We start from the raw sequence: 115,343 nt of genomic DNA on the forward strand, positions 1-115,343 counted from the left end.
AACCAGGACCCGACCCAGGGTTACTACCCGTACCGCACCGACTACGCGCGCTTTTCCAACCAGTACGGCGACATCCGCAACGTGCCGTCGATCCTCATCGAGCAGCACGCCTTGCACCCGTATCAAACCCAGGTGCTGGGCAACTACGTGATGCTCAAGAGCATGTTCCAGGTGATTGGCGACCAGGCCACGTCGCTTGGCGAAGCCATCCGCCAGGACCGCGAACGCCTCGAAGCCCAGGAGCAGGTGACCCTCACCTGGAAACCGGGCAAGGCCCAGAGCACCGCCTTTACTGTCGGTGACTATCGCTATGAGCAGTCGCCGATCACCGGTGCCAGGACCCTCGTCTGGAGCAACACGCCGAAGAAGCTCAGCGTGCCGGTGACGGGCAACACCGAGCCCGACCTGGTGGTCAAACGGCCTAAACAGTATGTGGTGCCGGGCCAGTGGCGCGAGGTGATTGCCCGGCTCAAGGCCCATGGCATCCACATGACCACCCTCGACAAGCCGACGCCGATTGCCGTCACCCTGTATCGCATGGACCAGGTAAAAGTGGCGGGGGGCTTCGAGCCCGATCGCACCCAGGTCAACCAGATCCCGGGCTACGAAGGGCGCTTGCTGGTCAGTGGCGTGGCCAAGCCGCTGGAGCGCTTGCAGACCTTCCCGGCCGGCTCGGTGGTGATCGATACCGACCAGCCGCTGGGCGTGCTGGCGGTCAACCTGCTGTACCCCGAAAGCCCCGACTCGTTCTGGGCCTGGGGCTTTTTCAATGCGACCCTTGTGGCGGCGGAAGAACCTGAGGAATACGTGATGGAGCCGATGGCGCGCAAGATGCTCGCCGAAAGCCCCGAGCTCAAGGCCGAGTTCGACAGCAAGCTCAAGGGTGACAAGGCCTTCGCCGCCAGCCCCAGCGCACGCTTGCACTGGTTCTACCAACGTACGCCGTTCTATGACGTCAATGCCTTTGTCTATCCGGTGGGGGCGGTGTACTGAACCGGTATCGATCGGTCTGAAAACGGTATTGGTCATACGCAAAAACCGTGATCTATAAAGGCTCTGGTCTTCCCGCCCGAGCCTTTATGCATGAACACCCGTCGTCGTTCACTGATTGCCGCCAGCATGGCCCACGCCGTGCACGACGGCCTCACCGATGTCATCTACGTCTTGCTGCCGCTGTGGCAGGCGCAGTTTGCCCTGAGCTTCGCCCAGGTCGGCCTGCTGCGTGGCGCCTACGCCGGGATGATGGCTGGCCTGCAATTGCTGGCCAGCCGCGCGGCAAAACGCTGGGGCCGTGAGCGTCTGCTGGTCGGCGGTACCGCCCTGGCCGGGCTGGCCTACCTGGTGGCCGGGCAGGCCGGGGGCCTGGGTATGCTGCTGTTCGCCTTGTTGCTGGGCGGCCTCGGTGCCAGTACCCAGCACCCGCTGGCATCGTCGTTGGTCAGCGATAGTCATGAGGCCGGCGGCGAGGTCAAGGAGGCGCTGGCGCACTACAACTTTGCCGGTGATATCGGCAAGATGCTGGTGCCCGCCGGAGTCGGCCTGTTGCTGGTGGTGACCAGCTGGCAAACCAGCGTCACCGTGCTGGGCATCCTTGGCCTTGCGGCCGCTGCGCTGCTCTGGTGGCTGATCGCGCCGCAGCCGTCGGCGGCGCCGGGCGTGCGCAAAGCAGTGATTGCTGTTGGCAGCGACTCCGCCAGCGGCCTGGCCGCCTTGCTGCTCACCGGCACCCTCGACAGTGCGGTACGCATGGGCTTTCTCACCTTTCTGCCGTTTCTGCTGCAAGCCAAGGGCGCAGGCTCCGCCGGTATCGGCCTGGCGCTGATGCTGCTGTTCGTCGGCGGCGCCTTCGGCAAGCTGCTGTGCGGCTACCTGGGCGCACGTATCGGCATGATGAAAACCGTGTGGTGCACCGAGTCGCTCACTGCGCTGCTGATCGTGTCGATGCTGTACCTGCCGCTGACGCCGATGCTGGTGCTGTTGCCGCTGTTGGGCCTGGTGCTCAATGGCACCTCTTCGGTGCTCTACGGCGTGGTGCCGGAGCTGGCGGGGGCGGGCAGGCGCGACCAGGCCTTTGCCCTGTTCTACACCGGCACCATCGGCGGCGGCGCCCTGGCACCGGTGGTGTTTGGCGCTGTTGGCGATAGCGCCGGCATCACCACGGCGGTGATCAGCCTGGCGGCACTCCTGCTGCTGACCCTGCCGCTGTCCTGGTGGGTGGAGCGGCAACTGCATTGCGGCTTGCCTGGCAAATTTGGATCTAACTATAATGAATGAGATTCATTACCAGATAACTTTGCCCAGGCCGCCTCCATGTCCAGCGCTGACCCTTCGCTGCAACTCGCTGTTCACACGCTGTATGAGGCGCATCACCCGTGGCTGTGCGGCTGGCTGCGCAAGCGCCTGGGCTGCCGCGAGCATGCCGCGGACCTCGCCCAGGACACCTTCATCCGCGTCATGACCCAGCGCAAGGCCCCGGAGTTGCGTGAGCCACGGGCCTACCTGAGCACCGTCGCGCGCAGCCTGATGATCGACCTGTTCCGCCGCCGCGCACTGGAGCAGGCCTACCTCGAAACCCTCGCCGCACGCCCGGAGCTGCTCGACATCTCGCCGGAAACCCGCGCCCTGGTGATCGAGACGCTGATGGAAATCGACGCCATGCTTGACGGTCTGGGGCGCAAGACCCGCGAGATCTTTCTCATGGCCCAGCTCGACGGCCTGAGCTACGTGGAAATCGCCCGGCGCCAGAACCTCGCGGTCAACACGGTGAAGAAACACGCCGTGCGCGCCCTGACCCATTGCCTGCTGCTGGCCGAGGACTGAGCGGTGAGCGCCCAGCGCCTGGATCGCGCCACCCTCGAAGCGGCCGCCCACTGGTTCGTCGAACTGCGCTGCGAAGCGCCAGACCCGGCTACCCGCCTTGCCCACCAGCAGTGGCTGGCCGGTGATCCGCGCCACCGCCAGGCCTGGGAGCGCTTGCAGCGGGTACAAGGCACCTTTGCTCAGGTCAGTGCTGGCGTTGCCCGGCCGCTGCTGGCCAGCGCCCAGGCCAAGCGCCGCGAAGTGCTCAAGGTGCTGTCGCTGCTGCTGGCCGCGGGCGGGGCAGGGACCCTGGCCTGGCAGACCACGCCGTTGCCGGCCTTGATCGCCGACCAGCGCACCGGCACCGGCGAGCGGCGCAGCATAGGCCTGCAGGATGGCAGCCAGTTGCACCTGAACACCGCTACCGCGGTGGATATTCACTACAGCGGGCAGCTGCGCGAACTGCGCCTGCTCAGCGGCGAGATCCTCATCGAAACGGCAAAAGATGCCCTGGCCCGGCCCTTCATCGTGCATACCGGCGAAGGCAGCATTCGCGCGCTGGGCACGCGTTTTATCGTACGCCGCGACGCCGGGCGCACCCGGGTGAGCGTGCAGGAGCATGCCGTGCAAGTGCGTTGCAGCGCTGATCTGCTCACCCCCGTGCGGGTCGAGGCCGGCCAGCAACTGAGCTTTGAGCGCGCCAGCATCAGCCCGTTGCAACCCGCCAACCCCGAGGCCGACGCCTGGCTGCGCGACCTGCTGGTGGTGCACGACTGGCGCCTGGACGACTTTATCAACGAATTGCAGCGCTACCGCCCCGGGCACCTGGGGTGCCACCCGGCGGTGGCCGGCCTGAGAATTTCCGGGGCCTTCCAGTTGGCCAACAGCGACCCTATTCTCGCCAACCTGAGCAGCACCTTGCCGGTGCGTATTCGCCAGTTCAGCCGCTACTGGGTCAGGGTCGAAGCGGCCTGAAACGCAGCAGAAAATTATTTTCACAAGGGGGGTGTTGATTCAGATTCTCATTCGACTTGTAGGTAGAGGCGCCTCAGACGCCACCACCACTGCCAACGGGCGAAAGGAAACTGCATGTCCCTTTGTAATCCACACTCCACGCGCAACCTGCGCACACTCACCCCTTTGCGCCGTGCCATTCAGGCCGCGCTGTTCGGCTCGGCCCTGGCAGGCGCCGGCGCCAGCCTGATGGCCGCTGCGCCGGCCTGGGCCGAGACCCGCGTCGAAAGCCAGTTCGACATTCCCGCCGGCTCCCTGGAGTCGGCGCTGACCCGCTTTGCCGCCAGCGCCGGGGTCACCGTGTCGTTCCAGCCGGCCGATACCCGTGGCCTGCAATCGCCAGGCTTGCATGGCCGCTACAGCGTCGAGGCCGGCTTGCGCCAGCTGCTGGCCGGCAGCAACCTGCAACTGCTGCGCCAGGACAGCGGTAGCTACTCGCTGCTGCCAGGGGCGGGCGATGACGCCAGCGTGCAGCTGGACGCCACCGCCATCAACGGCAAGGCGGTCGAGTCGGCCTACGGGCCGGTCGATGGTTATGTCGCCACCCGCAGCGCCACCGGCACCAAGACCGACACGCCGATCCTGGAAATCCCCCAGGCGGTCAACGTGGTCACCGCCGCCCAGGTCGAAACCCAGGGCGCGCGCAATCTCACCCAGGCCCTGCGCTACACCCCGGGCCTGAGCGTCAACGGCTTTACCGACCGCAACAACATTGCCGACGAGATCACCAGCCGCGGCTTCGCCCCGACCCCGCTGTACCTGGACGGTGCCTACCTGCCGTACGCCGGAAGCCTGGGCGGTGCGCCGCAGATCGACCCCTACACCCTCGAACGCATCGAAGTGCTCAAGGGCCCGTCGTCGGTGCTGTATGGCCAGAACCAGCCGGGCGGTATCGTCAACATGGTCTCCAAACGCCCGACCCGCGAACAGCGCAACCAGGTCAAGTTCGGCCTGGGCAGCTACAGCCGGGTCAATGGCGCGATTGATCTGAGCGGCCCGATGGATGAAGCCGGGACCCTCAGCTACCGCCTGGTGGGCGTGGCGAAAAAGGGCAACGACCAGCTCGACCACACCAACAGCCAGCGCATGCTGCTGGCGCCGAGCCTGACCTGGGCGCCTAACGAAGACACCGCGCTGACCCTGTATGCCCAGCTGCAGCGCGATGACGGCCTGGCCGATTACCAGGCCTTGCCGAAAATCGGCTCGCTCGACCGCGGCCCCGATGGCCAGCGCATCGACCGCGATGCGTTTCTCGGCGACTCCCATTACAACGACTACCGGCGCGACCAGTTTGTGCTCGGCTACGACTTCAGCCATGCCTTCAGCGACGACTTGAAGTACCGCCAGACCGCGCGCTACATCGACATCCGCGACCGCTACAAGGGTTTCTACCTGCGCGGCTTCGTCAGCGATGCCGACACCGGCGTGCTCGACCAGACCCACGCCACCCGCACCAAGCTCGACTGGCGCCAGCACAACACCGCCTACACCATCGATAACAACCTGGAGTACAAGTTCGCCACCGGCCGCCTGCAGCACACCACCCTGGTGGGCCTCGACTACCGCCGCTTCAACCGCAAGTACACCGGCTACAATGCCTATGGCGTGGCCCCGGTCGACCTGTACAACCCGAGCAACTACCCCACCGACGACGTGGTGCCGGAGCTGACCACCCAATGGGACAACACCATCGGCCAGACCGGCCTGTATGTGCAGGACCAGATCAGGCTCGACCAGTGGATCCTCACCGTCGGCGGGCGCCAGGACTGGGCCAAGGTCGAAAACAAGGACCTGCTGGCGCGGACCATCACCGAGCAGAACGACCAGAAGTTCACCGGCCGGGTAGGGCTGACCTACGTCACCGAGTTCGGCCTGGCGCCTTACATCAGCTACTCGCAGTCGTTCCTGCCGACCATCGGCACCAGCGCCCCGCAGCGCGGCGCCAAGGCCTTTGAGCCGACCGAGGGCGAGCAGTATGAAATCGGCGTCAAGTACCAGCCGCTGGACAAGACCCTGATCACCGCCTCGCTGTTCGAGCTGACCCAGAAGAACGTCAAGACCGGCGACAAGCTCTACCCTGAGTACGAAAGCCAGGACGGCGAAGTGCGCTCGCGCGGTGTCGAGCTCGAGCTCAAGACCCGCCTCGACAACCTCGACGTGCTGGCGGCGGCCACCTACATCGACTCGTTCTACACCAAGAGCAACTATGGCGATAAGGGCAACCGTTCCGAGGCGCAAGCGCCGGTGTCGGCTACCCTGTGGGCCGACTACCACTTCACCCAGGCTGCGCTCAACGGCCTGACCGTCGGTGCCGGCGCGCGCTACACCGGGCGCAAGCCGGGGGATTCGGCCAACGCCTTCGACGTGCCGGCGTTCGTCGTTTACGACACCACTATCCGCTACGACCTGGGCAAACTCGACCCAAGCCTGCGCGGGCTGCAGACCAGCCTGAACGTGCAGAACCTGTTTGACCGCGAGTATGTCTCGGACTGCAACTATTCCTTTGGCTGCTACTACGGGCAGGAGCGGGTGGCGTCGCTTGAAATGACTTACGACTGGTGATATGAGCCGGCCTCACTGGCGATGGGCCGCATAGCGGCCCTGGGCTGGACGCTCTTGCACCCCTGTGTCACTGTCGGCGCCACCGTTCGGCAGCAAACAGGGTTGGCCAATGCTCAGCAGTACCCAGTTCAAGGCGTTCAATCGTTGTGTCCTGCAACTGGCGAGCTTGGCCCGCGAGGGTGGCGGCTCGCATTTCATCGCCGAGGGCCTGCAGGCGTTTCGCGCAATAGTGCCGTTTGCCTCGGCCTGGTGGGGCGAGATGTCTGGGGCTGGCGCAACCGCTGCGCCGCAAAGCTGGATGCACGGGCGCATCGACCTGCCGCCGGCCTTTGCCCGCGAATGGAGCGAGGTTGCCGGCATCGACTGTTTCGCCCACACCACCCTGGCGCGGCCAGGGCAGGTGGTGCGCGACAGCGAGTTCACCGACCCCAACGAGGCGGTCAATGTCTTCGCCCGCCGCTACGACCTCTATCACCTGATGTGCATTACCTTCGAGCTGCCGCAAAGCGGCCTGAACTTCTACGTCTGCCTGTACCGCGGCGAGCACGACGCTGCCTTTTGCGAAAGCGAAGACGGCTTGTTCGCCGCCTTCTGCGAGCAGCTGCTGCAACTGTGGCGCTTCCAGGTGCAGGACATGATCCGTCTCGATACCGGCAACGCGGCTGCCGATTTCGCCATTGCCCGTCTCGATGGCAGCTTGCTGTATGTGGGCGCGCGGGTGTGCGCGGCAATCGAGCAGGCGCTGCCGGGCTGGAGCGGCTCGTTGCTGCCGCCCCAGGTGTGCGCGCAACTGGCCAGGGCGCCGTGCGTGATGCGCCTCGGGCGCAGCAGCCTGACCCTCAGCGCCAATGGCGAGCATGTGATTGTGTCGCTGGAAGCACCCGCGCCAGGGGTGCTGCTGGCGCCCCGCGAGCGCACCGCAGCCATGCTGTTTGCCGCCGGGCACTCCTACAAGGAAATCGCCCGGATGCTGTCCTTGAGTCCGGCGACGGTGCGCACCTACCTGCGCAATTGCTACGTGCAACTGGGGGTCAAGAGCAAGGTGGAGCTGGGTGCGGCGTTGCGCCTGTCGATGCCGGTGGCGGAAAAAACCGCCTGACCCTCCTCATTTGCAGAGGTCCATTGCCGCGCTGCGCGCTATAGGGTGTCACCAGCCCTATAACAACAAGAGAGCGCTGCAATGCAACGATTGATCCCCACGCTGTTGGCCACTGCCCTGGCCTGTGCTTCGCTGCCGGCCCTGGCCGCCGCCGACCTGGTGCTGTTCAACGGCAAGGTCTACACCGGTGAACCCGGCCAGGGCCTGATGCAGGCGGTTGCGGTCAAGGATGGCAAGGTCCTGCAAGTGGGTAGCGATGCGCAGATCCAGGCCCTGGCCGACGCCCATACGCAACGCATCGACCTGGCCGGCAAGGTGCTGATGCCCGGCATGATCGACAGCCACAGCCACCCGGTGGTGGCGGCCTACGACAGCCTCGGCGCCAACCTGCAGGATGAGGTCAAGCCGCTGCCCGCGCTTGAGCAGTGGATCCTTGCCGAGGTCGAACAAGGCCGTGGCAAGGCTGGCGATGTGATCAGTGTCGCCGGGGCGAGTTCGGCCTACTGGGACAACAGTCGCGAACTTGGCCAGTTGTTCAACCAGGGCCGCTGGGTCACTCAGCCGCTGGTGCTTAGTGGCATCGACGGCCATACCGGTTGGGCCAACCAGGCCATGCTCAAGCGTATGCAGATCGACGCGGCGTGGGTCAAAAGCCTGTCCGAGCAAGACCGCAGTTATGTCGGCCACGAGGCCGACTTCAGCCCCAACGGCTACTTCGCCGAAGCGCGCTGGGACCAGGTCCGCAGCCAGATCCCCGCAGCCAGCCAGGAAGTGATGCTCAAGGCCGCACGCGAGGCGGTCAGGGTCAACAACCAGTATGGCGTCACCGCCTGGATGGATGCCGCAGCCAATGCCGGCAGCGGCGATTCGCTATTCGATTTCAAGGCCACGGCGCAAACCGTTGGCGTGCTGCCGCTGTACCGGGCGCTGGCCGAGCGCGGTGAGCTCAATGCCCATGTCGCGGCGCTGATGATCACCAACCCCAAGAGCCGGCCGGCCGACCTTGAGGTGCTGGCCCAGGTCGTGAAGCAGTTCGAGGGGGTGCGCAACCTGAGTTTCCCGGGCATCAAGGTGTTTGTCGATGGCGTGCTCGAATATCCGGGGCAGTCGGCGGCGGTCATCACCCCATACAGCAACAGCCACAAGAACGGCCAGTTGTTGATCGAGCCGCAGCATTTCGGCGAGCTGGTGGCCGCGGCCGAGCAGCGCGACTGGATTGTGCACATGCATGCGGTCGGTGACCGGGCGGTGCGCGAATCGCTCAATGGCGTGGCCTATGCACGCACGCTGCAAGGCAAGCCGCTGGCGCACAGCATCAGCCATCTGCAGATGGTCGACCCCAAGGACTTTGCGCGCTTCAAGCAACTGGGGGTGATCGCCTCCATGCAGATGCTCTGGGCGACCGCTGAAAACTACACCGTCGAGCTGGTCAAACCCTACGTCAGTGCCCAGGGCTACGCCTATCAATACCCGGCGCACTCGTTGCAACAGGCCGGTGCGCTGATCGCCGGCGCCAGCGACTGGCCGGTGTCCAGCCCCAACCCGTGGAATGCCATTGCCCAGGCCATGACCCGCAAGGGCCCGCTGGGTGTGCTCAATGCCAAGGAACGTGTCGACCGCCAGGTCATGTTCCAGGCCTACACCCTCAACGCCGCCAAGGCCCTGCGCCTGGAACGGCAGATCGGCTCGCTGGCGCCCGGCAAGCAGGCCGACCTGATCGTGCTCGATCGCGATGTGTTCAAGGTCAGCGCCCAGGAGTTGTTCGACACCAGGGTGCTCAAGACCTACTTCGCCGGCAAGCAGGTGTACGCCAGCGAGTCCTGACAGCGCCGTTACCCGCACACGCATAACAACAAGGGTCTGGTATGAACACACGCTTGCTCATTGCTTTCGCCTGCCTGGCGCCGCTGACGGCCCAGGCATTGACACTCAACGATTCCTTCAGCCTCGACATGAGCCTGGCCGCGACCAGCGACTACCGCTCCCGGGGCATCTCGCAAAGCCTCGGCGACCCGGCGCTGCAGGCCGGCGCCACGCTGATGCACAGCAGCGGCCTGTACCTGGGCGCCTGGACCTCGACAGTGGATTACGGCTTCGACTACAAGACCCGCCAGGAAATCGAGTACTACGCCGGCTGGTACTGGCAGGCCAGCGATGCCATCAGCCTGGATATTGGCTACCTCAAATACAGCTACCCCAAGGAAGGCCAGTTCAACATGAGCGAGGTCTACGCCATCCTTGACCTCTATGGGCTCAAGCTGGGCGCCTATTACTCAAGCGATGCGCCAAACGCCTTTGGCAAGGACCAGGACACCCTGTACAGCTATGTTGCCTACAGCTTCGCCTTGCCGGCCGAGGTCGGCCTGGAACTGCGGGCAGGGCGCAACGATGTCAAGGACCCGGCGTTCTGGTCGGCCAGTGGCGATGACCGCAATGCGTACTATGAGTGGGAGGCAAAGCTGAGTCGCGAGTTTGTCGGCGTGACCTGGGGCTTGAGTTACATCGACACCGACCTGTCCAAAAGCGAGTGCAGCAATTGGTATGGCTATGACGACCTGTGCTCGGCGACTGTGGTAGTGAGTGCCAGCAAGGCGTTCTGAGCCGGCATCAATCCAATGCTGAAGGCAGCGCCGAACCTGTGGGAGCGGCGGTGCGACGACTCGACTTGCCCCGCGATCGAGTGCGCAGCGCTGGTAATTTTCTGGCTGCACAAAGCCCATCGCTGGCAAGATGGGCGCAGTCCGGTAGAACGAGCGTTGTATGCCCCACGCCAACGATCACACGCCATGGCAGGTTTTCCTGATCTTCCTGCGCCTGGGCCTGACGTCGTTCGGTGGCCCCGTCGCCCACCTTGGCTTTTTTCGCCAGGAGTTCGTCAGCCGTCGGCGCTGGCTGAGCGAGCGCAGCTATGCCGACCTGGTGACGCTTTGCCAGTTTCTGCCGGGCCCTGCCAGCAGCCAGGTCGGCATCGCCCTGGGCCTGTCGCGCGCAGGTTACGCCGGGGCGCTGGCGGCCTGGCTGGGATTCACCCTGCCTTCGGCGCTGGCCCTGACCCTGCTGGCCCTGGGGCTGGGCGGTTATGCCGAGGCGGTGCCGGCCGGCATCCTCCATGGTCTTAAGGTGGTGGCGGTCGCGATTGTCGCCCAGGCGGTGTGGGGCATGGCCCGCACGTTGTGCCCGGATGCGCCGCGGATTGTGCTGATGCTGGCGTCTGCCGGGCTGGTGCTGTTGCTGCCCGGTGCCGGGGCGCAGGTGGCGGTGATGGTTGCAGCGGCTGGCGCGGGGTTGATGCTGCTGAAACCGGGCAGCAGCGTTGTCCACGAGCCTTTGCCGATCGGGGTCAGCCAGCGCGCTGGCGGCTGGTGGTGGCTGCTGTTCTTCGCCCTGTTGCTCGGTTTGCCGCTGCTGGCCGGGCTCTGGCCCGATCCGACCTTGAGCATGATTGATGCCTTCTACCGCACCGGCGCGCTGGTGTTCGGTGGCGGACACGTGATGCTGCCACTGCTGCAGGCTGAAGTGGTGCCCACCGGCTGGGTCGGCAACGAGACGTTTGTGGCAGGTTACGGCGCTGCCCAGGCTGTGCCCGGCCCCTTGTTCACCTTTGCCGCCTTTCTTGGCGCCTCGATGCACGGGCCGCAGTCCGGCTGGCTGGGGGCGGTGCTGTGCCTGCTGGCGATCTTCGCCCCGGCGTTCTTGCTGGTGTTCGCGGCGTTGCCGTTCTGGGAGCGCCTGCGCCGCAACCCGCGCCTGCAGGCGGCGATGCTGGGCGTCAATGCGGCGGTGGTGGGGCTGTTGCTGGCGGCGTTGTATCAGCCGCTGTGGACCAGCGCCATTGGCCAGCCGCTGGATGTTGTCCTGGTGTTGCTGGCGCTGGTCGCACTGATGGCCTTCAAGCTGCCGCCCTGGCTGGTGGTGATCGCCTGTGGCCTGGGCGGGCAGTGCTTGAGCCTGCTCAGATAAAAATCGTGCCGCGCAGGTACAGCGCCGCCTGGCCGCTGATGATCACCCGGCCGTTGTCGAGCACTTGGCAATGCAACTGGCCTTTGCGCAGGCCGCCTTGCTCGGCGCTGAGGCTGTGCTTGCCCAGGCGCGCGGCCCAGTAGGGCGCCAGCGAGGTATGGGCAGAGCCGGTGACCGGGTCTTCATTGACGCCTACCCGCGGGCCGAACCAGCGCGAGACGAAGTCAACCTCGCGGCCCGGGGCGGTGACGGCGATGCCGCGCACGTCAAAGGCGGCCAGGGCGGCGAAGTCGGGGGCAAGCGCTGCGACCAGCGCCGGGTCGTCGACCACCACCAGGTAGTCATCGGTGCGGTACAGCGCCTCGATCCGCTCAAGCCCCAACGCCTGCAACAAGCCCTCGGGCACGGCCAGCGCCTGTGGCTGGCGGGCCGGGAAGTCCATGGCCAGGCGAGCGCCGTCACGCCGAACGCGCAACTCGCCGCTGCGGGTGGCAAAGCGCAGGGTGTCGCGTTGTTCGCCCAATTGCTCGAACAGCACCCAGGCCGCCGCGAGGGTGGCGTGGCCGCACAGGTCGACTTCTACCGTCGGGGTAAACCAGCGCAGCTCGAACAGCTCGCCATTGGTGACCACGAACGCGGTTTCCGAGAGGTTGTTTTCGGCGGCAATCTGCTGCAGCGTCGCGTCTGCCAGCCAGGCTTCAAGCGGGCACACCGCCGCCGGATTGCCGCCAAACGCCGTGGCTGAGAACGCGTCTACCTGGAATATTTCAACTTGCATGGGTCATTGCTGTCCGTTGTCTGTTGCCCGGAGCTGCTCCAGGTAGTTGTAGATGGTGTAGCGGGTCACCCCGAGCGATGCCGCGGCCTTTTCGATGCCGCCCTTGACCAGAAACAGGCCGCGTTCCTGCATCAGCCGCACCGCCTCGCGCTTTTGCGCCGTCTTCATGCCGAGCACACCGCCGGGGCAGGCGTCGTGAATGATCTCGGCCATCAGCTGTTGCAGGTCCCTGGTCTCGTCCGCCACCGCCGCGGCCGCACTGGCCAGGCCCAGCAGCCCGCCGAGCAACTGGTGCGCAGCTTCGACGGCGCTCAGATCGGCATTCACGCACAGGCTGGCAAACGGCTGCCCGCTGCTGTCGCGATAGACCACGGTAGCGCTGCGCAAGGTGCGGCCGTCGGGGGCGAGGGTGGCGTAGTTGTCGACCACGATTGGCTCGCAGCTGCTGCGATCGTCCATGGCCCGGCGCACCGCGGCAAAGCCCAGATCATGACGCGGGCTGCCGAGCAGCGAATCACCGACCCGGCGCCCGGTAACATGGCCGTTGGCGATGGCGAGGATCGAGCGCTCAGAGTTAAGCAGGTCGTGCAGGACAATCTCGGTATGGTTACCGACGACCTGGCTGAGCATTTTCAGGGTGCTGTGCAGTACGCCGAGGATAAGTTGCTGTTCGTGGTTTTTTGCTGGGCAAACCTTCATCGCAGCCTTCGTGGGCGTTGGACGGTGAAGGTAGGCTATCAACGTAAATTTTAAATATCAACACTGTGTTGAATTTTCTGTTTGTAGTCGCAGCAACCGCTCGACCTGCGCCAGCTCCCAGGTGCTGAGCAAGCTCACCGGATCTGTGCCCCATTGCCAGCTGTCCAGCGTGCCTACACGGCCATCGCTGCTGCGGCAGGCGAGGCAATGGTGCAAGTGGCTGCCGTCGAAATCCAGGTGCAGGCGCCAGCCATCGATGTCGATCTCAACCCCGACACGGCGCAACGGGCGAAGGCCGAGGGCGGCGTCACGCAGTTGCTGGCAAACCTCGCGGGCACTCAGGGCTGGCATCTGTTTCATTCTCAAAAGCGGGGGCTGAGCTTAAAGCCTGCCGGCGCCAGTGTCAGCCGTTGCCCGGGCTTGATCTGCGCGAGCCAAGTGCGTAGCGTCCGCGCCCTGGTCCTTTGAGAAATTGCTATGACCCTGATGGAACGACTCTTCACCTGCGCGTTGGGATTGAGCGCAATCGCCCCGGCCGTGGCGGCCGACAGCCTGGCCATTGAACACTGGACCCAGCCCAGTGGCGCGCGGGTCTACCTGTTGGCGCAAAGCCAGGCCAGCGACCTGCAGATCCAGGTCGACTTCGATGCCGGCAGCCGCCGCGACCCACAGGATCAACCGGGCCTGGCGGTGCTTGGCGCGGTCCTCGCGGTGGAAGGTGTGCACGCCCAGGGCGACGCCCCGGAACTGAGCGGCAACGCGCTGCGCATGGACTGGATGCGCCTGGACAGCCAACTCAATACCCAGGTCGATGCCGACCGTTTCAGCTACATCCTGACCATTACCGATAACAACCCCCAGCGCCAGGCCGAGGCCAGCGCCTTGCTCGGCCGGCAGATTGCCGAGCCGGCCTTTGCCGGCAGTATCTGGTTTCGCGCCAAGCCCTATTACATTCGCCAGGTCAACGGTGAAACCACCAAGCGTTTTCCCGGGGTAGGGCATCGCTTTGCCCAGGCGCTGTACGGCGACCACCCTTATGCCCGCGAGCTGACCCGCCCGGGGCTGCAGCGCAACAAGCAGATCGACCTGTACGAATACGCGCTGCCGTTCGGCTATGCCCTGACCCCGGCCATGCTCGAACGTACCCGCATGGAAGATCTGCGCAGCCATTACACGGCAATGATGCTGCCGTGCCGGGCCACGGTCAGCCTGGTCGGCAAGCTTGACCGGGCCCAGGCCGATGCCGTGGCCAGCGCGGTACTGGGGCGCTTGCCGAGCGGTCAGTGCACGGCATTGCCGGCGCTGCCCAAGGTGCAGGCCCTGAGCCAGGCCAGCCACCAGCAGATCGAGCCACAGCAAGGCACGATCTGGATACAGATCGGCCAGCCGGCGGTGCCGCGCAGCGACCCGGACTTTTTCCCGTTGCTGCTGGGCAGCGACATTCTCGGTGGCGAGCACTGGCCGACGCGGCTCAATCGGGCCATCGGCCAGGCGCTTGGCGGTGATGTCAGTTGGCAATCGGCCAGCTATTTCGCCATGGGCCAGCAAGCCGGGGCGTTTGTGATCTCTGTGGAAGTGAGCGCCGGGTACCAGCAGCAGGCCGAGCAGGCGGTTCATCAAGCGTTGGCACGCTTTGTCAGCGAAGGCCCGAGCCCGGAGGAGCTGGACGAGGCCAAGGCGCGTTTGCTTGCCCATTTTGACGGTACCAGCCGCCAGCGCCTGCTTGAGCACGTGGCGCAGGTCGCCTTGAACCAGCTGCCGGACGACACCCTGGTGACCTGGCGCGAGCAGCTTGAGGCGGTGACGCCTGCGCAAGTAAAAGCGGCATTCCAGCGCGTCGTACAGCCGGGTAAACAGGCGACGGTGGTGGCGGGGCAGGACTACTGAGTTTACCCCGCGATCAGCCGCGCAAAAAATCCGGGGTATTGAAATTGCTCAGGCGCGGGTCTCCCTCGGCGCACTCCAGCGCCCGTAGCGGGTGCTGGCGCAAGGTTCGCTGCACCCCCCGGTCACCGGCGTCCCAGGCGTGCTGCAAGTCGCTGCGCAAGGCGCAGGGGATCAGGCTGAACATCGGCTGCCAGTAACCACCCTGGCGAATCATCGCCGGTTGCTGCTGGTCATTGGCCTGGTTCATCAGCTCAAGGATCAGTGCCTGGTCAATCAGTGGCGCATCGCAGGCCAGCACCAGTATCCAGTCGTGGCGCGCCACTGCAAGCCCGGCCAGTACTCCGGCCAGCGGTCCGGGGAAGTCCGCCTCGGCGTCGCCGACCAGTTGATCGGCATAGGCCCGGTAGCGGTCCTGGTTGCGGTTGCAGGAGATGATCAGGTCGTCGGTCAGCGGCCGCACCACGGCGTGGATGTGGGCGATCAGCGGCTGGCCCTGCCAGTCGAGCAGGCCTTTGTCCTGGCCGCCCATGCGCTGGCCACGGCCACCGGCAAGAATGAGGATGGAGCAGGGAGGCGGGGCGGCGGGCATGGTCAGGGTTCCTGGCAGTATCAGCCGCTCACCTTCCCATGCACGCCGCGGTCTGTCCAGATCAGCTGTCGCTGGCCTCTGGCGCAGCGGTTTGAGCCTTGGCCCGGCGCTTGCCGGTCAGGCGCATCACCACAACAAAGAACACCGGCACGAACACCACCGCCAGGGTGGCGCTGAGCATGCCGCCGATCACCCCGGTGCCGATCGCCTGCTGGCTGGCTGAGCTTGCGCCGCTGGCAATTGCCAGGGGCACCACGCCGAGGATGAATGCCAGCGAGGTCATGACGATCGGCCGCAGGCGCAGGCGCGCCGCCTGCACGGTGGCATCGACCAGGTCGTGGCCTTCATCGACCAGGCTCTTGGCGAACTCGATGATGAGGATGGCGTTCTTCGCCGACAGGCCGATCAGGGTGATCAGGCCGACCTTGAAGAACACATCGTTGGGCATGCCGCGCAAGCTCACCGCAAGCACCGCGCCGAGCACCCCCAGCGGTACCACCAGCAGCACCGAGGTCGGGATCGACCAGCTCTCGTACAAGGCCGCCAGGCACAGGAACACCACCAGCAGCGACAAGGCCATGAGAATCGGCGCCTGGGAGCCGGACAAGCGCTCCTGCAGCGACAGCCCGGTCCATTCCAGGCCCATGCCCAAGGGCAGTTGGTCGACCAGGCGCTGGATCTCGTTCATCGCCTCGCCGGAGCTGTAGCCCGGTGCCGGCTCGCCCGACACGGCAATCGCCGGGTAGCCGTTGTAGCGGGTCAGCTGCACGGGGCCGGTGATCCACTTGGCCTGGACGAACGCCGACAGGGGCACCATCTTGCCGCTGCTGTTGCGCACGTGAATTTTCAGCAGGTCATCGACCTGGCTGCGCTGGTCGCCTTCGGCCTGCACCACCACGCGCTGCATGCGCCCCTGGTTGGGGAAGTCGTTGACGTAGTTGGAACCCACCGCAGTGTTGAGCACGTTGCCGATATCGGCAAACGATACGCCCAGGGCGTTGGCCTGCTTGCGGTCGACTTCCAACTGCACCTGCGGGCTTTCGGCCAGGGCGCTTTCGCGCACGTTGACCAGCACCGGGCTCTTCTCGGCGGCGGCGAGCAACTGGTCACGCGCCGCCATCAGGCCGGCATGGCCGAGGCCACCGCGGTCCTGCAGGCGGAACTCGAAACCGCTGGAAGTGCCCAGGCCGTCCACCGGCGGTGGCAGCACCGAATAGGCGATGGCGTCCTTGAGCTGGCTGAAGGCGGCGTTGGCGCGGTCGGCGATCGATTGCGCGCTGTCGTCGCTGCCGCGTTCGGACCAGTCCTTTAGGGTAGTGAATGCCAGCGCCGCGTTCTGGCCGTTGCCAGAGAAGCTGAAACCGAGAATCAGCGTGCTGTTGCCCACGCCAGGTTCGGTGGCGTTGTGCGCCTCGATTTGCGCCGCCACCTGTTCGGTGCGGGCGCGGCTGGCCCCCGGCGGCAGCTGGATGTCGGTAATGGTATAGCCCTGGTCTTCGGTGGGCAGGAACGAGGAGGGTAACTGGCTGAAGCCGTACACCAGCCCGGCCACCAGCACCGCGTAGACCAGCAGGTAGCGACCGCTGCGCTTGAGGGCCTGGATCACCCAGCGCTGGTAGCCGTTGGTCATGCTCTCGAAGCGGCGGTTGAACCAGCCGAAGAAGCCGGTTTTTTCGTGGTGCGAACCCTTGGCAATCGGCTTGAGCAAGGTCGCGCACAGGGCCGGGGTCAGGCTCAGGGCGAGGAACGCCGAGAACAGGATCGACACTGCCATCGACACCGAGAACTGCTGATAGATGACCCCCACCGAGCCTTTCATGAAGGCCATCGGCAGGAATACCGCCACCAGTACCAGGGTGATGCCGACGATGGCGCCGCTGATCTGGCTCATGGCCTTTTTGGTCGCCTCGCGCGGCGCCAGGCCTTCCTCGCTCATGATCCGCTCGACGTTCTCGACCACGACGATGGCGTCGTCCACCAGGATACCGATGGCCAAAACCATGCCGAACAGGGTCAGGACGTTGACCGAGAAGCCCAGCGACAGCATCACCGCAAAGGTGCCCATCAGCGCCACCGGCACCACCAGGGTCGGGATCAGCGTATAGCGGATGTTCTGCAGGAACAGGAACATCACCGCGAACACCAGGGCCATGGCTTCGAGCAGGGTGGTGATCACTTGCTGGATCGAGACCTTGACGAACGGCGAGGTGTCGTAGGGGATGTCGAACTTGGCCCCCGGCGGCAGGTAGCGCGACAGCTCGCTGAGCTTGGCTTGCACCAGGGTCGCGGTTTCCATGGCGTTGGCGCCGGGCGACAGCTGCACGCTGAAGGCACTGGTCGGCTTGCCGTTGAGGCGGGTGCCGTACTGGTACTCCTGGCTGCCGATCTCGACCCGGGCGACATCGCCAATGGTCACGGTCGAGCCATCGGGGTTGGCGCGCAGGACGATGTCCTGGAACTCCTGGACTGTGCTGAGCTGGCCCTTGATCACCACGTTGGCGGTGATTTCCTGGGTGCCGGTGCCCGGCAGGTCGCCGATGCTGCCCGGCGCCACCTGGGCGTTTTGCGCGGCAATGGCCTCGTTGACGTCATCGGGGGTGAGGTTGAAGCCGATCAGCCTGGCCGGGTCGATCCAGATGCGCATGGCCCGCTCCGAACCATACAGCTGGGCCTTGCCGACACCCTTGAGGCGGCGGATCTCGTTCATCACGTTGCGGGCGAGAAAATCGCTCAGGGTAACTTCGTCAAGGCTGCCGTCCATGGCCGTGAGGGTCACCATCAGCAGGAAGCCGGTGGAGACTTTCTCGACTTGCAGGCCTTGCTGGGTGACCGGGCGCGGCAAGCGCGACTCGACCACTTTAAGGCGGTTCTGCACATCGACCTGGGCCAGGTCCGGGTTGGTGCCCGGTTCGAAGGTGGCGGTGATGGTGGCGCTGCCCAGGCTGCTTTGCGAGCTGAAATAGAGCAGGTTGTCGGCACCGTTGAGCTCTTCCTCGATCAGGCTGACCACGCTGTCGTCGATGGTCTGCGCCGAGGCACCCGGGTACACGGCGTAGATTTCCACCTGCGGCGGCGCCACGTCGGGGTACTGGGCCACCGGCAACTGCGGGATGGCCAGGGCGCCGGCAAGCAGGATGAACAAGGCGACCACCCAGGCGAACACCGGGCGGTCAATGAAAAACTGCGGCATGAATCAGGCCCTCACTGGCCGTTGGACTGAACGATGGGGAGGGCGTCCTTGCCCGCGTTGTCGACCTCTACCTGGTCGCCGGGGCTGATGTGTTGCAGGCCTTCGACCACCACCCGGTCACCGGGGGCCAGGCCTTCGCTGACGATCCAGCGGTCGTTCTGCACACTGCCCAGCACCACCGGGCGTTCGCTGACGCGCTGTTCGCCATCGACCAGCATGACCTTCGGCTTGCCGGCGCTGTCGCGCAGGATGGCCCGCTGCGGCACGCTGATGCCTTGCTGCTTGACCGCCTGCTCCAGGCGCACGCGGATGAAGCTGCCCGGCAGCAGGTCGAGGTCGGGGTTGGGGAACTCGCTGCGCAGGGTGATCTGGCCGGTGCTCGGGTCGACGCTGATGTCCGAGAACAGCAGTTTGCCCGGCAGCGGGTAGGGCGTGCCGTCGTCCTGGATCAGCGTCGCGCTGGCCTGGTCCTGGCCCACCTGCTGCAGTTCGCCGGCACGCAGGGCGCGGCGCAGGGCATTGAGTTCGCGGGTCGACTGGGTGACGTCGGCATGGATCGGGTCGAGCTGCTGGATGGTCGCCAGCGGTGTGGATTCGTTCTGCCCGACCAATGCCCCTTCGGTCACCAGGGCGCGGCCGATGCGTCCGGAAATCGGCGCGGTGACGGTGGCGTAACCGAGGTTGAGCCTGGCTCGCTCAAGCGCCGCCTTGGCCGCGGCGACGTCGGCATCGGCCTGCAGGAAGGCGGCGCGGGCATCGTCGTGCTGCTGGCGGCTGATGGCATTGATGGCGATCAGTTCGCGGTAACGCTGATCCTGCAGGCGCGCCTGGTAGCGCGTGGCCTCGGCGCGGGCCAGGGCGGCGCGGGCACTGTCGAAGTCGGCCTGGAACGGCGCCGGGTCGATGCGAAACAGCACATCGCCCTGTTTGACGTCGCTGCCTTCGCGGTACACGCGCTTGAGCACCACGCCGGCCACCCGCGCGCGCACTTCGGCAGTGCGCGGGGCGAGGATGCGGCCATTGAGCTCGGTGGTGATCGCCAGCGGCTGCACCTGCACGGTCTCGACCCGCACTGCGCTGGGCGGGGCCTTTTCTTCGGCAGGCGATTTGTCGTCGCAGGCGCTCAGGGCGAAAGTGATCAACAACAGCGGCGCCAGGGCGCGCAGACGGGCGGGACTTGAACTGGACATGCGGATCTTCCGAAAATGACCCGGCAATGCTAAGGCAGGCGACCGACGGGCAACAGTTAAGCTGTGTAGGCCATGTGTAAAAAAGTGTGAAGCTTTATCCTGCGAGCGCGTGAGCTCTTATATCCTGCCTGACTTTCCCAGCCTGTCAAACTGCCCATGCCCAATATTCTCCTGGTCGAAGACGACTGCGCCCTGTCCGAACTGATCGCCAGCTACCTGCAGCGCAACGACTTCAGCGTCAGCGTGATTGCCCGTGGCGATCACGTGCTGGCCGAGGCGCGGCGCAACAAACCGGACCTGGTGATCCTCGACCTGATGCTGCCGGGCCTCGACGGCCTGCAGGTGTGCCGGCTGTTGCGCGCCGAGTCCCAGGCCCTGCCGATCCTCATGCTGACCGCCCGCGACGATAGCCACGACCAGGTGCTGGGCCTGGAAATGGGCGCCGACGACTACGTGACCAAACCGTGCGAGCCACGGGTGCTGCTGGCGCGGATTCGCACCTTGCTGCGCCGCAGCAGCATCAACGAGCCACGCCTTGAGAGCGACCTGATCGTGGTCGGCGGCCTGCGCATCGATCTGGCCGAGCGCAATGTGTTCTGGCGCGAGCAGCCGGTGGAGCTGTCCAGCGGCGAATTCAACCTGCTGGTGGTGCTGGCGCGCAATGCCGGGGTGGTGCTCAGCCGCGACCGCATCCTCCAGCAACTGCGCGGCATCGAGTTCAACGGCACCGACCGCTCGGTGGACGTGGCGATTTCCAAGCTGCGGCGCAAGTTCGACGACAGCGCAGGCGAGGCGCGCAAGATCAAGACCGTGTGGGGCAAGGGGTATCTGTTCAGCCGGGTCGAGTGGGAGTTCTAGCGGCTCATGCTGAAAATCCTCATCCGCCTGTACCTGATCACCATCGTTGCCTATGCCGGGGCGATCTTTTTGATTCCCGATGCCATCGTCGGCGCCTTTCACCAGCGTTTCATTGCCTACAACCTTGACCAGGCCCGTGGCGTGCAACGCTTGATCGTCAAGCAGTTCGAGCAGGTGCCGAGCACTGAATGGCCGGCCAAGGCCAAGGAACTGGCGGCGGATTTCGCCCCGCTGGAAATCCAACTGCGCCGCCAGGACCAGATTGGCCTCAGCTATGCGGAGCGCGACCGCCTCAAGGCCGGCCTGAACGTGGTGCGCCTGGGCGACTGGGGCTACTACGAGACCGCCCTGGCACCACTGGACGACACCTGGCTGGTGGAACTGAGCAATCCGCCCGATCCTCTGGACATCAGCCTGCTGTCCTGGGTGGTGACCGTGCTGATCGGCGCCGCCTTGCTCGGCTGCCTGCTGTTCTGGGTCTGGCCGCACTGGCGCGACCTTGAACGGCTCAAGGAAACCGCCCGGCGTCTGGGCCAGGGCGAGCTGTCGCAGCGCACGCATATTCCGCCGCGCTCGAACATCGGCGAACTGGCCCAGGTGTTCGACACCATGGCCCAGGACGTCGAGCGGCTGTTGACCCAGCAGCGCGAATTGCTCAATGCCGTGTCCCATGAACTGCGCACGCCGCTGACGCGCCTGGATTTTGGCCTGGTGCTGCTGTTTGACGAAGTCCCGCCCAACTGCCGCAAGCGCCTGCTGGAACTGGTCGGCCATGTGCGCGAGCTGGATGAACTGGTGCTCGAGCTGTTGTCCTACAGCCGTCTGCAGAACGCCGACCAGGCCCGCGAGCGGGTCGAGGTGTCGCTGCTGGAGCTGGTCGACAGCATCCTCGGCAGCTTTGCCGAAGAGCTCGATGGCCGTGGCATCGAATGGCAGGTGCGCGCCGACGACAACCTGCCGCGCTTCATCCTCGACCCACGGCTGACCGCCCGTGCCTTGCAGAACCTGGTACGCAACGCCATGCGCTACTGCGACGGGCAGATCCTCCTGCGCCTGAGCCTCGACCCCCAGGGCCATTGCCTGCTGACCGTGGAGGACAACGGCATCGGCATCCCCCACGACCAGCGCGAGCTGATCTTCCAGCCGTTCTACCGCCTGGACCGCAGCCGCGACCGTACCACCGGCGGCTTCGGCCTGGGCCTGGCGATCAGCCGCCGGGCCATCGAAGGCCAGGGCGGCACCCTGACGGTCGGGCAGTCGGCGCTGGGCGGTGCGCAGTTCAAGATCAGGCTGCCGCGCGGCTAGCGGCGCGGGCGCAAGTCGCGCCAGTGCTGCTCGACGTAGTCCAGGCACAGCGCTTTGCGCTGCGGGCCGAACACCGCCTGCCAGCCGGGCGGGCAGGCCAGGTAGGCCGGCCACAGGCTGTGCTGGTGCAAGTGATTGCGCAGCACCTGGAATTGCCCTTGCGGGTTGTCGAATGGGCTGCTCATGGGTTCACCTCCTGGGCACGGCGGGCGGTTTCGCTGGCCTGCAGGGCCCTGGCCAGCAGCGGTGCGATCTGCGCCACGGCGTCGGCACGCAGCATGTTTTCGTGCATGCAGGCAATATCGTGGACCTGCAACCGGCCATCGACGTGGGTGCGCCAGTGCTCGGGGTCTTGCCACAGGGCGTCACGCAGCCCTTCGGTAGCGCGCAGGAACAACACCTCGCCGGCAAACACCTGCGGTTTGAAACGCTCCATCAACGGCACGGTCTGGCGCACTTCATCGCAGAAGGCCTGGACGATCGCGCCTTCCAGGTTGAGCACTTCGGCCAGGTAACGGCGCTGCTCGGCGATCGGTTGCAAGGGCTGGCTGAAGTCTGCCGGGCTGTTGGTCAGGGTGCCGATCAGCAGGGCCAGCAGCTGTTGGTCGCTCAGTTGCGGGACCTGGCTGTGAGGTTGCAGCGGGTAGCCGTCGAGCAGCGCCAGCAGTGCCACTGACTCGCCCTCGCGTTGCAGCAAGGTCGCCACGGCGTGGGCGACATGGCAGCCGAATGACCAGCCGAGCAAATGGTACGGGCCAACCGGCTGGACCTTGCGGATCTGCGCCAGGTAGTCGCTGGCGCAGGCTTCGACGCTCTGCGGGCGTAGCCCCGGGTTGCGCAGGCCGCGAGCCTGCAGGGCATACAGCGGGCGGTCGGGCAGGTAACCACTGAGCGCCGCGTAAGGCCAGCCCAGGCCGCCGCCCGGCGGCAGGCAGAACAGCGGCGCCTGGCTGCCTTCGCTGCGCAGTTCCAGCAGCACCGTGAACGGGTCGCCAGGACGGGCCAGGTCCGCGCTGCGCTGGAGCTGCTCGGCAAACTGGTGCAGCACCGGGCGGGTGAACAGATCGGTGGGCATCACTTCTATGCCCAGTTGCTGGCGCAAGCGTGCGGCGACTTGCACTGCCAGGATCGAATGGCCGCCCAGTTCGAAGAAGTGGCTGTTGCGGTCGATACCCTGGCGCTGCAGCAGTTCACTCCAGATCTGCACCAACGCCTGTTCGAGCGGGCCTTGCGCAGGCTCGGCGGGGCGTTGTGCCTGCAGGTGCTGCGCCGGCACCGGCAGCGCCCGGCGGTCGAGCTTGCCATTGGCGGTGCACGGCAGTTGCGCCAGCACCACAAATACCTTGGGCACCATGTACTCGGGCAGGCGCTCGCCCAGGTAATAGCCAAGCTGGCCCAGGTCCAGCGCCTGTTCACCGGCCAGCACCAGGTAGGCCACCAGTTGTTGCTGGCCGGGGCAGTCTTCGCGCACCTGCACCGTACAGCGGGCAATTTGCGGATGGCTGGCCAGCAGGTGCTCGATCTCGCCGAGCTCGATGCGCAGGCCGCGCAGCTTGACCTGCTGATCAACCCGCCCGAGGTATTCAAGCTGGCCGTCGGCGCGCCACAGTGCCAGGTCGCCGGTACGGTACAGGCGGCTGCCGGGCGGCCCGAACGGGTTGGCGACAAAGCGCTCGGCGGTCAGCCCCGGGCGGCGGTGATAACCCCGGGCCAGGCCGATGCCGCCCAGGTACAGCTCACCAGGGCTGCCGATTGCCTGCTGGTGCAGGCTGCTGTCGAGTACATAGGCCTGCAGGTTGGCGATCGGTTGGCCGATCGGCACGCTGTGGCTACCATCGTCGCGACAAGTCCAGTGACTGACATCGATGGCCGCTTCGGTGGGGCCATAGAGGTTGTGCAGGGCGGTATTGGGTAGCGCCTGCAGCACCTGGTGCTGCAGCTCGGCGGGCAGCGCTTCGCCGCTGCAGATGATGTGCCGCAGGCTTTGGCCCTGGCCGGGTTGGAGCTCGGGCACAAACACCTGCAGCATCGACGGCACGAAGTGCAGGGTGGTGACCTGGTAGCGCTCGATCAGCGCCAGCAACTGTTGCGGGTCGCGGTGGGCCCCGGGCTCGGCGACGGCCAGGCGGGCACCGCTCATCAACGGCCAGAAGAACTCCCAGACCGACACGTCAAAGCCACAAGGGGTCTTCTGCAGCACCGTGTCGGCGCTCGTCAACGGGTAGGCCGCCTGCATCCACATCAACCGGTTGTACAAGGCCTCATGGCTGTTGCCGGCACCCTTGGGCTGGCCAGTGGAGCCGGAGGTGTAGATCAGGTAGGCGAGGTTGCTGCCTTGCACGTGGCTGAGGGGGGTATCGTCGTTGCCGTGCTCATCGTCCAGCAGGTCATCGAGCATCAGTTCAGGGGCAAGATTGGCGCCAAGGCCGCTGTACGCCTGCGCTGTCAGCAACAACTGGACTGCGCTGTCCTCGATCATGAAGCGCAGTCGCTCGCGCGGCAGCTCCAGGTCCAGCGGCACATAAGCGGCGCCGGCCTTGAGGATGGCCAGCAGGCCGATCACCAGTTCCAGCGAGCGCGGCATGGCGATGGCGACCAGGCTGTCGGCGCCGATGCCGTGCTGTTGCAGACGATTGGCCAGGCGATTGGCCTGCTGGTTCAGGCGCCCGTAGCTGAGCTGCTGGTTGGCGAACAGCAGCGCGCAGGCATCGGGTGTGCGCCGGGCCTGCTGTTCGATCAGTTGGCTGACCGGCTGCCACGGCGAGTAGTCCACCGCGGTGCGGTTCCAGGCGTGCAACTGCTGGTGCTGTTCGTCGCTCAGCAGTTCGATGCGGGCAACCATCTGTTGGGGCTGTTCGATCAGCGCGTCGAACACCTTGAGCAGGCGCTGCTGGTGTTCGGCCAGTGCCTGGGCGCTGTACAGCCCGGGGTTGGCGTCGAAATCGAACTGCAGGTCCTGGCCCAGGCCGCGCTCATAGAAGAAGATGCCCAAATCGTCGGTGGTGCCGTTGGACAGGTTGCGTGCGCGGGTAGGGTGGCCGTCGAAGGCAATGGCGTAGTCGAAGGGCTCGATATTGACCAGGGTGGTGAACAGCTGTTGATGAGCCCCGTGCAGGCCCAGGTCGTTGCGCAGGTGCTCGTAGCGGTATGACTGGTGGCGCAGCAACTGGCGCATTTGCCGCGATACCTCCTGGACCAGCTCGGCCAGGCTCATGTCCGGGCGCATGCTCAGGCGCATCGGCATGGCGTTGGCGACCATGCCCGGCACCTGGCGCATGCGTGCGTTGCGCCGGGCGCTGAGCGGCACACCGATGACCATGTCCTGGTTGCCGGTGGCCCGATAGAGGTAGGCGGCGGTGGCGGCGGTGAGGATCTGCGGCAAGGTGCTGCCCAGTTCGCTGGCGCGCTGGCGCAGGGCGTCGACCCTGGCCGCGGGCAGGTGGGCGGTGCGGCGCAGCAGGCCGTCGTGGTTGAGGGTGCGCTGGCGCGCCAGGCTCATCGGCGCCGGCAGGTCGGCGAAGCGCTGCATCCAGTACTCGCGGTCACGCTGAAAGCGCTCCGACTGGCGATACTCGCTGTCTTGTTCGGCCAGTTCGCTGATCGGCAGCAAGGCGCTGGCGGCGGACACCGGCTGGCCTTCGCCGAGGGCCTGGTAGGTGTCGGCCAGGCGCCGCACCAGCAACCCGGCGCCAAAGCCGTCGAGGATGATGTGGTGCGGGCGCTGGTACCAGACAAAATGCGCCGGGCCCAGCTTGAGCAGCGCCGACATCCACAGCGGGTCGCAGCCCAGGTCGACGCGGCGCTGGATGTCGTCATGCATCCAGGCATCGGCACTGGCCCGTGGATCATCCGCCGTGCTGAAGTCGAGAAACGGCAGTTCCCCCCTGAATCGCGGGGCCAGCAGTTGCCGCGGGCCTTCGGCGCTGTCAACGAAGTTCAGCCGCACCGCTTCGGCCTCATCAGCCACTCGGCGCAGGGCGGTCATGAAGCGCTCGACGTCCACCGCGCCAAATATGTCGACGGACTCCGCCAGGTTCATGTTGGTCTGGGGTGGGGCAAGCTGGGCGTTGAACCACATGCACAGTTGGCCTGCGGTCAAGGGGTGGCCGGTTTCGCTGGTGATCTTCGAATCCATTCGAGTGTTCCTCTGTCCGGGTTTGCGCGAAATTGCAGCGTAGAGCGGCGCAAATGATCTGCAAGTGCACGCGGACGGGGGCTTTGAGAGGCAGCGCAAGGGGGCTTGGCGATGACCGGCAGAGCACTACTACAGCCGCTGTGACGGCACGATTGCGGCCTTTACCGGCAGGATGGTCGCGGTTGGCCGCAGGCTTGCACTCGCTGCCAGGCGGCTCGGCAGGGGTGGCGGGAGCATCTCGGCGAAGGCGCGGCGCCATTGGCGGCCGCCGCGAAGGGCTGAAGGCTTACAACCCGAGAGGCTCGCGCCACAGCACGTAGCGGTCCTTGCCACTGCGCTTGGCCTCGTACAACGCCTGGTCGGCCTTGACCAGGGCGTTGCTCAGGGTGTCTTCGGCGAGGATTTGCGCCAGGCCGATACTGATGATCACCGGATGCTCGGCGACTTCGTCACGGACCCGCCGACACAGGGCGTCGATGCGCCGTTCGGCGTCGGCCTGGTTGAGCCCCCAGACGTAGATCACGAACTCTTCACCGCCCAGCCGTGCGTACTCGAATTCGCTCATCGAGGCCTTGATGTCGGCGGCGATGCGCTTGAGCACCACGTCGCCGATGTCGTGGCCGAACTGGTCGTTGACCTTCTTGAAGTTGTCGATGTCGATCATCGCCAGGTAGCGCGTGGCGGCCGCGTCCTGCTGCAGGTGTTTTTCGGCCTTGGCCATGAACGAACGGCGGTTGGGGATCTCGGTCAGGGCATCGACGTAGGCTTGCTCGAGCAGCAGCTTGGCCATGTAGAAGTTGTACAGCTTGGCCCGGCGCATCTTCAGGTAGCTGTACAGGGTCAGGCCGTTGAGAAACACCGCATAGCAGACGAACATGCTGCCACGCAGCTCGAACAGGTGCATGTCCGGGACCTGGAACGGGTTGAGGTTGACCCAGGTCACCAGCATCGTCGCCAGGAACGACCAGCGCCGCACCGGCAGCACCGACACGCTGTACAGCACACTCGAGGCGCCGAGCACCATCCAGGCCGGGCGCAGCGCTTGCGGCAGGCCGTCGATCACCAGGCGCACCGCCAGGGTGATCACGGCGATGAACACCAGGTTGAGCACATCGAAATGCGCCGCCTTGCGGACGAAGCCGAGGATGATGGTGAGCATGCCCATCACCGCGATGAACAGCGCCGACAGCCAGGTCAGGCCCTGATTGCCCTGGTAGCTGACGATCAGGTCGAACAGAATCCAGATCCCCAGGCTCAGCACGAACACCAGCAAGCTGAACGACTTCAGGCTTTCGAAGTCGTGCTGGCGGAATTCTTCGCGCAGTTGCGGCGGTGCGACGTTCCTGCGCACTTGCTGTTCGATGGTCTTGTACATGGCAGCCCTGAATGCTCGAAGAAGACGGTTTCAGTGCCCGGCCAAGGGCAGTACCCCCTGGGTCCAGGGCCGGTAGCGCAACGAGAACACTGCCCGCGGATGACAGTCGCTGCGCAGCTGCGGTGGCGCTGCCACGGCAGTGAAGGGCTGGCCGGCGGCGCTGGTCTGGCGAAAGGCTTCGTTGACGATGCCGATGCTGCAGGGCAGGGCATCCTCGTAGTGCTGGCGCACCAGCGGCGCCAGGCGCCCGGTGCCGGCGCCGTCCTGCCACCAGACCTGCAGCTTGAGGCTGGCCAGCTGCTCGAGCCAGCGAGCATTGACTTGCGGGCTCAGGCGCGCGGCGCTGAAAGCGCTGATGTGCAGCGGCGCATCCAGGCGGCGATTGAAGGCCTGTAGCTGGGTGTACAGCGCCTGGCGGCGGTCGGCACTGTGAAAGTGCAGGTCGTCCAGCTCCATCGGCAGGTACCAGCCGGCCACCGGCAACTGCCAGTCCTGGCGGATCTTGCGCTGCTGGGCCAGGGAATTGCCCAGTTGCGCGCGCCAATAGGCGGCCAGGCCGGCGCCATCGAGTTCGTCGATGCGCTGGTAATAGGCGGCGTCCATGTACAGCCCCAGCACCAGCTGCAGACCTTGTTCGTGGGCCAGGCGCAGGCTGTTGGCCAGCCAGCCCCGGGCACCGCCGAAGTCGCTGTCGCCATAGGCGCTCCACTGCACGATCAGGGTTTTGCCGCCCTGGGCCGCAGTGGCTTGCCACAGCGCGCGCCACTGCGCCTCGCTCAACTGCGCGTCGCGGTTCAGCGGTTGGTAGAACAGGCGCTCGTCGGCAGTTGCCTGCAGGCTCAGGACGAACAGCATCACAGCGATCAAGCGGCGCATCAAAAGGTCAACTCCGCACCCAGCAACACGCCGTTGGCGTGTTCATAAAGATTGCCGCCCAGCGACTGCTGGTATTCGGCGCGTACTTTCAGCGAGCCGCGATAGGCGTTGTAGCGGTCGTCGTCGAACCACCATTGCCAGCGCAGGCCCAGGCCGGTGCGCAGGTCCTGGCGCCAGTCGTTGCTCGGGTCCTGGCTTGAGAACTCGAGAAAACCATACGGCATCAGGGTTTGTGGCGAGGCACTGGGCAGCTTCCAGGTGTGCCCGCGCTGGTAGCGCGACAGCCATTGATGGTCGCCGGCGCGGGTCCACCAGGCGGCATCGAGGTAGAGGAAGCGCTCGTCCCACTCGTCCTCGTCGACCCGCCAGTCGTTGCGCCATTTGCCCTGGTCGAGGTACGAAGCGGTGGCGCGCAGCAGCAGGTCGTTGCTCGACTCGGCATGGCCGCGCAGGTCGCCATAGTTGTCGCCGACCTTGCTCGGGCTGAGCAACTGGCCGAGGCTCAGGCCGCCGTAACGGGCATCGTCGATCTGGCGCTGGTGGTACAACTCGGTGTACAGGTTCAGGTTGCTGGTGCCCAACGGCTTGTAGCGCAGGCCGACGCCGGTGCCCATGCTCTGCGCATAGTCGTTGCGCCCGCTGCCACCGAACAGCACCCGGCCATAGACCGAGAAGGTGCTGCCATTGCGGCTCGGCTCTTCACCGAGGGCGTGGTCCCACATCGCCAGTTGCACGTTTTGCGAAGTGGCGCGGCGGTCCTGGCGGTCATCGCGAAAGTTGTCGTTGGTCGAGACGCCGGCCGGCGACCAGGTGCTGGCCAGGGTGAAGCTGTCGCGTCGCGACAGCGCCTCGTGGGCGCGGCGCTGGCGGTACTTGCGGGCGTCCAGGCTGCCGAACTGGTCGTCGCCATCGACCAGGTCGTGTTCGACGTCCAGCACCCGGCGCAGCTCTTTACGGGCCGCCGCGCTGTTCTCGACTTCGTCGTAGCGCCAGGCCAGGGTTTCGCCGATCCGGTAATCCTCGGGGAAGGCCTTGGCGGCGCGCTCAAGGTAGGGGATCGAGCGGGCGCGGGTTACTTGTTGTTCCGAGCCCGCCAGGCGCATGCCGTAGTCGGCGCTGTAGCGCGGCTGCTCTGGCGCCAGGCGCACGGCCTCGGCAAGCCAGGCGGTGCTCTGCGCCAGGTCGCCATTCTGCGCGGCGGTCACCGCAGCGCCATAGTAATGGTCGGGGCGCGGTTGCTGCGCGAGGGCCTGGCGCTGGTAGTCCATGGCGTCGTGGACCTGGTAGTCGCGCTGGGCGATGGCCGCGCCCAGCGCCCAGTCATCGGCCGTTACCGGCGTTGCCTGTTTCCAATAGGTGTATGCCAGGTGAGGATTGTCGGCGTTCAGCGCACTGCGCGCGGCGGTAAGCCGGGCGTTGGCGGTCCACTCGCTGTCGGCCAGAGATTTCCAGATCGGTTGCGCGGCGTAGGAGTCGCCCGCGGCTTCCAGGGCGTAGGCCAGCGGCAGGCGGCTGCCGGTATCGCCCAGGTCTGCGGCGGCCTGGTAATAGACCACCGCTTCGCCAGGGCGCTCGGGCATGGCGCAGCGGCCCAGGGCACGCAACTGGCCGACTTCGCTGGGTGTGGCGGGGATCGCCTGGCGGACCGTGTCGCACTGCCCGCGCTCGGCCAGGCGGGCAAGCAGCAGGGCGCGGTTGGCGGCATCGACCCGCGGGATCAAGCCGGCCATTCGCCGGCTGTCGAGCGGCGCATCGTCGGCACTGTAAAGCCCGGCCAGGCGCTGCAGCAAGGGTTGTGGCAAGCGGCCCTGGCGGCGGTCGTAGGCCTGTTCGAGCAGTTGGCGCACATGCTCCTTGCGGCCCTCCTTGAGCTGCAGGAAGCTCGCTTGTTCGAGGGCCTGCAGGTCGCCGCTCTGGCGGTACAGGCGCTCCCACATCTGTGCGGAACGCGCCTCGCCACCCGGGCCCTGCAGGCGCTGGTTGAGTACCAGCCAGGCCTTGGGGTTGTCATCGGCGCGGCAGCCTTTGAGCTGCTCGCGGGCGGCCTGCGGATCGTGGCGCGACAGCCATTCGGTGGTTTCCAGGCATGGCCGGTTCAGCTCGTTGCTGAGCCGCCGTACCAGCGCGGCATCATCGCCCTGGCGCGCCAGTTCCCACAGCTGCCGGCGATTGGCCGGGTCGTGCAGGTCTTGCTCGGGCAGCGACTGCAGCCAGCGCTGGGCCAGCTCGGTGTGGCCCATGGCAATTGCCCGGTTGGCCATGGCCAGGCGGGTCTGGCGGGCGATCTCGGGGGTGGGCGCCTGCTTGAGCAGTTGTTGCAGTGGCGCCTCGTCCAGGCGCTGCACGTAGGCGTTGGCCAGGCGCTGCCAGTCTTGCGCCGGCAGCTCGCCGCGCTCGGCCAGCGGCGCCAGGGCGGCGATGGTCTGGCTCCAGTTGCGCAATTGCTCGGCCCAGTTGGCCCGGGCCAGGCGCAGGATGTTGTCGTCGCCATGGGCCGGCAGGTGGTTGAGCCACTCCAGGGCCTTGGCCGCGCCACCGAACTTGGCCAGGCTCAGGCTGTAGGCCTGCCACAGGCGGATACGCTGGTTGAGGCTGCTGGTGGCGATCCAGCCCTCGACCCGGCTTGCGGCGGGTGGGTCCTGCTCGATCCAGGTCAGGCGCAGCTCCAGCAGGGCGTCGGCGTCGCTGCTGCTGGCGGCTTCGGCCAGTTGCTCGGCTTCGCGGTAGCGGCGCTGATGGGCCAGGGCCTGGATCAGCAAGGCGCGGGCTTCGCTGTTGTTGGGTACCCGCTCGAGCAGGTGGCGGGTCAGGCGTTCGACTTCTTTCCAGTTGTCGGCCTTGGCCTCGCGGTAGCTGCGTTCAAGGAAGGGGTAGCTGCGAAAGCGTTCGAAGTCGCTAAGCGGCGCGGCCAGGCCGTGCACGGTGTAGAACGACAACAACAAACTGGCCAGCGTCAGCGGCGGGCGCACACTCATGCCACCTCCCGGGTCAGGTCATAAGCGGCTTGCTGTTCTTCGAGCTGCTCGGCGAGGGCGTCTTGCAGTACCGCTTCGCTGATGATGCCGCGGGCAATCAGGTGCTCGCCCAGGGACATGTGCTCCGGGTTGAAATCGATCAAGGCCTGGTTGAACAACGTGGGGGGGACCATGCCGCGCACCTGCAACAGGGTGCCGAGCATGATTTGGTGGTGACTGACCCGCTCAAGCAACGCGGCATCGTCCTGATGCTTTTCGAGAACCGCGAGCATGTGCCGGGTCTCCTCCTTCTGCCAGGGGCTGGGGTAGTGGTAACGCAGGCCGAGGGTGACCCGGCCCTGGGGCGCCAGGCGATATTGCACCGGGCGCTTGAGTTGACGGCTGATGACCCCGAGGGACACCTGGCTGACCGGGCCTTCGCTGGCCAGGATCAATGTATCGCCGTCTTGCGCTACCGGCAGCACCCCGTAGTGCACTGCCAGGCGGCGGGGCAGCAGGGTAATCAATTTGCGCTCAAGTTTGAATGGATTTAATGGCGCCCAGGGTAAATCCAGTTGTTCGGCCAGGGATTGCACCAGTTGCTCGCTGGTCAACAGCCCGCGCAGCAGCAGTTCGCGGCCCAGGCGCCGGCGCACCGGGCTGGTGATCAGCGCTTGCACTTGCGCCTCGCTGATCAGCCCCTTGGCCACCAGGCGCTGACCCAGAGGCGTGCGTGCCGGCGCGCCGAGGGCCGGGAACTCGTGGGTGGTCTTGTCCCAGGCCACGCGGCGCGAGTCGCCCATTTCCATGACCTGGCGCAGCGCCCGCAGGTTGGCGAAGAAGTTGACGAAGTTGCTCCACATCATCCGCGGCGCCGACAGCAGCCCCTCGAAGATGCCGTAGTAACGGGTGACGAAGAAGCCGCGCTGGAACAGGCGGTTGATCAACAACAGGCCGTTGAGCCAGAGCAGGGTCATCAGCAGCGGGCTGTCGCTGAGAATCGACTGGAAGCGCCAGGCGTTGGGCGCCAGCATCGTCACCAGCCACATGGCGATCAGCACCAGGAACAGCAGGTTGACCAGAAAGCTCAGCAGGTAGGCGAACAAGCCGCGGCGGTCGCGCCAGAGAAAATAGTTGAGCGCGCCGGTGCGGCTCCAGCCCAGGTTGCTGGTGCCCTGGAAGACAATGCCGACAATCCACCGCGACTTTTGCCGGATCGCATGCTGCCAGTCGCGCGGGAAGTGCTCGCGCACGCAGATGACCTGGGCGAACTCTCGGCTCATGCCCCAGCGCCAGTCGCGCTTGAGGGCCAGTTGCGGGTCGCTCATCGAGTAGCGGGCGAAGATACACTTCATGCCCTTTTGCTTGAGGCGAAAACCGATGTCGTAGTCTTCGGTCAGGCTCTGCACGTCGAAGGCAATGCCGTCGCCGTCTTCGAGCAGGGCGCTGATCGCCTTGCGGCTGAAGCAGGTGCCGACCCCGGCGCTGGGCACCTGGCCGGTCAACGCTTCGCGCACGATCACGTCCTTGCCGTGGTTTTCGGCGAACTCGTCGACGTAGTGCCCGGCAGTAAAACCGCGCCACTCGGGGGCGAAGGGGTAGACCGGGATCTGGATCATGTCCTTGTTCGGCAGCAGGTAGTTGTACAGCCGCAGCTCCATGGGCGAGATGACGTCTTCGGCGTCGTGCAGGATGAAGCCGGCGAACTCGATGCGCGCGTCCTGCTCAAAACGCAGGATCGCATCGATGATGTTGTTCAGGCAGTCGGCCTTGCTGGTCGGCCCGGGCCGCGCGCACACCACCTTGTGCACGTTGGGGTAGTGCAGGCACACGGCGTCGACGTCGGCCTGGGTCTGCGGGTCGTTGGGGTAGGTGCCGACGAAGATCTGGTAGTTTTCGTAGTCGATGGTCGAGGCTGCCAGGCGCGCCATCTCGCCGACCACACCGACCTCGTTCCAGGCCGGGACCATGATTGCCAGGGGTTTTTCCGGCACTTCGAAAAGGCGTTTTTCGTCGGCCTTCTCGTACTTGTCGTAGATGCGAAAGCGGCGAATCAGCTTGCGGCCCCAATAGACGATGTCGATGAACAGGTCATCCAGGCCGAGCAGGAACATCAAACTGGCAAGGACGATGGCCAGCAGCTTGAGGCCGAACAATACATAGGTGAAGAAATCGACCCAGGCCAGGCTCATGCCTCGTCTCGCTCAGCGGCGTTTTCCTCGAGCCAGCGGCTCAGGCGTTCGGCGATGCGTTCGCTGGCATGGCCGTCGCCGTAAGGGCTGAACACCCGGCTCATGCGTTGGTAGGCCTCGCTGTCATCGAGCAGGCGGCTGGTTTCCTTGACGATGCGTTCGGTCTGGGTGCCCACCAGCATCACCGTGCCGCCTTCGAGCACTGACGGCCGCTCGGTGACCTTGCGCAGCACCAGCAGGGGCTTGCCGAGTGCCGGCGCTTCTTCCTGGACGCCGCCCGAATCGGTGAGGATCAGGTAGGCGCGGTCCATCAGCCAGACGAAATGCTGATAGTCCTGGGGCGCCACCAGGAGGATGTTCGGCTGATGCGAGAGCACTGCGTACACGGCTTTTTGCACCTGCGGGTTGAGGTGCACCGGGTAGACGAACTGCACGTGCGGGTAACGCAAGGCAAGTTCGGCCAGGGCCAGGCAGATGCGTTCGAAACCCTGGCCGAAGTTTTCCCGGCGATGGCCGGTAATCAGTACCAGGCGCTGGTCGTCGCGCAGTTGCGCCAGCGGCGACTCGGGCGCAGGTTTCCACTGGCTCTTGTTCAGGTGCTCGCGCATCCACAGCAGCGCATCGATCACGGTGTTGCCGGTGACTTCGATGTGCTCGAGCACCACGCCTTCGCGCAGCAGGTTGTCGCGGGCCTTGGTGGTGGGCGGGAAATGCAGGTCGGCGATCACCCCGGTCAGGCGCCGGTTGGCTTCCTCGGGCCACGGCGCCTTGAGGTTGCCGGTGCGCAGCCCTGCCTCGACGTGGCCGATGGGGATCTGCCGGTTGAACGCCGCCAGCGCGGCGATGAAACTGGTGGTGGTGTCGCCGTGCACCAGGACGATGTCGGGCTGGATGCGTGCGTAGGTGTCGTCGAGCTGTTTGAGCAATTGCTGGGACAGGCCGTTGAGGGTCTGGTTCTGGGTCATCACCTTGAGGTCTTCATCGACGCTCAGGCCAAAATCGTGCAGCACTTGCTGGAGCATTTCCCGGTGCTGGCCGGTGGAGCAGATGTTCAGCTCGATATCCGGCCACTGGCGCAACACCTGGGCCAGCGGGGCCATTTTGATCGCTTCCGGGCGTGTGCCAAACACCATCATGACTGTGTACGCCATTGTCCCGCTCCTCGTCCGTCCTTTTCTGAGAAGTTGTACGTTCTGCCGCTCTTGTAAGGTTTAGATACAAGCAGTAGAAGGCGGGGTTGTCCAATGGGCGGGTCAGCGATTGCTCAAGGCCCCAGCGAGACTGCCAGCCAGTCGAGAAACGCCCGCAGCGCAGGTTCGCGCTCGCGCCCCGGCAACCACACGGCGCTGTACTGCGCGGCCGGCAAGCGCACCTCAGCGCGCCACGGCTGCAGCAAACCCTGGCGCACACTGTCGGCCACCAGCACGTTGCTGGCCAGCACCAGCCCATAGCCGGCAGCGGCTGCCTGCAGGGCATGGTGCTCATCGTCATAGTGATGAAAACGCGCCCGTTGCAGCCAGTCTTCACACCCGGCCAGGGCGCACCAGCGGGCCCAGTCGATGACCACGCCACTGAGCGAAGCCCACGGCACCTCGATCAACGCCAGCGGCAGATTGGCAGGCGGCGGCTGCCAACCGGGCGGGGTGTATACCGAGAAATGCTCGGCCAGCAATGGCAACCGCTGCAACGCCGGATCAGGATTGAATTCGGCACGCAAGGCCAGGTCGAAACGGTGCTCGCGCTGCAGGTCGACCACCTCGTTGCCGGTCAGCACCCGCACCTGGATGTCGGCATGGCGGCGATGGAAATCGCCCAGCCGCGGGATCAGCCATGCACTGGCGAAGGCCGCGGTGGTGGTCAGGGTCAGTTGCTGGCGATCACAGGGCGGTTGCAGGTCGTCAAGACTTTGCTGCAGGTTGGCCAGGCCCTGGTGCACCTGCAGGTACAGGCGCTCGCCGGCGTCGCTGAGCCTGACACCCTGGCGGCTGCGCTCGAACAGCAGCAGGCCCAGCTGCGATTCCAGGCGTTTGATCTGGTGCGAAACCGCCGCAGGCGTGACTGCCAGTTCGTCGCTGGCAGCCTTGAAGCCGCCCAGGCGGGCCGCCGATTCGAAGGTGCGCAGGGCAGTCAGGGGCAGTTTGCCGAACACGGTGCTCAAGCCAATTGAGGGAGGCTCAATTTAGCTCAATTGAAGCATCGCCTCAACGCCGCTAGGGTGGGGCTTCATTGACGTTCAGGGAGGCAGATATGCAAGGCAAGTCGCGCAAGGTCGTCCAGGCCATTCTCTACGAAACCATTGCCGTGCTGTGCGTGGCGCCGGCGCTGTCCTGGGCCTTCGATGCCGGCATGGCCCACTCCACGGTGCTGTCGCTGATTCTGTCGGCGGTGGCCCTGGCCTGGAACATGTTCTACAACTGGGCGTTCGAGCACTGGGAAGCCCGCCAGGCCCAGCGCCAGCGCACCCTGTGGCGGCGGTTTCTCCACGCCCTGGGCTTTGAAGGCGGGCTGGTGCTGATCCTCTTGCCGGTGGTCGCCGGCTGGCTGCAGATCAGCCTGTGGCAGGCGCTGCTGACCAACCTTGCGCTGTTCGCATTTTTCTTTGTCTATGCCTTCGTGTTCCAGTGGGCCTTCGACCGGGTGTTCGATGTGCCCGATTCTGCCCGCGAGCCTGCTTGACTTTGCCTGGGCGGCTGCGCTAGTTTCGCTGGCATGAACACATTCCTGCAGTCGCCTCAGCACAGCATTATTACCGCCATTATCGTTTTGGCGGGCTAGCTGGCACTTGCACCGAACCCGCCCTGGAGGCGGGTTCTTTCTCTCTCTCCTGGGCACTTTAAAAAAACCAGGAGTCACCGATGACCAGCCTTGCCGTTAGCCCCCGCACACCTGCCGCGCCGCTGAACCTGCTGTCTGACTACGTGCGGCGCATTCTTGCGGCGCCGGTGTACGACCTGGCGATCGAAACGCCCCTGCAAGCGGCGCCGGCGCTGTCGCGCAGCCTTGGCAACCAGGTGTTGCTCAAGCGCGAAGACCTGCAGCCGACCTTTTCCTTCAAGATCCGCGGCGCCTACACCCGTCTCAGCCGCCTGAGCCCGGCCCAGCGCCAGCGCGGGGTGATCACCGCGTCCGCCGGCAACCACGCCCAGGGCGTGGCGTTGGCCGCCCGCGAACTGGGCATGCGCGCCACTATCGTGATGCCGACCACCACCCCGGAGCTCAAGGTCGAAGGCGTGCGTTCGCGCGGCGGCCAGGTGGTGCTGCACGGCGAAAGCTTCCCCCACGCCCTGGCCCATGCGCTGAAATTGGCCGATAGCGAAGGCGCGACCTTCGTGCCGCCGTTCGACGACCCCGACGTGATCGCCGGTCAAGGCACGGTGGCCATGGAGATCCTCCGTCAGCAACCCGGCGCGCTGGATGCGATCTTCGTTCCGGTCGGTGGCGGCGGCCTGATCGCCGGCATCGCCGCCTACGTCAAATACCTGCGCCCCGAGGTCAAGGTGATCGGCGTCGAGCCGCAGGACTCGAACTGCCTGCAAGCGGCCATGGCCGCCGGCGAGCGGGTGGTGCTGGCCCAGGTCGGCAGCTTTGCCGAAGGCGTGGCGGTGGCGCAGATCGGCGCCCATTGCTTCGAGTTGTGCCGCCACTATGTCGATGAGGTCATCACCGTCAGCAGCGACGAGCTGTGCGCGGCGATCAAGGACATCTACGACGACACCCGCTCGATCACCGAACCTTCCGGCGCCCTGGCTGTGGCCGGGATCAAGAAGTACGTGGCCCGCGAAGGCGCCCAGGGTCAGACCCTGGTGGCGATCGACTCCGGTGCCAACGTCAATTTCGACCGCCTGCGCCATGTTGCCGAGCGCGCCGAACTGGGCGAGCAGCGCGAAGCGATCATCGCCGTGACCATCCCCGAGCAGCCGGGCAGTTTCCGCGCCTTTTGCCAGGCCCTGGGCAAGCGCCAGATCACCGAGTTCAACTACCGCTACTACCCCGGCAAGGAGGCGCGACTGTTCGTTGGCGTGCAGACCCATCCGCAGACCGACCCGCGCGACCAGTTGCTGGCCAGCCTGCGCGATCAGGGTTACAGCGTGCTCGACCTGACCGACAACGAACTGGCCAAGGCCCACGTGCGCCACACCGTGGGCGGGCATGCCGGGCCTGGGGCGGACGAGCGCGTGCTGCGCTTTGAATTCCCCGAGCGTCCGGGGGCCTTGCTGGGCTTTCTCGAGCGCCTGGGCAAGCGCTGGAACATCAGCCTGTTCCACTACCGCAACCACGGCGCCGCCGAAGCGCGGGTGTTTGCCGCCCTGGAAGTGCCGCAGGACGAACAGGCCGGCCTGCCCGCAGCGCTGGACGCCATGGGCTACCGCTACTGGGACGAAAGCGACAACCCGGCCTACCGGCTGTTCCTCGGCTGACTCAGATCAACACGGGGCAGGGCAGACAGGCGGATCCTCATGGCAAAGGAACATTGCATGAGGATTTCGCCATGAGCAGCACGTTTTTCATCCCCGCCGTCAACATCATGGGCATCGATTGCCTCGAAGAGGCGATGGCTGCCATTGCCGGATACGGCCTGCGCAAGGCCCTGATCGTCACCGACGCGGGCCTGGCCAAGGCCGGGATTGCCGAGCGCATTGCCGAAATGCTGGCGATGCGCGACATCGACTCGGCGATCTTCGATGGCGCCAAGCCCAACCCGAGCATTGCCAACGTCGAGCAGGGACTGGCGCTGTTGCAGCGTGAACGCTGCGACTGCGTGATTTCCCTGGGCGGCGGCTCGCCCCATGACTGCGCCAAGGGCATTGCCCTGTGCGCCACCAACGGCGGGCATATCCGTGATTACGAAGGGCTGGACCAGTCGGCCAAGCCGCAACTGCCGCTGATTGCCATCAACACCACCGCCGGCACCGCCAGTGAGATGACCCGCTTCTGCATCATCACCGACGAAGCGCGCCACGTGAAAATGGCCATTGTCGACCGCAACGTCACGCCGCTGCTGTCGGTCAACGACCCGGCGCTGATGGTCGGCATGCCCAAGGGCTTGACCGCGGCCACCGGCATGGATGCCCTGACCCACGCCATCGAGGCCTACGTTTCCACTGCCGCCACGCCGATCACCGACGCCTGCGCGATCAAGGCCATCGAGCTGATCAGCGACAACCTGCGCCAGGCCGTGGCCGACGGCAGCGACCTCAAGGCCCGGGAAAACATGGCCTACGCCCAGTTCCTCGCCGGCATGGCGTTCAACAACGCCTCGCTGGGTTACGTGCATGCCATGGCCCACCAGCTCGGCGGTTTTTATGACTTGCCCCATGGCGTGTGCAACGCGGTGCTGCTGCCCCATGTGCAGCGCTTCAACGCCAGCGTCAGCGCCGCGCGCCTGCGCGATGTGGCCAAGGCCATGGGCGTGGATGTCAGCGCCATGAGTGCCGAGCAGGGCAGCGATGCCGCCCTGGCGGCGATCGAGCAGCTGTCGCGGGCCATTGATATTGCGCCGGGGCTGGCGGTGCTGGGGGCCAAGGAGGCCGATATTCCGACCCTGGCGGCCAATGCCCTGAAGGATGCTTGCGGCCTGACCAACCCGCGGGTGGCCAGCCAGGCAGAGATCGAGGCGATCTTCAAGGCAGCTTTTTGATCTGATGTACTAGCAAGGCGTTGCCTTGCATCGCTGGCAAGCCAGCTCCCACAAGGTCCTGTGTACACCGAACCTGTGGGAGCTGGCTTGCCAGCGATGGGCTGCGCAGCAGCCCGCAGGTCTTCAGACCACCAGCGACAACAGCATGATAAAGATGATGCCGACCACCGAGAGGATGGTCTCCATCATGCTCCAGGTCTTGAAGGTCTCGGCCACGGTCATGTTGAAGTACTGTTTCACCAGCCAGAAGCCGGCATCGTTGACGTGCGACAAAATCAGCGAGCCGGCGCCGGTCGCCAGTACCAGCAGCTCCCGGTTGACCCCCGGCATCATGCCGATCACTGGCGCAACGATCCCGGCGCCGGTAATGGTCGCCACCGTTGCGGAACCGGTGGCAATACGAATCACCGCCGCCACCAGCCAGGCCAGCATGATCGGCGAAATCTGTGCCTGCACGGCCATCTGCCCGATCACATTACCCACCCCGGTATCGACCAGCATCTGCTTGAAGCCACCGCCGGCACCGACGATCAGGATGATCGCCGCCGTCGGCGCCAGGCTCTGGTCAAGCAGCTTCATGATCTGCTGGCGGGAGAAGCCGCGCGCCGCGCCAAAGGTGTAGAACGCCAGCAGCAAGGCGGCAAGCAGGGCGCTGATCGGGTGGCCGATCAGGTCCATCCATTGGCGCACGATGTGCTCGGCCGGCAGCACCACGTCGGCGAAGGTTTTCAGCAGCATCAGGAACACCGGCAGCAGCACGGTGATCAGGGTGATGCTGAAGCTGGGCAGGTTCTGCTGGTCGGACTCGCGGGCAATCTGCTCCATCAGCTCCTTGTTGGGGTTGCCCGGGATGTATTTGGAGATGAAGTTGCCGTACAGCGGGCCGGCAATGATCGCCGTGGGCAGGGCGACGATCAGCCCGTAGAAAATGGTTTTGCCGATGTCGGCATTGAAGATGCCGATCGCCAGCAGCGGCCCCGGGTGCGGCGGCACCAGGCCGTGGACCACCGACAAGCCGGCCAGCAGCGGAATGCCGATCTTGATCAACGACACCCCGGAGCGCCGGGCGACGATGAACACCAGCGGGATCAACAGCACGAAGCCGATTTCGAAGAACAGCGGAATGCCGACCAGGAAGGCGGCGAACATCATCGCCCAGTGCACCTTCTGTTTGCCGAAGGCGCGAATCAGGGTCTGGGCGATCTGGTCGGCGCCGCCGGAGTCGGCCATCAGCTTGCCGAGCATGGTGCCCAGGGCCAGGACGATGCCGACAAAGCCGAGCACGCCACCAAAACCGTCCTGGAACGATTTCATCACCTTGGCCACCGGCATCCCCGAGGTCAGGCCGAGAAAACCGGCCGCCAGGGTCAGGGCGACAAAGGGGTGGACCTTGAAGTGGGTGATCAGCAGCACCAGGCCGATGATGGTGACCACCGCATCGAGCAGCAGGTAGGTATCAGTTGCCAAACCAAACATGGTTCAGTGCCTCGTATTGTCATTGTTGTGGGCGGAACTATTACAGCGTTTACGGGTCGAGACAGCGCTATCTTGGGTGAGCCGAAAAAACAGCCAGGGTCAGGCCGTTCGCGCCAGCAGCGGTTCACCGCAGGGCTTTAGCCACTGGTCTACCTCGATGGCCAGCTTGTCCACCGCCAGGGTGGCGTCCAGCGCCAGGGTCAGCGGCTCGCTGTTGGGCCGTTCGAGGGCGGCGAACTGGCTGTCGATCAGGCTGGCGGGCATGAAGTGGCCGGGGCGGGCGAGCACGCGGCGGCTGGCTTCAGCGGGGGTAAGATCGAGAAACACGAAGCCCAGGTCCGGCACGGCATGGCGCAGGGCATCGCGGTAGCGCTTCTTCAGCGCCGAGCAGGTGAGGATCGGACGCTCGCCGGCCTTCAGGCACGCTTGCAGTTCCTCGCCCAGGCGAATCAGCCAACCGGCACGGTCGTCGTCGTCCAGGGGAATGCCGGCACTCATTTTCTGGATATTGGCAGTGGGGTGGAAGTCGTCGCCTTCGATCAGGCGACCGCCGCTCAGGCCTGCAATGGCGGCACCGACGTAGCTCTTGCCACAGCCAGCGACGCCCATGACCACAATCGCGGAGAGGGGTGGGTTCATCGGTACCTCCTGCAGGGTAAGATAGCGCTATCTTGAAGCGAGACGGCTAACGTCTCGGGCGCTTCCCACCCAGATGTTATTGATTTTGTAAAAGCAGTCTGGATGCTCATTCCTGGCCTCATGCAGTTTTGCATTGCCTGTGGTCTGAGACAGCGCTACCTTAGTGCCCGTTCCCCATTCTTTGCAAGTCGAAAATAAAACCCCTCATGACCCGCATTGGCTCTCGTACTACCGGTCGTCCCACCCTGGCGGAAGTTGCCAGGCTTTCCGGGGTTTCCCCGATCACCGCTTCGCGGGCACTGCGCGGGGTCAGCACGGTTGCCCCCGCGCTTGTGGAAAAGGTCCAGGTCGCCGCCGCCAGCCTCGGCTATGTAGCCAACCCGGCCGCGCGGGCATTGGCCTCCAAGCAGAGCCAGTCGATCGTGGTGTTGATCCCGTCGCTGTCCAACCACCTGTTCATCGACACCCTCGAAGCCATTCACGAGGTCATGCGCCCTCGCGGTCTTGAAGTGCTGATCGGCAACTATCACTACGATATCGCCGAAGAAGAGAACCTGATCCGTAACTACCTGGCCTATCAGCCGCGCGGCGTCCTGCTCACCGGTTTTGACCGCAGCGACGCCGCCAAGCAGATGCTCGCCGCCAGCGGCGTGCCCTGCGTGCACATGATGGAGCTGGGTGGCGAAGGCCAGGCCATGTCGGTGGGGTTTTCCCAGCAGGAAGCGGGAAGGGCGGCGGCGCGCCATCTGCTCGAGCGCGGTTGCAAGCGCCCGGGCTTTATTGCCGCGCAACTTGACCCACGGGTGATGCAGCGCGCCGAAGGCTTTCGCCAGGCCCTGGCCGAAGCCGGCCTGGATGCCCACGGCCGCGAGCTGCTGGCGGCGCAACCTTCATCGATCGGCCTGGGCGGCGAGCTGTTTGCCCAGCTGCTGCAGCACCATGCCGATGTCGACGGCATTTTCTTCTGTAACGACGACCTGGCCCAGGGCGCGATTCTGGAGGCCTTGCGCCAGGGCATCAAGGTGCCGCAGCAGGTGGCCATGGTCGGTTTCAACGACCTGCCGGCTTCGGCGCACATGGTTCCGCGCCTGACCTCAATCCGCACCCCGCGCGCGGCCATTGGCCGTTGCGCCGCGCAGGCGCTGTTGGGCCTGCTTGATGGCAAGCGCAGTCAGTTGCAGTGCCAGGATCTGGGCTTCGAACTGATGGTTCGCGAAAGCAGCTGAAGCCGCCAGTCGGCGGGCGCTGCAAGGTGATGTCAGAGTGCTTGCACGGTGCCAATCGCCATCTATGCTCAGCAAATCCCGAGCATGGAGTGTTACAAAATGTTTGATTTGCATCGTAAGTCCGATCTGGCTGAAATCGAGCGTTGCACCCAGGCCCTGGGCCAGATGACTGCCAAGTTGGCGGCGGTCAGCCGCTCGATGGCGATGATCGAATTCAGCCCCGACGGGGTCATCCTCGATGCTAACGAAAACTTCTGCAAGGCCATGGGCTACGGCGTCGAAGAGATTCGCGGCAAGCATCACCGCCTGTTCTGCGACGAAGCCTTCGGCAAAAGCGAGGAATACCGCCAGCTGTGGCGTGACCTGAACCGTGGCGAGCCGCGCAGCGGCACCTTCGCCCGGATCGACAAGCGCGGCCGCGAAGTCTGGCTCGAAGCCAGCTACATGCCGGTGCTTGGCGCCCAGCAGCAGGTCACCAGCGTCATCAAGGTCGCTTCCGATATCACCCAGCGGGTGCAGCACGAGCACGAGACCGAGAGCCTGATCAACGCCATCAGCCGCTCGATGGCAATGATCGCGTTCACCCCGGATGGTAAGGTCATCGACGCCAACCAGAACTTCCTCAATACCATGCACTACCGCCTCGACGAGGTGGTGGGCAAGCACCACAGCCTGTTCTGCCACAAAAGCGAAAGCGAGTCGGCGGCCTACAAGGCCTTCTGGGCCTCGCTCAACCGTGGCGAGTACCATTCCCACCGATTCGAGCGGGTCAACAAGCTCGGGCAGATGGTTTACCTCGAAGCCTCCTACAACCCGATCTTCGACACCCGCGGGCGCCTGTACAAGGTGGTCAAGTTCGCCAGCGACATCACCCGCCAGGTCAGCACCCAGCAGACCGCCGCCGAGTCTGCCCATGCCACTTCGGTGCAGAACGACGCCTGCGCGCGCAAAGGCTCGCAGGTGGTGCAACAAACCGTGCAGGTGATCGAGGAAATCTCCCAGGACCTCAACGCCGCCGCGCGTAGTATCGATGCGGTGAGCAAACAGTCGGAACTGATCGGGCAGATCGTCCAGACCATCCGCAGCATCGCCGACCAGACCAACCTGCTGGCCCTCAACGCGGCCATCGAAGCGGCACGCGCCGGCGAGCACGGACGCGGTTTTGCGGTGGTCGCCGATGAGGTTCGCAACCTGGCGGCGCGCACCAGCAAGGCGACCCTGGAGATCGTCGAAGTGGTGCGCCAGAACCACGACCTGTCGTTGACTGCCGTGGCCAGTATGCAGTCGAGCCTGAGCCGCACGGGCCTTGGCGTGGAGCTGGCCAACGAAGCCGGTGAGGTGATTCTGGAAATCCAGCAGGGCTCGCAGCATGTGGTCGATGCGATCAGCCAGATCAACTCGACCTTGCAGTTGCACTGACGCGCTGATTGAGCTCGGTGTCGAGGGTCTGCAGGCTCTGCTCCAGGGCCCTGGCCAGGGCCTGCAGGTGCTCGATACCGGCGTCGCCGACACAGGCTTGCTCAAGCGCTTCGCAGCGCTGCACCAGGCCACGGGCCTTGAGCATCTTGGCGCCGCCCTTGATCCGGTGAGCCAGGCTGCGCAAGGCATCGCGGGTGGGCGTCGGGCCGAGGGCGCGCAGGGCCTTGAGGTCGTCGCCGTTGCTCTGGGCCAGTTCCCGTAGCAGGCGTTCGACCAGTTGCGGGTCGCCCAGGGTCAGGTACCTGAGGTTGTCGACCTCGAAGCCGCTGGCATGTGCTTCAAGGTTATCGCTTGCCACTACCGGCGCAGCCGGGCTGTCGATGCCGCTCAGGTGACGGCGCAGTTCATTGAGGCCGATCGGCTTGAACAGGCAATCGTTCATGCCGCTGGCCAGGCAACGCTCGCGTTCTTCGGCCTGGGCGTTGGCGGTCAGGCCGAGGATCAGGCAGGGCTGGCGTTGCTGTTGCTGCTCCTCATTGCGCAGACGCCGTGCCAGTTGATGGCCGTCCATGCCGGGCATATGGCAATCAGTGATGACCACCTCGAACTGCCCCTGCAGCCACAACCCCAGCGCCGCCTGGCCATCGCCGGCCTGGCTGACCTGATGGCCGAGCACGCTCAACTGGCGCTCAAGCAGCATCAGGTTGGCCGGGTAGTCGTCCACCACCAGGATGTTCAAGGCCTGCGTGGCTGGCGCTTGCTCGATCGGCGCCACCGGGGCATGCATTACCGTCGCCAGCGCCAGTTGCAATTCGATATCGACGCGGGTGCCGCGGCCCGGGCTGCTGCTCAGGCTCAGGCGGCCGCCCATCAGCTCGCACAGGGTGCGGCTGATCACCAGGCCCAGGCCGGTGCCCTGGCGCGCGGGTTGCTCGCCCACCTGGGCGAAGTTGTGGAACAAGCGCGCCTGGTCTGCAGCGCTGATGCCAATGCCGCTGTCTTGCACGCTCAGCAGCACCCGGCGCAGTTGCCCGGGTTGCGCCGGGCCGTAGCGCAGGGTGACTTGCACCTGGCCCTGCGCGGTGAACTTCAGGGCATTGCCCAGCAGGTTCGACAGCACCTGCTTGAGCCGCAGCGGGTCGACCATGAGGCCTTCGTCGAGGGTCTGCAGGTCGGTGACCAAGGCCAGGCCCTTGAGCCGCGCATTGCCCTCGAACACGCGCACGGTGGCGGCGACCAGGGCAGTCAGGTCGGTCGCTTCGGCGTTCAGTTGCATGTGCCCGGACTCGATGCGGGCGATGTCGAGAATGTCGCCGATCAGCGCCAGCAGGCCGTTGGCCGAGTCGAAGGCGACCTGCAGCGACGCACGGTCGGCACGGCCCTGTTCGGCGTCCTTGACCGCAAGCTCGAGCAGGCCGATCACCGCGTTCATCGGCGTGCGGATTTCATGGCTCATGGTCGCCAGGAAAGTACTTTTGGCGCGGCTGGCATCGTCGGCCTGGTCCTTGGCCAGGCGCAGCTCTTCGAGCAGGCGTTTGCTGAAGCCCAGCTCATGTTGCAATGCCTGCTGGGCTTCGCTGCGCTGGCGGATCAGGTTGCGCAGGTAGCGGTTCCAGAACACCACGCAGGCGATCAGCAGGCTGGCGACGATAACGATCTGCAGCATCAGCGAGCGGTAGTTGTACCAGGGGCTGTCGCTGATCAGCGCGTTGGTGCGCCAGCGGTTGGTCAGCTTCGCCAGTTCGTCGGGCGGGATGCTGAGCAGGGCTTTGTCGATGATGGCGTGGAGTTCGGTGGCCGGCAAAGCCGTGGCAAATGACGAGGTAATCGGTTGATCGCCGTACAGTGAGGCGATGCGCAGGCGATCCTTGAACAGACGGCTGATGAAGTAGGCGGCATTGATGCGTGAGCTCAGCACCAGGTCGACACGCTTTTGCGCCAGCGCTTCCATCAATGCGAGCGGGTTATCGACCTCGATCAGCGTCAGCGACGGGTAGCGCTCCCGTAGTTGGGGCTTCAAGGGTGAATCGCGGATCACCGCCAGGCGTTTACCCTGCAACTGCTCCGGCGTTTGCCCGTCGTCGCTGTCAACCCGGCTGACCAGCACCCAGGGATCGACCAGGTAGGGCCGGGTGAAGTTGACCTGCCTGGCGCGGTCGGGGCTATAGACCAGGGTCCCGGCCAGGTCGGCTTTGCCCTGTTGCAACAACGTGATCGCGGCGGCGCCGGCATCGGCTTCGACGAACTCGAATTTCAGCCCCGTGCGCAGGCTGATCTGCTCCAGCACATCGGCGGTAATGCCACGGACCTGCTGCTGGTCATCGTAGAAGTTCAAGGGCGCAAAGTACTTGTTGACCAGCACTCGCACAATCGGGTGCTGTGCGATCCAGCGGCGCTCCTCGGTGGTCAACACCAGCACGTCGCGATCCAGCAGCATGCTGGTACTGCCGCTGCTCCAGCGGCGCAGGATGTTCAGCCGCTCGGTTTCGCTGGTGACCGCCAGTGACTGGTTGAGCAAGCGCAGCAATCGCTCGTTGCCACGAGCCAGGGCGAAGGCGAAGGTTTCGCGCTCGTGTTTGACGAAGTGCGAGATCTGCACACTTTCCTGAAAGCTCTTGCCGATCAGGTAGTCACTGCTGATGGCATCGCCGAGAAAGGCATCGGCCTGGCCCAGCGAAACCGCCGACAAACCGGCCATGGTCGAGGAATACAGCTGCAGGCGGGCCTTGGGGAACAGGTGCTGGACTTCTTCGTCCGGCAGGTAGTGATCGACCATGGCCAGGCGCAGTCCGTCCAGTTCGTCATCGACGGCGCGGGTCTTGCCCTGGGGCGTGACGATCACCGGCAGGTCGTCGGCATAGGGTTGGCTGAGCACCAGTTGCGCATCGGCGGCTTCAAAGCCATTGGACCTGCCGAGCAGGTCGATGGCCCCGGCGTGCAGGGCAGTGATTGCCTGTTGACGGCTGTTGTAGCGGCGAACCTCTACCGCGATGCCCAGTAGCTCGCTGATCAGCCCGGCGTAGTCAGCAGTCAGGCCCTCGTATTCGTTCTGGCTGACGTTGATATCAAAAGGCGGGTAGTCCGGGCTCGAAGTGCCCAGGCGCAGCACGGCTTTTTCCTTCAACCAGCGCCGGTCATCTGCTGACAGGGCCACGCCTTCGCCGCCGACCACCGAACGCGCCAGCAGTGTGCGCAGCTCGCCGGGCTCATCGGCCAGGCTGCTGTCGAGCAGCAACAGCGGCAGGCAGCCCAGCACCAGGGCCAGCAGAGCAGGGCGGATGTTCATGACGGGCTCAGATCACCTGGTTACGAGTGGCCAGAGCCATTAGCTCGACGAAAGATCCTACCTGAAGTTTCTCCATGATCCGGCTTTTGTAGGTGCTGATGGTTTTCGGGCTCAGCAGCATGCGTTCGCCGATCTCGTTGTTCGACAGCCCGGCCGCGAGCATGCGCAGCACTTCCATCTCGCGGTGCGACAGGCTGCCCAGGCGTTCTTCTTCAGAACCCAGCGGGCCACGGTTGGCCGACATGTCGGGGAAGGTCGAGTAGCCTTTGACCATGGCTTTCAAGGCGAATACAAGCGCCTCCAGGTCTTCGTCTTTGTGCACGAAGGCGGAGCTGCCGGCATCCAGGCAGCGACGGGCGAACAAGCTGGCCGGTTGCCCGGTCAGGACCATGATTTTCGGGGTTTTTTCCAGCAGGTGCAGGCGCTTGATCACGCTCAGGCCATCGAGCCCGGGCAGGCCGATATCAAGGATGACCACATCGGGGCGCAGTTCGCGGGCCATCTGCACGGCAGCCACGCCGTCGCCGGTTTCGCCGACCACTTCGTAGCGTTCGCGCTCGAGCAGCATGCGCACCGCAAGGCGAATCGTGGGGTGATCATCGACGATCAGTACCGTAGGCATTGGCGCAACTCCTTGACGAAGAGGGTAGGCCGTTTCCTGAATCATTCAGGAAGACGAATCGGGCCGGAGCCGGCGAGTCGCCAACGATACGTCGAATCAGGTTGCAAGAGTATGGGAAGTATAGAGGCGTTGAAAATTGTGGTAGGAATTGTCGAAAATTCCTACGCACTTGAGTTGTGGCTTGTCGGGGTGAATGACTCGGCCTGAGACCTGCGAGGCCAGCTTCCACCCCCCACTCACTCCATCAGAACGACGTGGTAAACGAGGCGAAGTACGCCCGGCCTGCTTCGTTGTAGGTCAGCGCCCCGGCTTCATCCGAGTTGCCCTCGCGGTACAGGCGCTTGTCGAACAGGTTGTTGACGCCCACGCGCATGCTCAGGTTCTTGGTGAATTCGTAACCGCTGCTGATGCCGACAATGCCATAGGGATCGACGTCCTTCTGCACCTTCTTGTCTAGGGTTTCATTGGCCCGGGCGTTGTAGGTTGGCGCTTCCTGCTTGCCGTAGTAGGTGCCGTTGAGCTGGAACGACAGCTTGTCGGTGACATTCCAGTCCAGGGTCGAGTTGACCGTGTACTCGGGGATGATGCTCAGCGGCTCGCCGGTCTTCTTGTCCTTGGACTCGATCATGTAGGTGAAGTTGGTGTTCCAGTCCAGCGCCGGGGTCAGCTCGACGAACAGGTTGCCCTCAACCCCTTGCACCACGGCCTTGCCGGTGTTTTCCCAGCGCAGGATGCGCCGGCCGTTGGGCAGGCGGAACAAGGTCTGGTTGCCGGCTTCGATCTTGTTCTTGTAGTCGTTACGGAAGTAGGTGGCGCTGGTGCGCCAGGTGCCTTTGTCATAGGCCAGGCCCAGTTCCTTGTTGACGCTGGTTTCCGGGTCGAGGTTGGCGTTGCCCAGCAGGTAGCAGCCGCCGTTGTTGACTTCACCGGAGTTGCAGCCCGTCCCGCGGCTGTACAGCAGGTAGTTGGGGTTGGCCTGGTACAGGTTGGGGGTCTTGTAGGCGCGGGCGATACCGCCCTTGATGCTCAGCGCTTCGGTGATCTGGTGCGAGGCGTTCAGGCTCGGGCTCCAGTTGTCGCCATAGTCTTCGTGATGATCCAGGCGCAGGCCGGGGGTGACGATGGTGTTTTCACCGACTTCGATGTTGTCCTCGGCGTACAGGGCAAAGCTGCGCGCGGTGGATTTGGTCTGGGTGCGGTCAAAGCCCGGCAGCTCGGCACCCGGGTCATAGCTTTGCGGGCGCAGCGAACCCGGGTCGTTGAGCGACTCGTAGAGGTACTCGCCGCCCAGGGTCAGCACCTGCTCCAGGCCCATGCTCAGCGGCAGGTTGATCTCGCCGGTGGCGCGGGTGTTGCGCAGGCGCGACTCGAAGCGCCCGGCACCGCCCGATGGCGCGCCTTCGCCCCAGCCGGCCAGGCCTTCGTTGAGACGCTCGTTGCGGGTCAGGTCGTAGGACAGCGAGGCGGTGGAGGTGCCCCAGTCGTAGTCGCCACGGTGGGTCAGGGCAAAGCTTGAGCGCTGCATGACGTTGGTTTCCTTGCCCACCTGGCTCTCGACGAACTCGCCGCCGGCGTTGAGCATGGTGTCGCCGGCAAAGATGTTGCCCTGGCGGCTGTAGCTGGACTCCAGGTCGACGGTGTTGGCCGGGTCGATCTTCCAGCTCAGCAGGCCGTTGATGTCCTTGTTGCGCACACCTTCGCGGCCGGCCATCAGCGATTCTTCATAGGCCTGGTGCGCCGAGTTGATCTTCATGTCGTCGGCGTCGGTCTTGTTCAGGTTGCCGTACACGCGAAAGATCAGGCTGTCGGTGAGCGGCCCGCTGAGGCTGAAGTTGACCCGCTTGCCGGTGCCTTCGGAGTCGTCCTCGGGGAGCATGGTGTAGAGGGTCATCGAGCCGCGCAGGTCCTGGGTCGGGCGCTTGGTGATGATGTTGACCACACCGCCCATGGCACCCGAGCCGTAGCGTGCGGCGGCCGGGCCGCGGAGGATCTCGATGCGTTCGACTTCTTCGGCCGGCACCCAGTTGGTTTCGCCGCGGGTGTCGCGGTCGCCGCTCCAGCCGTAGCGCACGGCGTTGCGCGAGGTCGACGGCTTGCCATCGATGAGGATCAGGGTGTTTTCCGGGCCCATGCCGCGCAGGTCGATCTGGCGGTTGTTGCCACGCGCGCCGCTGCTGCTGTTGCCGGTGAGGTTGACCCCCGGCTCGCGGCGGATGATGTCGGAAAGATCGTTGACCGGCGGACGCTTCTTGATGTCTTCAGCGGTGATGATCGACACGCCTGGTGCTTGCTTGAGCTCCTCTTCGGCGGTGCCCAGCACCCGGGTGTTCTCCAGCTCGATCGCCTGCCGGCTGCCGTCCACTGGCAGGTCGGTGGGCTGCACCTGGACTTCATCCGGTTGCAGCTCCAGGGGCGCTGCGGCCAGTGCCGTGGAACCCAGGGTGGCCAGCAAGGCAATGCTCAAGCGGCTGAGGTTGAAGCGCGACACCATGTCAGATCTCTCCTGAAACAAAGGGTGAACGGCCTGGACGGAAGGGCCGGGCCGTTCGGGAAGTCGAGAATGATAAGAATTACCATTCGCGTGTAAACCCTTAAGGAGAAAAATAAAATATTAACGAAGCAGGGCGGTAAAACCCTGCTACGGCGATTCCGACAGATTAATGGCAAAAGGCCTTTAGAACTGTAGGGATGCTGCCAGGCTTGAGGTGCGGCCGGGTGCTGGCATCATGCTTTGCGACATGGGGTCGAGGTAGTACTGGTCGGTAAAGTTGTAAACATTGAAACTGACCTTGAGTTCATCGCTGACCTGGTAGTCGGCAAAAAAATCATAGATGCGCGCTTCCAGGTAGTGCTGCTGCGGTGTGGTGGTGCCTACGTGCCAGCTTTTGTCCAGCACGTACATCGGCCCGCTGGTGTAGCGCATGCGTATGCCACTGGCCAGTTTCTGCTCGAAGGCCTTGGCCCCCAGCACCAGGTTGACGCTGTAGCGCGGCGGGTTCTGGGTGTTGGTGTAGGAACCCTGGAAACCGCCGGTGGTGCAGTCCGGCGTTTCGCTCTTGCCGCCGTCGCGCAGGGCCTGGGCAAACGCGCGGTCGCAGGTTTCGGCCTTGATGTTGTAGACGTACGAGGCGTCGGCGAACCACCAGGCGCTGTCGTAGTGGCTTTGCAGCTCGATGCCCTGGGTGGTGAAGCTGTCGACGTTGCGGATCTTCAACTCGCCGTTGAAACCGGGGCGGCCCTTGGGGTTGTAGCGATAGTTGCGGGTGACCATGTCATCGATGGTGTTGTGAAAGTAGGCCAGCTTGAACCCGGCCTGGTCGTTGTCCAGCAGCAGGTTGCTGCCCTTGAACGATGCGCCGACCTCGAAGGTTTTCATCCGCTCCGGGCGCAAGTCGTAGTTCGGTTCTGCCGACCAGCTGCCCAGGGTGGTCTCGAACAGCGACGGCATGCGCATGCCCTGGTTGTACAGGGCGTAAGCCATGACATTGGGGGTAAAGGCATAGCTGACGCTGTAGGACGGGGCGAAGCCGTGGCCAGACAGTTCGGCATTGTCGGCGAAGCCGGCAAATTCGGCGTTCCACCATGGCTCGTCGGGGCCGGCCCCGGCCGGCGCGGCATACAGCGCCTGGCGGTTGCGGTCATAGATGCGGTAACCGCTGTAGCGCCCGCCAGCGGTGAACGTCAGCTGCGGGACCGGTTTGTATTCCAGGGCAGTGCTGAGGCTGTATTCGTGGCGATAGCCATTGCGTTCGATGCGGTTGTTTTCCAGGTCGTCCTGCCACGGCTTGCGGCTCGGGTCGATGCTTTCGTACTGGTACGAGGCGCCATAGGTCAGGGCATAGTCGCCGCTGCCGGTCAGCAGGCGGCTGGTGTTGCTGATGTCAGTGCCGACCTTGAGGTTGCTCAGGTCGGACTTGAGCGATTGGCGGTAGTGCTCGCTTTGCTCGTCCTGATAGCCCTGGCCGCGTTGCGGCGCGGTAAAGCCGACGTTGTTGTACATGATGCTGCGCCCGAAGGTTGCCCAGGCATGGCCGTTGAGGTCGATGTAGCGGGCCAGGCTGTCGTCCTCGGGGCGCCATTTGAACTCGCTGGTGAGGGTGTGCAGCTTCATGTTGCCGGGCTTGAACTGGATCATCTGGTTGGCGCCGCTGTAGTCGTAGACCGGGTCGAGGGTCTCGCGCACAAAGCAGCCGGTGCTGTCCCACATATTGTCGCCGTCCGGCACCGGGGCCGCGATGGCCGAGCATTGCTGGTAATACTCGGGGGCGGCGCTCATCCAGAAGGCTTCGTCGTAGCGGTCGATGTCTTTTTTGAAGTCGCCCAGTGGCTGGGTCATCGACGGGCCTGAGCGGCCAATCTGCGAGGGCATGATTTCGCCAAAGCTCGAATCCATGTAGCGGTAGCCCAGGCCCAGCTCCAGGCCGTTGTCGCGGTACAGGGTGCCCTTGAGCATGAAGGATTTGTTGTGGGTGCTGGAGTTGAGCACCTCTTCGCCGGGCCAGTAGTTGCGTGCCACGGTGTTGGCATCGACCAGGGCGCCGCCACTGATTACCGAGGTGTCGTAGCGCGAATAACCGTGCTTGCCGGCAAAGTAGTTGTTGTTACGTCGCTCGGCGTAGGCGGCGACCACATCGAAGGCTTCGTCCTTGTGGGCGAAGGCCAGGCTGCGCGACCAGTCGTGCGCGTGCAGCAGGTCATTGCGCTCGGTGCGTGGGCGCACCCGATAGTCGCTGGGGACGTCGGCGCTGCTGTTGTCCGCCAGCGAGCCGCGCAGGCGCCAGCCGGTGGTCTCGCCGGGCTTGAGGATGTCATCGACGGTCAGCGTCTGCATCTCGACCGAGCCGCCGATGGCGCCGGAAGCACCGGCGTCCAGGCTCGGGCCCTTGTTGACGGTGACGCCGCTGATCAGGTCCGGGTCGATGTAGGCGCGCTGTGCAGTGCCGGCGTAGCCGCGGTAAACATCCAGCGACTGCTGGCTGCCATCGACCTTGACCGGCACCCGGCCCTGGCCCTGGATGCCGCGGATGTTGACTTCGATGCCGCCGCCGTTGCGCCCGTCGGAGGTCTGCACGCCAGCGATGCCGGCGAGCAGGTCGGCATTGGAGCGACCGCGAAAACGCTCCAGTTGCTCCAGATTGCGGGTTTCCACCGAGCGTGGCACGCCGTAGTCCTTGAGCCCGTCGTCCTCGGCCTGGCCCTTGACCCGGGTGGCGCCGAGCTCCAGGGCATCACTGGCGTGCGCGGTCTTTTCGATCAGCACCCGGCCGTCGTCACTGAAGTAGGCGCTCAGGCCGCTACCGGCCAGCAGTTTGCTCAAGGCCTGGGCCGGCGCGTAATGGCCCTGCAGGCCCAGCGACGGCTTGCCGGCGGTCAGGCGCGCATCGACCGACAGCAGCAGGCCGGCACTGGCGGCGAACTGGGTCAGGGCCTGGTCGAGGGTGCCAGCGGGAATCTGGTACAAGCGTTGTTCCTGGCGGGCAGCTTCGGCCTGGGCGGGCATGGCCAGGCTGCAGCAGGCGCTGCCGAGCAGGCCGGCGAGCAATCCGCTGCGGATTGCCAAGCTCAGGGGGGACGGGCAGGGGGGCGGCAGGTTCGGCATCCCGAAGACTCCTTTGAGAATGCGTATTGGTTAGCTTTGATGACTAACCCGAACGAGCGGCGCAAACCGACAACGGCTTGCGCAGTTATTTTTGCGAAAGTGCAAGCACGGGCGGTCAACGCGCGGTGACGGTCACCCAGTAGCGGCTCAGGTAGTGCACGCGGATCGGCAGGCTGTCTTGCAGGGCGGTGAGGGTGCGCTCGCTGTCGGCGAGGGCAAATACGCCGGTGATTGGCAGTTCGGCGATGGCCGGCTCGCAGCGGATGACCCCGCGCCGATGGCGGCCCAGTTCCTCGAGAAAACGCCCCAGCGGCAGGCGCTCGGCAATCAGCCGGCCGTGCTCCCAGGCAATGCTGTTGCTGTCGGCCGGATGCTGTGGTCCGCAGCCCTGGCGGTTGAACCACAGGCCGTGGCCGGCCGTGAGCAACTGCTCGCTGCCCGCCCCGGGTCGAATCATCAAGGCGCCTTCGAACAGCTCGACGCGGCTGCCATCCTGCAGCTCGCGCACGGCAAAGCGGGTACCGAGGGCCTGTACTTCACCGGCCAGGGTCTGGACCTTGAGCGGCCTTGGGTCTTTGCCGCTGGTCAGCAGCAGCTCGCCTTCGAGCAGGTGGATGCGCCGCTCTTGTGCGCTGAACTGGATGTTGACGCTGCTGCGGCTGTTGAGCAGCAGTTGGCTGCCATCGGCCAGTTGCAGGCGGCGCACTTCGCCGGGGGCGCTGCGCTGGTCGGCCATCGCCTCGCGCCACGGCAGATGGCGCTGCCCCAGGTAAGCGCTGCCGCCCAGCAGTAGCACGACGCACAGTTGGCGCAGCAGCGAACGCCGGCTCTGGCGCTCTTCGAGCACGCTGCGGGCAGTTTGCGCAGGCACGGCGGAGAGGGTCTGCTGCAGGGTTTGCAGGCGTTGCCAGGCGCGCCGGTGCTCGGCATCGGCCGCTTGCCAATCGGCAAACGCCAGGCGTTGCCCGGCATCCAGCGGGCCGTCCCAGTGCAGCATCAGCCAGTGGCTGGCCTGCTCGACAATCGCCGCGTCGATCGGTGCATCGTTTACCGCGCTCATTCGCTGTAGAGCACCTGGTAGCAGGCCTGGATGGCGCGGATCATGTACTTTTGCACCGAGCTTACGGTGACCCCCAGGCGCTCGGCGATCTCGGCATAGCCCAGGCCTTCGAAGCGCGACAGCAAAAAGGCGCTGCGCACCTTGGCCGGCATGCTGTCGAGCATCTGGTCGATCTGTTGCAGGGTCTGCAGGATCATCGCGCGGGTCTCCAGCGACGGCGTTTGCGGTTCGTCCAGGTGGGCGATGCTGGCCAGGTACGCCTGCTCGATGCGTTGCCGGCGCCACTGGTCGATGACCAGGTTGCGCGCCAGTTGCACCAGGTAGCTGCGGCCCTCGTCGTGGCCGGGCAAACGGCCGCTGACCAGCAGGCGCAGGAAGGTGTCGTGGGCGATGTCGGCAGCACGCTCACGGTCGCCCAGGCGCTTGCGCAGCCAGGCCTGCAGCCAGCCGTGGTGATCGCGATAGAGGCCATGGAGCTGTTGCTGGGGAGCGGGGGAGGTAGGGGACACCCGGAGATCCTGAAACATGAAAGATGCAGTTGCGAATTGTTCGCATTATAAGGGCAAAAAAAGAACCGTGACCAGCCTGTCGGCGAGTCACGGTCAAGGGGGGGAGAATCAGATTGCCGGCGATGGGGCGCGAAGCGGCCCCAAAGCTATTACTGCTGCAACACCGTCGCCTGGTTACCCGCACCAAACTGCTGGATGGTCGCGGCCATGTTTGCGCCGCTCTGGTCGACCATCGCCTGGTTGGCCGAGCCGCCCTGGGTCACGTAGGCGACGTTGACGCCGTCGGTCTGCTTGATGTTGGCCTGGTTGTTGTCGCCGTACAGCTGCCAGGTGTAGCTCTGGTTGCCGCTGCCCGATTGCTCGACCTTGACGCTGTTGCCGGCGCCGCTGCTGACGCCGGTGGCGTAGTTGGCGGTGCCGCGCTGGTCGGCGATCAGCAGGTTGTCGCTGCCGTTCTGTTCAAAATACAGCTCGTTGTTGTTGTCGACCTGGGCAAGTTCGGCGCTGTTGCCGCTGCCGTTCTGGTTCAGGCGGGCGAGCTGGGTGCTGCCGTCCTGGGTGAAGTTGGCACTGTTGCCGCTGCCGTTCTGGTTGACCTCGGCGCGCTGGGCGCTGCCGAACTGGCCGCCGGACTTGTCGCCCTTCCAGTTACTGGCGAGGATCTTGTTGCCGGTGCCGGTGGAGCTCACCGTGAGCACGTGGTTGTCGCCATTCTGGTAGGTGTAGTGGACGTTGCCCTGGCCGTTCTGGAACACCGTGGTGGTCGACTGCTGCGATCCGAACTGGTCGGCATAGCTGGCGTTGAGGCTGCCGGCCTGGGTGATGCTGGCCACGTTGCCCTCGCCGAAGCTCTGGTCGAGCACGCTTTCGTTGGTTTGCCCGTACTGGGTCACCGTGGCCTGGCTGCCCAGTTGGGTGTCTTGCCAGACTTCGCTGGAGTTGGCGCTGCCGGTCTGGCTGATGGTGACGCTGCCATCCTGGCCTTCGCGCTGATCGCCATAGGCCCAGTTGTCATCGCCGGCCTGGTAGATGCCGATCTGGCCATTGTTGTAGTTCAGGTGCTCGGCGGCGCTGTAGTTGCCGCTACCGGCCTGGATGCTCAGGGCGTTGTTGCCGCCGCCTCCGTACTGCTGCTCGACAAAGGCGCGGTTGTTATCGCCGAATTGCAAGGTGGTGCCCTGGCTGCCGGCCTGGGTGTCCTGGTAGATGAACGAGAAGTTGCCGGTGCCTTGCTGGGTCTGCTGGGCGCTGTTCTCGACCCCCAGCGACTGGCTGGCGTGGGTGTTGTTCAGGGCCCCGGCGTTTTGCTGGTTGATCTGGCTGCCGAACTCGTACAACTGCTCGGCGTAGCCGGCGTTGTAGTCGCCGGCGCCGCTTTGCTGGATCTGGCTGTTGCCGCCGTCCTGCTTGGCGGCGTGGTTGTTGCCCAGGCCCAGCTGGTTCTGGGTGGTGGTACTGAGCGGCGCGGCGGTCTGCTTGACCTCGGCGATGTTCTCGGTGCCGAACTGGCTCTGGGTCGACTGGCTGTCGTCAGCCATGGCCTGGCCGGCAACGGCCAGGACAATGGCGGCGCTTAAAGGAGCGAGCTTGAACATGGTGGTGCCTCCAGGTTTAACGGTATTGGTTGACCTGCACGCGCTGACCGTTGCCGGCCTGGATCACCGAGCTGGAAAGCCCGCTGCCGGCCTGCTCGATGCTGGCGCTGTTGCTGTTGCCGTATTGCTCGATCTGCGCGCGGTTGTTGCTGCCGCTCTGGCTGATCGAGGCGCTGTTGCCGTAGCCCTGCTGGCTGATCGAGGCCATCAGGTCGTTGCCTTGTTGCAGGATGTACGCCTCCTGCGCGCCACCTTGCTGGACGATGCGCCCGAGCAGCGCCTGGCCGTCCTGGCCAATCGCTGCGCGGTTGCTCTGGCCGTTCTGCTCGACCAGTGCCTGCTGGCCACTTGAAGGCGCCAGTGGCTGCATCGACAGCTCGCCCAGGTCGCTGCCCATGGCCAGGTCAGCGTTGTCCATCAGGTCGTCGGCCAGGGCGCCCTGAGCGCTCAGGCTCAGGCACAGCAGCAAGGTGGTCAGGCGCGCCATGGTCGTTCTCCTGTGGTTACTGCACGGTGACCGGCACAGTGCGCACGGTGCCCAGGCTGGTGGTGACGGTTGCCGTCGGTGCCGGTGTGCTCGGCGCGACGCTGTTGGTGACGCTCAGCCGCCAGCGTCCGGTCAGCGGTACCGGGGTGGTACCCAGGCTGACCAGGCCGGTCGGGGTGCTGACCTGCACGGTGACGGCGTTGAGCAGGATCGCCGAGGTGGTGCCGGAGATGTCCCAGGTAAAGCGACCGCCAGCCCGCGCCGTGACCGTTGCGGCGGTGACGGTGAAGTTCTCTGCCGGTGGCCGTGGCGACACCTGCACCGTGACCGTGGCCGGTGCCGACAGGGCACCTGCGCTGTCGCGGGCGATGTAGGTGAAGGTGGTGCTGAACGCGGCCAGGATCACTGCCGGCGGGGTGTAGGTGACCTGGTTGCCGTCGGTGCTGACCGTGCCGCGGCCCAGCGCCGGCTGGGTAACGCTGGCGACCGTCAGTGGTACGTTGCCATCCGGATCGCTGTCGTTGCCCAGCACGTTGATCGGCAAGGCCACGCCGAGGGTGCTGGCGGTGTCGTTGACAGCCAGCGGCGGCTGGTTGGCGGCGACATTGACCGTGACGTTGGTGACGGGTGATTTCAGCCCTTTGCTGTCCTGGGCACGGTAAGTGAAGGTGACCACCAGCGGCGCATTGACTACTGCCGGTGGGGTGTAGGTGACGGCCGTGGTGCCGTTGAGCACCACCGTGCCCTGGCCGGTGGCCGGCTGGGTGAGGTCGCTGATGCTCAGCGGCACGTTTTCGTCAGGGTCGCTGTCGTTGGCCAGCAAGTTCAGGCTCAGCGGCACGCCAACGCGGGTGCTGCCGACGTCGGCCTGGGCCACTGGCGGCTGGTTGGCGGCGTCGACCGGGGCATTGCCGATTACCACCACCGGCTCGCTGTCGCTGCCGCCGGCGGCGGATTTCACCGTCACGATCGCAGGCGGCTGGCTCAGCTCGTTGACCGTCAGGGTCTGCAGGGTGCCGGACTTCGACAACCGCCCGTAACCCTGGGCGACCAGGTCGGGCACCTGCACTTCATCACTGGAGCTGGCCTCGATGCGCAGGCGCTTGTTGGCCCAGTCATAGCGGGCGGTGGTGACCTTGACCACGTCGCTGAGCTTGCTCGACAGCGCGGTGGGGCGGGTGGCGCCGGTCGGGTCGCTGGCGGTGACGACGATGACTGGCGGCGGTGCGGCGCTGCTCAGGTGCTGGGCGAAGAACAGGCCATTGTTGTCGGCCAGCAGGTTGAACTGGCAGGGCGAGGGCGGGGTGCCCGGCACCAGCGCAAGGGTCTCGCGCATGCACAGCGTGGCGTTGTTCGGCGCCTTGGCGAACACCTCGACGCGGGTGCCGTCCGAGGTGCGCCGGTAGCTGGCCCGCTGCAGTTCGGCAGGGGTTTGCTTGCGTGGGTCGAGGACCTTGCCGGAGACCGTGAACAGGTTGGTCTGGAGGGTCCCGGCCGGGCCCTGGATACGTACGAAGTTGGTGTTATTGGGGCTGCCGGTGACCGCTTCGGTGATGTTCGGGTCGCCGACGTAGGTTTCGCTGGCGCCGGTGTCCGGGTTGATCTCGGTGTAGGGGCCGCCGACGCCGCGCAGGAACGGCCCGATCGCGCCGTTGAGCACGCCGCTGAAGTTGCCCGGGGCGCCGATGCCGATGTCGCGGGTAATGTTGATGGCGCGGCGCCCGGCGGTGGTGACGTTGACCGTCTCGACCCCGTACGGGTGGGTGATCACGTAAGTGCCGGTGCGCGGCACCGAGGCGCGGATACGGATACGGGCGAAGCTTTGCTGGTCGCCGTCCACCGGGTTTTCGGCGGCAAACGCCGCCTCGATACCGGCGACATAGACTTCCAGCTCGTAACCGCTGTTGCCCACTTCAGGGATTTCGGTCTCGGCCAGAAACCAGAACATCTCCGGCGGCCAGTTGTCGGGGAACACCAGCGGCAGGGCGTCGTCGTACACCCCGGGCTCCGGCAGCAAGGTACACATGTAGGCCGGCGGCACCGAAACCGCTACCCGCGAGCTTGCCGCCCGCGACTGGCACAGCTCCAGCGACAGGTTGCCGTGGTCCTGGTACCACATCGGGTAACGCCCGGTGGCCAGGGTGTAGGGGCCGGGATCGACCGCCTTGAGGCCGGCCCAGGCAGTGCCGGCCAGCGAGAGGGAAAGCCCGGCTGCGCAGAGCGCCAGGCGTGGCCAGTTGTTCATGCTGCCTCCTGCTACGGGACGTGGCGTAAGAGTGTTCATGGCACGAGCACCACTTCTTCGCTGTCGCTACCGCCGTTGGTGCTGGTCACCGTGACCTTGGCGGGCGGAATCGGCGACAGGCCGGTGGTGAGGGTCTTGACCGCGCCATTGCCGCTCAGGGTGCCGATCGTGGCGCCGTTGCCGGTGCGGGCGCTGAGCACTGGCGGGCTGGTTTCGTCGCTGGTGCTGGCAACCAGGGTCAGTTGCCCGGAGGCCAGGCTGTACTCGGCGCGCTCGATCACCACCAGGTCGGTCAGCGCCAGGGTCAGGGTGGTCGGGGTACTGGTGGGGATCGCCAGGCTGTTGTCGGCGGTCACCTGCAGGTTCAGCGGCAGCGATGGGTTGAGCACCGACTGGGCGTACCAGGCGCCAGTGGTGTTGGCCTCGCTGAGGTTGAGGTTGGGGGTCTGGCTGACCAGGGTGGCGGTCGCCGGTGGCGGCGGGGCTTGTACGAACAGGTCCTGCTGGGCACGCAGGTCGCCGTTCTCGCTGTGCCGCGAATAGGTGCTGCGCTGGGCGATCACCGGGGTCGGGCGGGCGACGGTGGAGAGCTTGCCCGAGACCGAGAACAGTTCGGTACGCAAATCCAGGCCGTTGGGGCCCTCGATGCGCACGAAGTTGGTGTTGAACGGGCTGCCGGTCACCGCTTCCTGCAGGTTCGGGTCGCCGATGAAGCGTTCGCTGGCGCCAGTGGCCGGGTTGGTTTCGCTGTAGGGGCCACCGGCACCGCGCAGGAACGGGCCGACATCGCCCTTGAGCGCGCCGGTGTAGGTTTTCGGCGCGCCGATGCCGATGTCGCGGGTCATGTTGATTGCCCGCCGCCCGGCCGCCGGTACATCGAACACTTCGACGCCGTAGGGGTGGGTGACGATGTAGGTGCCTGGCGTGGGCACGTCGACGCGGATACGTACCCGGGCAAAGCTGACCTGGTCACCGTCGACCACGTCTTCGGCAGCGAAGGCGGCCTCGATGGCGGTGCCGTAGGTCAGGTCGATGCCGCTGGCGGCGTCGGTGATGGCGGCATCGGCGGTGAACCAGAAGGTTTCGTCGGGGTAGTTGCTCGGGAAGCTGATCGGCCGGGTGTCGTCGAACACCCCGGGGGCGGGGTTGAGCACGCACATGTACGACGGCGCCCCGGGTGCACCGGGCACCCGCGAACTGACCGCCTTGGACAGGCACAGGTCGAGCACCCGGCCATGGGTGTCCTGGTACCAGGCAGCAAAGCCGCCGGTAGCGGGCAGGTAAGGGCCGGGGTCTACTTCGAACAGGGCGGCCTGGGCCGGTGCCTGGATAATGCTCGCCAGGATCAGCAGAGCCAGTGGGTGGGGCGTTGGACGGTGCATGAGTCTTCCCTCTTGCATTCGGGCCCATGGACTTGGGTCGTCTGCACAGGCATCGGCAACATCCGTACCAATTTATTCTCAATACCCTGCAGGCCTTGCTGCACAAGGCCTGGCGTGCGGTTACAGGGTGTCGGCAGAGCCACTCGACTCGGGGCGCTGGCCCCAGGGTTGGGGGCAAGTGGGGCAAGCGGGCGGGGGAATTGCGCGGGCTGGGCTATAACCTAAGGAGCGTTCATTCGGGAGTCAGTGATGAGCAGCCAGCCACGCCTCGATTCGTCGTCCCTGCAGCTCGTAAGCCCGGCCCCGGCCGCCGCGCGCAAGCCGTTCAACCTGCTGCGCTGGTACGCCTTCGTCAGCCTGGCGATCATCCTTTCAGTGGCCGTGGGCCTGGGCTTGATCTCCAGCCGCTTCGTGATCAATGAAAGCGTCGAGCGCGACGCCTTGCTCACCGCCCAGTTCATCCAGGCCATCGCCCTGGCCGAAGTGCGCCACGTGTCGATCCCCAACGTGCGGACCATGGGCGAGTTGCTCGATCCGCGCCTGGACCAGGCCTTCCCGGATGTCGACCCCGAGGCCCGGCGCAGCGCCCGGGGCGAGTTCCTCGATCATATCGCCCACCTGCCCGACGTGTTGCTGGCCAATATCTACGCCCCGGACCGCATGGTCATCTGGTCGAGCAACCCGGCGCTGGTGGGCAAGATGATCGACGCCGATGACGACCTTGACCATGCCTTCGACCAGAAGATGCGCGTCTCGGCCAGCTACCACGACGTCGACCAGGCGCGCAGCGAGCAGAAGTTCATTACCCCGCCCGAGCAGTTGTTCATCGAGAACTACATTCCGCTGTTCGATGCCGAGGGCGGCAACGTCACTGCCATGGTCGAGATCTACAAGGAGCCCCGCGACCTGATTTTGCGTATCGAACGCGGCCTGTTGCTGATCTGGCTGGCCACGGCGATCGGCGCGGGGCTTGTGTACATCGGCCTGTACGGCATCATGCGCCGCGCCGCCCGGCAGTTGGCGGTGCAGCAAAAGCGCCTGATCAACAACGAAACCTATGTGGCCCTGGGCGAGATGTCGTCGGCGGTAGCCCACAGCCTGCGCAACCCCCTGGCGAGCATTCGCTCCAGCGCCGAACTGGCCCAGGAGATCGAAGAGGGGCCGGCGCAGAAGAACATCGGCGACATCATCAGCCAGGTCGACCGCATGTCCCACTGGGTGCGCGAGCTGTTGCAGTCGCTGCGGCCCTTGAACGATACCCCGGAGCCGGTAGACCTGCTGCGGGTGCTGCAGGACAGCCTGCAAGGCTTTGCCCCGCAACTGCTGCGCCAGGGCGTGCGCCTGCAGATGGGCGAGTTGCCCCAGGCCCTGGTGTTGTGCCAGCCGGTACTGCTCGGGCAGATCTTCAACAGCCTGATCGCCAACGCCCTGGAGGCCATGCCCGAAGGCGGTGAACTGCGTGTCGAGCGGCGCCGGCAAACGCGCCAGGGCCTGACCCTGCAGTTGTGCGACAGCGGCAAGGGCATGACCGAGGAGCAGCAACGCATGGCCTTCAAGCCGTTCTTCAGCACCAAGCAAGGCGGACTGGGGGTTGGCCTGGTGCTGGTGCGGCGGATCATGGAGCGCTTTGGCGGAACGGTGAAGCTCAGTAGCGAGGAGGGGCAGGGTACGTGTGTGTTGCTGACGTTCAGGGTGGTGGGGAAGTAACGGATAAAGCACTTTAATAAATACTACTAACTATATGAATTTAAACACATTGCTGTTTTTTAGCTCCCGCAGGGTAAAGACCCAGAACTGGGGGTGGTTTTCCAACATCACTCTTCGTAAATAATATTAGGTAGTAGGCATAACCTATTGATAATTAACGAATACACATCCTGATACAGATGTGGCCAGGTAATTGCAAAACGATATTACCGGTCCCTGAATCTGGGTGAAGATGATGAAAACCCCAACCCCCACCCCTCTTGTCCTGAGCATCGCCCTGGCCATTGCCTTAATGGCTGATGCCAACGCCAGCCGCCTGGATGATGTCGAGCCGCCAGAGCCTGGCGACCCCTCGGCCTTTAGCGATCCACCCGCCGACAGCGCCGCAGCGTTGAACAACCTGCTGTCGCTGCCCGAGGCCAACCTCGGCGCCTTCGACCTGCCCGAGGGCGAGGGCGACCGCACCACCCCGCGCCAGGAGAACGAGCGCCCGCCCGCCCTGCAAACCAGCTTCAACTACCCCACCAACGGCGCCCCCAGCCCGATGTTCGGCGCCCAGCCGTTCAGCCAGCAACTGCTGCTGTTCGAAGAATTCGGCCCGACCCGCCTCGACCCGACCACCCCCGCCGGGCTGCTGGTGTTCCCGGCGCCCAGCACCGGCCCGGCGCCGCAGCAAGACCCGCTCAACGTCGCGCGCAGTGCGCCGTCCGGGCCGTTGCTCGATGCCTTTCTCAAGCAGCCGGGCCTGACCCCGTTCCCCGGCCAGTTTGCCAACGTTGTCGACCGCAACCCCTGGCAGCAGCAGATCGAGCTGTTCCTCAACCGTCACATCGGCTCTGCCGCCGAAGGCCGGCCACCAGGAAAGGGCTGGTCGCACCAGCGCTGGAACGAGTTCTACCCCCAGGCCGCCTACAAAACCGCGCAAGCCGGGGCGCGGATCAACAGCGGCCTGCGTGACGCCATGCAGATGCACCACTACAGCGTCGGCGAGTTCGGCCCCGGCGGCCTTTACTACAACACCGCCGGCCAGGCCAACACCCTGGGCACCACCAAGGGCGTCGATACCCGCTTCCACCCCAACATGCCGCTGCAGGATCACAAGTCGCTATGGACCTTCGACGGCACCTTGCCGGCCAAGCTGTTGATGGTGCGATACGGCCAGCCGCTGCTGATGCGCCATTACAACGCCTTGCCGATCGACCCCGCCGCCAACCACGGCTTTGGCCTGCACACCATCAGCACCCATGAACACAACGGCCACGCCCCGGCCGAAAGCGACGGCTACGCCAACGCGTTCTTCTTCCCGGGCCAGTACTACGACTACCGCTGGCCGATCCAGCTGGCCGGCTACGACAGCCTCAACACCCGCGCCGAAGACCCGCGCGCGGCGTTCCCCTGCACCCCGGGCGAAACCCTGTGGGTCAACGACGCCAACCCGGGGCTGAAAACCTGCGAGAACGGCAGTATCCGCATTCGCGGCGACTGGCGCGAAACCATGAGCACCCACTGGTTTCACGACCACATGCTCGATTTCACCGCGCAGAACGTCTACAAGGGCAACGCTGCGATGATGAACTACTACAGCGCCCTGGACCGCGGCAACGAGGCCTTCGACGATGGCGTCAACCTGCGCCTGCCCAGCGGCTCGGCGCTGTCATGGGGCAACCGTGACTATGACCTCAACCTGCTGATCGCCGACAAGGCCTGGGGCCAGAACGGCCAGCTGTGGTTCAACCCGTTCAACACCGACGGCTTTCTCGGCGACCAGATCCTGGTCAACTGGCAATACAAGCCATACCTCGACGTGCGCGCCCGCAGCTACCGCCTGCGCATCCTCAACGGTTCGGTGTCGCGCTACCTGAAGCTGGCGCTGGTGCGTGAAATCAAGGGCAGCGGCGGCGAGTTCGCCGGGCCCAAGGGTTCGGGGCTTTCCTATGCGCGGGTGCCATTCCACATGATTGCCAATGACGGCAACATCATGGAGCACGCGGTGCCGTTCGACGGCAGCATGGACCTGGACGCCAACGGCGACAAACAGGACCACAACGCCATCCTGCCGACCCAGGGCATCGCCGAGCGCTTCGACATTGTCGTCAACTTCGCCAAGAACGGGATCAAGCCCGGCGACAAGCTGTTCCTGCTCAACCTCCAGGCCCACGACACCGGTAAGGGCCCCAAAGAGGCCATCGCCCTGGCCGACGTGCTGTCGGAAAAGTATCAGGCGGTGATCAAGCAGACCAGCAAGGGCCCGCAATGGGATAAAGGCGACCCCACCGTCAACAAGATCCTGCAGTTCAACGTCAAGCCCTACAGCGGCCAGGACCTGGCCATGGACCCGGCCGCCTACGAGCCGGCCAAACCCGGCAAGGCCGAGGGCAAGGTGATGATCCCGCTCAAGCTGCACCGCGACAACCCGGCAGACATCGCCCGCCTGGCCCAGGCCCGCCATCGCACCTTCATCTTCGGCCGCTCCGATGGCACCGACCAGGCGCCGTGGACGGTCAAGACCGACGGCGGCTTTGGCTATCACATGGACCCGCGCCGGCTCAACGCCGCGCCTCAGCTGGCCACTGGCCCCACCGACGCCGGCGCCAGCGGCTTCGGCACCCTGGAAATCTGGAAGATCCAGAACGGTGGCAACGGCTGGAGCCACCCGGTGCACGTGCACTTCGAGGAGGGCATCATCCTCAGCCGCGGCGGCAAGGCGCCGCCGGAATGGGAAAAGTGGGCGCGCAAGGACGTCTACCGGATCGGCAGCGAAGCCGACGGCCTGGACAACGTCGAGGTGGCGATCAATTTTCGCGAATTCGCCGGCACCTACATGGAGCACTGCCACAACACCCAGCACGAGGACAACTCGATGCTGCTGCGCTGGGACATCGAGCACCCCGGCCAGTTGCAGTTGATGCCCACGCCCTTGCCCAGCTGGGACGGGGTCAAGTACGTCAACTCGGCGGCGCTGCCGACCTGGCGCAACGGCGATGGCAAGGGCCCGCAGGTCAAGGTCGGCAAATAGCCGGGGGAGGTTGCCATGGGCGTTATCGCACGTTGCCTGTTGCTCTGCTGGCTGTGCAGCAGCCTGCCGGGGCTGGCCGAGGAGGCCACGCCCTGGGGGGCGCAGTACTTCCCCAATACCGAGCTGATCGACCACAACGGTGAGCACCTGCGCTTTTTCGACGACCTGATCAAGGACAAGGTGGTGGTGATCAACTTCATCTTCACCGGTTGTGGCGATTCCTGCCCGCTGGAGACCGCGCGCCTGCGCCAGGTCCAGCAACTGCTGGGCGAGCGGGTCGGGCGCGAGGTGTTCTTCTACTCGATCAGCATCGACCCGCTCAGCGATACCCCCGAGGTGCTCAAGGCCTATGCGCAGAAGTTCAAGGTGGCGCCCGGCTGGCGCTTTCTGACCGGCGACAAAGGCCAGATCGATGCCTTGCGCCGCAGCCTGGGCTTGTTTATCGAAGGCGTCGACAACGGCCGCAGCCGCGACCACAACCTCAGCCTGATCGTCGGCAACCAGGCCACCGGGCGCTGGATGAAGGCCTCACCCTTCGAAAACCCGTGGATTCTCGCCGACCAACTGGCCAACAGCCTGCAGAACTGGAAGCAACCCAGTAGCGAGCAGAGCTACGCCGATGCCCCGCAGATTCGCCCGCCGAGCAGCGGCGAAGAGCTGTTTCGCACCCGTTGCGCCGCTTGTCACAGCCTCGGCCCGGAAGATGGCCAGGCTACCGGCCTGCGCGCGGTCGGCCCGGACTTGCTCGGCGTTACCCGGCGCCGCGAGCAGCGCTGGCTGAGCCGCTGGATCCGCGAGCCGGATCGCATGCTCGCCGAGCAAGACCCGCAGGTCATGGCGCTGTACCGGCAATACAGCGGCGTGGCCATGCCCAACCTGCGCCTGAACGAGGCCGATGCCCAGGCCTTGCTGGCCTTTCTCGAGCAGGAGGCCGAACGCCAACAGCCATAAAGGCAAAATACTATCACTGGCGCCGTGGCCATTAGTTTTGATGTGCCACGCCTGTGTGCACGCTGGGCTATAAGTTCTAAGAAAAGAAGCATCCACGGCAGGACCAGACCCGATGCAGATGCTCAACGGAAAACTGGCCGATGAGGGCCTCGACAGCCAGGCAGCCGACCGACCCTTGCGCCAGTTCAACCTGTTGCGCTGGTTCTCGTTGGTCAGCCTGTTGATCATCGCTTCGGTGGCAGGCGGGCTGGGCTATGTCTCGACCCGCTTCGTGGTCACCGACAGCGTCGAGCGCGATGCCATGCTCACCGCCCAGTTCATCCAGGCCATGGCCCAGGCCGAAGTGCGCCATTCGCGCATTCCGCCGGGCACCACCATGGGCGAGCTGCTCGACCCGCGCCTGGACCAGCACCACCCGGGGGTCAGCCCGACCCTGGCCGAGTCCACCCGGGTGGAGTTTCTCGACCATGTCGAACACCTGCCCGACACCTTGCTGGCCAACGTCTATGCCCTGGACCGGACCATCGTCTGGTCGACCAACCCGCAGCTGATCGGGGAGAAAATCGTCGGTGACGACGACCTGGATGAATCGTTCGCCTCGAAAGTGCCGGTCTCGGCCAGCTACCACAAGGCCAATGAAGACCGCGATGAACAAAAGTTCCAGCGCGCGCCGCAGTACCTGTTCATCGAGAACTACATCCCGATGTTCGACAGCGACGGGCAAAAGGTGCTGTCGATGGTCGAGGTGTACAAGGAACCCCAGGACCTGGTGCGGCGCATCCAGCGCGGCTACGTGCTGATCTGGGCCTCGACCCTGGTCGGCGGGGCGCTGATCTACTTCGGCCTGTTCTGGATCGTGCGCCGCGCCGCGAGCATGCTGCAGACCCAGCAAACCCAGCTGGTGGCCAGCGAAACCTTCGTCGCCCTTGGCGAAATGTCCTCGGCGGTGGCCCACAGCCTGCGCAACCCGCTGGCCAATATCCGCTCCAGCGCCGAACTTGCCCAGGACATCGCCAGTGCCCCGGCGCAGAAGAACATTGGCGACATCATCAGCCAGGTCGACCGCATGTCGCGCTGGGTGCGCGATTTGCTGGTGTCGCTGCGCCCGGTCAACGACGATGCCGAAGCGGTCGAGCTGGTGGCGGCGATCGACGACACCCGCCATGCCTTTGCCCAGCAACTGGAGCGGCACAAGGTCCAGGTGCAGATCGACACGCCCGAAACGGCCTGGGTGATCAGCCAGCCGGTGCTGCTGACGCAGATTCTCAACAGCCTGTTCGCCAATGCCCTCGAAGCCATGCCCACGGGCGGGCGCCTGAGCGTGGTGGTGCAGGCGCTGGAAGACGGCAAACAGCTGCAACTGACCTTGAGCGACACCGGCAAGGGCATGACCCAGCAGCAGGAGCGGATGGTCTTCAAGCCGTTTTTTACGACCAAACAGGGCGGCCTCGGGGTCGGCCTGGTACTGGTCAAGCGGATCATGGAACGTTTTGGTGGCTCGGTGAGCCTGGCCAGCCGCGAAGAGGAAGGAACCCGCGTGTGCCTGATCTTCAATATTGCAGCGGGAGGGGACCATGGAGCAGAGCATCCTGGTGGTTGAGGACGATCAAATCCTCGCCGAGAACATCCAGACCTACCTTGAGCGCAAAGGCTTCGAGGTCACGGTTTGCCACAGCGCCGAAGAGGCCCTGGAGCAGCTGCCGCGCTGTCAGCCCGATGCGGTGCTGACCGACAACTCGCTGCCGGGCATGAACGGCCACGAGCTGCTCAAGGCCCTGGCCCAGCGCGCGCCGGAGCTCAAGGTGATCATGATGACCGGCTACGGCAACGTCGAAGACGCCGTGCTGGCGATGAAGGAGGGCGCCTTCCACTACCTGACCAAACCGGTGGTGCTGGCCGAGCTCAAACTGATGCTGGAGAAGGCCCTGGCTACCGAGCGCATGGAGCGCACCCTGTCGTTCTACCAGGAACGCGAGGCGCAAAAATCAGGTGGCCAGGCGCTGATAGGCGAATCACCGGCCATGCTCGGCCTCAAGCACACCATCCGCCAGCTGCTCGATGCCGAGCAGCGCATGGCCAGCGGCGACCTGCCGCCGGTGCTGGTAGAAGGCGAGACCGGTACCGGCAAGGAGCTGGTAGCCCGCGCCCTGCATTTTGACGGAGTGCGCAGCAAGGGGCCGTTTATCGAGTTCAACTGCGCGTCGATCCCGGCCAACCTGCTGGAGGCTGAACTGTTCGGCCATGAGAAGGGCGCGTTTACCGATGCCAAGGATCGCCGGGTGGGCCTGGTCGAGGCGGCCGATGGCGGCACCTTGTTCCTCGACGAGATTGGCGAAATGGACCTGCTGCTGCAGGCCAAGCTGCTCAAGCTACTGGAAGACCGCACCATTCGCCGGATAGGCGCGGTGAAGGAGCGCAAGGTTGACCTGCGCATCATCAGCGCCACCAACTGCAACCTGGAGCAGATGGTCCAGCAGGGCAAGTTTCGCCGTGACCTGTTCTTCCGCCTGCGTATTATCTCGATCAAGGTGCCCAGGCTGTATGCCCGGGGTGAAGACATCCTGCTGCTGGCCCGGCATTTTCTTGCCCTGCATGGCAAACGCTATGGCAAGCCCAACCTGCGCTTTTGCGACGAGGCCGAGGAGTTGATGCTCAACTACAGCTGGCCGGGCAACGTGCGCGAGTTGCGCAACATGCTTGAACAGACGGTGTTGCTGGCGCCCCAGGAGCTGATCGCCCCGCACCAGCTCAACGTGTGCATGAGCCTGGTCGACGAGCCGCTGGAAATGCCGGCGCCTGCCGTGCAAGAAGCGTTCGGCAATGCTGAGGCCATGGCCTCGGCGAGCTTGCCGGAAGTGGAGCGCGACATGGTGCGCAAGATGCTCGACCGCACCGACTGGAACGTCACCAAATCGGCGCGGCTGCTGGGCCTGAGCCGGGACATGTTGCGCTACCGGATCGAAAAGCTCGGCCTGACCCGGCCGGACAAGCGCCAGTGGTAGGCGTACATAATGCCAAACCTGTGGGAGCGGGCTGGACCCGCGATCGAGCGCGCAGCGGTCGTAATCAGATCCACATTGGAGGTCAGCCCTAGGCTTTGTACGAAAAGTGCCTGCGCGACGATCATGCTGCGTTGAAAACAGGCTCGGAATGCTCATTTACAACTCGTAAACTCCGCTTCCTCGCCTGTTTTCGCCTTGCCTGATCGCCGCTCGGCGACTTCTCGTACAAACCCTAGTAGCTACCGGCACTGCCCCCAGCGTCGCCGCCATTCTCCGAGCCGCTGCCGTCTTTCTTCGGCTCGCGCCGGCTGCCATCGGTCTCGCTACCACCCTGGCGCCCGGCGTCATTGCCCTGGGTGCGCGGGTCGGTGCCGCTGGGCAGTGGGGTGTCGGTGGGGTTGGTGCCGGTGTTGATGCCCGGCAACGGCGTGGTCGGGGTGGTGTCCGGGTTGGGGTTGGTCGGGCCGGTGCCGGCGGCAACCGCCTGGGTGCCGAGCAATGCGGCAAACAATAAGGCAGCGAGGGCGCTACGGGTCATGGTCAAACTCCTTTTCAGGGCAGGTGCCAGAGGTTAGGCCCAGCCGCGAAGGGAAGGTGCGACGCACGCGACCAACGGCGCTACTCGCGCCCGCGCATGAAAAAACCTGCCACGTACTTACGGAAGGTGTCCAGGCTCTTGAAGTCGGCATAGCGCTTGAAGGCCTCGCCCTCTGGCTCCGGCCCCAGTGGCTGCTCGGTCAGCGACACCGACAGCACCCGGTCCTGGTCGGAGCTGAGCACCAGCGCGTCCATGCCCTGGCCACCGAGCACCGGCCGGCGCATGATCACCTTGACGCCCTTGCTGGCCATCCAGTCGATCAGCGAGATGAGCATTTTCAGCGGCTCGCGCTCTTCATCGCGGTACACCGCAAACAGCTGCCCGCGCGACAGCACCGGCACGCTGGCGACATGGATCAGCTCATAGAAATGACTGCCGGCACTGGCCGGCGAGTAGATCGCCAGGGCCAGCAACGGCCCCGGAGTCTTGCTGCCACCCCAGAGCAGATGATGGCCCTGAAAGTCGAAGCCGTCCTCGCTGCGCTCGTTGAACACCTTGCGCGCCTTGATCTGGCTGACGCAGTCGAGCAGCAAGCCATGCCGGCGATGGGTGCCAAAGGCCGTGGACTCGCGCAAGCGCGCCTTGAGCATCATCATGTGCTTCATGTCCAGGCGGGTTTCCAGGTAGTTGCTGGCCGGCACCCGTTCGATCAGCGGATAACGGCTGGCCACCCCGCGCAACTCGGCAAACTGCCCGGTGAGGTCTTTTTTCAGGTGAGTGGCGTAGACGTTCAGGCCACTGGCCTCGATCAGGGTCAGCAGCAACGACAGCAACCGGTGCTGTTCGCGTTTGTCGCCAGTACCCGCGGATTCGCTGCTGGCTTCACTGGCGCGCTTGAAATCGCCAATCAGCCGCAGCGGCGCATCGGGCGCCAGCCACGCGGCCGGTGGTGCATCAGTGTCGCTGTCGCGGCTGGCGCTTTCACGCTCGTCCTTGATGAACGCACAGTCTGGCGCGTGCTCGGCGGTGCCCGGGTTGTTCTTGAGGAACAGGGTGCCGGTGTTGCCGTTGAGGTTGACGTTGAGCACCGGCATGGCCTTGGGCTGGCAATCACAGGCCAGCCAATGGCCGGCAGCGCGGACCTTGATCAGCAACTGGTTGGCCTGCAGCAGGCGCGGGCCTTCGAGGTTGCCCTGGGCAAACCCACGCAACAGCTCGTCTTCAGCAGGGGTGAGGGTGCGCACCAGCGCGGCGTTTTTTTCGATGATTCGCATGGACAATCCTGGCCTGCCTTCCTGTGCCTGCCACCTTAATGCAAAGCCCGGCTGGCGAACATGCCCGCCAGCCGAACCTGGCCCTACTGGCCGCTAAACAGCTTGGCGGCGCGCTCGCGGATCTCTTCCACGCTCAGGTCTTCCTTGTGGGTGGAGACGAACCAGAGGTTGCCGAACGGGTCTTTCAGGGTGCCGCTACGGTCGCCGTAGAACTGGTCTTTGACCTCGGTAACCTGGCTGGCACCGGCGGCGAGGGCCTGGGCATAGGTGGCATCGGCGTCCTCGACATACAGGTGCAGGCCAACGGCCGTGCCATTGAGCGACTGGCTGCTGACCAGCCCGCCGGACTGATCGCACGGGTCGGCAAGCATCAGCGAGGAATCGCCGATTTTCAGCTCGGCATGGCCGACGCGCCCGTCGGGGCCGTCGAGGCGGAACATCTCGAGCGCGCCGAAGGCCTTCTTGTAGAACTCGATGGCCTTGGCGGCATCCTTGATGCCCAGGTAGGGGGTAATGCTGTGCTGTCCTTCGGGGATTGGTTTGACTGCCATTTTATTGATCCTCCTTTAAGGCGCCGCAGGGTGAATGGCGCGAAACTGTATATTTATACAGTTTCGGCGATTGGGCAAATCAAAAGTCGCGGCGCTGGACGAGCGGCAGTCAGAAAATGTAATCGGTGGTCAGGAAGCTCGACTCGCGGTTACGGATGATGTCGCTGATCAACTGCTTGTTGCTGTCCTGGAACTTGGTCGCCACCAGCGTACGGATCGAGAACACCCGCAGGGCGTCGTGTACCGAGAGGGTGCCCTCGGCCGAGTTCTTGCGCCCGTTGAACGGATAGGTGTCGGGGCCGCGCTGGCACTGGGCGTTGAGGTTGATGCGCCCGACCTGGTTGGCGAAGGTATCGACCAGCCTGCCGACCTCGGCCGAATGAGTGCCAAAGATGCTCAGTTGCTGGCCGAAATCGGAATCGAGCACGTAGTCGATCACTGTCTGCAGGTCGCGATAAGGCACCACTGGCACCACCGGGCCGAATTGCTCCTCCTGGTACACGCGCATCTGCGCGTTCACCGGGTATAGCAGGGCGGGGTAGAAGAACGAGCCACGGCTGGCGCCACCGCCTTCGTTGATGACCCTGGCGCCTTTGTCGATGGCATCGGCCACCAGGCCATTGAGGTAATCGATCTTGCCGGCCTCGGGCAGCGGCGTCAGGGCCACGCCCGGCTCCCAGGGCATGCCTGGCTTGAGCGCGGCCAGCTTGCGCTGGAATTTATCGAGGAATTCATCGACCACGTCTTCATGGACGAAGAGGATTTTCAGCGCCGTGCAGCGCTGGCCGTTGAACGACAGCGCGCCGGTGACCGCCTCGTTCACCGCGTTGTCCAGGTCAACCTCGGGCAGCACGATGCCCGGGTTCTTGGCATCCAGGCCCAGGGCTGCGCGCAGGCGATGCGGGCGCGGGTGGAGTTTTTTCAGGTCGCTGGCGGCCTTGTTGGTGCCGATGAAGGCGAACACGTCGATCTTGCCGCTGGCCATCAGCGCGCTGACGGTCTCGCGGCCACGGCCGTAGATAACGTTGATGACCCCGGCCGGGAAACTGTCGCGGAAGGCCTCAAGCAGCGGACGGATCAACAGCACGCCGAACTTGGCCGGCTTGAACACCACGGTGTTGCCCATGATCAGCGCCGGGATCAGGGTGGTGAAGGTCTCGTTCAGCGGGTAGTTGTAGGGGCCCATGCACAAAGCCACGCCCAGCGGCGCGCGGCGGATCTGGCCGAGGGTGTCCTGCTCCAGCTCGAAGCGGCTGGAGCGGCGGTCCAGCTCTTTGAGGGCGCCGATGGTGTCGACGATGTAGTCGCAGGTGCGGTCGAACTCTTTTTCCGAGTCCTTGAGGTTCTTGCCGATTTCCCACATCAGCAGCTTGACCACCGCCGCGCGCTGTTCGCGCATCTTGGCCAGGAAGGTTTCGACATGCTGGATACGCTCGGCCACGCGCATGTTGGGCCAGGCGCCGCGGCCCTTGTCGTAGGCCTGCACGGCGGCGTCCAGGGCGGTGAGGGCGGTGTCGGCGTCCAGCAGTGGCGTGTTGCCGAGGATCACCTGGCGTTCTTCATTGCCCTCCTTGAGCCACACCGGGCTGCGCACCGTGGCCAGCGGCCCGTCCCATTGCTGCAACTGGCCGTTGACCAGGTACTCGCGTTGCACCAGCGGCTCACCCAGGCGGTACGCCTCAGGGATCTCGTTGGCGGTGGGAAACAGCGAATCGAGCAGACGGTCCATGGGCGCAGCACCTCTTTTTCTGTGATGGGTGAAACGTTTCAGTTTGAGCATAACGCCAGCGCGCTAAAAAAAGCCAGCCTGGCTAAACAATGCGCCGCCGGCGCCGATAAAGCAGTAATGCGATGCGAACTACGGACCTATGAGCACAAGAATCCTCGCCCTTGATGACAATCCGGTCCTGTCGAAGAACCTGCGCACCACCCTCAATCGCCTGCTGCCCGTAGGTTTTGCCCTGATCGGCATCGGCCTGTCGGTGGTGCTCGGGCGCCTGGACGTGCAGCGTCAGGAAGCCGAGGTGATCGCCAATGCCAGCGCGCGCCTGTCGGGCGTGCGCGCCAGCATCGAGGCGCAGTTGCGCTCGGCGTTCGGCGAGACCGAGGGCATTGCCCAACTGCTGAGTGCCGATGGCGAAATCAGCCCCGAGCATTTTCACGACATGGCCCGCCAGGCCATCGCCTCGGTGCCGCACATCCGCCATGTTTCCCTGGCGCCCAACGATGTGATCGCCGATGTCTACCCGCTCAATGGCAATCAGGGCGTGCTGGGCATGGACTACCGCCGGCTGCCCGACCAGTACCCGCTGCTGCAGCGTGCCCGCGACAACTACAGCCCGGTGCTGGCCGGCCCCGTGCAGTTGCTGCAGGGCGGGCGCGGGCTGATCTACCGGCGCCCGGTGTTCCTCAAGGGCCACAAGGGCGTCAACCTGTACTGGGGCAATGTCTCGATTGTTGCCGATATCGACCGCTTGCTCAGCACCGCCGGGCTCGATCTGGACCCGGGCTTCGAGCTGGCCCTGCGCGGCGCCGACGGCCAGGGCCCGGCGGGCGCGGTGATCTGGGGCGACCCGCAGTTGTTCGAACAGCACCCGGTGACGGTCAATGTCGATGTGCCCGGCGGGCTCTGGCAACTGGCGGCCAGCCCCCTGGGCGGCTGGCCGTCGATGAGCCTGTTCGCCTCGCCGCTGTTTTTGTTTGCCCTGACCTGCACCGGGCTGTTCAGCGTGTTCGTCGCCCAGCTCAACCGCAGCAACCACCTGATCAACCTGCGCAACCTGGAACTCAAGCAGTCCCAGGCGCAACTGGAGCGCCTGGCGCATTTCGATGCCATTACCGGGCTGCCCAACCGCTTGCGCTTTCAGCAGCAGTTGCTCGAAGCCATCAGCCAGGGCCAGCGCCTGGCCGTGCTGGTGCTCGACATCGACGGCTTCAAGCAGATCAACGACAGCCTCGGCCACGCCATGGGCGACCTGTTGCTGCAGCAGGCCACGGCGCGCTTCATGCAGATCATCGAGCCTGAGGATTGCCTGTGCCGCCTGGGTGGCGACGAATTTGCCTTTGTTCTCAAAGGGCCGGATGACCGTTGCATCGAGCGTATCCAGGCCCTGCTGCAAACCCTGCAATTGCCGTTTGACCTCAAGGGCAACGCCGCGCTGGTGACCGGCAGCATCGGCCTGGCCTGGTGCCCGGAACACGGGCAGAGCGCCGACCGCCTGCTGCGCCACGCCGACACCGCGATGTACGCGGCCAAGGAGAGCGGGCGCAATGCCTACCGCCTGTACCAGCCGGAAATGACCCAGCGCCTGCAGCAGCGCCTGGACCTGGAGCACAACCTGCGCCGGGCGCTCAAGCACAATGAATTCGAGCTCTGGTACCAGCCCAAGATCGACCTGTTCAGCGGCCGCGTCGAAGGCGCCGAGGCGCTGCTGCGCTGGCGTGACCCCGAGCACGGGCTGGTGTCGCCGGCGCAGTTCATCCCGCTGGCCGAGCGCACCGGGCTGATCATCCCCCTGGGCGAGAAAGTGCTGGATCTTGCCTGCGCGCAGATCGCCGCCTGGCGCGCCGCCGACTGCCTGCCGGGGCCGGTGGCAATCAACGTCGCGGCCCTGCAGATCGAGCGCAGCGACTATGTCGCCAGCCTCAGGCGTAGCCTCAAACGCTATGACCTGGCGCCGACCCTGCTGGAAGTCGAGATCACCGAAAGCCTGCTGATGGAAAGCCAGCAGCACGCCTGCGCAGTCCTGGCGCAGTTGCAGGAACTGGGCGTGACCACCGCCGTGGACGACTTCGGCACCGGATATTCGTCGCTGGCGTACCTGAAGATGCTGCCGATCGATCACCTGAAGATCGACCGCGCCTTTATCAAGGACCTGCCCGAAGACGACGACGGCGCCGCCATTACCCGGGCGATCATCGACCTGGGCCACGCCCTGGGCTTCAAGATCACCGCCGAAGGCATCGAAACCGCCGAGCAGTACGCGTTTTTGCGCAATGCCGGGTGTGATCAGGGCCAGGGCTTCTGGATGGGCCGGCCGATGCCGGTGGCCGAGTTTGATAGCTGGTTGGAATCAAAAAAGGTGGATCTCAGCATTTTGGTTCGATGAGTTCAAAGGAATTGAATATCGGGTGACATGCGGTAGCAATTCACTCGCCTTTTTCTATACTCGATCTACATGTAGCCTGGGCGGAGTAGAAGAAATGCGAAACGACAGAGCACCGGCCATAGATCCGTATGATGCGATTCAGTTATTGAGTGACCAAACCTTATATCTGAATGCTATGAATTCTATGCGTAGATATAGCGATTCGAAAGGAAGGCTTGCTGAGGATGACGTCGAGAGTCTTCGGCTCGAAGCTGAGTCACAATTTGCTAGGCTGCAACTTTTTTATTTAGAAAAATTAGGCAGATAGGCTTCAACTCTCACTCTCACTGGTTTCGGAGTGTCTGCTCTCTGTGAATCGGCTGAAATCTTTGCTGTTGGAAATAAGAAAAATTCACAGTTCTACTTGAAAATTCCTTCCTCACGACATTTTAAGCTAGTTGAAATGGTTCTTAGGAATTATCCTACGCTTTCTGTCACCTTCATTCTCTTGCTTGCTCTGTATATTCAAACTAGGCTCGCTCGGTCACTGAAAACTTGGTGATCGGGTTTGGCGACCCGGAATCTATATGCAGATATGCCCCTGAATGAAGGGCGGGCGTTTTAGTGTCCGTTTGTCCTTTATGGTGGCTGTATGCGGGAGGGCTTATGCCCTGCCGGGGTTTCCTGCGTTGATCCGGTTCGCCAACCCGCGTACAGCTGCCACCTTATCTCGTTTGGCGACGAGTGCGTGGTAGCTCCAGTCAACTCAACCAGGAGCCTATCGATGAAAAAACCAGTACCTGATCCGCCATCACTTCATCTTGTCGAGACCTTAGAGACTAGTGTCAAAAGTTGTCCGGATCATCCACCACTTTTCAATGTGCGAGCCGGGATCTGTGCAGAAGATGCTCTAGTGCATGCAGTCCTATACCTGAAATGTGCGAGCGCAACGATTTCGCAGGTCGTTAAGCATACAGATAATGAAGGACGTGCTTTTGTATGGTCTTCGCAACACTCTGTTGAAATGGCCAGCGCTCTGATGGACGCATTGCTAGATGGAGTCGAAGCTCGACAGCTAAAGGTCTGAGCAATGGCTGAAAGCGAGAATGTCTTGGATCCTGCTCTATAAGGATGAAAGACACTCGCTTTCAGTGACTGGACGTCTCACCGGGGGTACAAACCAATCAGCGCAAAATCTATTCGCTGACCGTTTACGCTCAAATATTTTAAGAGGGGGCCAGCACAGTTCGTCCCCCGGTAAGCACCCCATACCCAACCCTAGGCACCCCCCCCAACCTTAACTCCACCAACGCCTTCAACGACTCCCCACTGCCCAAATAAGCATCCCCAAAATCATGCCCCCCCAACGCACTCGGGTGCGCCACCACCTCCAGCAACCCATCCGCCGGCGCCAACCCCGCGCGTAAATCCGCCGGCGTACATACATAATCCGCCGTCGCCCCCGCCAACTGCTTCAAGCGCCGATTAAGCAACGTTTTGAACACCCGCTTCAGCGGCCCGATGTTGTGCCCGAGGTTGCGCGCCAGCCGCACCGCAACGCCTTCACGTGCCGCAAAGCGGGCGACAATCACGCCGATCGGCCAGATGTTGTGCACGTGCTGGTGCGAGTCCAGGTGGCTGGGCATCAGGCCCTGGTTCAGGCAGTGTTGCCACTGCGCCTGCAGTTCCTGCTCGACTGCCTCGCGCTCGGCGCGGCTCAGGCGCAGGGTGCGTTGTTTCAGGCGCAGGTCGAATTCGCCGTTGGGCGCGCAGAAGCGTGGCTGCTGGCGAATGGCTTGGCTCAGCGGCCGGCCGTAGGTGAGGTTGAAGTGCAGGCCGATACGCCCGCGCAAGGCCGGCAGTTGCGCCAGGCTGCAGGCGGCGCTGAAGGCCGGCATATTGGCCATGGCCGTGGCCGAGCTGATCAGTCCGGCCTGGAAGGCATGCAGGATGACCGCGTTGGTGTGGGCGCTGAGGCCGAAGTCGTCAGCGTTGACTATGACCTGTGAGGGCATCCGGGTTCTCCTGTGGCGAGTCGGGCTCGGCGGCTGTGGCCGAGGTTTTTTGGCGCAGGCGTTGCAACTGTGGCTTGAAGCGTTGCCACAGGCGCAAGGCCAGGCCCAGGGCCAGGCCGCTGGGGCGCCAGCTGTAGAAGCTTTGGCGCTGGTGTTCAACGGCGCCGCTCATGCGTTCGTGCAGTTGGTGGCTGGAGTTGTGCAGGCTCACCCGCGAGGCGTCGACCCACTCCCAGCCGTCGTCCAGGCCCCAGTGAATCCATTCTTCGAGCAGCACCCGGCCGCTGCCAAGCTCGGCATAGGCGGGCACGAAGGCCAGGTTGTAGTCGTACACCCGGCCGCGCTCGAACACCCCCAGGCGGTAGCTGATGCAGCGGCCATCGAGCTCCAGCAGTACCATGCGCACCAGGCCCTGGGCCGCCAGGGCGGTGAAAGCCTGGTACATCCATTGGCGGCGCAGGCGGCCAGAGAAGATGCCGACCTCGTCGTCGCCTTTCCAGCTGAGCTCTTCGACGGCGCTGATGGCATCGAGCAGTGGCGTGATGGTGTTTGCATTCGGGGTAACCCTGCGTACCTGGGCGCCGCAGGCGGCAATGCGCTTACGCGCGCGGCGCAGTTTGTAGCGCGGGTCGCCGCTGATTTCCTGACGGTCTTCGGGCACGATGCGGTGCACCGGCACCCGGCAGTTCAGGCGCTGCTCATGGGTAGAGCTGCGCCTTGCCCAGCGGCTGAGCAGGCTGTGGGTTGCCGCGTCGTCGGGCACTTCGTCCAGTTGCAGCAGGGCATGGGGCAGTTGCTTGCGGATCGCCCGTAACACCTGCGCGGCCGCTTTGGCCGGCAGGTCGCAGAGCAGGGCGATGCGGTCGCTGAGCGGGTAGCCCAGGTGGCGCACCACCTGCGCGGTCAATGGGCCGAAGCGCTCAGTGCCGCGCACCAGCGGCAGGCACAGGCACAACCGGCCCTGGTCGCGGCCCACCAGCACCTGCAGTTGTTGCCCGGCCGTCAGTGCCGCTTCGGCCGCCAGCAGCCAGCCCAGGTGGTTGAACGGCGTGCTGTCGGCCAGGTGCTGGCGCAGTTGCTCGTAGTCGGCGGCGGGGAAGTCCGCCGCCGCCAGCGACGGGTACCACTGCAGTTCAAGGCTCATGGGTTCAGGTCACCGTGGCCGGGGCGGGGCTTGCTTCAGGTTTGCGCAGGGGCTCCAGGCGCGATTCGCTGTAGCGGGTTTCGCGGTAGAACTTCCAGCGGCCGAACAGGCAGTACACATTCATCACCCGTCCTTGTTCCTTATAGCCCATGCGCAGGTGCAGCTTGAGCGCCGGGATGTTGTGGCTTTCGCACACGTCCACCACGGTGTCGCAGCCCTGGGCGGCCATGGCCTTCCACAGCTCCAGTTGCAGGTCGACCGACAGTTGCGTGCCCCAGTATTTACGGGTCAGTTCGCCACCAAACTCGAAAAACTGCCCCGGTTCCACCGGGAACCAGCAGCCGTAGAAGTGGCGGTCGTGGTAGTGGCGCAGGCTGCCCCAGATAAAGGCCACAGTGTCGCCGGCGTCATCGAGGAACATCAACCCGGTATGGCCTTCGGCAGCCAGTTCGCGCATGGTCTCGATGCGGTCGCCAAAGTATTTGGCAAAGGCCCGCACGTTGTGCACGGTGATGGTTTCGACCCGCAACGCCGGGTAGGGTTTGAGTTTGTGCGGCGGTACGGGGCTGACCAGGTCGCGTTCCATCCACAGCAGTTCCCAGTGGTAGAACAGGTAACGCTTGACCCCGGCGTTGATGGTATTGCGCAGTCCTTTGCGCTTTATACGTTCCTGGATTTTGCTCAAAGCACTCATGGTGCCTCCTGTTTCCGGCAGGTGAGGTGCGCGCTCATGACGCGCTCCAGGTCAGGGCGAACAGGGTTTGCCCCGGCAGTTGAAAATGGATGCGGCCTTGCTCGCAGGCGTACTGCGCGCGGCGGCTGGTGTTGTCCGGGCCGAAGAAGCTCAGGGCGCCTTCGGGGCAGGCTTGCTCGGTGGCGAGGCTTACCTGCTGCTGGCGCTCGCCCTTGTTCACCCCCAACAGACTGCGCTGCTTGCCACGGGCCATGGCCAGGGCGTCGACTTCGAAGGCGTCGTTGTCCAGGGCCAGCACCTGGTCGAGCCAGTGCTGCTGGATGAACTGCTGGGCCAGGCCCACGGGCTTTAGTTCAAAACGGTTTTCGCCCAGCACCCGGACCATGCCCTTGGGCCATTCGGGCTCGTCGGCGACGTGGAACCAGTTGAGCATGTCGAGCAGGCCGTCCTGGGAGGCGTTGATCACCACCGAGGCCCACCACAGGGCGGTGAAGTGGGTTTCCTGGTCGTAGGGGCTCAGGCTCGAGCCGCTGGAGAGGTTGGTCTGGTCCAGCAGCAGCGCCTTGTTCGGCCGCCCCTGGGCATCGAGGCCGACCAGCCTGGCGGCCTGGCGCACCGAGTCGCGGTAGCTGCGGGTGGCCAGCAGGTCGCGGACCATCCATTCGTGCCAGGCCAGGGCGTCGATCTGCGCACCGTGCTCCTTGAGCAGGCGCTGTGCCCAGTCAAGGCCGATGCGCTTTTCGCTGTCGCTGTGCAGCGGGCCGTTGACCAGTCGCGAGCTTGCCGGCATGGCGATGCGCACCCCGGCTTCGCGGGCGCCGGGGCTGCGTTGTACGCGCTCGGCCATGGCCTGGAAGTAGCGGCTGAAGGTGGGGTAGTCGCTGTAGTTGAGGTTCGGTTCGTCGGCGAAGGCCAGGTAGTGCAGGCTGTTGCCGCCCAGCGTGCGGGTGGTGTTCAGCCAGTCGTCGAGGCCGTCGTTGCGGATGCGGTCGGCGGCCAGTACCGATTCGCGGCCGGTGCCGGCCAGCAGGGTGATGTCCTGTTTGATGTTGTAGCGTTGCTGGTAAAAGCTGCGAAAGGCAGTTTCATAGCCAGGCTTGCGTGCCAGCAGGTCGGCGAAGCTGTAGTAGCCGGCTGCTTGCGGTTGCAGGGCATCGAGCACGGCGTAGCTTGATGGCGGCGGCAGTACATAGGGCAGGTTGACGCCCAGGTCCGGGGTGCGGCCCAGTACGGTGTGGCCAAGGCTGAGCGCGACCTTGCCGTCGCTGTTGTGTAGCGGGCGTAATTGCCCGGGCTGCTGGGCGAACAGGTTGGCGCTGCCGTCGAGCCAGAACGCCACCTTGCCACGGCCTTGCAGTTGCAGGCGGAAGGTCTGCTCTTTACTCGACTGCGGCAGCGCCAGGCGATCGAACTGCCAATAGGCGGGGTAGGGCTTGAGCGCCAGGCTCAGTCGCTGGCTGTCGCCCAGGCGCTGCACCTGCAGGCTGCGTACGCCGCCATGATATTTGCCGGCCAGGGTGGCTTTCTCGCCCGCGGGCACTTTGAAGTACAGCTCGACATTGGGCCCGACTTCGGCGCTGAAGTGCACCTTGGCCGGGGCGAACAGCGCCCGGGTGCTGTCGGCATGCTCGATGCGGTAACGGCGAAAGCTGTAGCCGGGGATTTCCACCTGGTAGTCGCTGCCGCTCGCCGCCAGCGGCCATTGCACCCGGCCTCGGCTTTCATTGGCCTCGATCGCGCGCTCGGCCTGCAAGTGGCCCTGGCCGTCGAGCAAAAAGATGCGCTCGGGGTTGGCTTCGGCCTGCCAGGCCGGTTGCCAGCTGACCGTGACGGTGTCGGCCTTGCTCGCTTGCAGGTACAGGCTGCCATCGCGCAAGTCGCCCCATTGCAGGGGCGCAGCCTGTAGCGTGGCGCTCACCAGCACGCTGCTCACCACCAGGGCCAGGGCTTTCATGCCGGCCGCCGTTGCAGCATCTGCCGAAGCGGCGCGAGGTCGCTGGGCAGTACCAGCAGGGTTTGCCAGAACGGCACGCCGCTGAGTTTGCAGTACAACAGCAGCATCGCCAGGGTCACCGCCAGGTAGGCGATGGATGAGGCCGCCGCAGCGCCGACGATGCCATAGGTGGGGATCAACAGCACGTTGAGCAGCAGGTTCAGCGCTGCGCCCAGGCCCATCATCAGCGATACCGTACCGGGGCGGTTCTTGCCCAGCAGGTCGAGGCGCAGGATGCTCGCATAGCACAGGCCGAACAGCCCCGGCAGCAAGGCCAGCAGCGCCGGATAGGCCGGTTGGTACTCGGCGCCGAACAGGGTGACGATCAGCCACTCGCCAATCAGCGCCATGCTCAGGCAGGCGCCGAGCATCACCGTGGCGGTCAGGCGCAGGGCCAGCGGGGTGAGCTTGTCCATGCCGGCGTCCTGCTGCAGCAGGCGTTTCATCAGCGGTGTGGTCACCGCCTCAGGGACGATCAGCAGCAGTTCGGCGGCGGCGCTGGCCATGGCGTAATGGCCTAGCGCGGCGCTGCCGAGCATGGCGCTGATGAACAGGTAGTCGGAGCGCAGAATCACCTGCTGGAACAATAAGTCCGGGTGGCTCTTGGCGCTATAGGAGAGCAGCTCGCGCTGGCCGCTGCGGTCCCAGCACAGGCGGATCGAGTGCTGCCGGCCGAGCCAGTACAAACCGAGCATGACCACCAGGCTCAGGCCCAGCAGCCAGCTGATCAGCGCCGCTTCCAGGGCCGCGTGCTGCCACATCCAGAACAGGCCGACAAACAGCAGCAGCGGCACCAGCGACTCGGTCAGGCGCAGGGCGTTGAAGGCGCCGACGCCGCCGGTGGCGTTGTGCAGGGTCAGCAGGCCGCTTTTAAGCACCGTCAGCGGCACCGCCAGCAGCAACAGCCAGGCCAGCAGGCCCAGCTGGGTGGTCACTTCCAGTTCTGTGCCGAACTCCCGGGCCAGGGCCACGCAGACCAGGGTCAGGGCGCCGGCCACCAGGCAGCCGTAGATCAGCACCTGGCTGAGCAGCAGGCCCATGCTGCGCTGCTTGGCCGCCTGGTAACCGACGGCGGTGTTGAGCCCGCCGCTGGTGGCGGCGCTGATCAGGTCGGGCAGGGTGCTGAGCAGGGCGAACAGGCCGCGCTCGCTGGGGCCAAGAATGCGCGCCAGCAACACGTTGCGCATCAGCCGCAGGGCGATCATCGCCAGGCGCGTGCCCATGCTCAGCAGCAGGTGGCGCACGTAGTGGCTGCGGCTCATGGGCGGCCTCCGCGGCTGATGCGCCAGGCCAACAGCGAAGGGCGGCTGGCGCTGCGCTGGCTGACACTGATACGCGGCAGGGCCAAGGGGTCGTCATGGCCCTGGCAGATCCCGGCGCGGGTGCTCAGGGCAAAGGGGTAGCGGTGCGCGGCCAGGCGCTCGCGCACCCGCGCGTCGTGGTCGCCGTTGGGGTAGCAGTACACCGGCAGCGGCTGTTTGCAGCCCTGTTGCAGGGCGTAGTGGCTGCGGCTCAGTTCTTCTTCCAGGCGCTGGTCGTCCAGGCCCGGCAGCAGCGCGTGGCTGGCGCCGTGGGGGCCGAAGCTGATCAGCCCGGAGTTTTCCAGGTGGCGTACCTGGTTCCAGTCCAGGGCCTGGGGCAGTGATTCAGCCGGGCAGGCGTCGGTGAGGTGATGCAGGGCCATCGGGCTGAGGCTTTTCAGGCTTTGCAGGTATTTGCCCAGGGCCTGGCTGCGCGCGTGTGGGCGCTCGTTCATGAAGTAGGCCGCCGGCAGCGGCCGGCCGATCTTGCGCAGTTGCTCGATCAGCGCCCGGCGGGAGATTTCGCCGTGGGTGCCCCACAGGGTTTCGCCGAGGCTTTCCCACCAGAAGCGCTGGCGGCTGCCGATGTAGTCGGTGGACAAAAAGATGCTCGCCGGCACCTGGTATTGCTGCAGCAGCGGGAAGGCATTGAGGGCGTTGTCGCGCCAGCCGTCGTCGAAGGTCAGGGCCACTTTCGGCCGGTTGCCGGTGCGCGGGTGTTCGTGGGCCTTGAGCAGGTCCATCAGGTGTACGCAGTCAAAGTGGCGTTGCAGCCAGCGCAGCAGGCGTTCGAAGGCCTGGGGGCCGACGCACAGTTCATTGCGGTGCGGCAGGGCGGCACTGTCGTCGTCGGCCAGCACCCGGTGCAGCATGAGGATCACCCCGGCGCCGCGCAACTGGCTGCGGCCCTTGGGGGAGTTGAGGTACAGCCAACCGCTGGCACGCTTGATACTGGTTTTTATCGGCATGTCAGGTGCTCATCGAGTCTGGTCGGGGTTCCATTGGTTGTAGCTGTGCCCGCGTAAAAACTGCCACAGGCCGACGCTCATGCCGGCCAGGGTCACCAGCACGAAGGCCGCCAGGCGAAACGGTTTGGGCAGGCGCTGGCGCACGTCCAGCAGGCCGGCGATGGCGATGGCATAGCCGAGCAGTTGCGCGGCCAGGGTCAGTTGGTAAAAGCCGTGGCCATCGAGCAACCACAGGTTGGCCAGCAGCAGGGGCAACAGCAGCACCGGCGCCAGGCGGCGGATCAGCTTGTGGCTGATCAGGGCAATGGCGTACAGGCCGTGGCGCAGCGGGTTGAGCAGTTCGCGGCGGGCAGCCAGGCTGATCAGGCCGCCGACGGTGACGCGCTGGCGGCGGCTGAACTGGCGGTCGGCCTCGTCCACGCCCTGGTCGAGCACCTGGGCTTCGTCAACGTAGACCACGCGTTTGCCGGCCACCGGTGCGCAGGTGTTGATGTAGAAGTCGTCGTTGACCCGCGCCGGAATCGGCTGGTACAGCTCGCGGCGCAGTGCCTGCAGGGCGCCATCGGCCGACACCGTGCAACCGGTGCGGCTCTCCACCCGGCGCAGCCAGGCTTCGTAGTGGCGGTACAGGCTTTCGCCCAGGCTCAGGCCCTTGCCAGCCTCGGGGATGATCATCTTGCCCACCGTGCCGCCCACTTCAGGGTCGGCAAAGGGTGCCAGCAAGGCGGCGAGGGTGCCGTCGATCCAGTGCACATCGGCGTCGGTGAACACCACGATGTCGCCCGTACACTGGGTGACGGCGACGTTGAGCACGCTGTTCTTGCCCATGCGCGGCAGGTCCAGGACCTGGATGCGCGGGTCGTCAAAGCTGCGCGCCAGGGCCACGGTGCGGTCCGTGGAGCCATCGCTGGCGACGACGATCTGCAGGCTCTGGGCCTGGTAATCCTGGGCCAGCAGGTTGCGCAGCTTGTTGTCGATATTGCGCGCTTCGTTGTGCGCGGCCACCACCACGCTGACCCGCTGCGGCGCCAGCGGCGCGGGGCGGTGACGGGGGAACAGCGGCGCCGCCACAGTCAGCAGCAGCGGGTAGCCCAGCCAGGCATAGAACGGTAGCAACAGGCACAACCAAAAGATGAACTCAGCCACGGGCGGGCCTCCTTGCGTTCCAGTTGAACAGGCTGAGCACGAAGGCCGCGCCGGCCAGGTGCAGGCGAATCCAGTGCAGGCCCCAAAGCTGCAGGGCGAACAACAGGTCGCGGTGTTTCAGGCTCTGGCGCAGGCTCAGGGCCAGCGCGGGCAAGCTGGTGACCAGCAGCAGCAACAGCGCCAGGTGCGGGTAACCGTCGAGCAGCGCCGACAAAGCCATGAAGTCGAGCAGCCAGGCGCCCAGCGACAGCAGCGGAAAGCGCAGCAGGCGCAGGCTCGGGCCGTTGCTGCGCAGCAGTTGCAGGTTGCTGCCCTGGCGCCACAGCTCCTTGCCCAGCCATTCGCGCCAGCTGCCCTCAAAACCCCAGTGCAGCACCACCGGCTCGCGCAGGGCCAAAAGCCGCGCGCCGGCCTTGTTCAGGTGCCAGGTAAAGTCCTTGTCTTCGCCGGTGCGCAGGGTTTCGTTGAAGCCGCCCACCTGATCGAACCAGTGGCGCTGCATCAGCAGGTTGGGGGTCGGCAGCCACTGCATCGGGTGCAGTGCCGGCAAGCCTGCACGCAGGGTCCGGCGTTGCCAGGCGCGGGCGAACCAGGGCGCCTGGCGCGGGGTGTCGCAGTCCAGGGCGAAGACGTCGCCACGGCCTTCGCCATGCAGCTTGAGCAGCAGGCTCAGCCAGTGCTCGGGCACTTCGATGTCGGCATCGAGAAACGCCAGCCACTCACCGCTGCTGGCCTGTACGCCACGGTTGCGCAGGGCGCCAATGGTCAGCCCGGGCAGGCTCAGCACCTGGGCGCCGAGGCTGCGGGCGATTTGCGGGCCGTCGTCGCTGGAGCCGTTGTCCACCACCACCAGCTCGCAGTCAAGGCCGGCATCGGCGGCGGCGCTCAACGCCGACTGCAGGGTCCGGGCGATGTGCCGGGCTTCGTTGAACATCGGCACCACGACACTGACCTTCATGCCTTCACCTGCGCCGGTTGCGCCTGTTCGGCCTTGAGCCGCAGCACGCTGGACAGCGCCAGCATGATCCACAGGTACTTGTGGTTGGGCGCGCTGAGGAACATCAGGAACAGGCTGATGGCGAGCATGCTCATGCACAGGTGGGTGAGCAGGTCGGCCTGGCCCTGCTCACCCTGGCGCAGCCACTGGCGCCGGGCGTACCAGACGTTGTACAGGGCCAGCAAGACCATGCTGACAAAGAGGATGCCGGCCGGTATGCCGACCTCGCTGAAGATCTCCAGGTAGGTGTTGTGCGCGCGGCGGTACAGGTCGCCGACCTTGCGGTTGGCCGAAAACGCCTTGGCGTAGCCGGTGGTGGCGTAGTGCAGGGGGAAGGTGCCGGGGCCGGTGCCGAGCACCGGGTGTTCGCGGATCATCTTGCTGCCGACCACGATGTACGACGAGCGCCGGCCCAGGGAATCGTCCTGGAAGGCATTGACCCCGGACTTGAGCAGCGCCAGCGACTGGATGCGCGCCACGTAGCTGGCCGGCATCAGCGCCACCAGGGTCGGCAGCAGAATGGCCAGGCCAAGCATGGCAAAGCCCAGGTGCCGCGGGCGCAGGTGGGCGACCTGGGTGCGGTAGTGCACCAGCACGATGCCCAGGCTGATCAACAGCACCACCAGGCCCGAGCGCGAGTTGGTCTTGGTCATGCCCGCCAGCAGCAGGATGCAGCAGGCGATCCAGAACAGCTTGTGCAGCCGCCGCGGGCTGTTGAACACCAGCCACAAGGCCATGGGCACGGCGATGGCGATGAGCATGGCGAACACGTTGGGGTCTTCCAGCAGGCCGGCGGCGCGGCCTTCGTCCTGGTACTTGGCCGAGGCCATGGCCATGATGCAGGTCAGGCTGACGCTGAGGGTCACCAGCCGGTACATCATCGGCAGGTCGAGGTCACGGCCAACCAGCAAGGTGATGCCGAACAACAGCAGGCCCACGGCAAGCTCGCGAAAGTGCCCCAGGGACATCTCGCTGCTGTCGCTGGCCCAGAAACTCAGCAGGTACAGCGCCATAAACCCCAGCAGCAGCCGCCACATGCTGCTGCGCAGACGCTCGGCGGGCAGTTGCTTGACCGCCAGTTGCAGCACCAGCACCAGGGCCAGGGCCGCGCCGATCATTTTCGAGGCGGTCAGCTCGCTGTCCTTGAACAGGCCTTCCAGCGGCACCAGGGTGATAATTGCCAGCAGTCCCCAGGCCGGGCGTTTGTACAGCGCCAGCAGGCCGGCCAGGCCGATTACCGCGCCGGGGGCGAGAAACGGGTAGGGGCTGGCCAGCAATGCCACGCAGGCGATGGCCAGCAGGCCGATCAGGGACAGGGGAATGATCATGCGCAGGTCTCCGTGGCCGCGCCCAGGTAAACCCGGGCCCAGCGTTGCGCCAGCGTCGGCAGGTGATAACGTTCGCGTTGGGTGCGCCGCGCCTGGGCGATCAGCTCGCCGGCCTGAGCCGGGTCGAGCATCAGCGCCTCAAGCTGGGCGGCCAGCTCTTGCACCGCCAGGGGCCGGGCCAGCAGGCCGCTGCGCCCGTGTTCGATCACATCGGGGATACCGCCGACCGCAAAGGCCACCACCGGCACGCCATCCTGCATGGCTTCGAGCAGGATCATCGGCGTGCCTTCGGTGCGCGAGCTGATCACCAGGGCATCCAGGCGCGCCATCCACTGGCGCATGTCGGCCTGAAAGCCGGGCAGGCGGATGCGCTGGCTTAAACCGGCGGCGTCGATGCGTGCTTGCAGGGCGTCGCGCTCGGGGCCGTCGCCGAGCATCACTGCGTCGAGCTGCGGGTGGCGCTGGCACAGCGGGATCAGCGTATCGAGGAACAGGTCCGGGCCTTTCTCGCAGCTCAAGCGGCCAACATAGCCGGCCAGCCAGCGGCCAGCGCCAGGGTGGCGTGCGGGCAGGGCGTCGGCCTCGGGCAAGCCGTTGGGGATCACCTGCAGCTTGTGCTCGGCGACCCCGGCCTGGCGATGGATGCGCTTGATGCTCTCGGCCACGCAGACCACCCGCTCGATGGTGGCGGTGCGGCACAGCTGCAGGCTGATCCAGGTGTACAGGCGCTGCTTGCGGCTGCTGGGGGTAAAGCCGTGCTGGGTGGCGACCATCGGCAGGCGCCACAACTGCGCGCCCAGCCAGCCGAACAGCAGGCCCTTGAAGTTGTGGCTGTTGATCAGCGGCTGCTGGTCGTGGCGCCGACGCAGTTCAGCCAGCAGCTCGCCGACCCCGTCGCAGGTCTGGCAGGCCACGCCGGCGGCGCGAAAACGCGCCACCAGTTGCTCCGGGGCCCCGAGAAACAGCACCTGGTGCTGCCCCGGGGTGGCCTGGCAGTGGTCCAGCAGCATCCGCTCGGCGCCGTAGAAGCCGCCACTGCTGAGCAGGTGCAGGATCGGCCGTGGCGGGTTCAGGGCTGCGTTCAATTGCGCACCCAGTGCACCAGCCGCGGCAGCGACCAGCCCTTGTAGGGGTTGGGGGTTTCCGGGGTCTGGTCGTTGATCACCAGCAGTACCGGCAGGTCCAGTTGATGGCTGATTTGCGCCGGGTGTTTGAAGCGCCGGTCAAAGAACTCTTTGACGTACACCAGGGCAATCGCCAGCAGCAGGCCGGTGAGCATGCCGAACGGCACGATCAGCAGCGGCTTGGGAAACGCCGGCTCCGCAGGCTCGTACGGGGCGCTGAGGATGCGCGCGTTGGACAGGCCGTTGAGCAGGTCGGCGCCGCGCGATTCTTCGTAGCGCTGGGTGTAGGTGAAGTAGGCCTTGTGCAGGGCGTCGATCTCGGTGTCGAGCTGGCGCGCCTTGCTCTGGGTTTCTTGCAACTGGTGCACGCGGCCTTTGAAGTCGGCGATGCGCGCGGTCTTCTGGGCGATCACGTCCTGGACCACGGCCAGGTCCTTCTCGCGCTCCTTGATGCGGTTGGCGACGATCTTCAAGAACTGCTGGCGGGTCTTGGCGATCTGTTCGCGTTGCAGCAGCATCTGCTCGCTGCCGGGCTGGAACACCGCCAGGTCGCTGACGTAGGTCAGCACCAGGGTGGTCAGCTGTTCACCGAGCTGTTTGATTTCGCGGTCTTCAAAGGCCACGTTGTCGACCGTGGTGGTGAAGGTGTAGGGGAAGGCGAAATCGCGCATGTTGGCGTTGCTGGCCGCGGCCAGGCTGGTTTTCAGGTAGTCCAGCCACTGCTGGCTTTGCAGCAGGCGGTCGCGGTACTGGTTCAGTGCCTGTTCTTCGGTGTTGATGGCGTTGAGGCGGAAGGTGATCTCTTCTTTGGGGTCCGAGGAGCCGATGCTTTCGAGCATGCCCAGGCGCTTGCCTTCGAGGTCATCCATGCGCACCTGGTACTGCAGTTTCTTCTGCTCGTAGAACTGCTCGGGCAGCTCGTTGGACTGCAGGTTCTGGCGGTTGCGCAGGTAGTTGTCGAGCAGGCGGCTGACGAACAGCGTGCCCAGTTTCGGGTCGGGAAAGCTATACGTCACCGAGACCACGTTGGAGCCGGGCAGGGTTTCGACCTTGAGGTCCTTGATGGCGTCGTCGGTGAGGGTGTCGAGCTGGGTGTCGCGCACCGGGTCGACCTCGAGGCCGAACAGCGAGCGCACCGGGTTGACCACGTACTCGCGCAGCGGGTTGATGATGCCGCTGCGGATCGGCCCGAACACCACCCGCTGCATGAAGCTGGGCGGGATCTCGTACTTGCCCTCGGCGCGCAGCTGGCTGATGGTTTCGCGGATCAGGGTCGGCGAACGCAGGATATTGCTCTCGGTCTCCATGTCGGCCAGCGACGGCGGGATGAACTTGTCGGTCTCCTGGGCGAGGGTGGTGTTGGTGTCGCTCTGGGACAGTTTTTTCGACTGCACGATCACTTCGGCGGTAATGTCGAAGCTCTGCTTGAGCACCAGCGGCAACAGCAAGGCGATCACTGCGAAGACCAGGAACACCCGTTTGACCAACTGGCGGTTGGCAAAGAAGATCCTGAAGAATTCATGCAGGTAGTTTTCTTTTGTATTCATGCTCGGATACCCGCCTGGAATTAGTTGTTGTCGCTGTCTTTGTTGTCAACGCGATAACCGAAGCTGAAGCCGACCCCCTGGAACAGCACCACGTCAGCCAGTTGCCGGGCCAGGTCGCCGGCGCTGGCGAGCTTGGTCTTGGGCACGTAGAGCATGTCGTCCGGCTGCAGGTAGGCCACTTGCGCGGCGCTGGCATCCAGGGCCTTGTCGACGTTGTAGGGCACGGCCTGCACCTGGTTGCCGTTGCGGCGCATGATCACCACCGAGTCGAGCCGCGCCTTGACGTTCGGGCCACGGGCCAGGGTCAGGGCTTCAAGCACCGACACCGGGCGGCGGATCGGGTAGGCGCCGGGCTGGCCGACTTCACCCAGTACGTAGATCTCGTTGACGGCGGTGGACTTGAGCATCACGTCTACGGTCATGCGCCCCGGCAGGTCGGCGTAGCGCTTGTTCAGGTAGGTCTGCAGCTGGGTGACGGTCATGCCCTGCAGCGGCACCGAACCGATTTCCGGGAAGCTCGCCTGGCCGTCGCTGCCGACGGTGATCTCGCGGCTCATGCCGGTGGCCGGGTGGTTGAGCGCGCTCTTGAGGTTCTGCTCGTTGGTCAGCGGGCTGATCACCTGCACGGTGACGTTGTCGCGCCCGGGCTGGAACAGACGCTTGTTGCGGTAGGCCTGCTGGATGGTGCGCCGGGCTTGGTCCGGGGTTTGCCCGGCAACGTTGACCGAGGTGTTGGCCCGCGGCAGTTCGATGGTGCCGTCGGGCAGCACCAGCTGGTTGCCGTTGAGCGAGCTGGCTGCCGGGAAGGCCAGGCCGACGGTGTCGCCGGACTGGATACGGTACGACGCCGAGCCGCTGGTGCTGATGTGGAAGATCACATCGAGCACGTCCTGCGGGCGCAGCACCTGTTCGCTGCGCGGCAGTTCGGCGTCCTGGGCGTTGGCGGCATTGGCGGTCATGATCTGTACCGGCATCTGCCGGGTGTCCTGATTGGCGCAGCCGGCCAGGGTCAGCAGGCACAGCGCGAACGTCGTGTATTTCATGTGAGGCTCCTGGTCTGCTGGCCTAAAGGTTGTTGTACAGCCACTTGGGCATGTAGTACTTGCGCCGGTTGAAGACGCTGCCGATCAGCCTGGCACCGGCCTGGGTCAGGCGCTGGGCGGCGGCCTGGGCCACTTCCCAGCGGGTTTCCTCGGCGCACACGACGAGAATCACGCCATCGACCAGGGTGCCGATGATCAGGCTGTCGGCGCTGGCGTACACCGCCTCGCCGTCGATCACCACGAAGCGGTAGTGCTCGCCCATGTGCTTGAGCAGCACCCGCAGCAGGTCGGGGTTCAGGCGCTCCTTGCCGCGCTTGTAGGTGCCGGCCGGCAGCACGTCGAACGGCTGGTCGGACAGGCGCACGATGCAGTCCTGCATCAACGGCGGGGTGTCCTGGTCGAACATCAGGTCGTTGAAGCCGCGCAGCTTGTGCAGGCTCAACTGCTGGCTGAGGTTGTTGCCGCTGGGGCTGCTGTCGACCAGCAAGACCGGGCCGCCGCTCATCAACGCCAACTGGCTGGCAAAGGCCAGGGCGCTGGTACTGGTGCCGCTGCCGGTGTTGGCAGCGGTCAGCAGCAGGATGCGCTGGTCTTCATCGAGCACCGTGGAGGTCAGGTTGGTTTCGCTCGGGGTGGCGATCGTCAGACTTCTTGAAGTAGAACCGTCCATTCAACTTGCTCCGTGGCCGCTGAAGACTTTGAAGGGAGTCTTGAAGAGGATCTTCAGATCCAGCATCAAGCTCTGTTCGTTGATGTAGCTCAGGTCCAGTTCGACTCGCTGGTCGAAGTCTATGTCGCTGCGTCCGGAGATCTGCCACAAGCCGGTCATGCCGGGGTAGATGCTCAGGCGGGCGAGGTGGTTGTCTTTGTAGCGATAGGCGTTGAACGAGGTGGGGCGCGGGCCGACCAGGCGCATGTCACCGAGCACCACGTTGAACAGGTTGGGCAACTCGTCCAGGCTGCTGCGCCGCAGCCACTGGCCGATCGGGGTGACGCGCGGGTCTTTGTCGATCTTGAAATCGATGGCATCGGCGCCGTGCTTGTTGAGGTGGCGCACCGAGTCCTTCAAGGCCTCGGCGTTGGCGACCATGGTGCGGAACTTGTACATGCCGAAGGCGCGGCCGCGATAACCGGTGCGTTTTTGCACGAAGAACACCGGGCCGGGGCTGCTGAACTTGACCAGCACGGCCAGGCCCAGCAGCAGTGGCGAAATGATCGCCAGAATGCACAAGGCACCAAAGCAGGCGACCACCCGGTTGGTGCGCGACAGGGTCCAGGGGCGCCCGCCGGCACGGCCGGTCAGCCAGCCACGACCTTGCATGTGAATCGCCGCGTCGATGCGCTGGCGGTGCGCGGGGTCCATGCGCTTGTCTTGATACAGTGCCTGCAGTTGCGCACTTTTAGGTTGTCCTGTCATACCGTTCTCCGTTGCTGCGCGGGCAAGTGCCCGTTGACCCGCACCGCGTCCCGGTCAAGTTGCGGGTAGTACTGATGAAACCAGGCAATAAAACGCCCGAGCCCTTCATCCAGCGAAACCTGGGGGGTGAAGCCGGTGACCTGTTCCAGGGCGCTGGCATCGGCACAGGTGGCCAGCACATCACCCGGTTGCAAGGGCAGCAGCTCGATGCTGGCGCTGCGTTGCAAGTGTTTTTCCAGCAAGGCCACGTAGTCGGTGAGTTCCACCGGGCGCTGGCCGCCGATGTTGAACAGGCGCCACGGCGCGTGGCTGCTGGCCGGGTCCGGATGCTCGCGGTCCCAGGCCGGGTTGGCGGTTGGCGCCAGCGGGATCAGGCGTACCAGGCTTTCGACGATGTCATCGATGTAGGTGAAGTCGCGCTGGTGCTGGCCGTAGTTGAACAGCTGGATCGGCCGGCCTTCGGCAATCGCCCGGGCGAACTGGATCGGCGACATGTCCGGGCGGCCCCAGGGGCCGTACACGGTGAAAAAGCGCAGGCCGCTGGTGGGGATGTCGAACAGGTGGCTGTAGCTGTGGGCCATGGCCTCGTTGGCTTTTTTGGTCGCCGCGTACAGCGACAGCGGGTGGTCGACGGCATCCTCGACCCGGTACGGGGTGTGCTGGTTGGCGCCGTACACCGAGCTCGACGAGGCATACAGCAGGTGCTGCACCGGATGGCGGCGGCAGCCTTCGAGAATGTTCAGAAAGCCGCTGAGGTTGCTGTCGATGTAGGCCCGCGGGTTTTCCAGCGAGTAGCGCACCCCGGCTTGCGCGGCCAGGTGAATCACTACCTCGGGTTGCTCGCTGGCAAACAGCTCGGCGATGCCGGCGGCATCGTTGAGGTCGAGGCGGTAGAGGGTAAAGGCTCTGGCCTCAGCTTCGACCCAGCGCACCCGCGCATGCTTGAGCGCCGGGTCGTAGTAGTCGTTGAAGTTGTCCAGGCCGATCACCTGGTGGCCGTCGCGCAACAGCCGCAGGCTGCAATGGGCACCAATGAAACCGGCGGCGCCGGTGACCAGGATCTTCATGGCGCCGGTACCTCCGGCTGCACCTGGCGCAGGCCGATGCCACTGTAGCTCAGGCCGTAGGTGGCGACCTGGTCGGGGTTGTACAGGTTGCGCCCGTCAATGATCAGGCGGCTGCGCAGCTTTTTCGCCAGCAGGGCGAAGTCGACCACGCGAAAGTTTTTCCACTCGGTGCAGATCACCAGGGCGTCGGCGTCTTCCAGGGTGTCGTCGCGGGTGGCGCACAGCTGCAGGTCTTTGCGGTAGCCGTAGATGCGCCGGCATTCGGACATCGCCTCGGGGTCAAAGGCGCACACGGTAGCGCCTTCGGCCCACAGCGCTTCCATCAGGTAGCGGCTGGGGGCTTCGCGCATGTCGTCGGTGTTGGGCTTGAAGGCCAGGCCCCAGACCGCAATCGACTTGCCGGCCAGGCTGCCAGGAAAGCGCTGCTTGAGCTTGGCGAAGAGGATCTGACGCTGGCTGTCGTTGACTTCACTGACGCTTTGCAGCAGGCGCAGCGGCATGCCGCTGCGTTCGGCGGTGTGCAGCAGGGCGCGCAGGTCCTTGGGAAAGCACGAGCCGCCAAAGCCGCAGCCGGGGTAGATGAAGTGGTAGCCGATGCGCGGATCGGAGCCGATGCCTTTGCGCACCGCTTCGATGTCGGCGCCCAGGTGCTCGGTGAGGTTGGCCAGCTCGTTCATGAAACTGATGCGCGTGGCGAGCATGGCGTTGGCCGCGTACTTGGTCAGCTCGGCGCTGCGGTTGTCCATGAACATGAGCTTTTCATGGTTGCGGCAGAAGGGCGCGTAGAGCTCGGCGAGCTGGTCGTGGGCCTGGTCATCGGCGGTGCCAACGATGATCCGGTCCGGACGCATGCAGTCGGCCAGGGCGCTGCCTTCTTTAAGGAATTCGGGGTTGGACACCACCCGCACCTTGAGCGCGCCCTTGCCCAGGCGCTGCAGTTCTTCGCCGGCCAGGGCGGCGACCTTGTCAGCGGTGCCGACCGGGACGGTGGACTTGATGATCAGGGTGCGATCGGCTTCCATCAGCCCGGCGATCTGCCGGGTCACCCCCAGGACATGGGAGAGGTCGGCCGAGCCGTCTTCATCCGGCGGCGTACCGACGGCGATGAAGATCAGTTCGGCGTGACTGACCGCATCACTGGCCTGGGTGCTGAACAGCAGGCGGCCTTCCTTGATGTTTTCTTCGAGCATGGCCGAAAGCCCCGGCTCGCTGATCGGCGGTACGCCCTGACGCAGTTGACTGATCTTGTGCGCATCGACATCGACGCACAAAACCCGGTGTCCTACGTCTGCGAGGGCCGCAGCTTGCACAAGACCGACATAGCCGGTGCCAAATACGCTCACGTCCATGTCGGCGTGCCTCGTATGGAGTAATGAGGATGAAACAGTGGTGTGATTTCGGTATAGCCCACCCGTGGGAAGTCGTGTCAATCAAATGGCATGTTTCGTCGGATTTACACTCGCTGTGATTTGGGCTTTTTGCTATCAAGCCGTTCTAAATCCGGGGGTTAGCATTGGTGAGCACTGGCCAATTGCCGCATCGCAAAACGATGAACGGTCGAAGCCCGCGATAAACAAGGCGTTTATGGATGTGGATGTTTCACGAATGCAACGCTTTCGCGTTTTTGAACTGTCAGAATTGGCGCCGCCAAGTTGGGTCAAAAAACTGACGTTGTTCCGGTTTGCGCTTTGGGTGGTGACTGCTAACGTGTCAATGTCCGGGTGCTTGCAAGGTCAAAATTGGGCGAGGGGAAGATGTTCAAATACGTCAAGGAACTGCTGCTGGCGCTGTACCTGCTGAGCAATTACCCCTATTACCTGGAGCGCTTGCAGGCCATCGGCCTGAGCCCGGCGTTGCTGTTGTACCTCGGCGTCCTGGTGCTGCTGGTGCTGGCCTTGCTGCTGTGCGCCAACATCCGCCAGGCCTGGCTGCGCTGGGGCTTTGCCCTGGTGTTCAGCGCCAGCGCGGTGTTCTTCGATGCCTACACGCGCATTACCGCCGACTATCTGACCTACAGCGGTTTTATCTCGATGGTGTATTCCGGTGGTTTTATCGGCGAGGCCATCGAGCAGTACCACAGCGTGATCCTCCGGGTACTGGGCAGTTCGCTGCTGTTGCTGCTGGGCCTGGGGCTCAAGCCACGCCACCCTGTGCCCGGGCCCGGGGCGCTGCCGTGGGCGGCGCCGCTGCTGGGCATTGCCTTGCTCACGGCGATTCTGTTCGTGCGCGCCGGTGAAGGCGCGCGCGGCCTGCCGATCATGTACACGCCGCTGGCCTATGCCAACCTGATGCTCTACGAGTCGCTGCACGACAGCGTCGGCCCCCGTGAGCCGGTGACCCTGGCACGCAGCGGCCCGGCCCTGGCCCGCGATATCGTGCTGATCATCGACGAAAGCGTCTCGGGCAATTACCTGGACCTGAACACCGCCCATGGCGTGCGCAGCCAGCTCAACCAGGCCCGGCCCGGGGTGAGCATTTTCAATTATGGCTACGCCGCCTCGATCGCCAACTGCAGCTCCGACACCAACGTCACCCTGCGTTATGGCGGCACCCGCGACGACTACCTGCGCATCAACTCGACCTTGCCGTCGATCTGGCAGTACGCCAAGGCTGCGGGCCTGGGCACCGTGTACATCGACGCCCAGCGCACCGGCGGCAACCTGCAGAACCTGATGAACGCGGCGGAAAAACGCGACATCGACCAGTTCATCCAGTTCGACAGCACCCCGGTGCGTGATCGCGACATGGCCGCTGTGGCCAAGCTCACCGAGCTATTGGCCGACGGCAAGGCGCAACTGATCGTGATCAACAAGGTCGGCGTGCATTTCCCCGTGCACGACAAATACCCCGACGACTTCATGACCTACCGCCCGGCCTTGCCGCGCGGGCAGTACACCGACATCACCGACACTGGCCGGCGCGACGGATTCAATGGCCAGCCCGAAGACTGGGTGCTGTACCGCAATTCGTACATGAACAGCCTGCTGTGGAACGTCGGCGAGTTCTTCAACCGCCTGTTCGCCAAGGCCGACCTCAGCCAGGCGGTGCTCATCTACACCTCCGACCACGGCCAGGACCTGCACGAGCGCGGCAACCCGGGGCTCAACACCCACTGCGACAGCAACCCGGTGGAGGAGGAGGGCCTGGTGCCATTGGTGGTGATCCAGGGCCAGGGCCTGCAGACCCTCGACTGGCAGGCGCAACTGGCAACCAACAAGGACCGTTCCAGCCACTACAACATCTTCCCCACCCTGCTGCAGCTGCTCGGCTACGACCCGGCCGGCATCGCCGCGGTGTACGGGCGCTCGCTGGTAGTGCCGACCGACGACCCGTTCAGCTTCAACACCCGCTTCAATGCGCGGCTGGGGGCGAAGCCGGTGTTCAAGCATATTGACCTGAGCGAAGTGGTGACCCCGGGGGCGGCCTTGCCGAATGCGCAGATGCCGGTGGGCCAGGCGGATTGAGCGGGTGAAGGCACTATTTATCTAGCACCGCCGTCAACGGCGGTGCTGCTCTCCTGACAGCCCCTCACTGTCAGGAACTTTTCCAATGACACCTGCAAAGCCAAACCCTGCGTTGATTTTCCACCGCACCTTGATCGGCGCGGCGATTCCTGCCTGGGTCAGCCATCTGGCGGCCAAAGACTTTCAAACCCTGCTGCAGAGCCAGCAACTGCCGTCGGCGATAGAGCCGCAGCTACAGGCTGCGCTCAAGGCTTCGAGGGCTGCACGCCAGGCGCTGGCAGTGCAGCTTGCCGCGCTCAAGGGCATCAGCCAGTTCTGTGCACCACTGTTGGCCCGTTCATTACGTGAGGCCCATGGGGTGGAAGTGGATGTGCTCAAGGCGCAACTGCACCAGGTCGGTTTTGAAACCCTTGGCGGGCGTACCTTGCCCAAGGGCGCGACCCACAGCAGCAGCCTGCTTGAGGCGGCGCTGCAGAATTTCAGCGCCAACGAAGACCTGGGCCCTTTCAGCTACCTGGCTGACGCGCAAGGTCAAACCGTGAGCCTGAGCTGTGAGCGTTTCGTCGCCCTGTGCCGCGAACTCGACCTGGGTCGGCAGTATCAGCAGCACCTGGCCGAGGTGCTGCAGGACCCCGTCAGGGCCGCCAGCATGACGGCAGCGACCCGGGCCGACTTCGTCGCGCAAGTGCAGCGGGCGCGAAGCTACGGCGAAATCACCGACGCAGTACAGGCCGCGTTGCTACTGCTGGCCGATGGCGGTGCGCCCAGGCTCGATGGCAAAGCCGTGGTCTGTCGGCAGATCAGTGTGCTGGGCAGCGTGCTGGACGGAGCGCTGTTGATCGGCCCGGATCCGGCGGTGAGCACTGTCACTGAACGCTGTGTGGCCTGGATCGCCGGCGCGCCGCTGTACCCGATCAAGGAGTATGTCTCTTCCAGCGCCTTTGCCCGCGACCTGGCCATCAGTATGCGCGACGCTGAATACCGTCAGGTGATCCTCAACTGCGTGCCCCAGGCCGAACGTCGGGAGTTCAATCGCGCCCTGGATGAAGCGTTGTACACCGAACGCTACCAGGGCGAGGAAAAAATCCGCCAGCCGATCCTCAACCCGCGCCTGCAGGTCGAGGAACATGCGCTCGACGGCGAGCTGTGGAGCCGCTTGCAGCGCCTGCAGGTGCGCAGGCTCAAGGCCAATGCCCGGGTACTGGCGGTGCCGACCGCCGATGAAGACCGCGCCGCGCGCCTGGCGCGTTTGCAGCATTGGCTGGATATCGGCCTGAATGTGCTCAACGCGGCGGCGTTTGTAGTCCCGGCGCTCAATCCGTTGATGCTGGCGGTGACCGGCGCGCAACTGATGGGCAATGTGTTCCATGGCGTCGAGGCCTGGGAAGCCGGGGAAACCGCCGAAGCCCTGGCGCAGGTCGAGTCGCTGGTGGTCAACCTGGGTTTGATCGCAGGGCTGGGGGTCGCCGGCAGCGCCGTCGAACCGTCGCTGTTTGTCGATGGTCTTGAGCGTGTCGAATTGGCCAATGGCCAGGTGCGTTTGTGGAAGCCTGACCTGAGCGGTTACGCAAGCCCGGTGCAACTACCCGAGGGCCTGGCGCCCAATGCCCTGGGGCAGTACGCGCTGAACGATCAGTTGTACATCCGCCTGGATGGCAAGCTGTACCAGCAACGCTATGATGCCGGTCTTCAACAATGGCGAATCAGGCACCCGGACAACAACGACGCCTTCGAGCCGCCGCTCAAACACTACGGTAACGGCGCCTGGCAGTTCCAGGGTGAACAGCCGCTGCACTGGGAGCGTGGCCAGTTGCTGCGGCGCATCGGCGTTCTGGCCGAGGGCCTGGACGATGCCAGCCTGGCACAGGCTGCCGACATCAGCGGGGTCGACGACGACGTGCTGCGCCACATGCATGTCGAGCAGGGGCCGCTTGCACCGCTGCTGGCCGATACCTTGCAGCGCCTGCAACTGGACCGGCGCATTACCCGGATGGTCGCCGATATCCGCAGTGGTGCGGCGCTGGAGGCGGGCATGACCTATCCGCTGGCGTTGCTGGTCGAGTTGCCCAAATGGCCGGCCAACCGGGTATTGCAGGTGTTCAGGGGGCCGGAGCTGTGGGGTGAATCGCAGACCTATGGCCTGGAGCGCTGGCCCCAGGGTCACGCCTTCAAGGTGCTGGCCGCCGATGTGCGCAGCGGCAAGCTCGCCCAGGTGCTGTTGCAGGCCTTGAGTGAGGCGCAACGCAGCGAGCTGCTGGGTGAGCATTTGCCCGAGCAGGCACGCTTGCCGGCCTTGCGCGAGCAATTGGCCGATCTGGCAGAGCGCAAGCGCAGCGCGGTGTTCGACAGTCTGTACGCCAGTGTCGAAAGTACCCCCGGCCCGGGCGCCAGGACCTTGCAGCGTGACTTCGCCTCGCTGCCTGATTCGCTTGCCGAGGAAATTGTGCGGCACGCCACTGCCCAGGAGCGTGGGCAACTGATTGGCGAGCAAGCGCGCGTACCTGGACGCTTGGCCGAAGAAGCCCGGGCCTATCAGCGCCAGTTGCGCCTCAATCGTGCCCTTGAAGGGTTGGTGTTCCCTGCACGAATGGCCCTGGACAGCGAGCGCCTGGCACTGCAATTGCTCGCCGATTTGCCCGGCTGGAACAGCGGTATTCGCCTTGAGCTACACCAACAGACGCTGGCCAGCGCGGTGCTGGCCAGCGTCGGTGACAGCGAGGCAGAGCTGCGCTCGATACTCAAGTACGAGGGGGGCTATCGCGTTTTCGATGCCCGCGGTAATGAACTGGGGCTGAGCGATGACTTTTTTACTGCGCTGTTACGCGCACTGCCCGACACCCTGCGCCAGTCGCTTGGGGTAGAGATCTACGAGCCCGCGCAACTGCGCCAGCGTCTGACCCAGCAAGCCCTGGGCAATCGCGCCCGCTGTTCGACCCTGATCGGCCAGCAACCCTCGCGGCCCTGGTTGCAATCGCCGTTGCGCCTGGCCGACGGGCGCCGTGGCTACCCGCTGGGCGGCGCGGTGGGGACCTTGCGTTCCAGCGAATATCGCCGTTTGAGTGCCTTGTACCCCGAGTTGCGCGCCAATGAAATTTCCGAGATCAAGAACCAGCTGAGACTCGCCAATGAAGACCTTGGTGCTGCGATCCAGGGCCTGGAGGATGAGTATCGCCAGCTCGGGCAGACCCTCGACAACTGGGTGGCGCAGCGACCCAGCGCTGGCGAGCGCGTGGACCGGGAAATGCTTCGTGACCGGCTAAAAGCCGCCTGGCGCCGTGTGGGTGGCGATCATAAACATGAACTGGATCTGTCTTCCTGGAGGCCTGGCGGATTGCCAGCGATCAATGTGCGCTTTCGTCATGTCACCCGCTTGTTCCTGCATCGGATGGAGCTGAGCGCAGTGCCGGAGCAATTCCTTTCGTCGTTTACCGAACTCAGGGAACTGAACCTGGACCACAACCGCCTGACCGAGATACCCGCTGCGCTTGGCACCCGGACCAAGCTGCGGTTGCTCAGTCTCGAGGGCAACCAGATCGCGGTCAATGCGCGCATGTTCGACCCGCTGCAAAGCTTGCGGGCCTTGCGTGGGCTGGGCCTCACCGGTAACCAGATGGCCACGCTGCCGGTTGAAGCGATCAATGCCCTGGGCAAGCTCGATAGCCTGACCACGCTGGGCTTTCGGGCCAATGGCGCGACCCTCGATGCCGAGCAGTTGCAAGCCCTGGCGGCAATCCCGTTGCAGGAGCTGGACCTTGCCCGCAATAACATCCAGCTGGACGAAGACGGGGCCACAGCCTTTGCCGGCCTTGTGCGGTTGCGCAAGCTCAACCTGGCCGACAACCCCCTGGGCCGGGCGCCGCAGCTGGCCGGCCTGCGGATGCTTGAGCACCTGAGCCTGCGTGGCTGCCAGCTCGAAGACTGGCCTGAAGGGTTGCTGGAGCTGATGCAGCCGCCAGAGCATCCGCTGCGCACGGTGGACCTGAGCAGCAACGAGCTGAGCGAGCTTCCCGACCTTGCGGCCACGGCCTTTGGCGGTGCGTTGCGTGCCGATGGCCAGCGCAGCCGCTGGCTGCTGCTCAACCAGAACCCGCTCAGCGAGGCCGCTGCCACCCACTTGCGCGGCCTGGGGATGCCGTTCAGTCGCCGTGCCAGCGGCCTGGCCGCCGGCTGGTTACGTGAGGCGAGCGCCGAACAGCAGCAACTGTGGGACACCTTGTTCCCCGATGAAGACACCCATCGCCCGCTGTTGCTGGTGCTCGACCGGGCGCTGGAGTCCAGCGAGGCCCGGTTCGATTTCAACAACATGTCCGCCAGGGTCTGGGAGCTGCTGCGCGCCGCACAAGGTTCCGACCAGCTTTTCAGTGATTTGCAGGCGGTTGCCGACGCTTACCCACCAACCTGTGGCGACGCCGGGGCCGACGGCTTCAGTGCCCTGGAAGTCGAGTTTCTCGCCTATCGCCAAAGCCAGGAGGCGCTTGACCCGCTGCAGCGCACGGCGGCAGTGGTCGGCTTGTACAAGCAGCTCTACCGCCGCGAGCTGGTCAACTCCCTGGCCCAGCGTATCGGCCTTGCCCGCGATCTGCGCCGCGATGCCATGCGTGCCGGCAGCCGCCCGTTGCCGGCCTTCGATCCGCTGGATAACCTCACCGACCAGGACCTGGAGCATGAGTCCGACCCGGTGGAAATTCGCCTGAAGTTGCGTCAGGAACTGGCCACCCGGCTCGACTTCCCCGAGCCGTCCAGCGGCATGCTCTATGCGCACAGGGCCGGTGTTGACGCGCGTGTGATCAAGAATGTCGAGCGCGAAGTCCAGCGCCTGAGCAGCCAGGTGGAGGCCAGGCAGCAATGGATGGTGCTGCAACATGGCTGGAAGCGCTACTTGCGCAAACTGCACGGGCAGCGCTTTGCGACCTTCGAACAGCAATGGCGCGGTGCCGCCGACTACCTGTTGAGCTGCCTGTACGACTGGCATGAGTTCGACGGGCCGCTGGCGCCCGAGGTGCGCAGAGCGGTGCAGCAGATCCTGCCCGATGCACCCGTGGACGGGCAGGGGCACCTGCAGCGTCTGGCACTGTCGGAAGGGCGCTACTTCACCGCTGAGCAGCAGTTGAAAGAAGTCAGCACTGCGGCCGAGCACGGCCTCATCCTCGAACTGACCCGCAGCAGCGAAAGCTAAGCGGCCTGAACGGCCTTGCCTTGCGTCGCTGCACTATCGGCGCAAGGCAAGCGCACCGGCGTCCTGGGCATGCAACGCGCGAAAGCTTTCGGCTTCTTCCACCAGCCAGTCATGCACCGCCCGCGCCCCCGGGTGCGCCAGGCCACCGGGCGGGTACAGCAACACATAACGCTTGTGGTTGGCGATCGGCAGGCCGAACGGCACGATCAGCGCGCCGCGTTCCAGCTCGTCATTGAGCAGGGTTCGCCGGGCAATGGCCACGCCGATGCCGGCAATCGCCGCCTCGATGGTCAGGTGGTTGCGGTTGAAGGTGTGCCCACGGCGCACGTCCAGGCCACTGGCGCCAATGCCCTCGAGGTAGAACTCCCATTCGGCGTATTCCGAACTGCCGCGCCAGGCGGTGATGTCGTGCAGCAGCGGGTAGTGCGCCAGGTCCGCCGGGCCGTGCAGCGGCGGGCGGCCGCGCAGCAGGGAAGGGGCGCAGACCGGGAAGATCTGTTCGTCGAGCAGCGGTGTGGAATGCATGCCCGGGTAGCTGCCGTCGTTGAGGTCGATGGCCAGGTCGAAGTCGCCTTCGTGCAAGGCCTGGCTGCTGTCTTCGGCCACCAGGCGCAGCTGGATGTCCGGGTAGCGTTGCTGCAGGCGCGGCAGGCGCGGGGTCAGCCACTTGGCCAGAAACGACGGGATCGAGCGCAGGCGCAGGGTGCCGCGGATTTCGCCAGCGTCCAGGCGGCGCAACTCGGCATCGATGCTGCCATAGGCTTCGCCGACGGTCTGCGCCAGGCGCTGGCCTTCGGCGGTCAGCTCGACGCCGCGGGCGCGGCGCAGGAACAGGCGAAAGCCCAGGCGCTCTTCCAGTTGGCGGATCTGCTGGCTGACCGCGCCGGGGGTGATGTGCAGCTCTTCGGCGCAGCGGGTGAACGACAGGTGCCGCGCCGCACAGGCAAACACATGCAGCCAGACGTACATCTGGCCATTCATTTGTCGCTTCATCGTTTAGCTCTGCTAAAGGCTTGCTTAGAAAGTTTCGTTGGTCAACACGCAAGTGACCGGGCAGTATCGCGCAACTTCGCGACACCCATCAATTTTTTAACAGTGCCGTTGCGTGACATGGATTGTTGCCTCGGTCAGGCATTAGCATGGCTATCAGTGTTTTCGACCTTTTCAAGATTGGCATCGGCCCCTCCAGCTCCCACACCGTAGGCCCCATGCGTGCGGCGGCAACCTTTGCCCAGGCCCTGCGTGAGCAAGGCCTGCTGGAGCAGGTCAGCCGGGTCGAGGTGCGCCTGTACGGCTCGTTGTCGGCCACCGGCGTCGGCCACGCCACCGACCGCGCCTGCCTGCTCGGGCTGATGGGCGAATGGCCGGACCAGATCGACCCGCAAAGCATCGAGCCGCTGATCGCGCAACTGCAGCAGAGCCAGGTACTGATGCTCGACGGCACGCAGGCGATTGCATTCGACTGCGCCAGCGACTTGCTGCTGCTCGATGAAAGCCTGCCGTATCACCCCAACGCCATGACCCTGGAAGCCAGCAGCGCATCGGGTTCGTTGCTGCAGCAAACCTACTATTCGGTCGGTGGCGGTTTTATCGTCGAGGCCGCGCAAGTGGGCATGGCCGGCAACAGCGCCGAGCAGGTGCAACTGCCCTATGACTTCGACAGCGCCGCCCAGTTGCTGGCGCTGTGCAAGCAGCACAAGCTGCGGGTCAGCCAGGTGATGATGGCCAACGAGCTGGCCTGGCGTGAGGAAGCCCAGGTGCGCAGCGGCCTGCTGAAACTCTGGGCGGCGATGCGCGAGTGCGTCGACAACGGCCTGCGCAACGAGGGCATCTTGCCGGGCGGGCTCAAGGTCAAGCGCCGCGCCGCCAAGCTGCACCGCAGCCTGCAGGAGCTGGGCAAGCCCAACGTCATCGGTTCGACCCTGAGCGCCATGGAGTGGGTCAACCTGTTCGCCCTGGCGGTCAACGAAGAAAACGCCGCCGGCGGGCGCATGGTCACCGCACCGACCAATGGCGCCGCCGGCATCATCCCGGCGGTGCTGCACTACTACATGAAATTCAACCCCGAGGCCTGCGACAACGACGTCGTCGACTTCCTCCTCAGCGCCGCTGCGGTGGGCATCCTGTGCAAGAAGAACGCCTCGATCTCCGGCGCCGAAGTCGGCTGCCAGGGCGAGGTCGGTTCGGCCTGCGCCATGGCCGCGGCCGGCCTTGCCGACGTGCTGGGGGCAACGCCCATGCAAGTGGAAAACGCCGCCGAAATCGCCCTTGAGCACAACCTCGGGCTGACCTGCGACCCGGTCGGCGGCCTGGTCCAGGTGCCGTGCATCGAGCGCAACGCGATTGCTGCAGTCAAGGCCATCAACGCCGTGCAGATGGCCTTGCGAGGCGATGGCGAGCACTTCATCTCCCTCGACCGGGTGATCCGCACCATGCGCGACACCGGCGCCGACATGCATGCCAACTACAAGGAGACGTCACGCGGCGGCCTGGCGGTCGCCTTCGTCGAGTGTTGATCGTTTAAAAAGCAAGGCTTCGCTGGCAAGCCAGCTCCCACAGGGATTGCACCATTCCTGTGGGAGCCGGTCTTGCCGGCGATGGGCTGCACAGCAGCCCCAGGTTTTACCCAGCAACAAAGCAGTTCGTTCATAAGCAACAAAAACAACTACAAGGCAATATCGATGACTGATGTAAATAGCACCACGACCGTTCGTGTGGACTCGGCCGCGCCTGCGCAAAGCCGTGCCTGGAGCCGTCACGACACCACCTGGGTCCTGGGCCTGTACGGCACCGCCATCGGCGCCGGCACCCTGTTCCTGCCGATCAACGCCGGGGTAGGGGGCTTCTGGCCGCTGCTGGTACTGGCGGTACTGGCCTTCCCGATGACCTTCTACGCCCACCGCGGCCTGACCCGCTTCGTGCTTTCCGGCAAGCGCGGCGCCAGCGAAGACATCACCGAAGTGGTCGAAGAGCACTTCGGCGTCGGCGCCGGCAAGCTCATCACCTTGCTGTACTTCTTTGCCATCTTCCCGATCCTGCTGGTGTACAGCGTCGCCCTGACCAACACCCTGGGCAATTTCATGGAGCACCAGCTGCACATGACCCCGCCGCCGCGGGCGCTGCTGGCCTTGCTGCTGATTTGCGGGCTGATGATCGTGGTGCGCAGCGGCCAGGGCATTATCGTCAAGGTCATGAGCCTGCTGGTCTACCCGTTCGTGGCCGCGCTGTTGCTGCTGGCGGTGAGCCTGATCCCCAACTGGAACGGCGCCTTCTTCGCCCAGGCCAGCGAAGGCATGCCCCTGGAGCTGTTCTTCAAGACCTTGTGGCTGGCCATCCCGGTGATGGTGTTTTCGTTCAACCATTCGCCGATCATCTCCGCCTTTGCCGTTGACCAGAAGCACCGCTATGGCGAGCAGGCCGATGCCAAGAGCGGCAAGATCCTCGCCAGCGCCCATGTGATGATGGTGCTGACGGTGATGTTCTTCTGCTTCAGCTGCGTGCTGGCCCTGAGCCCGGCGGACCTGGCCGCTGCCAAGCAGCAGAACATCTCGATCCTGTCGTACCTGGCCAACCACTTCCAGACCCCGGTGATCGCCTTTGTCGCGCCGCTGATCGCCCTGGTGGCAATCACCAAGTCGTTCCTCGGCCACTACATCGGTGCCAGCGAAGGCTTCCAGGGCATGATCGTGAAAAGCCTGCGCAGCCGTGGCAAACAGGTCTCAAGCAAGCGCCTGGAACAGATGACCGCGTTGTTCATGGTCATCACCTGCTGGGCCGTGGCGACCCTCAACCCGAGCATCCTCGGCATGATCGAGAACCTCGGCGGGCCGATCATCGCCTGCCTGCTGTTCCTGATGCCGATGTACGCCATCCACAAGGTGCCGGCGCTGCGTAAATACTCGGGCAAGGCCTCGAACGTGTTTGTGGTGCTGATTGGCCTGATTACCCTGTCGGCGATTCTGTTTTCGTTTTTTGCCTGACGTTCCCCTCTGATATGCTGGCTATAGCCTATAGCCAGCATTCAGTCGCAAGGGACCTGCATGAAAACCATCGCCAAGCTCAGCGCCACGGTGCTGCACCGTCACTATGGTGAACACGCCTTTGCCCAGGCGCTGGCCGAAAAAGAGTTGCACGATCTGCGGATCATCACCTACGGCGTGGCAGGCAATCTGGCGTCGATGGTCAAGTACCTGCACAACACCTTCCTGCGACGCGCCAAAGGCTCCTGCCGGGTGATGATCGGCCTGTCGAACATTGACAGTATCGGTTCCGAGGCGCTTGCCGGCCAGATCCGCAAGCTGTTCAGGCATTTCGATCCGCAATCGGGCATCGAGCTGTTTGTGCATGGCGCTTGCCACATCAAGCTGCTCAGCTATCGCGGGGTGAGCTTTCTTGGTTCGCAGAACCTTTCGGGTGCTGCCGAACCCTACTTCAACGGGATCGAAGACAAGCTCTACTTCAATCGCTTTCATGAAGCCCTGGTGCGCATCGAAGATCCTGGCAATGCCTGCGCCAATGCCTTGTTTGACCGCGTGCTGGATGATCGCATGCTCTGTCAGCGCATCTGTCGGCGCAGCGCTGCCCAGGCCTATGCCGATGCGCTGATCGAGGGGGTGAAGATCGACACCGCCGCCAGCCATGTCGCCCAGGCCCTGCAACTGCGCGCGGCATTGAAAGGCCTGAGCGGCTACATTTGCCTGGCGCCTGAATGCCGCGATCGCGTTGCGCTGTACCGGCTGCTATCGAAAATAGGCCAGGCCAGTGCGCCGCATACCCTGGTCGAGGAACTGTTCGATGAGTTGTATGGCACCGACGACTTTGCCCAGGTGAAGGATGAAGCGCTGCTGTTCAGGCTTTGGAGCCTGGTCCACTCGCTCAATGACCAGCTTTCTTTGCACAAGCCGAAGGTGCTGGAGTTGCTGGAGGAGGCCGAAGCCCTCGAGGCGTTGAAGTTCGATGCGCAAGCACTCGAGGAATTCGGGCAAGACCTTCAGCAACTGACCGCCCGTCACCTGGTCACTCATCTGCAGGAATTTGTCGAGCACCAGGAGTTTGCGATTATCCAATCCATCATGTCGAACCCGGAGTACGAGCATTCCTATATGTATGGGGCCACGGACGAGGACGGCAACCTCGACCACGAGCGCATCGAGCGCAACCTCTGCAACAGCGAGCTGATGTCGCTGGATCAGAAGCTCGAGCGTATCGACCCTCGGCCCATCCTCGACGCCATCGAGCAATGCCTGGGCCGTCATCTGCACCGCCTTCATGACTCATCGGCGCTGCTGCAGCAGGCCAATGCGCTGTTGCAGGACATCGAACAGCAGTATCAGCATGAGCTGCAAAGTGAGGAGTTTTGCAGCTTTTTGCATAAGCGCAATCTGCTCCCGGAACCCTCGCTGTTGTGAATTCTCAACCAGGCGATCGCGCGCCGAGATCAGCCTGTGATCTCGGCGCGTGGTCAGCGGCTAGCGCGACTCGCTCTTGAGCTTGGCGAAGCTTTTGCGCAGGTCACTGGCCCAACCGTCCAGCACCGGCTTGACGTTCTCCAGGGCCAGCTTTGAGGTGTCGTTTTCCAGGGCCTCGCCGGTGCCTTTGCGCACCACCTGGGCAATCACCTTGTTATTGCCGCCGTCGAGGAAGGCCGCCTCGGTGGCGATGTCGACTTCCTGGTCGCGGCCGCCGGCGGCGGTATTGACCGCAGCGGCCACCAGGGCGATGGGGATCACTTCGTAGGGTTTCAGGCCTTCGGTCTTGGTCGATACCGCGGTGATCGCCGGGCGCACCACCAGCACGCCGGGGCCCGGGCCCTGGGCCAAGGGCAATTCGGCGCCCAGTTCACGCTTGAGCGCGGTGTTGTAGTACTGGGTGATCTGGCTGAGGATTTGCGGCGAAATCGCCGCGGTAGGCTGGGGCTTGGGGTAGAACTGGCTGGGCTCGATAAACACCTGGGTAAAGCGCGCGGCCTTCACTTGTGGGTCGATCCAGCGCATCACCGGCTGGCCGGAGCTGCTTTCGGCGGGCTTGAGGCGGCTATAGTCCTTGAGAAACCCGGAGTACTGGCTGGGGTCGACCTGGCTGCTGGAGCAACCGGCAAGGACGATAAGGGCAGAGCAGAGCAGGGTGGAGCGCAAGGTGGGTTTCATCGACGTTCGTATCCTTGGCAATGACCGCACGGGACGGGGAATTGATCGCCTGAACAACGCTAGCAGCTCTTGGCCTGGCCGCCAGTTCATTGACCCCGGTCAAGCGCACCCTGGCCTGTCGGGCGCAGGGTGGACAATCACTACCGCCCCGTCGAGGACACCGCCATGGCCAAGATGAAAGCTGCGATTTTCGTTGAAAAGAACCGCATCGTGCTGGACGAAAAGCCGATCCCCGAAGTAGGCCCGCTGGATGCGCTGATCCGCATCACCACCACAACCTTGTGCGGCACCGACGTGCACATTCTGCGCGGTGAGTACCCGGTGGCCAAGGGCTTGACCATCGGCCACGAGCCGGTGGGGGTGATCGAAAAGCTCGGCTCCCAGGTACAGGGTTTTGTCGAAGGCCAGCGGGTGATCGCCGGCGCCATCACCCCAAGCGGCCACAGCTTTGCCTGCCTGTGCGGTTGCGGCGCCCAGGACGGCCCGGATACCCGCCACGGCTTTCGTGCGGCGGGCGGCTGGAAATTCGGCAACAGCATCGACGGCAGCCAGGCCGAGTACCTGCTGGTGCCCGATGCCACCGCCAACCTCTGCGCCATTCCCGATCACCTGAGCGACGAGCAGGTGCTGATGTGCCCGGACATCATGTCTACCGGGTTTTCTGGCGCCGAGCGTGGCGAGGTGCAGATAGGCGACACGGTCGTGGTCTTTGCCCTCGGCCCGATTGGCCTGTGTGCCGTCGCCGGCGCGCGGCTCAAGGGCGCGACCACGATCATTGGCGTCGATACCGTCGCGGCGCGGATTGAAGTGGCGCACAAGCTCGGTGCAACCCATGTGGTGGATTTCAACCAGGGCGATGTGGTCCAGCAGATCATGCAGCTCACCGATGGCCGTGGGGTTGACGTCGCCATCGAGGCGCTGGGCACGCAATCGACCTTCGAATCAGCGTTGCGGGTGCTGCGCCCCGGCGGCACCTTGTCGAGCCTGGGCGTGTACTCAAGCGACTTGCGCTTGCCGCTGGACGCCTTTGCCGCAGGGCTTGGCGACTACCGCATCGTCAGCACCCTGTGCCCCGGCGGCAAGGAGCGCATGCGCCGGCTGATGGAAGTGGTAGGCAGCGGCCAGGTGGACCTCAAGCCGCTGGTGACCCATCACTTCAAGCTCGATGACATTGAGGCGGCGTATGAGTTGTTTGCCCATCAGCGGGATGGGGTGATGAAGGTGGCGATTACCCCTTGAGTGTGTCGAGCGCAAAGCGCTCGCAATGATTTTGACTATGCAATACTGGTCAATCCTTACCACCCCTGGACCCCGCAATGGACCTGCCCCGCCGCTTGCGCAGCAAACAGCTGAAACTCCACGCCCCGGAACTGACCTTCGCTGCGCAACTGCAGGCGGTGCTCAACGCCAACTTCGATTTTCACCGTGAGTTTCTGCCCTGGGCCCGTGACGACTGGACCCTGGAGCAGGCGCGCCAAAGCCTGCTCCAGGCCCGGCAGAACTGGGCAGCGCCCCAGGGTGAAAAACGCTACTACCTGTTCCTCGCCAGTGGTGAGCTGATCGGTTGCCTCGGTGTGCGCCCGGATGCCCAGGGCAAGGTCGGCCTGGGTTACTGGATCGCCGAGGCCCATGCCCGGCAGGGCTTGATGACCGAGGCGCTGGAAACGCTGTTGCCAATGCTCGAAGGTTCGCTGTTGTGGCTGACCACGTCGCCGGCCAATGTTGCGTGCCAGCGCCTGGTGGAGGGGCTGGGGTTCAGGCGGGTGGCGTCGGCGGCTGGGGCGAATGCGCGGTTGCGGTATGAGTTGAGGTGTTGATTTAAAGTCGGCGTTGCCTGGGTTTACGAGCGCTTCGCACTCGATCGCTGGCAAGGCCAGCTCCCACAAGTTCAGCGTCACGCCGGCCACTGTGGGAGCTGGCTTGCCAGCGATGAGGCCGGCAAAGCGCTAGCCAATTTCAGGTCCTAGGACCTATCCTACGCAGATCTGTCGATCTCACAAGCTTGCCCGGGGAAGGTCTGCACACTAGGCTCGCTCGGTCACTGAATGTTCGGTGACCGGGTTTGGCGACCCGGACAAGTATCCGCCGCTATTCAGCGTGTGTGCAGGTGTCAGCGCCGAAGACGCGCTGGTGCATGCCTTGCTGTACCTCAGAGTCGCTTGAATTTACGAGCGCTGCGCACTCGATCGCTGGCAAGCCAGCTCCCACAGGGTCAGCATGTGGGAGCCGGACTTGCCGGCGATGGGCTGCAAGGCAGCCCCGGGAGCGTCAATCCTTGACCAGTGCCCGCAACGCCGCCTTCGCCTGTGGCGTTTGCAGCCGTTCGATAAACAGCAGGCCTTCACGCTGAACAGTGTCGGCCAGTTCCTGGCGATGGGCATCCTTGAGCAGGCGCTTGCTGATGCGCAGCGCATCCTGGGGCAGGGCCTGTAACCGTGCCGCCAGCTTGCGCGCCGCCGCCAGGCACTGTTCGCCATCTTCATGCAGCTCATTGGCCAGGCCCCATTCGACGGCCTGTTCGCCTGTGAGCAGTTCATTGCACAGCAACAAGCGCGCCGCCCGGGCATGGCCGAGCAGGCTTGGCAATAGCAGGCTGGAGCCAAACTCCGGGCATACCCCCAGCGGCACGAACGGCATGCGCAGTTTAGTGCACCGGCTGACCAGTACCTGGTCGCAGTGCAGCAGCAAGGTGGCGCCGATGCCGATGGCGGCGCCGGCAACCGCTGCGATCAGCGGCTTGTCCAGTGCCAGCACCACGCGCATCAGGCGAAACACCGGGCTGTCCATGTCGCTGGGTGGGTTGTCGAGGAAGTCCTTGAGGTCGTTGCCGGCGCTGAAGCATTGCACGCCGCCGGTCAGGAGGATGACCTCGACCTGAGCATCCTCCTGGGCCGCCAGCAATAGCTCGCCCAGCTGGCTGTACATGGCGTTGTTCAACGCATTGAGCTTGTCCGGGCGGTTGAAGGTCAGGGTCAGCAGGCCCTGGTGCAGTTCGCGGGTGATCAGTTCGTTCATGGCGTGCCTGTGTTGTTGTAGGTATCAGAACGTCGGCGGGGTGATCACCCAGATCACCACCGCATCCACTTCGCCGGGGTTGCCGTAACGGTGCGGCTCCTGGCTGGAAAAACTGAAGCTGTCGCCTTCGCCGAGCTGAAAATAGCGCTCGCCAACCCACAGCTCGAAACTGCCGGACAGCAGGTAGCCGGCTTCTTCGCCGTCATGGCTGTAGCTTTGCTGGCTGTAGGTGCCCGGCGGGAAGCGCGAGTGGAGGATTTCCAGCTGGCGGTTGGGTTGCGGGGTCAGTAACTGGTCGACGATGCCGTCTTCGTAGTGCACGCTCAGGCGGCTGTGCTTGCGCACCACGTAGCCGTTGTCCTCCGGAGCGGTGCTGGCCTCGCTGGCGAAAAACCACTGGATGGTCACGCCCAGGCTGCGGGCGATGTTGAACAGCGCCGGGATCGACGGGTAGGAGAGGTTGCGCTCCAGCTGGCTGATGTAGCCGGCGGTCAGCTCGCTCTGCTCGGCAAGCTCGGCCAGGGTCATGCCGCGGCGCTTGCGCAGGCCGCGGATACGGGTGCCGAGAAAATGCGCGGTGCTGGTGCCTTCCTGGCTGGCGGCGGGCGGCGTCTTGCTGCTGTTGCTCATGGCGTGCTCCGAACCGCACTGTCAAAGCCCCGGAGTATAAACAGGCTTACAGGCTCCAGGCGACCTTCAAACCGTCGTAGACGGCTTCTTCCACCGTGCGCGGGGCCAGGCAGTCGCCGATGCGTTTTACCTCGACCAGGCCGTGCAGCTCGGCGGCCAGGCTATCGACCGGCTGATGGCCCTGGCACAGCACCAGGGTGTCGATGTCTTCGAAGATCATCGGCTCGCCGCTGGCGGTGTGTTGCAGGTACACGGTGGTGTCGTCGCAGCCGTACAGGCGCGCATAGGGGGTGATCGGGATACCCAGCTTGTGCAGTTCGCCGGCCATCTGGTCGCGCACGTACAGCGGCAGGCTTTCGCCGCAGTGGGTGCCATTGACCGCCAGTTGCACCTGGTGGCCTTCACGCACCAGGCGCTCGGCGATGCCCGGGCCGATCCAGTCGCAGCGCCAGTCGACCACCAGCACCGAGCGCCCGGGCCGGGCCTCGCCACGCAGGATCTGCCAGGCATCGAGCACCTGCAGTTCGCCACCGCGCTCGAAGGCCGGCCAGTAGGGTTCGGCGCCGGTGGCGACGATCACCAGGTCGGGCTGTTCGCGTTCGACCAGGGCGCGATCCACGCGCGTGTTGCGCACCACCTTGACCCCGGCCAGCTGCATCTCCCGTTGCAGGTTGGTGCTGGCGCCGCCGAATTCGGCCCGGCGCGGCAGCAATTGCGCGAGCAGCACCTGGCCGCCCAGCTGTGTGCTGGCTTCGTACAAAGTCACGTCGTGGCCGCGCGCTGCCGCCACTGCCGCCGCCTTCATGCCGGCCGGGCCGCCACCGGCGATCATGATGCGCTTGCGCACAACTGCCGGCTGCAAGCTGCCGAACTGCTGCTCACGCCCGGTTTCCGGATGCTGGATGCACGAGATCGGCAGGCCCTTGTGAAAGTGGCCGATGCAGGCCTGGTTGCAGGCGATGCAGGCGCGTACATCTTCGACGCGCTCAGTGCGGGTCTTGTTGGGCATTTGCGGGTCGCAGATCAGCGCGCGGGTCATGCCGCAGACATCGGCCTGGCCACGGGCGAGGATCAGTTCGGCTTCCTGGGGCTGGTTGATGCGCCCGGTAACGAACAGCGGAATGCTCAGTTGCGCCTTGAAGGTCCCGGCCTCGCGCGCCAGGTACGCCGCCTCGATAGCCATGGGCGGGACGATGTGCACGGCGCCGCCGAGCGAGGCCGAGGTGCCGGCGACGATATGCACGTAGTCCAGTTCTGCTTGAAGCAGCTTCACCGCCGCCAGCGATTCATCCTCGGTCAGGCCCTCGGCGTCGCGCTCATCGGCGCTGATGCGCAGGCCGATGATGAAGTCGTCTGCCGTCGCCGCCCGCACTGCGGCGATTACTTCACGGACAAAGCGCAGGCGTTGCTGCAGCTCACCGTTGTAGCCATCGCTGCGGCGGTTGACCCGTGGGTTGATGAACTGCGCCGGCAGGTAGCCGTGGCTGGCCACCACCTCGACGCCATCGATGCCGGCCTGGTGCAGGCGCCGGGCAGCAGCGGCATAGCCAGCAATGATCTCGTCGATCATGGCCTGGTCCAGCGCCCGTGGCATCACCCGAAAACGCTCGTTGGGCACCGCCGAGGCCGAGTAGGCCACGGCCAGCAAGCCGTCGCTGGACTCCATGATTTCCCGCCCGGGGTGGAAGATCTGCGACAGCACCACGGTGCCGTGGGCATGGCAGGTCTCGGCCAGCTGGCGGTAGCCGTCGATGCAGGCATCGTCGGTGGCCATCAGCACGTGCGAGGTGTAGCGCGCACTGTCGTGCACCCCGGCCACCTGCAGTACGATCAGGCCGACGCCGCCGGCGGCACGGGCCTGGTGGTAGGCAATCAGGCGCTCGTTGACCAGGTTGTCGGTGGGCATCGAGGTGTCGTGGCCGCTGGACATGATGCGGTTCTTCAGGCGTTTGCCACGGATGTGCAGCGGTTCGAACAGGTGCGCGAAGGTCGACATGCGGGTCAGGCTCCAGCGGGGTGTTGTTATTATTTTTCTATAGAAGTGTACCGCCAGTAAAAAATCAACTTGTTTTTTTACTGGCCTTTGACTAGTTTGCACATCACCCCGGGTCCTGGGGCACACCTCACAACAACAAGAAAACGGGCCACGCATCACGTGGTACCGGCAAGAGGAAGCATTGATGAAATCGAACCTGCTCAAGCTCTCTCCCTGGTTGCTTGCCCTTGCAGTCGGCGGCGCCCAGGCAGCACCGGACATGGTCGTGGTCGCCTATGGCGGCGCCGGCCAGAAAGCCCAGGATGCGGCGATCTTCAAGCCTTTCAGTGCCCAGGACGGCAGCACGTTGATCCAGAGTGAATACAACGGCGAAATGGCCCGGATCAAGGTCATGGTCGATACCGGCAACGTCGACTGGGACCTGGTGCAGATCGAAGGCCCGGACCTGATGCGCGGCTGCGACGAGGGCATGTACGAGCGCCTCGACTGGACCCAGCTCGGGCGTGCCGAGCAACTGATACCCGACGCCGCCCAGGAGTGCGGCTCGGCGGTGCTGGTGTGGAGCGTGGCGATTGCCTACGACCGCAACAAGCTGGCCCAGGCGCCGGCCTCGTGGGCGGATTTCTGGGACGTCAAGAAAATCCCCGGCAAGCGCGGCCTGCGCAAGCGTGCGGTGTACAACCTGGAGTTCGCGCTGATGGCCGACGGGGTCAAGGTCGAGGACGTCTACAAGGTCCTGGCCACCCCCGAGGGTGTCGACCGCGCCTTCAACAAGCTCAGCGAGCTCAAGCCCTATATCCAGTGGTGGGAAGCCGGCGCGCAACCGGCGCAGTGGCTGAGCGCCGGCGACGTGGTCATGACCTCGACCTACAGCGGTCGGGTCGCCGTCGCCGCCCAGGAGGGCAGCCCGCTGGCCCTGGTGTGGCCGGGCAGCCTGTACGGCATGGACTACTGGGCGATCATCAAGGGCTCCAGGCATGTCGACCAGGCCAAGCGCCTGATCGCCTTCGCCAACCAGCCCGACACCCAGGTGCGCTACGTCAAGCAAATCCCCTACGGGCCGACCAACACCCAGGCTGCCGCCGAGCTTGATCCGAAGCTGGCGAGCTGGGTGCCGACGTCCAGGCAGAACCTTGAGGGCGCACTGTCGATGAACGTCGAGTTCTGGGTCGATCACGGCGATGAGCTGGAAGAGCGCTTCAACGCCTGGGCCAGTCGCTAACCCCTGTGGCTGGACATCGTACGGTGTCCAGCCCTATTGTCTGGCCAGTTTTTCGCCTGAGGACAACAATAATGACCGAGACCGAAATCCGCCTGCGCCAGGAACTGGCCGCCTGCTATCGATTGATCGCGCACTTTC

The 115,343-nt window shown here is 64.8% G+C and carries 84 protein-coding genes (2 of these 84 only partly in view); 33 read left to right on the plus strand and 51 right to left on the minus strand.

The annotated features are described in order from the left end of the window. The 9 genes from UB48_RS15680 to chrA form a co-directional block, all read left to right on the plus strand. Positions 1-993, plus strand: partial view of a M14 family metallopeptidase gene (locus UB48_RS15680; protein WP_045198655.1) — the 3' portion only. It extends 912 nt beyond the left edge of the window; 993 of the gene's 1,905 nt are visible here — the last part of the coding sequence; its start codon lies beyond the left edge, outside the window; the stop codon is at positions 991-993. Positions 994-1,083: 90 nt separating this feature from the next. Continuing rightward, positions 1,084-2,274, plus strand: a complete 1,191-nt coding sequence (locus tag UB48_RS15685) for an MFS transporter (protein WP_045198657.1) — start codon at positions 1,084-1,086, stop codon at positions 2,272-2,274. A 36-nt stretch (positions 2,275-2,310) separates the two neighbouring features. Beyond that, positions 2,311-2,820 (plus strand): sigma-70 family RNA polymerase sigma factor, encoded by a 510-nt coding sequence (locus UB48_RS15690; protein WP_045198658.1) that lies wholly within the window; start codon positions 2,311-2,313, stop codon positions 2,818-2,820. A 3-nt stretch (positions 2,821-2,823) separates the two neighbouring features. After that, complete coding sequence (locus tag UB48_RS15695; protein WP_045198659.1) at positions 2,824-3,774, plus strand: FecR domain-containing protein; 951 nt, start codon at positions 2,824-2,826, stop codon at positions 3,772-3,774. Positions 3,775-3,888: 114 nt separating this feature from the next. After that, a complete protein-coding gene (locus UB48_RS15700) occupies positions 3,889-6,375 on the plus strand; it encodes a TonB-dependent siderophore receptor (RefSeq protein ID WP_045198662.1) in 2,487 nt (828 codons plus the stop codon). A 109-nt stretch (positions 6,376-6,484) separates the two neighbouring features. Next, positions 6,485-7,474 carry a LuxR C-terminal-related transcriptional regulator gene (locus UB48_RS15705; protein ID WP_045198664.1) on the plus strand — a complete coding sequence of 330 codons (990 nt, stop codon included), beginning with the start codon at positions 6,485-6,487 and terminating at the stop codon, positions 7,472-7,474. 81 nt (positions 7,475-7,555) lie between these two features. Next, positions 7,556-9,298, plus strand: coding sequence for an amidohydrolase (locus UB48_RS15710; RefSeq protein ID WP_045198666.1), 1,743 nt, complete (start codon positions 7,556-7,558; stop codon positions 9,296-9,298). A 41-nt stretch (positions 9,299-9,339) separates the two neighbouring features. Beyond that, positions 9,340-10,074 (plus strand): TorF family putative porin, encoded by a 735-nt coding sequence (locus tag UB48_RS15715; protein ID WP_045198667.1) that lies wholly within the window; start codon positions 9,340-9,342, stop codon positions 10,072-10,074. Positions 10,075-10,234: 160 nt separating this feature from the next. After that, positions 10,235-11,434: a chromate efflux transporter gene (gene chrA / locus UB48_RS15720; RefSeq protein ID WP_045198669.1), complete on the plus strand. Its 1,200-nt coding sequence runs from the start codon at positions 10,235-10,237 to the stop codon at positions 11,432-11,434. Here the strand turns inward: chrA and UB48_RS15725 are convergent. Genes UB48_RS15725 through UB48_RS15735 form a run of 3 tightly spaced genes read right to left on the minus strand, consistent with a single transcriptional unit; the run spans position 11,427 to position 13,262 of the window. Beyond that, positions 11,427-12,212: a PhzF family phenazine biosynthesis protein gene (locus tag UB48_RS15725; protein WP_045198671.1), complete on the minus strand. Its 786-nt coding sequence runs from the start codon at positions 12,210-12,212 to the stop codon at positions 11,427-11,429. The genes chrA and UB48_RS15725 overlap by 8 nt on opposite strands. A gap of 3 nt (positions 12,213-12,215) precedes the next feature. Further along, positions 12,216-12,911, minus strand: coding sequence for a transcriptional regulator (locus UB48_RS15730; RefSeq protein ID WP_045198673.1), 696 nt, complete (start codon positions 12,909-12,911; stop codon positions 12,216-12,218). Between the two features lie 57 nt (positions 12,912-12,968). Further along, a complete protein-coding gene (locus tag UB48_RS15735; protein WP_045198675.1) occupies positions 12,969-13,262 on the minus strand; it encodes a hypothetical protein in 294 nt (97 codons plus the stop codon). Positions 13,263-13,388: 126 nt separating this feature from the next. Here UB48_RS15735 and UB48_RS15740 point away from each other — a divergent pair, with 126 nt between their 5' ends. After that, positions 13,389-14,798: a pitrilysin family protein gene (locus tag UB48_RS15740; protein ID WP_045198677.1), complete on the plus strand. Its 1,410-nt coding sequence runs from the start codon at positions 13,389-13,391 to the stop codon at positions 14,796-14,798. A gap of 13 nt (positions 14,799-14,811) precedes the next feature. Here the strand turns inward: UB48_RS15740 and mobA are convergent, their stop codons facing one another. From mobA to UB48_RS15755, 3 genes are all read right to left on the minus strand, one after another. Beyond that, a complete protein-coding gene (gene mobA, locus UB48_RS15745) occupies positions 14,812-15,387 on the minus strand; it encodes a molybdenum cofactor guanylyltransferase MobA (RefSeq protein ID WP_045198679.1) in 576 nt (191 codons plus the stop codon). A gap of 61 nt (positions 15,388-15,448) precedes the next feature. Continuing rightward, complete coding sequence (locus tag UB48_RS15750; protein ID WP_045198681.1) at positions 15,449-18,577, minus strand: efflux RND transporter permease subunit; 3,129 nt, start codon at positions 18,575-18,577, stop codon at positions 15,449-15,451. Between the two features lie 11 nt (positions 18,578-18,588). After that, entirely contained in the window at positions 18,589-19,767 is a 1,179-nt protein-coding gene (locus UB48_RS15755) for an efflux RND transporter periplasmic adaptor subunit (protein WP_045198683.1), read from the minus strand. A 156-nt stretch (positions 19,768-19,923) separates the two neighbouring features. Between UB48_RS15755 and UB48_RS15760 the strand changes: the two genes are divergently transcribed. Continuing rightward, positions 19,924-20,625, plus strand: a complete 702-nt coding sequence (locus UB48_RS15760; RefSeq protein ID WP_045198685.1) for a response regulator transcription factor — start codon at positions 19,924-19,926, stop codon at positions 20,623-20,625. A gap of 6 nt (positions 20,626-20,631) precedes the next feature. Continuing rightward, positions 20,632-21,930 (plus strand): ATP-binding protein, encoded by a 1,299-nt coding sequence (locus UB48_RS15765; protein WP_045198688.1) that lies wholly within the window; start codon positions 20,632-20,634, stop codon positions 21,928-21,930. On the opposite strand, the gene UB48_RS15770 is transcribed toward UB48_RS15765, so the two are convergent. The 8 genes from UB48_RS15770 to UB48_RS15805 form a co-directional block, all read right to left on the minus strand. Continuing rightward, complete coding sequence (locus tag UB48_RS15770) at positions 21,927-22,115, minus strand: MbtH family protein (RefSeq protein ID WP_045198690.1); 189 nt, start codon at positions 22,113-22,115, stop codon at positions 21,927-21,929. The genes UB48_RS15765 and UB48_RS15770 overlap by 4 nt on opposite strands. Beyond that, a complete protein-coding gene (locus UB48_RS15775; protein ID WP_045198692.1) occupies positions 22,112-26,065 on the minus strand; it encodes a non-ribosomal peptide synthetase in 3,954 nt (1,317 codons plus the stop codon). Before UB48_RS15775 ends, UB48_RS15770 begins: the two co-directional genes overlap by 4 nt. Positions 26,066-26,351: 286 nt before the next feature. Beyond that, positions 26,352-27,440: a diguanylate cyclase gene (locus UB48_RS15780; protein ID WP_045198694.1), complete on the minus strand. Its 1,089-nt coding sequence runs from the start codon at positions 27,438-27,440 to the stop codon at positions 26,352-26,354. Between the two features lie 30 nt (positions 27,441-27,470). After that, positions 27,471-28,316: a DUF4434 family protein gene (locus tag UB48_RS15785; RefSeq protein ID WP_045198696.1), complete on the minus strand. Its 846-nt coding sequence runs from the start codon at positions 28,314-28,316 to the stop codon at positions 27,471-27,473. Further along, a complete protein-coding gene (locus UB48_RS15790; protein WP_045198698.1) occupies positions 28,316-31,291 on the minus strand; it encodes a bacteriophage N4 receptor, outer membrane subunit in 2,976 nt (991 codons plus the stop codon). Before UB48_RS15790 ends, UB48_RS15785 begins: the two co-directional genes overlap by 1 nt. Next, positions 31,288-33,462, minus strand: a complete 2,175-nt coding sequence (gene nrfB, locus UB48_RS15795) for a cyclic di-3',5'-guanylate-activated glycosyltransferase NrfB (protein ID WP_045198700.1) — start codon at positions 33,460-33,462, stop codon at positions 31,288-31,290. Before nrfB ends, UB48_RS15790 begins: the two co-directional genes overlap by 4 nt. Next, complete coding sequence (gene wecB / locus UB48_RS15800) at positions 33,459-34,613, minus strand: non-hydrolyzing UDP-N-acetylglucosamine 2-epimerase (protein WP_045198703.1); 1,155 nt, start codon at positions 34,611-34,613, stop codon at positions 33,459-33,461. Before wecB ends, nrfB begins: the two co-directional genes overlap by 4 nt. Positions 34,614-34,726: 113 nt before the next feature. Further along, on the minus strand, positions 34,727-35,611 hold the full coding sequence (locus UB48_RS15805; protein ID WP_045199074.1) for a LysR substrate-binding domain-containing protein: 885 nt from the start codon (positions 35,609-35,611) through the stop codon (positions 34,727-34,729). Between the two features lie 98 nt (positions 35,612-35,709). Here UB48_RS15805 and UB48_RS15810 point away from each other — a divergent pair, with 98 nt between their 5' ends. The 3 genes from UB48_RS15810 to yiaY all read left to right on the plus strand — a co-directional run bounded on the left by UB48_RS15810 (position 35,710) and on the right by yiaY (position 39,100). Next, positions 35,710-36,138 (plus strand): PACE efflux transporter, encoded by a 429-nt coding sequence (locus UB48_RS15810; RefSeq protein ID WP_045198705.1) that lies wholly within the window; start codon positions 35,710-35,712, stop codon positions 36,136-36,138. Between the two features lie 179 nt (positions 36,139-36,317). After that, positions 36,318-37,880 carry a threonine ammonia-lyase, biosynthetic gene (gene ilvA / locus UB48_RS15815; RefSeq protein WP_052676528.1) on the plus strand — a complete coding sequence of 521 codons (1,563 nt, stop codon included), beginning with the start codon at positions 36,318-36,320 and terminating at the stop codon, positions 37,878-37,880. A 71-nt stretch (positions 37,881-37,951) separates the two neighbouring features. Next, positions 37,952-39,100 (plus strand): L-threonine dehydrogenase, encoded by a 1,149-nt coding sequence (gene yiaY / locus UB48_RS15820; RefSeq protein ID WP_045198707.1) that lies wholly within the window; start codon positions 37,952-37,954, stop codon positions 39,098-39,100. 123 nt (positions 39,101-39,223) lie between these two features. Here the strand turns inward: yiaY and UB48_RS15825 are convergent, their stop codons facing one another. Together UB48_RS15825 and UB48_RS15830 are read right to left on the minus strand one after the other, a co-directional pair. Continuing rightward, positions 39,224-40,576 (minus strand): GntP family permease, encoded by a 1,353-nt coding sequence (locus UB48_RS15825; RefSeq protein ID WP_045198708.1) that lies wholly within the window; start codon positions 40,574-40,576, stop codon positions 39,224-39,226. A gap of 99 nt (positions 40,577-40,675) precedes the next feature. After that, positions 40,676-41,215 carry a gluconokinase gene (locus UB48_RS15830; RefSeq protein ID WP_045198709.1) on the minus strand — a complete coding sequence of 180 codons (540 nt, stop codon included), beginning with the start codon at positions 41,213-41,215 and terminating at the stop codon, positions 40,676-40,678. A 206-nt stretch (positions 41,216-41,421) separates the two neighbouring features. Between UB48_RS15830 and UB48_RS15835 the strand changes: the two genes are divergently transcribed. Further along, entirely contained in the window at positions 41,422-42,441 is a 1,020-nt protein-coding gene (locus tag UB48_RS15835; RefSeq protein WP_045198710.1) for a LacI family DNA-binding transcriptional regulator, read from the plus strand. Positions 42,442-42,540: 99 nt separating this feature from the next. Continuing rightward, positions 42,541-43,860, plus strand: a complete 1,320-nt coding sequence (locus UB48_RS15840; RefSeq protein ID WP_045198711.1) for a PAS domain-containing methyl-accepting chemotaxis protein — start codon at positions 42,541-42,543, stop codon at positions 43,858-43,860. Here the strand turns inward: UB48_RS15840 and UB48_RS15845 are convergent. From UB48_RS15845 to UB48_RS15890, 10 genes are all read right to left on the minus strand, one after another. Further along, positions 43,835-47,146, minus strand: coding sequence for a transporter substrate-binding domain-containing protein (locus UB48_RS15845; protein ID WP_045198712.1), 3,312 nt, complete (start codon positions 47,144-47,146; stop codon positions 43,835-43,837). The two genes, UB48_RS15840 and UB48_RS15845, sit on opposite strands and share 26 nt — an antisense overlap. A 7-nt stretch (positions 47,147-47,153) precedes the next feature. Next, a complete protein-coding gene (locus tag UB48_RS15850; RefSeq protein ID WP_045198714.1) occupies positions 47,154-47,768 on the minus strand; it encodes a response regulator transcription factor in 615 nt (204 codons plus the stop codon). Positions 47,769-48,012: 244 nt separating this feature from the next. After that, positions 48,013-50,259, minus strand: a complete 2,247-nt coding sequence (locus UB48_RS15855) for a FepA family TonB-dependent siderophore receptor (RefSeq protein WP_045198716.1) — start codon at positions 50,257-50,259, stop codon at positions 48,013-48,015. Positions 50,260-50,442: 183 nt separating this feature from the next. Next, positions 50,443-53,367, minus strand: coding sequence for a TonB-dependent receptor (locus UB48_RS27110; protein WP_052676529.1), 2,925 nt, complete (start codon positions 53,365-53,367; stop codon positions 50,443-50,445). 115 nt (positions 53,368-53,482) lie between these two features. Further along, positions 53,483-54,427 (minus strand): FecR domain-containing protein, encoded by a 945-nt coding sequence (locus UB48_RS15865; protein WP_045198718.1) that lies wholly within the window; start codon positions 54,425-54,427, stop codon positions 53,483-53,485. Beyond that, positions 54,424-54,936, minus strand: a complete 513-nt coding sequence (locus UB48_RS15870) for a sigma-70 family RNA polymerase sigma factor (RefSeq protein WP_249744355.1) — start codon at positions 54,934-54,936, stop codon at positions 54,424-54,426. Before UB48_RS15870 ends, UB48_RS15865 begins: the two co-directional genes overlap by 4 nt. A gap of 149 nt (positions 54,937-55,085) precedes the next feature. Continuing rightward, positions 55,086-56,531: a curlin gene (locus tag UB48_RS15875; RefSeq protein ID WP_045198720.1), complete on the minus strand. Its 1,446-nt coding sequence runs from the start codon at positions 56,529-56,531 to the stop codon at positions 55,086-55,088. Positions 56,532-56,547: 16 nt separating this feature from the next. Next, on the minus strand, positions 56,548-57,018 hold the full coding sequence (locus tag UB48_RS15880) for a curlin (protein WP_045198721.1): 471 nt from the start codon (positions 57,016-57,018) through the stop codon (positions 56,548-56,550). Positions 57,019-57,034: 16 nt separating this feature from the next. Continuing rightward, the gene (locus UB48_RS15885; RefSeq protein ID WP_045198722.1) at positions 57,035-59,263 is read right to left on the minus strand and encodes an Ig-like domain-containing protein; all 2,229 of its coding nucleotides are present in this window, start codon (positions 59,261-59,263) and stop codon (positions 57,035-57,037) included. Positions 59,264-59,298: 35 nt separating this feature from the next. Next, entirely contained in the window at positions 59,299-60,645 is a 1,347-nt protein-coding gene (locus tag UB48_RS15890; protein WP_045198724.1) for a hypothetical protein, read from the minus strand. 249 nt (positions 60,646-60,894) lie between these two features. Here UB48_RS15890 and UB48_RS15895 point away from each other — a divergent pair, with 249 nt between their 5' ends. The 5 genes from UB48_RS15895 (at position 60,895) to UB48_RS15915 (ending at position 69,321) form a co-directional block, all read left to right on the plus strand. Next, positions 60,895-62,352 (plus strand): HAMP domain-containing sensor histidine kinase, encoded by a 1,458-nt coding sequence (locus tag UB48_RS15895; protein ID WP_045198726.1) that lies wholly within the window; start codon positions 60,895-60,897, stop codon positions 62,350-62,352. A 235-nt stretch (positions 62,353-62,587) separates the two neighbouring features. Beyond that, the gene (locus UB48_RS15900; RefSeq protein WP_082075468.1) at positions 62,588-65,368 is read left to right on the plus strand and encodes a multicopper oxidase domain-containing protein; all 2,781 of its coding nucleotides are present in this window, start codon (positions 62,588-62,590) and stop codon (positions 65,366-65,368) included. A gap of 15 nt (positions 65,369-65,383) precedes the next feature. Further along, complete coding sequence (locus UB48_RS15905) at positions 65,384-66,319, plus strand: SCO family protein (protein ID WP_045198729.1); 936 nt, start codon at positions 65,384-65,386, stop codon at positions 66,317-66,319. A gap of 112 nt (positions 66,320-66,431) precedes the next feature. Continuing rightward, positions 66,432-67,919 carry an ATP-binding protein gene (locus UB48_RS15910; RefSeq protein WP_045198735.1) on the plus strand — a complete coding sequence of 496 codons (1,488 nt, stop codon included), beginning with the start codon at positions 66,432-66,434 and terminating at the stop codon, positions 67,917-67,919. Next, positions 67,894-69,321: a sigma-54 dependent transcriptional regulator gene (locus UB48_RS15915; protein ID WP_045198737.1), complete on the plus strand. Its 1,428-nt coding sequence runs from the start codon at positions 67,894-67,896 to the stop codon at positions 69,319-69,321. Before UB48_RS15910 ends, UB48_RS15915 begins: the two co-directional genes overlap by 26 nt. 232 nt (positions 69,322-69,553) lie before the next feature. Here the strand turns inward: UB48_RS15915 and UB48_RS15920 are convergent, their stop codons facing one another. The 4 genes from UB48_RS15920 to UB48_RS15935 all read right to left on the minus strand — a co-directional run bounded on the left by UB48_RS15920 (position 69,554) and on the right by UB48_RS15935 (position 73,413). After that, on the minus strand, positions 69,554-69,859 hold the full coding sequence (locus UB48_RS15920; protein WP_045198739.1) for a hypothetical protein: 306 nt from the start codon (positions 69,857-69,859) through the stop codon (positions 69,554-69,556). 80 nt (positions 69,860-69,939) lie between these two features. Next, entirely contained in the window at positions 69,940-71,133 is a 1,194-nt protein-coding gene (locus UB48_RS15925; RefSeq protein WP_045198741.1) for a hypothetical protein, read from the minus strand. Positions 71,134-71,216: 83 nt separating this feature from the next. Then, positions 71,217-71,684, minus strand: coding sequence for a VOC family protein (locus tag UB48_RS15930; protein WP_045198743.1), 468 nt, complete (start codon positions 71,682-71,684; stop codon positions 71,217-71,219). A gap of 109 nt (positions 71,685-71,793) precedes the next feature. Next, positions 71,794-73,413, minus strand: a complete 1,620-nt coding sequence (locus UB48_RS15935; protein WP_045198745.1) for an NADP-dependent glyceraldehyde-3-phosphate dehydrogenase — start codon at positions 73,411-73,413, stop codon at positions 71,794-71,796. Positions 73,414-73,552: 139 nt separating this feature from the next. On the opposite strand from UB48_RS15935, the gene UB48_RS15940 reads away from it, so the two are divergent. Together UB48_RS15940 and UB48_RS27345 are read left to right on the plus strand one after the other, a co-directional pair. Further along, complete coding sequence (locus UB48_RS15940) at positions 73,553-75,793, plus strand: bifunctional diguanylate cyclase/phosphodiesterase (protein WP_045198747.1); 2,241 nt, start codon at positions 73,553-73,555, stop codon at positions 75,791-75,793. 763 nt (positions 75,794-76,556) lie between these two features. Then, entirely contained in the window at positions 76,557-76,859 is a 303-nt protein-coding gene (locus UB48_RS27345) for a DUF3077 domain-containing protein (RefSeq protein WP_082075459.1), read from the plus strand. A 139-nt stretch (positions 76,860-76,998) separates the two neighbouring features. Here UB48_RS27345 and UB48_RS15945 read toward each other — a convergent pair whose 3' ends face one another. Genes UB48_RS15945 through UB48_RS16020 form a run of 16 tightly spaced genes read right to left on the minus strand, consistent with a single transcriptional unit; the run spans position 76,999 to position 94,905 of the window. After that, positions 76,999-77,787 carry a carbohydrate deacetylase gene (locus UB48_RS15945; RefSeq protein ID WP_045198749.1) on the minus strand — a complete coding sequence of 263 codons (789 nt, stop codon included), beginning with the start codon at positions 77,785-77,787 and terminating at the stop codon, positions 76,999-77,001. Continuing rightward, the gene (locus UB48_RS15950; RefSeq protein ID WP_045198750.1) at positions 77,759-78,931 is read right to left on the minus strand and encodes a GNAT family N-acetyltransferase; all 1,173 of its coding nucleotides are present in this window, start codon (positions 78,929-78,931) and stop codon (positions 77,759-77,761) included. Before UB48_RS15950 ends, UB48_RS15945 begins: the two co-directional genes overlap by 29 nt. A gap of 4 nt (positions 78,932-78,935) precedes the next feature. Next, positions 78,936-79,625, minus strand: a complete 690-nt coding sequence (locus tag UB48_RS15955) for a GNAT family N-acetyltransferase (protein WP_045198752.1) — start codon at positions 79,623-79,625, stop codon at positions 78,936-78,938. 34 nt (positions 79,626-79,659) lie between these two features. After that, complete coding sequence (locus UB48_RS15960) at positions 79,660-81,579, minus strand: hypothetical protein (protein ID WP_045198754.1); 1,920 nt, start codon at positions 81,577-81,579, stop codon at positions 79,660-79,662. After that, positions 81,576-82,880: an oligosaccharide flippase family protein gene (locus tag UB48_RS15965; protein ID WP_045198756.1), complete on the minus strand. Its 1,305-nt coding sequence runs from the start codon at positions 82,878-82,880 to the stop codon at positions 81,576-81,578. Before UB48_RS15965 ends, UB48_RS15960 begins: the two co-directional genes overlap by 4 nt. Beyond that, the gene (locus UB48_RS15970; RefSeq protein WP_045198758.1) at positions 82,877-83,887 is read right to left on the minus strand and encodes a polysaccharide deacetylase family protein; all 1,011 of its coding nucleotides are present in this window, start codon (positions 83,885-83,887) and stop codon (positions 82,877-82,879) included. Before UB48_RS15970 ends, UB48_RS15965 begins: the two co-directional genes overlap by 4 nt. A 9-nt stretch (positions 83,888-83,896) precedes the next feature. Next, entirely contained in the window at positions 83,897-85,033 is a 1,137-nt protein-coding gene (locus UB48_RS15975) for a glycosyltransferase family 2 protein (RefSeq protein ID WP_045198760.1), read from the minus strand. Beyond that, complete coding sequence (locus UB48_RS15980) at positions 85,026-85,991, minus strand: glycosyltransferase family 2 protein (protein ID WP_045198762.1); 966 nt, start codon at positions 85,989-85,991, stop codon at positions 85,026-85,028. The genes UB48_RS15975 and UB48_RS15980 overlap by 8 nt, the downstream gene beginning before the upstream one ends. Continuing rightward, on the minus strand, positions 85,988-87,358 hold the full coding sequence (locus tag UB48_RS15985; RefSeq protein WP_045198764.1) for an O-antigen ligase: 1,371 nt from the start codon (positions 87,356-87,358) through the stop codon (positions 85,988-85,990). Before UB48_RS15985 ends, UB48_RS15980 begins: the two co-directional genes overlap by 4 nt. Further along, the gene (locus tag UB48_RS15990; RefSeq protein ID WP_045198766.1) at positions 87,355-88,443 is read right to left on the minus strand and encodes a glycosyltransferase family 4 protein; all 1,089 of its coding nucleotides are present in this window, start codon (positions 88,441-88,443) and stop codon (positions 87,355-87,357) included. Before UB48_RS15990 ends, UB48_RS15985 begins: the two co-directional genes overlap by 4 nt. Then, positions 88,440-90,029, minus strand: coding sequence for an LPS biosynthesis protein (locus UB48_RS15995; protein ID WP_045198768.1), 1,590 nt, complete (start codon positions 90,027-90,029; stop codon positions 88,440-88,442). Before UB48_RS15995 ends, UB48_RS15990 begins: the two co-directional genes overlap by 4 nt. Positions 90,030-90,049: 20 nt before the next feature. Then, positions 90,050-91,072: a polysaccharide biosynthesis/export family protein gene (locus UB48_RS16000; RefSeq protein ID WP_045198770.1), complete on the minus strand. Its 1,023-nt coding sequence runs from the start codon at positions 91,070-91,072 to the stop codon at positions 90,050-90,052. A 22-nt stretch (positions 91,073-91,094) separates the two neighbouring features. Beyond that, positions 91,095-91,742, minus strand: coding sequence for a CpsD/CapB family tyrosine-protein kinase (locus UB48_RS16005; RefSeq protein ID WP_045198772.1), 648 nt, complete (start codon positions 91,740-91,742; stop codon positions 91,095-91,097). Then, complete coding sequence (locus UB48_RS16010) at positions 91,743-92,489, minus strand: sugar transferase (protein ID WP_045198774.1); 747 nt, start codon at positions 92,487-92,489, stop codon at positions 91,743-91,745. Then, positions 92,486-93,556, minus strand: a complete 1,071-nt coding sequence (locus tag UB48_RS16015) for an NAD-dependent epimerase (protein ID WP_045198775.1) — start codon at positions 93,554-93,556, stop codon at positions 92,486-92,488. The genes UB48_RS16010 and UB48_RS16015 overlap by 4 nt, the downstream gene beginning before the upstream one ends. Beyond that, the gene (locus UB48_RS16020; RefSeq protein ID WP_045198776.1) at positions 93,553-94,905 is read right to left on the minus strand and encodes a UDP-glucose/GDP-mannose dehydrogenase family protein; all 1,353 of its coding nucleotides are present in this window, start codon (positions 94,903-94,905) and stop codon (positions 93,553-93,555) included. Before UB48_RS16020 ends, UB48_RS16015 begins: the two co-directional genes overlap by 4 nt. 405 nt (positions 94,906-95,310) lie before the next feature. Here UB48_RS16020 and UB48_RS16025 point away from each other — a divergent pair, with 405 nt between their 5' ends. Both UB48_RS16025 and UB48_RS16030 read left to right on the plus strand, forming a co-directional pair. Beyond that, positions 95,311-97,020: a sulfatase-like hydrolase/transferase gene (locus UB48_RS16025; RefSeq protein WP_045198777.1), complete on the plus strand. Its 1,710-nt coding sequence runs from the start codon at positions 95,311-95,313 to the stop codon at positions 97,018-97,020. Positions 97,021-97,105: 85 nt separating this feature from the next. Further along, positions 97,106-102,196, plus strand: a complete 5,091-nt coding sequence (locus tag UB48_RS16030) for a DUF6543 domain-containing protein (RefSeq protein WP_045198778.1) — start codon at positions 97,106-97,108, stop codon at positions 102,194-102,196. A gap of 33 nt (positions 102,197-102,229) precedes the next feature. Here UB48_RS16030 and UB48_RS16035 read toward each other — a convergent pair whose 3' ends face one another. Beyond that, positions 102,230-103,189: a LysR substrate-binding domain-containing protein gene (locus tag UB48_RS16035; protein WP_045198779.1), complete on the minus strand. Its 960-nt coding sequence runs from the start codon at positions 103,187-103,189 to the stop codon at positions 102,230-102,232. 146 nt (positions 103,190-103,335) lie between these two features. Between UB48_RS16035 and UB48_RS16040 the strand changes: the two genes are divergently transcribed. From UB48_RS16040 to UB48_RS16050, 3 genes are all read left to right on the plus strand, one after another. Next, on the plus strand, positions 103,336-104,712 hold the full coding sequence (locus UB48_RS16040; RefSeq protein WP_045198780.1) for an L-serine ammonia-lyase: 1,377 nt from the start codon (positions 103,336-103,338) through the stop codon (positions 104,710-104,712). Positions 104,713-104,877: 165 nt separating this feature from the next. Continuing rightward, a complete protein-coding gene (locus UB48_RS16045; RefSeq protein ID WP_045198782.1) occupies positions 104,878-106,176 on the plus strand; it encodes a serine/threonine transporter in 1,299 nt (432 codons plus the stop codon). A gap of 60 nt (positions 106,177-106,236) precedes the next feature. Next, positions 106,237-107,604: a hypothetical protein gene (locus UB48_RS16050; RefSeq protein WP_045198784.1), complete on the plus strand. Its 1,368-nt coding sequence runs from the start codon at positions 106,237-106,239 to the stop codon at positions 107,602-107,604. A 60-nt stretch (positions 107,605-107,664) separates the two neighbouring features. Here the strand turns inward: UB48_RS16050 and UB48_RS16055 are convergent, their stop codons facing one another. Beyond that, positions 107,665-108,342, minus strand: coding sequence for a DUF3313 domain-containing protein (locus UB48_RS16055; protein WP_045198785.1), 678 nt, complete (start codon positions 108,340-108,342; stop codon positions 107,665-107,667). A 165-nt stretch (positions 108,343-108,507) separates the two neighbouring features. On the opposite strand from UB48_RS16055, the gene UB48_RS16060 reads away from it, so the two are divergent. Then, positions 108,508-109,581, plus strand: a complete 1,074-nt coding sequence (locus tag UB48_RS16060; RefSeq protein ID WP_045198787.1) for an NAD(P)-dependent alcohol dehydrogenase — start codon at positions 108,508-108,510, stop codon at positions 109,579-109,581. 77 nt (positions 109,582-109,658) lie between these two features. Continuing rightward, the gene (locus UB48_RS16065) at positions 109,659-110,159 is read left to right on the plus strand and encodes a GNAT family N-acetyltransferase (RefSeq protein ID WP_045198789.1); all 501 of its coding nucleotides are present in this window, start codon (positions 109,659-109,661) and stop codon (positions 110,157-110,159) included. Between the two features lie 451 nt (positions 110,160-110,610). Here UB48_RS16065 and UB48_RS16070 read toward each other — a convergent pair whose 3' ends face one another. From UB48_RS16070 to UB48_RS16080, 3 genes are read right to left on the minus strand one after another with little or no spacing between them, the layout of a single operon-like run. Next, complete coding sequence (locus tag UB48_RS16070; RefSeq protein WP_045198791.1) at positions 110,611-111,357, minus strand: enoyl-CoA hydratase-related protein; 747 nt, start codon at positions 111,355-111,357, stop codon at positions 110,611-110,613. A gap of 24 nt (positions 111,358-111,381) precedes the next feature. Further along, positions 111,382-111,987, minus strand: coding sequence for a helix-turn-helix domain-containing protein (locus UB48_RS16075; RefSeq protein ID WP_045198793.1), 606 nt, complete (start codon positions 111,985-111,987; stop codon positions 111,382-111,384). 46 nt (positions 111,988-112,033) lie between these two features. Further along, a complete protein-coding gene (locus tag UB48_RS16080; protein WP_045198794.1) occupies positions 112,034-113,983 on the minus strand; it encodes an FAD-dependent oxidoreductase in 1,950 nt (649 codons plus the stop codon). A 184-nt stretch (positions 113,984-114,167) separates the two neighbouring features. Here UB48_RS16080 and UB48_RS16085 point away from each other — a divergent pair, with 184 nt between their 5' ends. Next, positions 114,168-115,205 carry an ABC transporter substrate-binding protein gene (locus tag UB48_RS16085; protein ID WP_045198796.1) on the plus strand — a complete coding sequence of 346 codons (1,038 nt, stop codon included), beginning with the start codon at positions 114,168-114,170 and terminating at the stop codon, positions 115,203-115,205. 71 nt (positions 115,206-115,276) lie between these two features. Continuing rightward, on the plus strand, positions 115,277-115,343 hold the beginning of the coding sequence (locus UB48_RS16090; RefSeq protein WP_045198799.1) for a class II aldolase/adducin family protein. It continues 689 nt past the right edge of the window; the window shows 67 of its 756 coding nt (coding positions 1-67); the start codon lies at positions 115,277-115,279; the stop codon falls past the right edge of the window.

The sequence above is a fragment of the Pseudomonas sp. 2(2015) genome (genome assembly GCF_000955865.1).
GTDB lineage: Bacteria > Pseudomonadota > Gammaproteobacteria > Pseudomonadales > Pseudomonadaceae > Aquipseudomonas.

Coding starts and splice junctions, on each gene's coding strand:
- UB48_RS15685 (WP_045198657.1), top strand. CDS start 1,084: ATGAACACCCGTCGTCGTTCACTGATTGCCGCCAGCATGGCCCACGCC.
- UB48_RS15690 (WP_045198658.1), top strand. CDS start 2,311: ATGTCCAGCGCTGACCCTTCGCTGCAACTCGCTGTTCACACGCTGTAT.
- UB48_RS15700 (WP_045198662.1), top strand. CDS start 3,889: ATGTCCCTTTGTAATCCACACTCCACGCGCAACCTGCGCACACTCACC.
- UB48_RS15705 (WP_045198664.1), top strand. CDS start 6,485: ATGCTCAGCAGTACCCAGTTCAAGGCGTTCAATCGTTGTGTCCTGCAA.
- UB48_RS15710 (WP_045198666.1), top strand. CDS start 7,556: ATGCAACGATTGATCCCCACGCTGTTGGCCACTGCCCTGGCCTGTGCT.
- UB48_RS15715 (WP_045198667.1), top strand. CDS start 9,340: ATGAACACACGCTTGCTCATTGCTTTCGCCTGCCTGGCGCCGCTGACG.
- chrA (WP_045198669.1), top strand. CDS start 10,235: ATGCCCCACGCCAACGATCACACGCCATGGCAGGTTTTCCTGATCTTC.
- UB48_RS15725 (WP_045198671.1), bottom strand. CDS start 12,212: ATGCAAGTTGAAATATTCCAGGTAGACGCGTTCTCAGCCACGGCGTTT.
- UB48_RS15730 (WP_045198673.1), bottom strand. CDS start 12,911: ATGAAGGTTTGCCCAGCAAAAAACCACGAACAGCAACTTATCCTCGGC.
- UB48_RS15735 (WP_045198675.1), bottom strand. CDS start 13,262: ATGCCAGCCCTGAGTGCCCGCGAGGTTTGCCAGCAACTGCGTGACGCC.
- UB48_RS15740 (WP_045198677.1), top strand. CDS start 13,389: ATGACCCTGATGGAACGACTCTTCACCTGCGCGTTGGGATTGAGCGCA.
- mobA (WP_045198679.1), bottom strand. CDS start 15,387: ATGCCCGCCGCCCCGCCTCCCTGCTCCATCCTCATTCTTGCCGGTGGC.
- UB48_RS15750 (WP_045198681.1), bottom strand. CDS start 18,577: ATGCCGCAGTTTTTCATTGACCGCCCGGTGTTCGCCTGGGTGGTCGCC.
- UB48_RS15755 (WP_045198683.1), bottom strand. CDS start 19,767: ATGTCCAGTTCAAGTCCCGCCCGTCTGCGCGCCCTGGCGCCGCTGTTG.
- UB48_RS15760 (WP_045198685.1), top strand. CDS start 19,924: ATGCCCAATATTCTCCTGGTCGAAGACGACTGCGCCCTGTCCGAACTG.
- UB48_RS15765 (WP_045198688.1), top strand. CDS start 20,632: ATGCTGAAAATCCTCATCCGCCTGTACCTGATCACCATCGTTGCCTAT.
- UB48_RS15770 (WP_045198690.1), bottom strand. CDS start 22,115: ATGAGCAGCCCATTCGACAACCCGCAAGGGCAATTCCAGGTGCTGCGC.
- UB48_RS15775 (WP_045198692.1), bottom strand. CDS start 26,065: ATGGATTCGAAGATCACCAGCGAAACCGGCCACCCCTTGACCGCAGGC.
- UB48_RS15780 (WP_045198694.1), bottom strand. CDS start 27,440: ATGTACAAGACCATCGAACAGCAAGTGCGCAGGAACGTCGCACCGCCG.
- UB48_RS15785 (WP_045198696.1), bottom strand. CDS start 28,316: ATGCGCCGCTTGATCGCTGTGATGCTGTTCGTCCTGAGCCTGCAGGCA.
- UB48_RS15790 (WP_045198698.1), bottom strand. CDS start 31,291: ATGAGTGTGCGCCCGCCGCTGACGCTGGCCAGTTTGTTGTTGTCGTTC.
- nrfB (WP_045198700.1), bottom strand. CDS start 33,462: ATGAGCCTGGCCTGGGTCGATTTCTTCACCTATGTATTGTTCGGCCTC.
- wecB (WP_045198703.1), bottom strand. CDS start 34,613: ATGGCGTACACAGTCATGATGGTGTTTGGCACACGCCCGGAAGCGATC.
- UB48_RS15810 (WP_045198705.1), top strand. CDS start 35,710: ATGCAAGGCAAGTCGCGCAAGGTCGTCCAGGCCATTCTCTACGAAACC.
- ilvA (WP_052676528.1), top strand. CDS start 36,318: ATGACCAGCCTTGCCGTTAGCCCCCGCACACCTGCCGCGCCGCTGAAC.
- yiaY (WP_045198707.1), top strand. CDS start 37,952: ATGAGCAGCACGTTTTTCATCCCCGCCGTCAACATCATGGGCATCGAT.
- UB48_RS15825 (WP_045198708.1), bottom strand. CDS start 40,576: ATGTTTGGTTTGGCAACTGATACCTACCTGCTGCTCGATGCGGTGGTC.
- UB48_RS15830 (WP_045198709.1), bottom strand. CDS start 41,215: ATGAACCCACCCCTCTCCGCGATTGTGGTCATGGGCGTCGCTGGCTGT.
- UB48_RS15835 (WP_045198710.1), top strand. CDS start 41,422: ATGACCCGCATTGGCTCTCGTACTACCGGTCGTCCCACCCTGGCGGAA.
- UB48_RS15840 (WP_045198711.1), top strand. CDS start 42,541: ATGTTTGATTTGCATCGTAAGTCCGATCTGGCTGAAATCGAGCGTTGC.
- UB48_RS15845 (WP_045198712.1), bottom strand. CDS start 47,146: ATGAACATCCGCCCTGCTCTGCTGGCCCTGGTGCTGGGCTGCCTGCCG.
- UB48_RS15850 (WP_045198714.1), bottom strand. CDS start 47,768: ATGCCTACGGTACTGATCGTCGATGATCACCCCACGATTCGCCTTGCG.
- UB48_RS15855 (WP_045198716.1), bottom strand. CDS start 50,259: ATGGTGTCGCGCTTCAACCTCAGCCGCTTGAGCATTGCCTTGCTGGCC.
- UB48_RS27110 (WP_052676529.1), bottom strand. CDS start 53,367: ATGCCGAACCTGCCGCCCCCCTGCCCGTCCCCCCTGAGCTTGGCAATC.
- UB48_RS15865 (WP_045198718.1), bottom strand. CDS start 54,427: ATGAGCGCGGTAAACGATGCACCGATCGACGCGGCGATTGTCGAGCAG.
- UB48_RS15875 (WP_045198720.1), bottom strand. CDS start 56,531: ATGTTCAAGCTCGCTCCTTTAAGCGCCGCCATTGTCCTGGCCGTTGCC.
- UB48_RS15880 (WP_045198721.1), bottom strand. CDS start 57,018: ATGGCGCGCCTGACCACCTTGCTGCTGTGCCTGAGCCTGAGCGCTCAG.
- UB48_RS15885 (WP_045198722.1), bottom strand. CDS start 59,263: ATGAACAACTGGCCACGCCTGGCGCTCTGCGCAGCCGGGCTTTCCCTC.
- UB48_RS15890 (WP_045198724.1), bottom strand. CDS start 60,645: ATGCACCGTCCAACGCCCCACCCACTGGCTCTGCTGATCCTGGCGAGC.
- UB48_RS15895 (WP_045198726.1), top strand. CDS start 60,895: ATGAGCAGCCAGCCACGCCTCGATTCGTCGTCCCTGCAGCTCGTAAGC.
- UB48_RS15900 (WP_082075468.1), top strand. CDS start 62,588: ATGAAAACCCCAACCCCCACCCCTCTTGTCCTGAGCATCGCCCTGGCC.
- UB48_RS15905 (WP_045198729.1), top strand. CDS start 65,384: ATGGGCGTTATCGCACGTTGCCTGTTGCTCTGCTGGCTGTGCAGCAGC.
- UB48_RS15910 (WP_045198735.1), top strand. CDS start 66,432: ATGCAGATGCTCAACGGAAAACTGGCCGATGAGGGCCTCGACAGCCAG.
- UB48_RS15915 (WP_045198737.1), top strand. CDS start 67,894: ATGGAGCAGAGCATCCTGGTGGTTGAGGACGATCAAATCCTCGCCGAG.
- UB48_RS15920 (WP_045198739.1), bottom strand. CDS start 69,859: ATGACCCGTAGCGCCCTCGCTGCCTTATTGTTTGCCGCATTGCTCGGC.
- UB48_RS15925 (WP_045198741.1), bottom strand. CDS start 71,133: ATGCGAATCATCGAAAAAAACGCCGCGCTGGTGCGCACCCTCACCCCT.
- UB48_RS15930 (WP_045198743.1), bottom strand. CDS start 71,684: ATGGCAGTCAAACCAATCCCCGAAGGACAGCACAGCATTACCCCCTAC.
- UB48_RS15935 (WP_045198745.1), bottom strand. CDS start 73,413: ATGGACCGTCTGCTCGATTCGCTGTTTCCCACCGCCAACGAGATCCCT.
- UB48_RS15940 (WP_045198747.1), top strand. CDS start 73,553: ATGAGCACAAGAATCCTCGCCCTTGATGACAATCCGGTCCTGTCGAAG.
- UB48_RS27345 (WP_082075459.1), top strand. CDS start 76,557: ATGAAAAAACCAGTACCTGATCCGCCATCACTTCATCTTGTCGAGACC.
- UB48_RS15945 (WP_045198749.1), bottom strand. CDS start 77,787: ATGCCCTCACAGGTCATAGTCAACGCTGACGACTTCGGCCTCAGCGCC.
- UB48_RS15950 (WP_045198750.1), bottom strand. CDS start 78,931: ATGAGCCTTGAACTGCAGTGGTACCCGTCGCTGGCGGCGGCGGACTTC.
- UB48_RS15955 (WP_045198752.1), bottom strand. CDS start 79,625: ATGAGTGCTTTGAGCAAAATCCAGGAACGTATAAAGCGCAAAGGACTG.
- UB48_RS15960 (WP_045198754.1), bottom strand. CDS start 81,579: ATGAAAGCCCTGGCCCTGGTGGTGAGCAGCGTGCTGGTGAGCGCCACG.
- UB48_RS15965 (WP_045198756.1), bottom strand. CDS start 82,880: ATGAGCCGCAGCCACTACGTGCGCCACCTGCTGCTGAGCATGGGCACG.
- UB48_RS15970 (WP_045198758.1), bottom strand. CDS start 83,887: ATGCCGATAAAAACCAGTATCAAGCGTGCCAGCGGTTGGCTGTACCTC.
- UB48_RS15980 (WP_045198762.1), bottom strand. CDS start 85,991: ATGAAGGTCAGTGTCGTGGTGCCGATGTTCAACGAAGCCCGGCACATC.
- UB48_RS15985 (WP_045198764.1), bottom strand. CDS start 87,358: ATGATCATTCCCCTGTCCCTGATCGGCCTGCTGGCCATCGCCTGCGTG.
- UB48_RS15995 (WP_045198768.1), bottom strand. CDS start 90,029: ATGAATACAAAAGAAAACTACCTGCATGAATTCTTCAGGATCTTCTTT.
- UB48_RS16000 (WP_045198770.1), bottom strand. CDS start 91,072: ATGAAATACACGACGTTCGCGCTGTGCCTGCTGACCCTGGCCGGCTGC.
- UB48_RS16005 (WP_045198772.1), bottom strand. CDS start 91,742: ATGGACGGTTCTACTTCAAGAAGTCTGACGATCGCCACCCCGAGCGAA.
- UB48_RS16010 (WP_045198774.1), bottom strand. CDS start 92,489: ATGACAGGACAACCTAAAAGTGCGCAACTGCAGGCACTGTATCAAGAC.
- UB48_RS16015 (WP_045198775.1), bottom strand. CDS start 93,556: ATGAAGATCCTGGTCACCGGCGCCGCCGGTTTCATTGGTGCCCATTGC.
- UB48_RS16020 (WP_045198776.1), bottom strand. CDS start 94,905: ATGGACGTGAGCGTATTTGGCACCGGCTATGTCGGTCTTGTGCAAGCT.
- UB48_RS16025 (WP_045198777.1), top strand. CDS start 95,311: ATGTTCAAATACGTCAAGGAACTGCTGCTGGCGCTGTACCTGCTGAGC.
- UB48_RS16030 (WP_045198778.1), top strand. CDS start 97,106: ATGACACCTGCAAAGCCAAACCCTGCGTTGATTTTCCACCGCACCTTG.
- UB48_RS16035 (WP_045198779.1), bottom strand. CDS start 103,189: ATGAAGCGACAAATGAATGGCCAGATGTACGTCTGGCTGCATGTGTTT.
- UB48_RS16040 (WP_045198780.1), top strand. CDS start 103,336: ATGGCTATCAGTGTTTTCGACCTTTTCAAGATTGGCATCGGCCCCTCC.
- UB48_RS16045 (WP_045198782.1), top strand. CDS start 104,878: ATGACTGATGTAAATAGCACCACGACCGTTCGTGTGGACTCGGCCGCG.
- UB48_RS16050 (WP_045198784.1), top strand. CDS start 106,237: ATGAAAACCATCGCCAAGCTCAGCGCCACGGTGCTGCACCGTCACTAT.
- UB48_RS16055 (WP_045198785.1), bottom strand. CDS start 108,342: ATGAAACCCACCTTGCGCTCCACCCTGCTCTGCTCTGCCCTTATCGTC.
- UB48_RS16060 (WP_045198787.1), top strand. CDS start 108,508: ATGGCCAAGATGAAAGCTGCGATTTTCGTTGAAAAGAACCGCATCGTG.
- UB48_RS16065 (WP_045198789.1), top strand. CDS start 109,659: ATGGACCTGCCCCGCCGCTTGCGCAGCAAACAGCTGAAACTCCACGCC.
- UB48_RS16070 (WP_045198791.1), bottom strand. CDS start 111,357: ATGAACGAACTGATCACCCGCGAACTGCACCAGGGCCTGCTGACCCTG.
- UB48_RS16075 (WP_045198793.1), bottom strand. CDS start 111,987: ATGAGCAACAGCAGCAAGACGCCGCCCGCCGCCAGCCAGGAAGGCACC.
- UB48_RS16080 (WP_045198794.1), bottom strand. CDS start 113,983: ATGTCGACCTTCGCGCACCTGTTCGAACCGCTGCACATCCGTGGCAAA.
- UB48_RS16085 (WP_045198796.1), top strand. CDS start 114,168: ATGAAATCGAACCTGCTCAAGCTCTCTCCCTGGTTGCTTGCCCTTGCA.